We start from the raw sequence: 110,659 nt of genomic DNA, 5'->3' as shown, positions 1-110,659 counted from the left end.
GGCCATCTCCTCCTGACCGCTCACCCACACCAGGCGGTCTTCCCGGACGGCGTCCGCGACGGGCGCCGGGGCGGCGAGCGGAACCCGCGTCCACGGTGCCGCGAACTCCAGCGGCGCTCCGCACAGCACCTCCAGGCACAGCAGCTGCTCCCCCGGCGCCAGCAGGTACAGCGCGCCGAGGGACGCGCCGGTCCCCCGCACCGTCTGCGCGAACGCGGCATCCAGCGCATCGGCGTCCGGGACCGCACCAGCCGTACCGGTCATGCCATCTGCTCCCGTCGGGGCGCGGACCGGGAACGCCGCACGTACCCCCAGGCGGCCCCTACCTGGACGCTACGCCCCTCAAGGGCGGTCGGCATGTGGTCCGGGCGGGCCCGCCTCGGGCACGGAAAGGGCTCGTACACTTTTGAAATGGTGGAGCGGTGTGAGGAATGGGTCCTGGCCGCACCGGTCCCGGCGCTGCGGCCCTTCATCGAGGGTTACTGCGGATACCGGCTGACGGGGTTTCCGCCGGGGCTGCACCGCGGTCTTCCCTCGCGGCACATGACCTTCATCGTCAGCATCGGCGACGACATCGATGTGGTGGCGCAGACGGATCCGGCCCAGTCTCCCCAGACCTACGGGTGCGTGCTCAGCGGCCTCCAGGCCTCGTCGGCACTGATCTCGCACAGCGGCGACCAGGAGGGCGTGGCGGTCGAGCTGACGCCGCTCGGCAGCCGTGCCCTGTTCGGGATGCCGGCGGGCGAGCTGTGGAACCTCTCGGTCGAGCTGGGGGACGTGGTCGGGGCCACCGGCCGTGAGCTGTGGGAACGCCTCCAGAGGACCGTGGGCTGGGAGGAGCGGTTCGCCGTCTGCGACGCCGTCCTGGGCCGCCTGGCCGGAGACGGCGCGCCCGCGCCCGAGCTCCGCTTCGCCTGGGAGACGGTGGTCGCCTCCCGCGGCGAGGTGTCCGTGCGCGACCTGGCCGACGACAGCGGGTGGAGCCGCCAGCACCTCGCCCGGCGCTTCCGCAGCGAGTTCGGTCTGACGCCGAAACTCGCGGCCCGGGTGGTGCGGTTCGAGCGAGCCCAGCGGATGCTGCGGCGCTCGCCGCCCTTCGTGTCGATCGCCCAGGTGGCGGCGGTGTGCGGGTACTACGACCAGTCGCACCTGACCCGGGACTTCGTCGCGCTGGCCGGCTGCACGCCGACCGAGCTGCTGGCGGGTGATGTTCCATCCGTCCAAGACAGTGCCGGTGGCGCGGGGGCATCGTCACGGTATGGACGCAATCAGCACGACAACGACAACGACCGTCTGGCCGTGCCTCACCTACCGTGACGCACCCGCCGCGATCGCCTTTCTGACCGAGGTCTTCGGCTTCCGGGAGACCGCGGTCCACGCCCGAGAGGACGCCCCGTCGATCGTCGAGCACGCCGAGCTGCGCTGGCCGCTCGGCGGTGGCGTGATGCTGGGGACCACCGCCAAGGACGGGTCCGCCTGGGGGCGGCGCGTCCCGGGCAACGACGCCGTGTACGTCGTGTGCAACGACCCCGACGCCCTCTTCGAGCGAGCCGTCGCCGCCGGGGCCGAGATCGTGCGTGGCCTCGTCGACGAGGACTACGGCTCACGCGGCTTCACCGCCCGCGATCCGGAGGGCAACCTGTGGAGCTTCGGCACCTATCGGGGCGAGGGCGCGGCGCCGAAGGCCGATCACGCGACCTTCGCGGCCCTGCTCGACGACTGGGCCGCCGCCATCGTCGCCAACGACGCCGAGGCGATCGGGCGCTTCGCCACCCCGGACTGGAGGTTCGTCGGCGGCAACGGCGTCACCCAGGGCTCGACGTTCCTCGATCTGGTGGCCGCCGGTGACCTGACCCACGACACCATGACCTTCGACGTCGAGCACGTGGCACCGGTGTCCGACACCACGGTCCTGGTGATCACTCACGGCACCAACAACGGCGCCTTCCGGGGCAAGCCGTTCAGCGCGGACGAGTGGGCCACCGACGTGTTCGTGTGGGACGGCGAACGCTGGCGCTGCGCCCTGACCCAGCTGACGCCTACGCCCGAAGAGGTCGACCAGGTAGCGCCCCGGTCGGAGAAGCCCCGACTCGGCCCGGCGGATGTGTCCACCCCGTGAACTCTTCGGCAATTGCGTCGACTTCCTGCCTGGTCACCGAGGCATTACCCAGGACGTGCCACTACATACCCACTTGAAGCCGCCGAGACAGTCATGCAAAGGTCGAACCGGTCCGAAAGCCGCTCCGGTACAACACCCAGGGCGTCCTGGTGGAGCGGGCCTACCGGCGCCCGATCCTGGGCAGCTTCCACGCGATGTTCAGCCTCGGCGGCATCGCCGGCGCCGGCGCCGGGAGCGTGGCGGCCGGCCAGGGCGTCGGCGTCGGGCCGCACTTCCTCGTCACCGGGCTGGTCGCGGTAGCCGCCTTTCTCGGGGCCATGACCATCCTGCTCCCGGACCCGCCGGACGCCACCGACCCGGGGCCGGCGCTGGCGCTGCCCAGGGGCGGGCTGTGGATCCCGGGCCTGATCGCGTTCTGCGCGCTCATGGGCGAGGGCGTGCTGAACGACTGGGGGGCGGTCTACCTGCACGACGCCACCGGTGCCGACGACGGCACCGCCGCCGCCGGTTTCGCCGTCTTCTCGGCCGGCATGGTCACCGGGCGGCTGGCCGCCGACCGCATCCGGGCCCGCGCGGGGACGGTCCCCTTCATGCTGGCCTGCGGGCTGGTCGCGGGGCTCGGCGCCACCGTGGCCGTGGCGGTGGCCTCCCCCGTGTCCGGACTGGTCGGCTACGCGCTGCTCGGCCTCGGGCTGGCGGCGGTCGTCCCCGTCGTCTTCAGCCACGTGGCCGAGCTGCACCCGGACCGGCCGGGCCCGTCCATCGCCGCCGTCTCCGCCGTCGGCTACGGCGGCTTCCTCGCCGGCCCGCCGGTCATCGGGGCGGCCGCGGAGGTCGCCGGGCTGCGGATCGCGATGCTCGTGCCGGTCCTGCTCATGGTCGCGATGACGCTGCTGGCCCGGCGGCTGGACAGAGCAACTCGCCCTAGGGGGCGATGAACGGCCTCCTGGAGCGCCCCTCCCCTGCCTCAGGACTTCATCTCGTACGCCCCCGACAGCGCCTCCACACGCTGCCACACCCGCTCCGAGCGCGTCCCGTCGACGACCGGGCGGCGGACCGCGCCCAGTGCCCAGCTCTGCTGGTCCTCGGTCGCGGAGTCCTTGCCGTGGAGTTCGACGGCGTGGGCGGAGAAGTCCCGTACGAGGACGGCGAACAGTTCGTCGAGGACGTCCTCGTCGAGGCTCGTCAAGGCTGCCTGCTCCAGGACCAGTTGGCCGTGGACGACGAGTGCGAAGAGCTGCCCGACGGCGAGGAGCAGGTCGAGATCCCGGCTCTGCGCCTCGTCGGGGGCGGCCGTGCGCACGAACTCGCAGAGCGCGTCGGCCTGTTCGCGGAACCGGGCGATGTTGGGCAGGTGGGCGTAGGCGTCGAAGGCCGGCCGCCAGTCGTGGAAGCGCACCGAGCCGAGACCGCGGGCCGGGCCCTGCCGGAAGAGGAACGCGTCGTCGGCGGCGTCGAGGCGGGTCGGGACGGGCTCGTAGGCGACCGGGTCGAGGAGGTGGTTGCGCATGAACTTGAGGATCAGCGCCAGGTTGACGTGGACGGTGCCCTCCAGCTTCGGCAGGCCGCGGATCTCGACGGCGGCCTGGGCGAAGTAGTTGTCCTTCTCGAAGCCCTTGGCGGCGATCACGTCCCACATCAGGTCGATGACCTTCTCGCCCTCGGTGGTCACCTTCATCTTCGTCATCGGGTTGAACAGGAGGTAGCGGCGGTCGTCGGGGCCCGCGGTGCGGAAGTAGTCGACGGCGCGGTCGCTGAACAGCTTCATGCCGACGAGCCGCACGTACGCGTCGGTCAACTCGCGCCGCACGTGCGGGAAGGCGGTGACGGGGCGGCCGTAGAGGATGCGGTTGTGCGCGTGGGTGACGGCCTCGTACATCGCGTGCTCGCAGATGCCGATCGAGGCGGTGCACAGGTTGAACTTGCCGACGTTGACGGTGTTCAGGGCGGCGTCGAAGGCGGCGCGGCCGGTGTGCAGGACGTCTTCGGGGGCTACGGGGTAGTCCTCCAGGCGGAACTCGCTGACGTACTTCGAGGAGTCGACGACGTTCTTGACCAGGTGGTACGCCGGGTGGCGGCTGTCGGCGGCGAAGAAGACGTAGCCGTCGGGGCCCTCGACGTCGGTGCGGCGGCCGAAGACGGAGACGAGCCCGGCGGCGTTGCCGTTGCCGATGTAGTACTTGGAGCCGGTGGCCCGGAAGCCGCCGTTGCCGTCGGGCTCCAGGAGCATGTCGGTGGAGTAGATGTCGGCGCCGTGGGTCTTCTCGGACAGGCCGAAGGCGAACACCTCGCCCTGGGACAGCAGTTCGGCGGCGCGGGCACGGGCGGCGGGGTTGTCGCTCTGCCAGACGGGGCCGAGACCGAGGATGGTGACCTGCCAGGCGTACCAGTAGTCGAGGCCGTAGAAGCCGAGTATCTCGTTGAGGGCGGCGATGCGGGCGGTGTCCCAGCGCTTGCCGGCCTCGTCCTGCGCGGCGGCCGAGGCGGGGGTGAGGAAGGTGGCGAAGAGCCCTTCCTTGGCGGCGAAGGCGAGGAAGTCACCGAGCCAGGCGCGGGTGCGGTAGTCCTCGATCAGCCGGCGCTTGCCCCGCTCCTCGAACCAGTCGACGGTGGCGCGCAACAGCCTGCGGGTCTCCGGGTCGAAGTGCGCGGGGTCGTAGGTCCGCGGGTTGAAGAGCAGCGCGTCGGCCATGGGTTGCCGCCTTTCGGCTGGGAGGGTGAGGGGTGGTTCCGGGCACGGGTCCCGGGGTGGGTCCGCTCGGCCGTCAGCGGCCGGCGTCGAAGCGGGCGAGGGTGGCGAGGACGTCGTCGAGCCAGGCGATCATCATGCGTTCGTAGGCGATGCCGCCGCGCAGCACGACGTGCTGGAGTTCCCGTTCGGCGTCGAGCGGGCCGTCCGCGGGGGGTGGTCCGAAGTCGCGGTTCTCGCCCGCGAGGTAGTGGGCGAGGCGGTCCGTGTGCGCCTGCCGGTGCCGCTCGACCTCGCTGATCAGGGCGGCCGGATCGTCGAAGGCGGCGCCCCGGACTTTCACCGCCAGGTCGTGCCGCACGCTCTCGGGCTCGGTCGGTTCGCTGAGCCACGCGGAGAGCGCGGCCCGTCCGGGCCCGGCGACGGAGTACTCCTTCTTGTCGGGACGCCCGTACTGCGGGACGTCCCGGACGTCGATCCAGCCGTCGCTCTCCATGCGCTTGAGCACGCGGTAGATCTGCTGGTGGGTGGCGGTCCAGAAGTATCCGATGGACCGCTCGAAGCGCCGGGCCAGCTCATAGCCGGAGCCCGGCTTCTCCAGCAGGGAAACGAGGATCGCGTGCTCGAGCGCCATGCGTACGATCTTGCTATGCACTTCGTTGCATAGCAACGGTCCGGCGGTGAGACCCGGCTCACCAGGCAGGTGCTAGACCCGTACCAGCGGGCGGTGGGGAAGGGGTGGGAGTTCGATCTCGATGGAGTCGTTGGGGCGGACGATCCCCCCGCGGCGGACCACCGCCATGACGCCGGACTTGAAGGTGAACTCGCCGGAGTCGGGGTCGATGGTGAAGACCTCGGCGAGCAGGCCCTTGCGGAAGGCGTTGATCTTCGAGCACGGGTTGCGCAGTCCCGTCACCTCGATCACCGCCTGCTCCCCGAGACGGAGCAGGGCGCCGGTGGGCAGGCCCAACAGGTCCACCCCGCGCGTGGTGATGTTTTCGCCGAGCCGGCCCGCGGTGACCTCGAAGCCCTTGAGCGCGAGTTCCTCGAAGAGTTCCTCGTGCATCAGGTGCACTTGGCGCAGATTGGGCAGGTCCGGCTCGTAGGTCATGCGGAACTGGTGCCGGATCGTCTCGCCCGCGTGCACGTCGCCCTCCACGCCGAGGCCCGTGAGCAGCGTGATGGAATCGCGATTGGGCTTGCTGAACCGGTACACCTCGTTACGGCTCACCGCGGCGACCCGGCCCGTCATCACGCCGTCCAACCTTACGCACCTCCACCCGGTCGCCCTGCGACGTCGCACCCGTCGCGACCGGGTTGGCGGTGAACCGCCGGCGCCAGGTGCCGGTGGTGTTCGCGGTGACCATGGTGCGCAGCGGTGGGCTTGCCGCCCTTGTCGACCGGCTCGGGCGTGGCCTGGGCGCTCTCCAGCTTGGTGTGCCGCTCGACGCCGAGCGGTGCGCCCGGTGACAGGTGGTGGGAGTCTTCGTCCTCGGCCACGGCCTTGGCCCTGAAGCGCCAGGCACCCGCCGAGCTGTTCCGCAGGTCCTGCACGTCCGTGCCGTCCGGCGAAAGCGGGAAGGTGTAGACGCACTGCACGGTGGTCGCACTCTGCGCGGTGCACTCGTTGCGGGCGGGACGGATGACCAGCCCGTCGGGGCCGACCACCTCGTCTTGCCGACGGTGACGGACGTGACGCGGGTGTCCCCCACGGTCGTGTCGGCGTGGGCGGCGGGCGCCACGGCGGCCAGGGCGACCAGTGGACCGACGGTGACGAGGGCCGCGTAGGGCTTGCACATGGTTCTCCCAGCGACGAGGGGCCGGATCATGGTCCGGTTGCGGGACAGACCCCCGACGTGGTCGCCGAGTTGTACGGATCTTCGTCCCGGACACGGTGCCGGAGCGGTGGGCGCCGGGTGCTGGGTCGGGGCGGCGCCCACCGCCGAGGCCGGTGCCTCGGGAACCCTTACCGGATCAGGGCAGGGTCCACTTCTGGTTGGCACCGGTGTGACAGGTCCACAGGTGGACCGGGGTGCCGTCGTTCCAGGTGCCGCCGGACGCGTCGAGGCACTTGCCCGACTGGGGATTGCGGACGGTGCCGTCCGCCTGGGGCTCCCAGACCTGGGCTCCGGAACCGTTGCACGTCCACAGCTGGATCTTCGTACCGTCGGCGGTGTTGCCGCCGGAGACGTCGAGGCACTTGCTCAGTGCCCGGACCGTCTTGTCGCCGGACAGCGTCCAGCGCTGGGCTCCGGAGGAGTTGCAGGTCCACAGCTGGATCTGGGTGCCGTCGGCCGTGTTCGACTGGGCCACGTCCAGGCACTTGCCGTTGACGCCCTTCACCTCGCCGGTTCCGGTCGCCGCGCCGGGCAGCTGGTTGAGGGTGTACCACGCCTCGGTGCTCCACAGTGCCTCACCGCTGGTGGAGCTGAAGGGGCGGGGGGAACGCACGTGGACGACCCGGTCCGCCTTGAGCCCGGGGATGGTGAGGGTGACCGTCTTGCGGTCGGCGGAGAGCGTCGCCGACTGGGCGGTGAGCGTCTCCTCGTCGACCTTGGGGCCGCCGTAGTCGGCCGTCGGGACGTAACGCCACTGCTTGATCTTGTAGCGTCCCGCCAGGCCGGCCGCGGTCTCCTGCGACACCGGCTGGGTGTACTCCAGGGCGAAACCGCCGGGGACGGCCCGCATCGCGCGGATGTCGAAGGCGTTGGTGCCGTTGGGCGTCAACTTCTGCAGGCCGTAGGCGAGTTTGCCTTCCTGGCCCCAGTTGCCGCCCGCGCCCAGGCCGCCGGCGTAGAGCGCGCCGTCCGGACCGACGCTGATCCTGGTGACGCCGGCCTCGAGTCCTTGGGTGAGGCGGAACACCGCGCCCTGGTACTCGCCGCCCACCTTCTCCAGGTAGCCGCGCTGGATACCGCCGTAGGTCACGTCCCCGAACAGCATCTGCCCGGCGAAGGGGCCGTCCTTCAACAGCAGTGGTGTGCTGGGCGAGTTGGCTATCTCGCCTTGCGGGAGCCACAGCACCGGCTTGGTCACCGGCTGGGAGTCGAACGGGCCGTCGGGGTTGGTGTGGTGGTTGAAGAACCGGCCCTGCTTGATGTGCACCAGCTTGGACGAGGGCAGCCAGCCGCCCTGGTTGTCGGTGGCGAACAGTTCGCCCTCGGGGCCGAACCCGATGCCGTTGGGGGTGCGCAGTCCGCCGGCGATGTAGGACACCTCGCCGGTGGCCTTGTTCACCTTGATGGCGGTGCCGCGGTTCGGTGCCGGCTGCGGATCGGTCGTGGCGCCGCCGTAGTTGATGGAGACCGACAGGTTCAGGTAGAAGAAGCCGTCGCGGTGCAGCAGCCCGAAGGCGAATTCGTGGAAGTTGCCACCGAAGGGCCAGCTCGCGACCTTGCGGTACTGGTCGGTGACGTCGTCTCCGTTGGTGTCGTTCAGCTCCGTCAGTTCGTGTTTCTGCGAGACGTAGAGCTTGCCGTCGACGTAGGCGATGCCCATCGGTTCCTTGAGGCCCTGAGCCACCTTCTTCGCCGTCACCTTCTGCGGACCGGTGTCGCCGGTGACGTTGCTGAGGAGATAGACCTCGCCGGTGGTGTTGTTGCTGCCGCCCCAGGTCGCCACGGCCAGCCGGCCGTCGGGGAGCCAGTCCATCGCCGAGACCTGTGGTTCGAACCCGCTGGGCCGCAGGTTGGTGAGCGTGTAGTTCGGGTGCACGCCGGCCAGTGGCAGTCCGTCGCCGGGGGTGTCCGCGCTGCCCTCGCACTGCTTGGGTCCTGGCGCCGTGACGCGTACGACGCCGGCGTCGGTGCTGAGGGCGGAGTTCGGGACGACGCTGAAGCCGGAGGCGCCCGGCGGCTGCCAGGCCAGGGTGAGCTGCTGGCCGCCGTCGCGCTCGAAGTGCTCGATGCGCAGGGCATGCGCGCCCTGCGTCAACTGCACGGTGGCGTCCTTGGGTTCGGCTCCGTGCAGCCCGTCGTGGTTGATGACCAACTGGTCGTCGATCCACAGACGCGAACCGTCGTCGCTGGTGAGCCGGAACGTGTAGGTGCCGTTGGCGGGGGCGTGCAGATTGCCGATCACGTGCGTGACGAACCTGGACTCCAGCCCGAAGTCCGCGGCCGTGGACCAGTCGATGACGGACATGCGCTTGTCGATGTTGGGGGTTTGCCCCGCCTTCAGGGTGCAGATGCCGTTCAGGGCCACCTGTACGTCGAAGACGCGCAGGGTGACGCCGGGATCCTGTGGGGGCAGATCGGCGGGCGCACGTTCGGCCGACTCGGCCGGCAACGTCGCCAGAGTGCCGAGCAGTAACGAGGTGATGAGGGCGCCGACCCAGGATCTGCGGCGCCGGAGGAACAGCCGTGGATACACGAGACCTCCTGACGGACCCCTCGATCAGAGCGGCCCGTGCGAAGTGAAGGGAAGATCCACCGCTGCCAGGGCGCGCCGTCGCCCTGGATACGGAGGGGATACGGGCGGTGACTCACGTGCAGTCCGCCGCCGCGTCCGACACAGTAGGGACTTCCGCCGGGGTCGTCCATACTTTGTCCATCATCAGGTCAAAGAAGGGGTGGCGGCCGGCCCGACGGTGTGTCACCGCCGGGCCGCGTACGCGGACCCCGCCGGTCTACGCCGTGTGCAGGCGCAGTCCGTAGCGGTTCAGGATCTCGTTGACCGGCTGGAACCAGGTCTGGCCGCCGCCGGAGCAGTTGCCCCACCCGCCGGAGGTGACGCCCTGAGCCTGGTCGCCGGAGATGAACGAGCCTCCGGAGTCCCCGGGTTCGGCGCACACGCTGGTCTTGGTGAGCTGGTGGACGGCGCCCTGGCTGTAGTTCACCGTCTCGTTCTTCGCCAGGACCGTCCCGCAGTGCCAGCGCGTGGTGGAGCCGGAGCGGCAGATCGACGCGCCGACGGGAGCCTCGTTCGAGCCGCGCACCAGCTGGTCGGGCACCGTGCCCCAGCCCAGCACCACGGGCACGGTCCACCAGCCGCTGCCCACGCTCACCCAGGCGTAGTCGTCGCCCGGGAACGACGAGCCCTGGAAGGTGCCGATGTGGGTGCGGTCCCAGCCACTGACCGCGGCGCCGGCCCGCCCGCAGTGACCGGCGGTGACGAAGCCGCCATGGACCGAGAAGCCTATGGAACAGCGGACGTTGCCCGTGTAGTAGGGATCGCCGCCGACGGTTCCGGCGGCGAACGTGCGGGGAGCCGCGTTCACTTCACGGATCTGGACAGGGCCCGCGTCGAGCGCCTTGGCCACGAAGTCCCTGACATCGTTATCAGAGCGCTGTGATGTGACGACGTCCACCACTACGCGGTTGACCTTGGGGTCCACTCGCCAAGCGGCGACGCCCCGGGGCGCTTCGGCCTTGTCGAGCTGCTTCTTCGTGGCGTCCAGCCGGGCCTCGGAGTAGTCGGCCCGGCGGAACTCGGCGCCCGCGGCCCGCACTTCCCCGGCCAGGGACGGATCGGTGGCGGCGACCGTCAGTCTGCCGGTGCGCGCGTCGAACCAGCTGCCCGCGTAGGCGCTTCCGGCGACGCTCCTGACGCGCCGGTCCACGGCTGCCGCGTGCCGCTCCGCCGAAAGGCGGTCCTCCGCCTCGGACTTCGTGAGGTTCAGGTCCCGCTGCATCGCCTGCACGAGGCCCGGCGACATCTCGGGAGCGCCCGAGCGAGGACCGGGTGCGGCCTGCGCGATGGGCGAGAGGGAGGCGGCCGCGGCTCCGATGGCGAGCAGCAGAGCGGCGGCAGCGCGTGATCGCGTATGACGCATGGGGGTGCTTCCTTCCGTTCGCTGTGGGGGACGCCGGCTGAGGACAGCAGGCGCGCGGACGGTGAGAGCGCTCTCAACGCTAGCCGGGAGGTTACGCCGACATCGGCAACTGGTCCATACCTAGTACGAGTTGAGATGGGAGGAAGTGAAAACAGCGCCGGGCGGCCCGCCGCCGTCCGGCACCCCGACGATCAGGGAGCCCGCACCAGGGGTGGCTCCCCCCAGGAGGCGGTCAGCGCCTGGCGCAGCGCGCTCACGGCCGGCGCGCCGATACGTTCGGCGAGGACGCCTTCGATCACGGCGAGCGCGCCCTGCGCTCTGTGATGGACCCGGGCACCTTCCACCGTGGGGCGGATCAGGCGGCTGCGGGCCGAGGCGGGGTCGGGGACCTGCTCCAGCAGCCCCATGCCGATCAGGCCGTGCACGGCCTGGTGGACGGTCTGCCGGGTGACGCCGATCCGGCGGGCGAGTTCGGAGATCGTGGTGCCCCGCTCGTCCAGGGTGGCGAAGACGGCGGCCTGGGCCACGGTCACCGGCTGCTCCCCCGCGGCCTCCATGCTGGCCAGCAACGCGTCGTCGAACCACCGCTTGGCCTCGGTGAGCAGCTGGGGCAGGTTCGGCGCGGGCGTGGTCATGGCTCCTCGGGGGCGGTACGGGAATCCGAGCATAGCGACAGCACGTCGATCGCCCTGGCCCAGGACGAGGGACCGTGTCACTCGGGGTCCCGCGAAACCCGTATGTCAGGTAGCCTGACATTAATTGCTTCCTTGTGCCGGAGGTCTTTCATGACCATGGAGTTCGCCACCCGCTACCGCTCCCGCTCACGCATCCCCGCCGAGCCGGGCAAGCCCTACTTCATCGAGAAGGGCATGGGCGACCGCGCCCACCTGTTCACCGACCTCGTCACCGTCTACGCCGGCGGCGAGCAGACCGAGAACACCTTCAACTTCTTCACCGTCGAAGGCCCCAAGGGCGACCTCATCCCGGCCCACTCCCACGCCGACACCCACGAGGTCTTCTACGTCACCGACGGCGCCGTCCGGCTCTTCGTCGAGGACCTTGAGGGCGAGCAGTGCGAGAAGCTCCTCACGGCGGGCGACTTCGGATTCGTCCCCAAGAACTGCCCGCACGCCTACCGCATCGAGCGCCACCACAGCCGGATCGTCGGCGTCGCCGCGGGCCCGGGCGGGACCTTCGAGCGGTTCTTCGAGAACCTCGGCACTCCCACCGAGGAACTCGGCCTGCCGGAAAGGCCGTTCGTGCCCGAGCCGCACAAGTTCGGTACGGTCCCGCGCCAGTACGACGTGCGGTTCCTGCCCGACCACCAGTGGCGCACGGGGAACTGACCGACGGTGGCGTACGGACAAGCGCTGCTGGCCGGGGCGGTGGTCGGCGCCCTGTACGCGGCCCTGCGTGTGAAAGCCCCCGCTCCCCCACCCGTCGCCCTGGCCGGCCTGCTCGGCATCCTGCTCGGGCAGAGCCTCCTGGAGAAGCTGTGACGGTCGGACGGCGGACCCGGGCTGCCGCCTTCGGCCGCCGTATCGCGGTCTCCTTCGCCACGGGGCTGGCGATCGGCGCCCTCTACCGGGCCTTCGGCATCACCGCCCCCGCTCCGGCCCTGCTCGGGCTCACGGGTCTGCTGGGCATCGGCCTCGGGGAGCGTGCGGCCACAGCGCTCGGGGCGCGGGTGGCCCGCCGTCGTGCGGCTCTTCCGGGCCCGGAGACGGCCGACGTGGAGCGGCCCTCGCCGGCGCTGCGACCGCCGGGTCTGGAGGAGCCCTCGCCGGGTCTGCGACCGCCCGGCCTGAAGGAGTCCTCGCCGGGTCTGCGACCGCCCGCCCAGGAGCAACCCCCGCCAGGCCAGCGACCGCCCGCCCAGGAGCAGCTTTCCGCCGCCCAGCACACAGCCCACCGGGAGCAGCTTCCCGCCACCCCGTGCACAGCCCACTGGGAGCAGCTTCCCGCCGCCCCGTGCACACCCCTCCCCGAGGGACCCCCGCCGCCCCCGCACACACCCCACCCGCAGCAGCCTCCCCCCACCCCGCACACACCCCACCCGCAGCAACTCACCCCCACCACAACCGATCAGGCGCCGCCTCCCCCCTGCGCCTGCCTGCCGTCCTCGCGGCATTGACCTGCGGGTCTGCGCCGACCGCGCCGACCGCGCCGTCCGCCGCTTCCTGGGCTCCGCCCGCGTCCGCCGCCCGTTCTCGTCCGGAGAGAGGCCCCATGCCCCTGTCGTCCGAGCTCGCCGCCCTGCTCGCCCCGCTCGTGCCCGACCGACTGCCGCTGCCGCCCGCCGCGCATCCCGCGCCGGGCGTACGGCTGCTGCGCGGCGCCGTCTATGCGGCCCCGGCGGGCATCCGCCCCCTGGAACTCGACCTGTGGGTGCCCGACGAGCCGCAGGGGCCGGTGCCCGTCATCGTCTACCTCCACGGCGGCGGCTGGCGGACGGGTACCCGCGCGGACATGGGACCGCGCTTCCGCCACTGGCGCCCGGGCCCCTTCGCCCGTCTCGCCCAAGCCGGGTTCGCCGTCGCCAGCCTCGACTACCGACTCTCCGGCGAGGCCCTCTACCCCGCTCAGCTGGAGGACGTCACCGCAGCCGTGGGATGGCTCAACGCCCGCGCGGGCGAACTCGGCCTGGACACGGCCCGAATCGTGGCCTGGGGCGAATCCGCCGGAGCCCACCTGGCCGCCCTGCTGGCCCTCACCACCCCGGTGAGCGGCTGCATCGCCTGGTACGGGCCCACCGACCTGACCACGTTGCCGGCCCAGTCCCGGCCCGGCGCCTACGATCCCGCCGATCCCACGACCCGCGAGGCCCTGCTGATCGGAGGGGCCGTCGCCGCGGCGCCCGACCGTGCCCGTGCGGCCAGCCCGGTCGCCCATGTCACCGCCGACGCCCCGCCGTTCCTCATCCTGCACGGCACCGACGACGTGCTCATCCCCCTCGCCCAGGGCGAGCAGCTCGCCACGGCGCTGCGCGAGGCGGGCGCCGACGTCGACTTCCGTCCCGTTCCCGGCGCCGACCACGCGTGGGCGGGGCTGCCGGAGGAGGAGGTGGAGCGGTGCTTCGCCCTCTCCGCGGACTTCGCCCGCGCACGCACCCTCGGGCGGCCCGCCTGACAGCAGCTCATCTCGCCTGCGGCGGCCAGGGAACGGCGTAGGTGTGAGTTCCCGGACCCGCGTGCGCCGACCCCCCGCCGGGCAGGCGGACCTCGGCCTCGGTACCGGGGGGAATCTCCACGGTCAGCGAGAAGACGTCGCCGTGGATGCGCCACCGGCTGGTGATCGGCCCATGGAGGGAATCATGGCGCGCCGATGCGGAAGCGAGGCCGCCGGGGTACGGAGCGATGAGGAAGCGCCGGTACCCGGCCTCCGTCGGGGCCGGGGCCGTGGGCAGGCGGATTCCGGCGATGTACTGGTGGAGGAAGGAGACGACAGCGCCCTTGCTGTAGTGGTTGTACGACATCTTGGGGCGGCCCCGGTCGTCGATGCCATGCCAGTCCTCCCAGATGGTCGTCGCGCCCCGGTCGATCATGCCGAGCCAGGACGGCGGCGTGGACTGTCGCAGCAGCGCGCAGGCGAGTTCGGGATGACCGTGGTCGGCGAGGACCGGGAGCAGTAGGCCGGTGCTCAGGAAGCCGGTGGTCAGGTGACGATGCACCGGCGGTCGAGCTGCTCGTCCACTCCCAAGCGGAACTCGCGGGCGCGGCGCTCCAGGAGTGCGCAGGGCTCCCGGACCTGGTCGAGGTCGAGTTCCGGCCCTTCGTGAGGGCGCTGATCTCCGTGCAGCGGCTGCGACTTGAGGCCATCGGCCGCAAGGGCGGCGCCGTCCTCAAGGGCGGTGTGCGGCCTCCTGCCGTGGCAACCGCGCGGGTCCTGCTGCGGGAGGCCGTCCGGGCCCGGCGGCTGCGTCGGCGCTGACGGTGGCGGGGCACCCGTCACCGTCTGGTCTGCGGGCTGGAGGGCTGGAGGAGCTGGTCGACGGGGGCGTAGTCGTCGGTGAGGAGCCGGGCGTCGCCGATCCAGGAGGTGAGGTCGTCGCCGGTGGCGATCTTCCAGCCGGTTTTCCGGGCGTCCAGGGCCTCCTGGGTCGCGGGCACGTCGACGGGGCGGTCCGAGGCGAGCACCACCAGATTGCCGCCCTCGGGGGCGGCGGCCGGGTCGAGGCCGATGTCGGCCGGTTCGCCGACGACGGCGACGTGCTCGAAGGTCTCGCCGAGGGTGGCCACTTCGGCCCGCGCGAAGTCCATCCCGCCGTGGTCGATGAGGTTGACGACGTACAGCCCGTCCTCGTCGAGCGCCCGCCGTACGTCCGTCATCGCCTCCACCGTGGTGAGGTGCCACGGCACGCTCACGCCGCCGAAGGCGTCACCGACGACGAGGTCACGGCTGCCGGCGTCCAGTCGCCGCAGGCCGAGCCTGCCGTCCTCGGCCCGTACCTCGATGCCGCTGTGCGAGCGCAGACCGAGGTGCTCACGGTTGATGCGCACGACCCCGCTGTCGATCTCGGACACGAGGCTGCGCGTCCCGGGTCGCGTCGCCGCGAGGTAGCGGGGGAAGGTGAGTCCGCCGCCGCCCAAGTGGTAGGCGGAAAGCGGCTCGTCGTCGGGAAAGGCCGTGTCGACCACGGACGCGAAGGCGCGCACGTACGTGAACTTCAGGAACGTCGGGTCGTCGATGTCGACGTAGGAGTGCCGCAGGCCGTCCAGGACGAGGGTACGGCCGCCCGCCCTGTCGGGGTCATCGACGACATGTGCGCAGTGGTACCTGGTCTCCGCGTCGCAGCCACCGGGCGCGACCGTGGTGGCGAGGCCGCCGGCCACGACGACGAGGGTCAGGGCGGGAACCCCGGTCCAGCCGCGCGTACGCCACTCGATCAGCGCCGAGCCGACCACCAGAAGGATCCCGAGGCCGATCAGGATGCCGCTGACCGGGAAGCGCGACACGAGGACGAAGCCGGTGAGGACGGTGCCGACGATGGCGCCGGCGGTGCCGACGCCGGACAGCCGGCCGACCACCGTTCCGGTCTCGGCGAGGGTGGTCAGGCGCAGCTTGGTCACGATCGGCGTCACCGCGGCGAGCAGCGCGCCCGGCACGAGGATGGTCAGCGACGCGATGAAGAAGAGCAGCGGCGGCGCCCACTCCGCCGTGGTGCGCAGGACGAGCGGGGTCAGCGCCACGACGACCCCCGAGAGCCCGAGCGAGGGGCCGATCAGCCGGCGTGGACTGACCTGGTCGGCGAGGCGCCCTCCCATCCAGGACCCCGCGGCGATCGCGGTGAGCGCGACACCGATGACCATGGTGCTGGTCTCCAGGGTCAGGCCGAGATAGGGAGCCAGCAGCCGCAGCGCGACGATCTCGACCACGAGGACCGCGGCCGAGGAGGAGAACACGAGCACGGCGGCGGCACGAGAACCCAGTCCGTTGTCACGGGGGTTGGGCGCGGCGACGGGGGACGAAGACAATCCGGTCACACGCGGCATCCTTCCACGCGCCGCGTCTGGCCACAGGAGTTGAGAGGAGCCGAGGGCTTTCGCAATCGTGATCGACCGGCCCAAGGGCGCCGGTGCCATGATGATCGGTATCCCCAGGAGACCGGAGGAGACCGCGTGGACGACCTGACCCAGCACGAAGGCGACGAGGCCGGCCCCGACGTACGGGCGCGGATCCAGGAGAGCTTCGCACGTCAGGGGCTGATGGCCCACCTCGGTGCGCGGATCACGAAGATCGCGCCCGGCCGCGTCCACATCGTGCTCCCCGGCCGTCCCGAAGTCACCCAGCAGCACGGCTACTTCCACGCCGGAGCCACCAGCGCCATCGCGGACAGCGCCGGCGGCTACGCCGGTCTGACGTTGTTCCCCGAGGACAGTGACGTCCTCACCGTCGAGTACAAGATCAACCTGCTGGCGCCCGCACTCGGCGACCACCTCGAGGCCGTCGGCACCGTCCTGAAGTCCGGCCGCACGCTGACCGTGTGCCAACTGGAGGTCTTCGGCGTCCGGGACGAGGAGCGCAAGCTCGTGGCGCACGGGCAGCAGACCCTCATCCGCTTGGACGGGCCCCCGCGGTGAGCCCCGAACGCCCAGCGGCGGCGAGCCGGCGTTCGGCGATCCGCTGGGCCGCCATCAGGGGGGTGACCCCGGCCGACCGCGCCGCTTCAAGGATGTCGCCGACGGTGTCGGCGATGCCCTCCACCCGCTTCCGCGCGGCCTCATGGGTGCGGTTCTGCGACTCCCTGCTGAGGGTGTAGGCGATACCGCCGGCACTGGCCACGAAGTCGGGCACCCAGACGATGCCCCGGCGGGCGAGGGCGTCGGCCACGCGCTCCTCGGTCAGCTGGTTGTTCGCGGGGCCGACGATCAGACGCGCCGTGATGTGCGGGACGGTCACGTCGCTGAGGACCCCGCCGACGGCAGCGGGCACCAGGATGTCGGCCGGCGCGGACAGGGCCTGACCGGGCTCCACCCACCCGTATCCGCTCGCCAGGGCCTGCGCCTTGCGGGACGGCTCCACGTCCGACACGACCACCCGCGCGCCCTCGGCGGCCAGTCCCACGGCGATGCCGCTGCCGACCGCGCCGAAGCCGCTGATCACCACCTTCCGCCCGGCGCAGGAGGCGTCGCCGAACACATGCCGTGCGCCGGAACGCAGGGCCGCCAGCACACCGATCGCGGTCGGGCCGCTGGAATCGCCGGTGCCGCCATGCTCCTGCGGGGCGCAGTACGCGTACGGCGAGAAGCGCTTGAGGACCACCATGTCCTCGGGGCCGGTGCCGACGTCGGGACCGGTGCGATACGAACCCTGGAAGGAAGCGATCAGCTCGCCCAGGTCCTCCAGGGCGGCCTCGCGCAGTCCCGGCGTGAGGTCGGTGTCCCGGCCGAGAGCGATCACGCTCTTGCCGCCGCCGAAGTCCAGACCGGCCACCGCGGCCTTGTAGGTCATCGCCTCCGACAGGCGCAGCGCGTCGGCCAGTCCCTCCTGCCAACTGTCGTAGCGACGCAGCCGGCAGCCGCCGACCGCGGGTCCCAGGGCCCGGGAGTGGACCGCCACGATCAGCGGAAGCCCGCAGCGGCGGCCGCGCCGGATGACCACGTCTTCATGGGTGAATGCTTGGCTCATGGCTGTGAAGCTAGGCCGATGCCCAGATCGGTTGGCCAACTGCCGAATGAAATTCGGCGTCTTGGCGCATAAGGCAGTCATGGATGAACTTGATGCGGCGATCGTGCACCATCTGCAGGCAGATGGCCGGCAGTCCAACCGCGCCCTCGCCGAGCGGCTCGGCATAGCCCCTTCCACCTGTCTGGAGCGCACCCGGCTCCTGCACAAGCGCGGGATCATCGAGGGCTATCGCGCCCAGGTGTCCCTCCGGGCGCTGAACCGGTCCGTGCAAGCGATGGTCGCCACCCAGGTCCGGCCGCTGCGCCGGGATGTGGTCGCCGCGTTCGAGCGGTCGGTGACCCGGCTGCCGGAAGTCGTCTCCGTGTACACGATGGCCGGCAGCGACGACTTCCTGGTCCATGTCACCGCTCCGGACATCGACCATCTGCACGCCTTCCTCCTCGACCAGTTCACCGACCGGCGCGAGATCGTCAGCTTCCGCACCTCGATCATCTTCCAGCACCTGACCAACCCCGTACTCGACCCGCTGCCGGACGCTGGCTCCCCGGCGGACGCATAGGATCGCCGCATGGCGCTGCGACCTGTCATGGTGAACATCAAGGCCGTTGATCACGCGGCGGTCGGCCGGTTCTGGGCGGAGGCACTCGGCTGGAGCGCCTACAGCCCGGGCATGACGACGTACGTGGGACCCCCCGGAGGTCTCGTCTGGCCGGACCCGGTCGCCGTCGGCATCGACGTCGTTCCCGTCCCCGAGGCCAGGACGGGAACGAAGAACCGGGTGCACCTCGATCTCGCCACCACCTCCGCCGCCCATCAGGCGGAGCTGGTGGCACGCCTGAAGGATCTCGGTGCGACCCCGGCCGACGTGGGCCAGGGCGAGGTGCCGTGGACGGTCCTCGCGGACCCGGAGGGCAACGAGTTCTGCGTGCTGGAGCCCCGGGAGGTCTACCGGGACACCGGGCCGATCGCCGCGGTGGTCGTGGACTGCGCGGATCCGCGGGCCATGGCACGGTTCTGGGGTGCGGCGCTGGACTGGGACCTGCGCGAGGTGACAGATGATCATGCGGTGATGCGCTCCGCCAGGACGGGCGGCCCGTACCTCGAATTCCTCCGTACGCCCGGGGGGAAGACGGTGCCGGACCGCGTCCACCTGGACCTGCTGCCGTACCCCGGCGACGACAGGGCGGCGGAGGTGGCCCGGCTGCGGGCGCTCGGCGCGGCCGACCTCGATCTCGGCCAGGGCGACGTCCCGTGGACGTGTCTCACCGACCCGGAAGGCCACGAGTTCTGCGTTCTCGCCCTGCCCTGAGACGGTTCCCGTCCTGTCCTGAGGCAACAGATGGCCGCCCACATGTTTGAGACGGGCGTTTTGGTTCACGCGTAGGGAGTATCACTCCACGTGGAGGCAGCCATGCTCTTGATAGGCATCATCCTGCTCGTCATCGGTTTCATCACCGGTGTATCGATCTTGTGGACCATCGGCCTCATCCTGACCGTGATCGGCGCGATCCTGTGGATCATGGGCTCGATGGGACACGCGGTCGCCGGACGTCGCCATTATTGGTGACGCCGGGAGCTACTCTGCGGCGTCACGACGCAGCTCGGGCCGGTGTTTCCTCACCGAAGGCCCGGGCTGCGTCGGCATGTCCTGCGAAGCTTGCGCCCATGCCCCCCGGAACGGACGAGCGGGGCGGAGCGAGAGGTAGCAGAGGCTATGGACTGGGCGCATTTCGCACAGCAGATGGCGTCGATGGCGCGTGACCTGCTGTCGCAGGAGTCCCTCTCCGGCACGCTGGAGCGGATCAGCGGTTCCGCGGTCGAGCTGGTGGAGGGCTGCGAAGCGGCCGGCATCCTGATCCTGCACGGCAAGACGATCGAGACTCTCGCGCCGACCGAACAGCTCGTCGTGGCCAGCGACCGGCTGCAGGAGCAGGCGGGCGAGGGGCCGTGCTTCGACGCCGCCCATGCCAAGAACGACGAGCGCGTCTTCCGGGTCCGCGATTTCGCCCACGAGCCGCGTTGGCCCGCCTACGCCCCGCAGGCCCGTCAGCTCGGCGTGGGCAGCATGATGGGCTTTCTGCTCTACACCGAGGACGAGGAGCTCGGCGCCCTCAACCTCTACTCCCCCAGCCCCGGCGCCTTCACCGAGACCAGTGAGCTCGCCGGCTGGCTGCTCGCCTCCCACGCCGCGGTCGCCTTCTCCAGCGCCCGCACGCAGGCCCAGATGGAACACGCCATGGACACCCGCCATGCCATCGGCGAGGCCATGGGCATCCTCATGGGCAGCCACGATCTCACCGAGAAACAGGCGTTCGACGTCCTGCGCCGCTACTCGCAGACCAAGAACGTCAAGCTCCGGGAGGTCGCGCGCCAGATCTGCGAACGGGGCGGTCTGTCCTGACCCCGCTCGGCTCCCCCGGCTCATGGGCAGAACCAGAGGAGCCTAGCCAGATCAGCCCCCTAGGGATACGCCGCTGACCCGGCCTGTGCACCAAGTCCCCTCGGACGGTGCGTTCAATGCGCGACCGGCACCCCTATCTCGAATCCCCCTGTCGCGAATCCCCCACGGCGGTCGAGCCGCACCCCCGACTTTGTCCTGATCATGGAAAAAGCTGAGAGTTCTGGCGCGAAAGGGGTTACGCGCCAGAACGAAGGCCGCTAACTTCACTGAAATGAACCGGTCATGCATATGCAGTCCGGTTCAACGGCGCGACGGCGCGCGCCGTTCTCCCCTTCCCCAGGACTCCCATGTCCTGCAGTCATCCCCACACCTCGGGAGACGTCTGTGCGCACAGCACTGCTCAGACCCAGGCTCATCCGTTCGTTGGCGCTGGCGGTGGTGTGCGCCGTCGGCTGCTTCGTACCGGGAACCGCATCCGCCGCACCGCCCGATCCGGCCGACGGCGTCGGCGCGGCCGCCGTGGAGTTCCAGCAGATCACGCTCGCCAAGGGCGTGGCCGAGATGGGCGAGCCCATGACCCTCGCCGTCCTGCCGAACCGTTCGGTACTGCACACGTCACGCGACGGCACCGTGCGGATCACCGACGCTGCCGGGAACACCAGCGTGGCCGGCAAGGTAGATGTATACAGCCACGACGAGGAGGGCCTGCAAGGCATCGCCGTGGACCCGGCGTTCGCCTCCAACCGCTTCATCTACCTGTACTACGCCCCCAAGTTGAGCACACCGGGCGGCGACGCACCCTCGGACGGAGCGGCCGCGGACTTCGCGCCGTTCGACGGCGTCAACCGGCTGTCCCGGTTCGTCCTGAAGACCGACAACACCCTGGACACGGCCAGCGAGAAGAAGATCCTGGACGTGCCGGCGTCGCGCGGCATCTGCTGCCACGTCGGCGGCGACATCGACTTCGACGCGGCGGGCAACCTCTACCTGTCGACCGGCGACGACACCAACCCGTTCGCCTCGGACGGCTACACCCCGATCGACGAGCGGGCCTCCCGCAACCCGGCCTACGACGCCCAGCGTTCCTCGGGCAACACCAACGACCTGCGCGGCAAGGTGCTGCGGATCAAGGTGAACGCCGACGGGACGTACGCCATACCCAGCGGCAACCTCTTCGCCCCCGGCACCGCCAAGACCCGCCCCGAGATCTACGCGATGGGCTTCCGCAACCCCTTCCGGATGAGCGTGGACAAGGCCACGGGCATCGTCTACCTCGGTGACTACGGCCCCGACGCCGGCACGGCGAACGCGGGCCGGGGACCCGAGGGACAGGTCGAGTTCAACCGGATCACGAAGGCGGGCAACTACGGCTGGCCGTACTGCACCGGCAAGAACGACGCCTACACCGACTACAACTTCGCCACGAGCACCTCGGGCGCCAAGTTCGACTGCGCCGCCCCCAAGAACACCTCCCCGCGCAACACCGGGCTGACCGACCTGCCCCCGGCGCAGCCGGCCTGGATCCCCTACAACGGCGGATCCGTACCGGAGTTCGGCGGCGGCTCCGAGTCCCCGATGGGCGGCCCCGTCTACCGCTACGACGCCGCCTCCACCTCCCAGGTCAAGTTCCCCCAGGAGTACGACGGCGACTACTTCGCCGGCGAGTTCGGCCGCCGCTGGATCAAGCGCGTCGAGGCCGCCGGTGACGGCACCGTGCAGTCCATCAACGCCTTCCCCTGGACCGGCACCCAGGTGATGGACATGGCCTTCGGACCGGACGGCGCCCTGTACGTCCTGGACTACGGCACCGGCTACTTCAACGGCGACGCGAACTCCGCCCTGTACCGCATCGAGCACGTCACCGACGGCCTCGCCCCGCTCGCGCAGGCGAAGGCGAACGTCACCTCCGGCAAGGCACCGCTGGCGGTCACCTTCTCCTCCAGCGGCAGCTCGGACCCGGACGGCGGCGCTCTCAGCTACGCCTGGACCTTCGGCGACGGCGCGACCTCCACGGCCGCCAATCCATCGCACACCTACACGGCCAACGGCCAGTACACGGCCACCCTGAAGGTCACGGACCCGACCGGCAAGACAGCCACCGCGTCCGTGCAGATCACCGTCGGCAACACCGCCCCGACCGTTCGGATCGACCTGCCCACGGACGGCCGTATCCACGACTTCGGCGCGGCGATCCCGTTCAAGGTGACGGTGACCGATCCCGAGGACGGCACCATCGACTGCTCCAAGGTGAAGGTCTCCTTCATCGTCGGCCACGACAGCCACGGCCACCCGCAGACCTCGGCCACCGGATGCACCGGCACCCTGCAGACCCTGGCCGACGGCGAGCACGACCCCAACGCCAACATCTTCGGCGTCATCGACGCCGAGTACACCGACAAGGGCGCCAACGGCCAGCCCGCGCTGACCACGCACGACCAGCACATCGTCCAGCCCTCCCACCGGCAGGCCGAGCACTACGGCGACTCCGCCGGTGTCCAGGTCGTCTCCCACGCTCCCGCCCACGGCGGCAAGACCGTCGGTTACATCGACAACGGCGACTGGATCTCCTTCACGCCCTACGCCCTGGACAACACCACCCGCTTCACCGCCCGGGTCTCCTCCGGAGGAGCGGGCGGCACCATCGAGGTGCGCGCGGGCTCGCCGACCGGTGCCCTGCTCGGCACCGCGACCGTGCCGGTGACCGGCGGCTGGGAGACCTTCCAGGACGTCACCGCCGACCTTGGCAACCAGCCCGCCGGCTCCACCCAGCTGTACCTGGTCTTCAAGGGCGGCGCCGGTTCGCTGTTCGACGTCGACGAGTTCTCCTTCACCACCTCCGGCGGCGGCGGAACCGGCTCGGGCGCCATCAAGGGCGTCAACGGCAAGTGCCTGGACGTCGACGGCGGCAGCACCGCTGACGGTACGAAGATCCAGCTGTGGACCTGCAACAACTCCACCGCCCAGACCTGGACCCCGGCCGCCGACGGCTCCATCAAGGCCCTGGGCAAGTGCCTCGACATCTCCGGCGGCGCCAGCGCCGACGGCACGAAGATCCAGCTGTGGACCTGCAACAACACCGGCGCCCAGAAGTGGGCGCCCCAGGCCGACGGCACCGTCCGCAACCCGCAGTCCGCCAAGTGCCTCGACGCGTCCGGCGGCACCTGGAACGACGGCACCGCCGTCCACCTGTGGACCTGCCACACCGGAGCCAACCAGAAATGGACCCTTCCGTAGAAAGGAGGCGACCGATATGCGTACCGGACTCAAGACCGTTCTCGGCCTGTTCGCCGGCCTCACGCTCTGTCTGACACCGCAGGCCACAGCCATGCCCGAGCCGACGGACCAGCCGGCCGGCCAGACCCGCCAGGCGGCGGCTGCCCGGCCCGCGGCCGATGCGGCGGCCGACCCCGCGTACAAGATCCTCGTGTTCTCCCGGACCGCCGGCTTCCGGCACTCCTCGATCGACGACGGCATCGCGGCGCTGCGGTCCCTCGGCACGGCCAACAACTTCACCGTCGACGCCACCGAGGACCCGCAGGCCTTCACCACCGGCAACCTCGGCCAGTACAAGGCGGTCGTCTTCCTCTCCACGACCGGTGACGTGCTCGGCGACGGCCAGCAGACCGCCTTCGAGCAGTACATCAAGGGGGGCGGCGGTTACGTCGGCATCCACGCGGCGGCCGACACCGAGTACGGCTGGTCCTTCTACGAGGGCCTGGCCGGCGCCCTGTTCCACTCCCACCCGGCGATCCAGTCCGCCACCGTCAAGGTCGAGGACCGGGCCCATGACGCCACCGCGCACCTCGGCAGCACCTGGCAGCGCACCGACGAGTGGTACAACTACCGCTCCAATCCCCGCACTTCGGCCCGGGTGCTCGCCTCCCTCGACGAGTCCAGCTACTCGGGCGGGAACATGTCCGGCGATCACCCCATCGCCTGGTGCAAGGACTACCAGGGCGGGCGGGCGTTCTACACCGGAGGCGGCCACACCGACGAGTCGTACAGCGAAGCCGCGTTCCGGCGGCACCTCCTGGGCGGCATCCGCTGGGCCGCGGGTATGACGGAGGCGGACTGCCGCCCCGAGACCGGCTACACCTCCCTGTTCAACGGCTCCTCCACGACCGGCTGGCGGCAGGCCGGCCCCGGCGGCTTCACCCTCGCCGACGGCAGCCTCACTTCCTACGGCGGCCTGGGCATGCTCTGGTACGCCGCCAAGGAGTTCACCGGGGACTACTCCCTCAAGCTCGACTGGAAGATGGCCGGCGACGACAACTCCGGGATCTTCCTCGGCTTCCCCGCCTCCGACGACCCCTGGTCGGCGGTGAACAACGGTTACGAGATCCAGATCGACGCCACCGACGCGGCCGACCGCACCACCGGCGCCGTCTACGGGTACAAGTCCGCCGACATCGCGGCACGCGACGCCGCCCTGAACCCGCCCGGCGAGTGGAACACCTACGAACTGCGCGTCACCGGCGAGCGGCTGGAGATCTTCCTCAACGGCCGCAAGATCAACGACTTCACCAACACCGATCCCGCCCGCAGTCTGCAGCAGGGCCACATCGGCATCCAGAACCACGGCGACGGTGATGACGTCGCGTTCCGGAACATCCGGATCGACGAGGCGGGCGGCACCACGCCCGGTCCCCGCACGGGTGCGGTGAAGGGCGTCAACGGCAAGTGCCTGGACGTCGCCAACTCCAGCACCGCCGACGGCACGAAGGTCCAGCTGTGGACCTGCAACGGCTCGAACGCGCAGACCTGGACGCTGGCCGGCGACGGCAGCGTCAAGGCGCTGGGCAAGTGCCTGGACGTCTCCGGCGGCGGCAGCGCCGACGGCACGAAGATCCAGTTGTGGACCTGCAACAACACCGGCGCCCAGAAGTGGGCGCCCCAGGCCGACGGCACCGTCCGCAACCCGCAGTCCGGCAAGTGCCTCGACGCGTCCGGCGGCACCTGGAACGACGGCACCGCCGTCCACCTGTGGACCTGCCACACCGGCCCCAACCAGAAATGGACCCTGCCCTGAACGACTGACCGACTGAGTGACTGAACGACTCACGACCTGAGCGAGCCGGGGGTGAGGGCCGATTCCCCCGGCCCTCACCCCCGGCTCGCCAGGTTGTCCGCGAACTCCCCCGGGTTTGTCCGTGATCGGTAACGGACGCATCCCGGGGCTCCCGTCTGTCGTCCTGCCAGGTGGTCGCACGGCGGCCCTGGGTGTGAGGGACTGCGGGAAGCGGGGCGGACATGGCACGGCACGGTGGCGGGCGGGGCTGGTACGGCAAGATGATCGGGGCGGCGCTGGGGGTGACGGTGCTCGCCACCGGCGCCTCGGTGTGGACCGTGCAGGCGGGTGCCGCGAGCAGCGGTTCCGCGGCGGAGGCAGCCAGGCCGAGCCCTGCCGCCGAGCGGGTCGCGGTGACCATCGCCCATGCCTCCGACGCAGGGCCGCGGGGCGTCAACCTCACGATCGACGACGGCCCGGACCCCGTGTGGACCCCCCAGGTGCTGGACGTCCTGCGGGAGTACGGGGCGAAGGCCACGTTCTGCATGGTGGGCACCCAGGCGCGGGCCCACCCGGACCTGGTGAAGGAAGTGGTCGCCGCCGGCCACCGGCTGTGCGACCACTCGGTGGCGCACGACACCACCATGGACCAGCAGTCCCAGGCCTACCAGTCGCAGCAGATCCTCGACGCCGAACGCATGATCACCGAGGCGTCGGGCGGCGTACGCCCGATGTACTACCGGGCGCCCGGCGGGGCCTTCACCCCCTACAGCCGCACGCTCGCCGCCTCCCGGGGCATGCGCCCGCTGGGCTGGAACGTGGACACCAAGGACTTCGAGCAGCCGGGCGCGGACGCCATCGTCGCCACCGTCCAGCGGGAACTGCCCAATGGGCCGACCGTCCTCTTCCACGACGCGGGAGGCGACCGCTCCCAGACCGTCGAGGCCCTGCGCCGGATCCTGCCCTGGCTCAAGGAGCAGGGCTACTCCTTCGGTTTCCCGGTGCGCTGAGCCGTACGAGGCTGGCGTAGGCGAAGGTCTCGCCCTCGCGTGGCGCCCTGGTCCAGGACCGGGTGATGAAGGTGGGGAGCCGGCCTCGGGTCAGCGCGAAGCGCGGGAGCGACAGCCCCAGTTCGGTGTGCAGGGCCTCCAACACCTTCCGTTCGCGCACCGGTTCCGGATCCCCGGGGCGGAACAGCCGTGCCGGGTCCAGGGCCTCGGGTATCGCTCCCGAGCGCTGGATCTCCGTACCGCGCGCGGTGAACGCGTGGCGCTCCTCCCCCTGTTCGGCCACCGACAGGTGGAACGCGGCCGGGCGGTCAGCGGGTGTCGATGGCCGCGGCTCGCGCCATACCACCACCGCGCGCCCGGCGGCGGAAGCGACCGCGGCGGGTGACAGGAACAGCTGGTTGACGTACTGGTGGCCGTCGAAGGCGAAGGCCCATGTTCCGGCCCGGCCGACCGCGGCCAGGGCCCGGCCGTCCCAGGGTTCCGCGTCCGCACGCCGGTGCGCCCCCGGTGCCCGCCAGGGCATCATGCGCACCTCCACGGGAGCGCTCGGCTCCGCGCCTTCCTCACCGATCAGGGCGGGCAGACGGGCGGGATCGACTCCCTCGACCCAGACACAGCGGTATCCGTCGAGCGGCTGCCCGTTCGCCGTGGGCTCCGTCAGCCAGGCGAGGCCCGGCGGGTCGAGATCGGGCACCGGCTCGGGAAGGGGACCCCTCTCCCCCGACCGCGGCGTCGCGAGGATCTCCCGCCCCCGCTCCGGGGTGATCAGCGGGCCCAGGACCGGATCGGCGAGCAGGCCGATCGGGGCGATGACCGCGGGCCCGGGCGCCTCCCACAGCGGCAGCGCGTCCCGCAGCGTCCCCCACGCGGCGTCGGTCTTCCCCCAGCGGGCCGACTCCCGGGCCTCGGCGACGGCCCGGCCCCAGGCACCGGCAGGCGTATAGCGGTGGGTGCCGTCCCGCATCGCGCTCAATACGGTCTCGGCGGTCCGCCGGGCGACCCCGCGGGCGGTCACCGTCCTGAGCCAGTGGTCGTCCCCGTCCGTCCGCCATTCGCCGCGCGCCGCCGGCAGCGCCTCCACGGCCAGGAACTCGGGCAGATAGCGCGGGTCGGCCACCAGTCCGCCGTAACCCTGGGAGCCGTGGGGAGCCTGCAGATGGCGGAGCTGGTTCAGCAGGACGGCGCTGTGGGGCCGTCCGAAGGACGACGCCTCCTCCAAGAGGGGGACGGCCTGCTCGTACCGTCCGCGCAGGGCCAGCAGGCGGGCCTCCGCCACCCGGGCGTCCTGGGCGCGCGTGGTCGCGTTGACGCCGACCCCCACTCGCCGTCCGGGTCGCTGTCGCCCGGATCGAGCAGGGCATGCGACATGTCGGAGTCCGTCTCCAGGCGCAGCGCCCGCTGCCACATCCCGGCCAGCAGGACGTTCTCCTCACGCGGGTCGTCGACCAGATACTGCTCGTACAGCGAGGTCAGGCCATGCGGGTCCCCGAACCAGTCGATGTCCGCGGCGCCGCCCAGCTCGTAGATCCCGGCCGGCTGGTCCACATGCCACCCGTCGCTCGCGGCCAGGAACCCCCGGTACGAGGGCGGCAGCCTCCGGCCCAGCCGCTCCTCGGCCGCGGCGATCGCCGCCTCGCCCGCCCCGGGCCTGCCCAAGGGGAGGGTCCGGTCCTCGTCCGCGTCCGATCGCGGCACCCACTCCTGCTGCCAACGGTCAGTAAAGTCATACCAGTTGAAAGATCCGCCGCTCATGGCCGGATGGTGTCATGCGGCACTGACAACGGACCGCCCCGCGCCGCGCCGGGGCCAGGCAGCGCCCTCCCCTCACGACACTTTTGGCCCAGTCCTGAGGAGGTGACCGGCGGCGGACGGCGTGTCACCCGGCGGGTCGCCCCAAGTGGCGGGCGCCGGGTTCCCGGCTGACCGTGGATCACGTCGAGGCGGGGCCCGATCCAGTTGATACAGAGTCAGCGACCCGCTCGTCGGCAGAACGGACGTCAGATGCACTCTGCACGCGCACTGCTCGCCATCTCGGCGGCTTCGGCCGCCCTCGTCCTCAGCGCCCCCGGCGCCTACGCCGTCGAACCCGACCAGGACCACGAGGAGTCCTCGTACAGCCAGGACCACGGCACCGCCCGGGAGGACGAAACCCGGGATGAGGACTCCTGGGGCGACAAGGAGCACGGCAAGGAGGACTCGTGGGGCGACAAGGACCACGAGAAGGACGACTCCTGGAGCGGCAAGCACGACGAGAACACCTGGAAGGGTGACCACGAGAAGCCCAAGGGCGGCATGCACACCGGTGGGGGCGGGCTGGCCGGGCCCACGGTGACCGCGGGCGGGCTGGCGGTCCTGGCGGTCGCCGGTACTGGTCTCTACGCGGCGCGCCGCCGGAAGAGTGCCGGAAGCGTGGCCTGACCATGCCGGGCGTCATAGCCACCGCGGCCGCCACGTGTGTGCCGCGTGGCGGCCCCGCGGTCCCCCGTTGTCCCGTCAGCTCCGCCGCTGTGCCCAGGTGAGGTGCCCTCCCGATGACCGCTCGTCCCTCCCCCCGGACCGACGCCGATACGCCCCGCGCGAAGCCGGGACTCCGCGCCCGTGTGCTGGTCATGTCAGTGGCCGCCGCCCTGGTGGTGCTGGCCGCGAATGTCTTCGGCGACGACGAGCCCTCCACCTCCTCCAGTACGTCATCCGCCGCGCGGGCCGCCGCATCGTCCCCGCCCGCCGGCCTGCCGGCGCAGCAGTCGGCGGGCAAGCACCTGCCCCGGGCCAAGCCCGTGCGGCTGCTCGTCCCGAAGATCTCCGTCGACGCCCCCTTCACGGACCTGGCCATCGGCCCGTCGGGACAGCTCGATCCGCCGCCCGCCGACGACGTCAACCTCGTCGGCTGGTTCGCCAAGGGAGCCGCACCCGGGGAGCGGGGAACCTCCGTCGTCGCCGGACACGTCGACACGGCCACCTCGCCCGCCGTCTTCGCGCGCCTCGGGGAGCTGGAGAAGGGGGACACCTTCCAGGTCGAGCGCGCCGACGGCCGGACGGCGTCCTTCGTCGTCGACAGCGTCGAGACCTTCGCCAAGGACGACTTCCCCGACGAGCGGGTCTACGCCGACACCGCGCAGGCCCAGATCCGGCTCATCACCTGCGCGGGCGACTACGACCGCGCGGTCAAGGACTACACGGACAACCTCGTCGTCTTCGCCCACCTCGCATGAGACCTGGCGCATGAGACCGGCGCCTGCCGCGGGGGCAGGCGCCGGCCTCGGTCGTCAGGGACGTGGACCTGCTGTCAGCAGGGGTTGATGGTGAGTTTGAACGTGGTGGTGGTGTTGCGGATGTTCTCGTCGTTGTCGCTCATCCGCAGGCAGTTGAAGGTCGCCTCACCCACGGCGGGGCCCTGACCGGGTTCCGGCATCTCGTTCACCCAGATGCCCATGCCGGACTTGGCGTCCCAGGCGTCACCGCTGCGCTTGGCGCCGGTGATCGAGATGTCGGAGAAGACGGTGTCCTTGACCGGGTTCTCCGGCTGGCTGCCGTTGTACTTCGTCTGGAACATGATGCCGCTGTAGGTCGGGGACACGATGTCCACGTTGTTGACGCGGATGCCCTGGAAGACCTTGGACGCCGAGAACAGCCACATGCCGGGGAAGGTCTGGTTGCCCCAGAAGTGGCCGCCCGCCCGGACGATCGAGATGTTCTCGAACGTGGTCGGGTCGGTGCCGAAGCCGTTCATCGGGTAGCCGAAGTCCAGCGAGGAGATCGTGATCCCGGAGTACACGAGCGTGTCGGCGATGTGGATGTTGCGGAAGGTGTTGCTGTAGCCGCCGTACACGGCGATGCCCGCGGCCCGCCAGGTCAGGGTGGTGCTCAGGTTCTCGTAGACGTTGTTCTTCATGTCCGCGCCGCCCGCGTCGATCGCCGAGAACAGCGCGAAGCTGTCGTCGCCGGTGGCCCGGGCGTCGTTGTTGGACACGAGGTTGTCCGTGGAGCCGTTGGTCATGTTGACGCCGTCGGCGAACATGTTCCGGATCCGGGAGTTCTTGATCGTTACCCGGTCGGTGTTGGCGCCCCAGTAGAGGCAGACCATGTGCTCGTTCCAGATGTCGTCGATGACGATGTCCGACACGTTGGCGAAGTCGAACACCTTGCCCGGTCCGTCGATGCGCGAGGTGTAGTTGCCGAAGTAGGCGAAGCCCTTGAAGAGCGAGCCCTTGGCCGTCGCGTCGGCGCGGAACCCGACGTCCGTGTTGTCCTGCGTGGTCGGGGCGTGGAACTGCGTGTACCAGGGCCCGGCGCCGACGACCTTCACGGCCTTGCCGTAGACCTGGAACTTGCTCGACGTCTGGTAGGCGCCGGGCGGCAGGTAGACGCCGACGAGCTTGCCGGTGGTGTCCATGCGGACCCGGTCGAGGGCGTTCTGCACGTCCTGGTGGGTGAATCCGGCGGGTACCGCGTAGGCCGCCGGGTCGGGGTTCGCGACCGGGGTGGCCTTCTCCAGGCTGATGAAGTCGAAGGCGTAGTGGGCGGCGGTGTTGGCGGCGTCCTTCTGGAGGCGGATCCTGCTGCCCGCGGGGACGGTCTCGCCCAGCAGGATGTGCGCCTCGTCGTAGATGTGCCGCGGCGCGCCCGAGCCGGGGTCGTTGCCGGGTCCGGCCTCGGCCCCGTACAGCCAGGCGTACTTCGAGGTGAGCGGGAGGGCCTTCTTGAAGGTGCCGTCGACGTAGACGTTGATGGTGGAGTTGATGCCGCCGCCGCCCGGGGCGTCCGGGATGGAGAAGCGGGTGACCAGGGTGTTCGTCTCGGCGCGGGTGGTGAACTCGACGTACTCCCCGGTCGCGTCGAGGGTCACCGCCTTGCGGCCGGACGCCTCACCGGCGATGTCGCCGACGGTCCGGTTGGGTCCGACGACCCGCGCGCCGCCGCCGACGGCGCCGTCCTCGGCCTCGTAGGTGGTGTACGGCATGTTGGCGCCGCGGCCGACGAACAGGGGCTGGGTGGCGGTGTTGTTCTCCCGCTTGACCGGTAGTTCGTTGGCGTCGGCGGCGATGACGGTCTTCACGGTGTAGGAGCCGTTGGCGGCGGTCCAGGGACCGAGGGTCACCTCGGCCGTGGCACCGGCGGCGATGGTGCCGGTGTGGGCGCCGGTCAGGGTCCTGACCGTGGCCCCGCTGCCGTCGACGACGGTGAGCGTGACGGCGTGGCTGCCCGCGGCGCTCGCCTGGGTGCCCTGGTTCTTCACCGGCACCTTGAAGGAGACGGAGTCACCGGCGCTGGGGCTGGACGGGTTGGTGGTCACCGTGCCGGCGACCAGGTCGGAACTGGCGACCGGCTTGACGACCAGGGCGGTGGGCCGGGTGTAGGTGTTGTTGGTCTCGTTCTGCTCGATGATGTCGTTCGCCTCGTCCGCGACCGCGCTGAGCTCGTAGGAGCCCGCGTCGCGGGCGCCGATGGAGGTCTGGACGGTGGCCTGGGCTCCCGGTGCGAGGGCGGCGACGTCGGCGGTGGCGACCTTGGTGCCGCCCAGGCGTACGGCGACCTTGCCGGCGGGGGCGGGGGCCGGACCGTCGTTGCGGACGGTGGCGGCGACGGTGATGACGTCCGACTCCACCGGTGCGGCGGGTGACGTGGTCAGATTCGTGACGACGAGGTCCGGGTTGGGCGCGGGCACGCCGACGATCTGGAACTCGGCGAGCTGGCCTGCCGGGGCGCCGGTGTTGGCGGTGAACCTCAGCCGTACGTCGGCCACCCGGCCGCCGACCGGGACGGTGACGGTGTTGCCGCTGCCGGGGCTGAAGTCGTAGCTCTTGGCCGCGACCAGGCTGGTGAAGGCGGTGGCCTTCTGTTCCCGGCCGAGGACCTCGATCGTCTGGGAGCGGGCGGACCATGCCGTGTCCGGGTTCAGCTTGAGCACGAGCCGGTCCAGGTCGGCGTTGGCACCCAGCTTCACGGTGAGGGTCTGGGGGTAGCTGCCGCCGGCGCCCTCCCAGTAGGTGGCGGTGCTGTTGTCGTTGGCGTTCGCGGCGACGAAGCTGTGCACCGTGGAGGAGGCCTCGATCGGCTTGCCGACGGCGAGGTTGGAGCCGCTCTGGCCGCTGCCGTTGCGGGTGACGCTGTTGCTGTCGCCCGACTTGTTGCCCGCGGCGTCCTTGGCCCGGACGACGTAGGTGACGGTGCTCGTCGTGGGCTGGGTGTCGGTGTACGTGGTGACGTTCCCGGCCACGCTGCCCCGCAGGACGTTGTTGGCGTAGATGTCGTATCCGGTCACCCCGACGTTGTCGGTCGAGGCGGTCCAGGTGAGCTTGACCTTGCCGGGGTCGGCCTCGGTGAACGCGAGGTTCGCCGGGGTGGTCGGGGCCTGGGTGTCACCGGCGTCGCCGACGCGGGTGACGGTGTTGCTGTCGCCGGACTGGTTGCCGGCCGCGTCCCGGGCCCGTACGCGGTAGGACACGGTCTGGTTCGCGGGGCGGTTGTCGGTGAAGGCGGTGACGTTTCCGGCGACGCTGGTCAGCAGGTCGCCGTTGGCGTAGATGTCGTACGCGGTGACGCCGGTGTTGTCGCTCGCGGCCTTCCAGGTCAGCCGGATCTGGCCGGTGGCGGGCTCGGTGAACGCCAGCTCCGAGGGTGCGGTGGGGGCCTGGGTGTCGCCGGTCGCCGGGCCGTAGATCTCCAGTTCGGATATCTGGGCGGCGGACTGGACGGTGTTCGCGGTGACCAGGACGCGGACATAGCGGGTGGTGGTGGCGTCGAGGGTGATGGTCGCGGTGTTGTCGTTGGCGGCGGTGAAGGCGTATGCCTGCGAGGAGGACAGGTCGGTGAAGGTCGTGCCGTTGGTGCTGCCCTGGATCTTCAGGGTCTGGCTGCGGCTCTCCCAGCCGGCCGGGAGCTTCAGGACGACGCGGTTGATGGCGCGGGAGGCGCCGAGGTCGGCCTGGAGCCACTGCGGCAGGGCGTTGTTGGAGCTCTCCCAGTAGCTGGCCCGGTTGCCGTCATTGGCGTTGCCCGCCGTGTACACCTCGGTGTGGCTGCTGGCGGTCAGGGTGCGCCCGGCGGCGAGGTTCGCGGAGGTGTCGTCGGCCGAGTGCACCTCCAACTCGGAGAGCTGGGCCGCCTGCCAGCCGGTGTTGGCGGTGATGTCGACGCGGACGAACCGCGTCTGGGTGGCCGGGAACGACACGACGACGGTGTTCCCGGTGCCCGGGGCGAACGTGTAGGAGGCCGAGCTCTTGAGGGTGGTGAAGCTGGTGCCGTCGGCGCTGCCCTGGACGGAGAGCGTCTGGTTGCGGCTCTCCCAGCCCGCCGGCACCTTCAGGACCACCTCGTCCACCCGGGCGGCCGACCCCAGGTCGGCCTGCACCCACTGGGGCAGGTTCGACCCGGCGCTCTGCCAGTAGGTGCCCTGGTTGCCGTCGGTGATGTTCCGGGCGCCGTACTCGGTGTGGGAGGTGCTCGCCGACGCGGCGTCGCCGAGCGCGATGTTCGGTCCGCCGGCGGCCTCGGCGGCCATCAGCGGGCCGCCCAGCACCAGCAGGCTCGTGGCGATCACGGCGCTGAGGCACCGGGATCTCCAGATGCGGGTTCTCATCCAGTCCTCGCTCTTCCGCCGCGTGCACGAGGGCACGCGGCGCGACTCGGGGGAAGTATGCGGATTCGGCGCTTGCCAGGTCGTACCGCCGGTGCGGCGGCCCGGGGGAGCGGGCCGCCGTGCCGGTGCCGGTGGGGGTCAGGTGCGGTTGATGACGAACTGCGAGCCGGGCTCGACGCAGATGTCGCTCTCCGCCGAGTTGGTGATGGTCACGTCGGTGAGGGTGGCGCTGCCGCGGGCGCCGCCCATGGCGAGGACACCGCAGCCGTTGACCGACTTGTCGATGCGGACATTGCTGATCTTCACGTCCGGCATGGCGCCGCCACCCGTCTTGAACTGGATGCCGTCGTAGGTGGAGTCGTGGATGTCGGTGTCGCGGATGGTGACCCCGGGGATGTTCGGTCCCTGCGCGAAGAGGGTGATGGCGCCGAACTCCTGGTCCTCGTTCCAGAACGCCCCGCCCGTGCGGTACAGGCCGTTGTTGGCGATGAGGGTCTGGCCGGAGAAGGGCAGCGGGTCGTGGTCGGTGGCGAGCATGATGCCCGGGTAGTTCATGGTGTCGGAGACGAGGTTGTTCTCGATGGTGTTGCCGTAACCGCCGTAGACCGCTATGCCGTTGGCGCGCCAGGGCAGCTGGATCGTGTTGTTGCGGAAGTGGTTGTCGTGGCCGATGTCGACGGCGGTGTCCTTGACGTACTTGCTGGCCCATACGGCGAGGGCGTCGTCGCCGGTGTTGCGGAAGGACGAGTTGTAGACGGTGGAGTTGCGGGTGCCGTTGGCGAAGTTGACGCCGTCGGCATAGGTGTTGCGGATACGGACGCCGCTGAACTCGACCCCGTCGCCCGGCCCCCACAGCTCGGGGATGTTGGAGTAGTCACGGCCGACCCAGGCACCCACGTTGGCGTGCTCGATCCACACGTTGGTGATCTTGGTGTCCTTGCCGAAGCGGCCGTTGAGGGCGACACCGCCCTCCGCTCCCCCGTCGCCGCCCCGGATGGTGCCGGAGCCGAAGATGGCGATGTCGGAGATCTTCGTGTTGTGGTCGATGTCGAAGCCGAAATTGCCCTCGTGCGGGTGGTTGATGCCGCCGGCCTGGTGCGGCGGGGTCAGCGCGTACAGCTGCGAGTGCCACATGCCGGCGCCGCGGACGGTGACGTCCCGGATGCCGACCTGGTTGTACTGGCCCCGGTTCTGCGGGTCGTCGGTGAGGATCTTCTTCTCCTGGCGCCACTGGCCGGCCGGGATCCACACGCAGTCGATCTCGCCCTTCTGGTCGGCGGTGACGGCGCGCTGGATGGCGTCCGCGTCGTCGATGCCGTCGTTGGGCACGGCGCCGTACTCGGTGATGGACGTGCACGCGGCGGGCTTGGCGGCCGGGGCGGCGACCTGCTCCAGGTCGATCAGGTCGATGATGTAGAAGGCGGCGGAGTCACCCGCGTCCCGCTGGAGACGGAACTTCGTGCCCGCCGGGTAGGTCTCGGTCAGCAGCGCGTTGGACTCGTCGAAGAGCCGGCGCGCGTCGCCGCCCGGGGTGTTGGTCAGGCCCTCGGGGTCGTCGGTGCTGCCGTAGAGCCAGCTGTGCTTGGAGGAGAGGGTCAGCTTCCGGACGAACCTGCCGTCGGCGTAGAGGCTGAGCGTGGCCTCGCGGCCGCCGCCGGTGGCCGAGTCGGGGATGGAGTTGCGCACCACGATCGAGTTGGCCGCGCTGGTGGAGGTGAACTCCACGTGGTCGCCGGTGGCGTCGAGCCGTACCGAGCGGCGTCCTGAGGATTCGGTGGCGAAGTTGGTGTGCCCGAACGTGCGCAGCTTGTCCGCCGTCAGCAGGGTCCCGTCGTAGGTGCCGTCCTCCGCCTCGTACTCGGTGTAGGGAACGGCGGCGCCGCGTCCTACGACGATGGAGCGCGCGAAGACGTTGTTGTTCTCGTCGGTCTCCGCGACCGTCCCGGTGGCGTCGGCGGTCGCCGTGAGGGTCGCGCCGCCGCTCGTGGCCTTCCAGGTGCCCGAGATGGCGACGGTGGCCGTCTCACCCGCGGCGATGGTCGGCGTCGTGCCCTGAAGGGTGGTCTCGCCGACGGTGAGTCGGGTGACCGTACCGGCGGGGACCGCACTGGTCCCGCGGTTGTTGACCGCCACGGCGAAGGAGACGGAGGAGCCGACCGCGGGTGCGGCCGGGTTGCTGGTGATGCCGGTGACGCGCAGGTCCGGGCCCGGGGCCTGGGTGACGGTCAGCTTCCGGTCGGCCGTGCGGCTGTTGTTGCTGTTGTCCAGCTCGGCGACGGTGTCCGTCGGGTCGACGGCGGCGGAGACGGTGTAGGAGCCGGTCGGGCGCTTGCCGACGGGGACGGAGACGGTGGCGGACGATCCGGCCGGGAGGGCGGCGACCGGGGCGGAGCCCGCGACGGTGCCTTCGACGCTGACGTTCACCGTCGTCGCGGGGGCGGGGGCGGTGCCGGCGTTGCGCACGGTGGCGGCGACCGTGACGTCGTCCTTCTCGGACGGGGAGGCCGGGGACCAGGTCAGGTCGGTGACGACGAAGTCCGGGTGGGGTGCCGCCTTGCCGATCACCTGGAATTCGGCGACCTGCCCGCCGGGAGCGCCGGTGTTGGAGTGCACGGCGAGCCGCACGTCCGCGACGCGGCCGGTCACCGGAATCACGACGGAGTTCTGGCCCGAGGAAGGGCTGAAGGAGTACTCGGCCCGGGCCTTCAGCGTGGTGAAGGCGGTGGCGCCCTGGGCGCGGCCCAGGACTTCCAGGGACTGCTTGCGGGCCGCCCACACCTGATCCGGGTTCAGCTTGACGACCACGGCCTCGATGTCCGCGGCGGCGCCGAGCTTCACGGTCAGGTGCGCCGGGAAGCCCGCCGACTCCCAGTAGGTGCCGACCTGGTCGTCGTTGGCGTTCGTCGCCACGTAGTTCTGTGTCGTGGACGTGGCCTCGATCGGCTTGTTCCGCGCCAGGTTGGTGCCCTCGAGGGGCGGCTCCCCGGGGTCCTCGCCGGCCTCGCCGTAGATCTCCAGCTCGGACAACTGCGCGGCGTTCCAGCCCGAGTTGGAGGCGACCTGCACCCGGACGAAGCGTGCGGTGGCGGAGGGCAGGTCGATGTTCACGGTGTTCGCCGCGGCGGGGGCGAACGCGCGGGCCTGCGCGCCGGCGAGCGTGGTGAAGGAGCCGCCGTCGGAGCTGCCGAGGATCGCCAGGGACTGCGAGCGCCCCTCCCAGCCGGTGGGGAGCTTCAACGCAACTCGGTCCAGGGGGACTTGGGCTCCCAGGTCGACCTGCACCCACTGTGGGAAGGAGCCCGCCGGGCCTTCCCAGTACGACTGCTGGCTTCCGTCGGTGACGTTCGCCGCCGGGTAGCCGCCGTGCGCTCCGCCGGCCGTTGCCGTTCTGCCGAGCGCGAGGTTGGGGCCGACGTCCGCGGCGTGGGCGGGGGCGGGCAGCAGTCCGACGGTGAGCAGGCCCGCTGTCAGCAGTCCGGCCCCCCATCGCCTGCCCATAGGTGTGCCTCTCATGGTGACCTTTCCGCGATGTGGGCGCGGCACGTGCCCGGCTCCGCCCGCCGGTCCGGCCGGACGTGGACATCCGCCAAGGGCCCGGTGGGAGAGCTGACAAGGTCGTGCGCCGGGAGCCCAACATGACTCCGACAAGGAACAGCGACACCAAGCCAACTTATTGAGTAACTTTGTGACTTGTTTGCATCACTGGAGTGAGAGGTTTCTACTACGTGACGAGTTTGTCAACGGTTCCGTCCGGGTCATGACAGTGAAAGCGTCCGGAAACGGCAACGGCACCGGTATCGGAGCCGCTGAAGCGGCGGTGATACCGGTGCCGAAGGCCTGAAGGTGGAGGCGGGCGGTCAGCGCGCCGGCGGCGGCGCGGTCGAGCCGCGGACGACGAGCTCGGGCTCGAAGAGCAGCTCCCCTGGGTGGGAGTGGGAGCCCTGGATCTGGGCGCACAGCAGGTCGACCGCCGCACGGCCCATCGCCTCGATGGGCTGGCGCACGGTCGACAGGGGCGGCTCCGTGCACGTCATGAACGCGGAGTCGTCGAAGCCCACCACCGACACGTCCGCGGGCACGGTGAGCCCGCGCCGGCGGGCGGCCCGGATGGCACCGAGGGCCAGCGGGTCACTGCCGCACACGATGCCGGTGACGCCCTGGTCCAGCAGCCGCGCGGTCGCGGCCTGTCCGCCCTCCAGCGAGAAGATCGACCGCTGCACGAACTCCTCGGGCAGGTCCATGCCCATGGCCTTGGACGCCAACCGGGCGGCGTCCAGCTTGCGCCGCGACGGCACGTGGTCGGCAGGGCCTACGACCAGGCCGATCCGCTCGTGGCCGAGGGATGCCAGGTGGCGCCAGGCCTGCTCGACGGCGACCGCGTCGTCGCAGGCGACGCAGGGAAAGTCCAGGCCCTCGATCGACGCGTTGACGAGGACGACCGGCACCTTGCGCTCCGCCAGCAGGTGGTAGTGCTCGTGCGGCGCGTCGGCCTGCGCGAAGAGGCCGCCGGCGAAGACCACGCCGGACACCTGCTGCTGCAGCAGGAGGTCCACGTAGTCGGCCTCGGCCACGCCGCCCTTGGTCTGCGTGCACAGCACCGGCGTGAGCCCCTGCTGCGCGAGCGCGCCCCCGATGATCTCGGCGAACGCCGGGAAGATCGGGTTCTGCAGTTCCGGCAGCACGAGGCCGACCAGCCGGGCGCGCTCTCCGCGCAGCTGCGTCGGGCGCTCGTAGCCGAGGACGTCGAGCGCCGTGAGCACGGACTGCCGTGTCGCATCGGAGACACCGGGCTTGCCATTGAGGACACGGCTGACCGTGGCCTCGCTGACCCCCACCTTCTTCGCCACCTGGGCCAGTCGTCGCGTCATGCATGCAAGCGTAACGCAAAACCCGCAAGTTGTTGCGGCCGATCTCCCTTCTTTCTCTCTGCCCGCGGGTCACCGGAGGGCCCCGGATCTGCCCTCAGCACCCGTTTCCCGTTGCCGCCCCTGCGTAAGCGGGCGCAAGCCCGTCGGCGTCACCAGGGGGACGGGGCCGGCGGTGGAACCACCGGGGGCCGGTCGTCGCAGGTGATGGTGTTGGGCAGCAGCCGGTCGGTGAGCCAGCCGCCGTCGTTGCCGCCGCGGTCGGTGAGGCTGAACTCCGATCCGGTCGGCGGGAAGTTGAACGCACCGCAGTTGTTCACGCCGACGGCGCCGACGTTGCGGGCGTCGACGTTCTCGAAGGTCGCGGAGCCCTTCACCCGGGCGCTGACCACCGACGTGCCGGTGCCGTCGACGCGGATGTCCTTGAAGTGGACCTCCGGGATGTCGTACCGGTCCTTCACGCCCCACTCGCTGACCAGCATGATCGCGTTGTAGGTGCTGTCGAGGTAGTGGTCACCGGTGACCCGGATGTCGGCGTCGATGCTCCGGTCGAGGGCGTAGAGCCACAGGGCACCCAGTCCGATCCTCCAGTTGAGCTCGAAGGTGCCGGCCCGCACGGTGGTGTTGCCGGTGAAGCGGAGCGTGCCGGTGAAGGGCTCGGCGCCGAAGCGGGCGCCCGCGTGCAGGGCGCTGCCCTCGCGGACGGGGTCGGCGACGAGATTGCCGCTGACGGTGTTGTCCCGGCCGCCGTAGAGGGCGATGCCGTTGGCGAGGGTCGGGGACTGGACGGTGTTGCGGGAGAAGACGTTGTTCGCGTTGTCGGTCTTCTGCGACCACATGGCCAGGCCGTCGTCGCCGGTGTTGCGGACGAAGTTGTTGTGGACGCGCGAACCGGTCACGCCGGTATGGAAGTTCAGGCCGTCGGCGATCTGGTCGGTGATCACGTTGTCGGTGACCTCGACGTTCGACATGGGGCCGTCGAACCACAGCCCCACCTTGGTGCGGTGCAGGTACAGGCCGCGGACGGTGGAGTCGCTCATCGCGCCGCCGATGGCGTTGACCTGGTCGTCGTCGATCCGCTCGCGGACGTCGCCCTCGATGGCGAAGCCGGACAGGTGCACGTTGCGGCTGCCGCCCTGCGCGGCGGGCTTGCCGTACAGGCCCACTCCGGTGTGCCGTGAGCCGTCGGGCGCGGGCTGCTCCAGGGCGACCGCCCGGCCCTTGAGGATGGTGTGCCAGCTGCCGGCACCGGTGATCGTGACGTCGTCGACGACGATGTGCCGGTTGACCTGGTAGGTGCCGGGCGGCAGGTAAACGGGCCGGTCGGTGCGGCGGGCGACGGTGATGGCGCGTTCGATGGCAGGGGCGGCGTCGCGCCTGCCGGTGGGGTCGGCTCCGAAAGCACGGACGTCGACGCCGCCGCGGACGGCCTGGGGCGGTGCGACCAGTTCCGAGTCGAGCAGGTCGATCACGGTCCAGTCCGCCCGGCTGCCGGCCGGCACGGTCAGGCGTACGCGCTCGCCCGCGCGGTGGGTGCGGCCGAGCAGCAGGCGCTGCTCGTCGTAGAAGTGGGTCGGGCGGAAGGGCTTGGTGATCTGCGGTGCCGGGGTGGTGTCGTCCGGGACGCAGGCGCACTCGGTGATCCACCAGTCGGGGTGCAGCAGGTCGGCCTGGGGGTCGTTGGTGAAGGGGTACTGGTTGTAGAGCCAGGAGTACTGCGAGGTGAGCGTCATGGTCGTGCGGTGCCGGCCGTCGACGGTGACGTCCAGGGGCGCCGTGATGCCGCCGCCCTGCGGGGCGTCGGGGATGCTGTAGCGCACGGTGATGGCGTTCGCGGCGCGCGGCAGGACGAACTCCACGTGCTCGCCGGGAGTGAGCTGGACCGCCGTTCGCCCCGAGGCCTCCGAGGGGAGGGTATAGGGGGTGCGGTCCGGGCCGATGATCCGGCCGTTCGTCGTGGCGTTCTCCGCCTCTTGTTCGACGAAGGGCACCTCGGCACCGCGGCCCGCGACGAGCGCGGGGTCCAGGGCGGCACGGGTGACGACGGGCTGGGGGCCGGACGAGGGCCGGGGGCGCTGGGCGGCGGTGGCGTCGAAGGCGGTACCGAGGAAGAGCAGGGCGCACGCGAGGGCGGTGCCTCTCGCTGCGGTCTTGGCGCGACTCGGGGACATCGGGGCTCGCTTCTGTCGCGGATGGGAAGGAGGCCGTGCGAGTAAGAGGAGCGGTGACGGCAGGGTGCGCCGCCCTGTCCGCGCTCTGCCGTGCGGCGCGGACAGGGCGGGCGGTGGTCAGCGGGTCGTCGGCGGCGCGATCTCGCTGACCGTCGACGCGGGCTTCAGGTCCGCAGCCACACGGCGGTGTCCTTCGGCAGCGTTCCGTCGGCGTGCAGCGGACCGCTGGCGAGGAGGAGGCGCTGGTGCGGCGGCAGGTCGGCGGGCGCGTCGGCGAGGTTGACGACGCAGACCAGGCCGTCCGTCCGCCGGAACGCGAGAACGTTGTCGTCGCCGGACAGCCAGATCATGGGGCCGTCGCCGAAGCCGGGCTGGGTGCGGCGCAGGCGCAGGGCCTGCCGGTAGAGGGTGAGCATGGAGTCCGGGTCCTCGCTCTGCCGGTCGACCGCGTAGCGCGCCCAGTCGGCGGGCTGGGGCAGCCAGGGCTCGGACGGCGTCCCGAATCCGTAGCACGGCGCCTCGGCCTCCCAGGGCAGGGGGACCCGGCAGCCGTCGCGGCCGGGGTCCGTCCCGCCCGAGCGGAAGTGCATCGGGTCCTCGATGCGGTCCAGCGGGATGTCCGCCTCGGGCAGGCCCAGTTCCTCGCCCTGGTAGACGTAGACGGAGCCGGGCAGGGCGAGGGTGAGCAGGGCGGCCGCGCGGGCGCGACGCGTGCCGAGGTCCAGGTCGGTGCGGGTGCCGAAGCGCTTCTTGGCGAAGTCGAAGCCGGTGTCCGCGCGGCCGTAGCGGGTCACGGTGCGGGTGACGTCGTGGTTGCACAGCACCCAGGTGGCCGGGGCTCCGACGGGGGCGTGCTCGGCGAGGGTGTCGTCGATGGAACGGCGCAGCCGCGCCGCGTCCCAGGGGCAGGTCAGGAAGTTGAAGTTGAACGCCGTGTGCAGTTCGTCGGGGCGCAGATAGCGGGCGAAGCGTTCGGCGTCGGGCAGCCACACCTCGCCGACGAAGACGCCCCCGTACTCGTCGGCGACGGCCCGCCAGGAGCGGTAGATGTCGTGGATGTCGTCCTGGTCGATGAAGGGCGAGGGGTCGACGCCCTCCACGTAGTCGGGCAGCGCGGGGTCCTTGGTGAGCAGGGCCGCGGAGTCGATGCGTACGCCCGCCACCCCGCGTTCGAACCAGAAGCGCAGGACGTCCTCGTGCTCCTGCCGGACGGCCGGGTGGGCCCAGTTGAGGTCGGGCTGCTCGGGCGTGAACAGGTGCAGGTACCACTCGCCGTCGGGGACGCGGGTCCAGGTGGAGCCGGCGAACTGCGACGGCCAGTCGTTGGGCGGCAGTTCCCCGTTCTCCCCGCGTCCGGGACGGAAGTGGAACAGCTCCCGTTCCGGGCTGCCGGGGCCCGCGGCGAGCGCGGCCCGGAACCACGGGTGCTGGTCGGAGACATGGTTGGGGACGATGTCGACGATGGTACGGATGCCCAGCTCGCGGGCTTCGGCGATCAGCTTCTCGGCCTCCGCCAGCGTGCCGAAGGCGGGGTCGATGGTGCGGTAGTCGGCCACGTCGTAGCCGCCGTCGACCAGCGGCGAGAGGTACCAGGGCGTGAACCAGACGGCGTCGACACCGAGTTGGGCGAGGTAGGGCAGGCGGGCGCGCACGCCCGCGAGGTCCCCGGTGCCGTCGCCGTCACCGTCGGCGAAACTGCGCGGGTACACCTGGTAGATGACGGCGTCGCGCCACCAGTCGTCGGTGCGGTGCGGGGTGGGGGCTGCCACGGGGCGGTCCTTTCGGGCAGGGTGGATCTTCGCCGCCGGCCCGGATCGGCGGGGCGTCGGACAGGCCGGCGGCGAAGGCTTGGGAGGTGGGAGACGGGACGGGGCGGTCAGCCCTTGAGGCCGCCCGCGGTGAGGCCGCTCATGATGTTCCGCTGGAAGACCAGGAAGATCAGCAGCGTGGGCAGGGAGGCGATCGTCAGCGCGGCGATCAGCACGTTCACCGGTACGCCGTTGGACAACGAGTAGATCCCGACGTTCAGGGTCTGCTTGGCCGGGTCCGGCAGGGTGAGCATCGGCCACAGGAAGTCCTTCCAGACCCCGACGACCGCGAAGATCGACACCACGCCGAGGATGGGCCGGGAGATCGGCAGCACGATCGACCACAGGGTGCGCATCGGGCCGGCGCCGTCCATGGAGGCGGCGTCCAGCAGCTCCTTGGGGATCGAGTCGAAGAACCGCTTCAACAGGAAGATGTTGAAGGCGTTGGTCACCGAGGGCAGCCAGATCACCCACGGGGTGTTCAGCAGGTTCCGCTCGACGATCGGCACGTCCAGGACCGTCAGGTACTGCGGTACGACGAGCACGGTCGCGGGGATCATCAGCGTCGCCAGCATCATGCCCAGGATCGCCTTGCCGAACATCGGGCGCAGCTTGGACAGCGAGTAGGCGGCGGCCACGTCCAGGACCAGTTGGAAGGCGAGCGCGCCGAACGCGTAGTAGAGGGTGTTGCCCAGCAGACCGGCGAGGTCCATGACGTCCCAGGCCTGCTGGTAGTTGGCGGGCTCGAAGGAGTCGGGGACCAGCGTCGGCGGGGTCTGGATCACTTCCTGCGCGTTCTTGAAGCCGCTGGAGATCAGCCAGTACAGCGGTCCGAGGAAGACCAGCGTGAAACCGCCGACGACGACGGTGAAGACGGTCCAGTACACGGCTTTGCCGCGGGGCCGGGCGAGTTGGGCCGGCGAGATGAGCGTACGGGTGGACATGGTGGTCTCTCCTGGCCTACTCGTCCTGGGCGCGGCTGAGCTTGACGTACGCCGCCGAGAATCCGGCGAGGAGTACGAGCAGGAGCAGGCCGAGCGCCGCCGCGGCACCGTAGTTGTTGAAGTTGAAGGCGTACTGGTAGATCAGGTAGACGACCGTCGTGGTCGAGCCCTCCGGGCCGGCGCCGCCGGTCAGCAGGAAGGGTTCGACGAAGACCTGCATCGTCGCGATGATCTGCATGAGCAGCATCAGCGACAGGATCAGCCGGGTCTGCGGGATGGTGACGTGCCAGATCTTGCGGAGCAAACCGGCTCCGTCGAGTTCGGCCGCCTCGTACAGCTCACCTGGGATGCCTTGCAGCGCGGCGAGGTAGATCAGGGCGGCGCCGCCCATGTTCATCCAGGTGGAGGCGAGGACGACGGAGAACATCGACAAGTCCGCGTCCTGGAGCCACTGTTGTTCCGGCAGGCCGAAGAAGCCGAGCATTTCGTTGAGGAGCCCGTAGCCGGGGTCGTAGAGGTACTTGAACAGCAGCACCGAGGCGACCGGCGGCAGCATCACCGGCAGGTAGACCAGCAGCCGGAGGTAGCCCTTGCCGTGGTGGAACTCGTTGATGACGATCGCCACGACGAACGGCACCGCGAAACCGAAGACGAGGGCCAGCACGGTGAACAGCAGTGTGTTGCGCCACGCCTGCCAGAAGGCGGGATCGTTGTAGACCGTGACCAGGTTGTCCAGGCCGACCCAGGTGACCTCTCCGTCCTCGGTCTTCTGGAACGCGAGGAAGAACTCCCGGATCATGGGATACCAGGAGAACAGGGCGAAGCAGACGACCGCGCCGATGAGGAAGCCGTGGGCCGTCAGGTTCCGCCGCAGGCTCTTGGCGAAGGAGCCGCCGGAGGTCGCGCGGGCCGTCTCGCGCGGCTGGGGTGGGCGGGGAGGTCCCGCCTTGCTCTGGGTCAGGCTGGGGGCCGACATCGTTGCTCCTCGGTACTGATCTGCCGTGTCTGTTGCCGGGGGCCGGGCCGCCGGACGAAGCGGCGGTAAGGGCCGGGCCGCCGGGCGGGGCGGCACCTCACGCCGCCCCGCCCGGTCGCGTCACTGGTTGGCCAGGACCTGGTTGACCTGCGACTCCGCGGTGCTGAGGAGCTTGTCGATATCGGCGTCCTTGTTGGTGAGGATGCCGGACATGACGTTGTCGAGGACCTTGTAGATCTCCTGCGCCTTGGGCGGCTCGGCCTTGCCCGCGACGGGGTTGTCCATGAACGTCTTGAAGTTCTCCACCGGCATCGTGGCGTGCTCGGCGCGGGCCGCGTCGTCCTTGGCCTTGGACTCGTTCAGCCAGAAGTTGGGCTGCGGAACACCCACCGGCAGTCCGTCGGCCTTGGTGCGCGCCCAGTCGAACTGGCCCTTGCCGACGGTGAGGTTCTTGAAGTTCAGCCAGGCGACCGCGGCCTTGACCTTGTCGGACGAGATGCCCTTCTTGATCATGTAGCTGTTGCCGCCGGCCAGGGTGGCCTTCTCACCCGGTATCGGCCCCATGCCGAAGTTCTCGTACTTGGCGCCGAGTTGCTGCGCCATGTAGGCGATGTCGTCGGGGGCGGCGAGGAACATGCCGAGCTTGTCGGTGGCGATCTGCTTCTGGAGGTCGCCCCACTTCAGCAGCTGGGTCTTGCCCATGCTGTCGTCCTCCCAGCGCATGGCGTGGAGGTTCTCGGCGACCTGCTTGCCCAACTCGTTGTTGAACGCGGCCTTCTTGCCGCTCGCGTCGACGATCTCGCCGCCGACGCTGTACATCTGCGCGGTGAAGTGCCAGCCGCCGGTGTTGCCCGCGCTGTACTCGCCGAATCCGGCGATGCCGTCGCCCAGGCCGGCGATCTTCTTCGCGGCGGTGCGGACCTCCGCCCAGGTGCGCGGCGGGGCGTCGGGGTCGAGGCCGGCGTCCTTGAAGAGCTTGCGGTTGATCAGCAGGCCCATCGTGTAGTTGCTGGTGGGCAGACCGTAGAGCTTGCCGTCCTGCTTGAGGGTGCCGAGGACGTTCGGGTCGATGTCCTTCAGCGCGAGGACGGTCTTGTCGTTGACGTACGCGGTGATGTCCTCGGCGCCGTCGTGGTCGAGGACCTGGGGCAGGTCGGTGAAGTAGGTGTAGAAGACGTCCGGTTGGGACTTGGCCTTCAGCATCGCGGTGAAGCGCGGCGGCTCCAGGCACTGGCCCGGGGTGGAGCGGCCCTCGATGGTGACGTTCGGGTAGGTCTTGTTGAACTCCTTGACGTCCTCCTTCCACTGCTTGAGCTCGGCCGCCTTCGCCGTGGGCGGCATGCAGTCGATGGTGATCGTCACCTTCGTCTTCGGGTCCAGCGGCGCGGACGGATCCGACGAGCCGCCTCCCTCGGAAGCACCACCGCCGTCGTCGCTGCTGCTCGTGCCGCAGGCGGCGAGCGCGGTCAGCGTGAGCGCGGAGACGAGGGCGACCGCGCTGGCGCGGCGGGTACGACGGAACCGGGCACTTCTCATGGGTGGTCCCCTTCGGGCATGAACGTGGAAGGTCACCCCACCACCGGACGGCGGATGCGTTGTGGGGTGCGGCACACTCAACCACTCGCCCCAAGTGAACGCAAGATCTCGCGTTCGTTTCGTAATTCCCTGACAAGGGGCAGTCGAGTGCCGGTGGAACGCCCGCGAGAACGCAGCTGAAGCGCAAGCGTCAGGGAGGGCGAGCAGCCGGAAAGAGGGGCTGAACTGGAAGAATGCTCCGGTCATGGCTGGAGCGACACGCAACCTCGCGTCCAGCAAGGACTTCCGGTGAGCGGAACGTCTTGCGTAGTAGTGCCCGGGCGGATAACGCACGGATGCAAGGGGATGCGACAGCCGATGGCCCGGCTGCACCCGGTCGTTCGTGCACGTCCAGCTTGGTCAGCGGGGGATCGCCGGGTCGCCGCTGCGCTCGGGGACCACCATCAGGCGTCGGCCGTGCCGAACGGCATCAGCGACCAGCCGTTCCACCGTCGCGGCGTCCTCCACATGGAACCAACTGCGGCCACCGTCCCAGCACTGGAATACGGCGTACACCAGCGCCTTCGGCAACCAGCCGAGCGAGGCGAGCACGCGGGGAAGGTCCGGCACCCACAGCTCGACGTGATGGAGCATGCCGTGCACGGGCCGGCTCATGCGGCCACCGGCAGGTCCGCCGCCCACGACTCCGGAACCGGCATGACCTCTCCTCTGTACGGCAACCGCGCGGGGGCCGCGGCGAAGGTGGGTTCCAAACCGAGCCGCACCTCGAACCGGTCCGCCTCGGCCTGTCCGACCGCCTGGGAAAGGTCGATGACCGCCCGGAAACCCTCGGCGTCCTCGGGCGGCGGGAGGGCGGCGTCGTACGTGGCGGACACCGGCAGGAGCGCGCCGACCCACAGGGCGCGGCAGGGAGTCACCGCATCGGGCTGCGGCCGCGATGCCGCCGATCAGCCCGAGAACTGTAGTCGGCACGAGATCGACGCTGCACGGCGGGCGACCGGCTCGACGCCGCCGTTCGCATATCCACCCACCGATGATCGACATCACCGGGAAGAGGGAAGCATGTCCGTCGGCATGCGGGGCACACGCGTCGGTGCGTGACCCATGTGACGACGGACCACCAGGAGGCTCTTGTGCTGATGGCACATCCCGCCGTACTGACGAACTTGATCGAACAGTACGAGACCCTGCGCATCCTGCATGCTCAGGACGGAAGCGCGGGCGTGCGCCAGCGCATGGACGACGTCGCTTACACCCTGTGCGTGGCGACGGGGACGGCCGACGTGGACGCCGCCCTCATCGCCGCCCGTCATCAGCTGCCCGGCGCCCGCCCGGAGGACGACTCCCTCCTCACCGCCCCTGCGGCAGGCCACTGACCCGCGCCACCGAAGAGAAGTGTGCTGCCCCGCTCGGAAAGAACAGCGGGGCAGCGGGTGTTGCTACGAGCCGTAGGTCTCGAACTCCGCCACCCGCGGAGTGCCCGAGGAGCCGGTGATCTCGAAGGTGATCTTGTTCAGTGAGGTCCGCGGGAAGGTGATGACGCCCGCGCCGCTGCCGGAGGTCAGGACGGCTCCCGTGTCGGCGTTGAGCAGCCGCCAGGAGCGGATGGCCCCAACGGCTCCGGACGCCTCACGGATGTTGACGCTGGACACCGCGGTGGCGGAGCCCCACTTGATGGAGACGGCACCGGTCGATCCGGCCGGTGACCAGAACGTGCTCATGCTGCCGTCGCGGACGTTGCCGTAGCTCGTCCCGTCAGCCTTGCTGGAGCCGTCGGAGCCCGCGCCGATGCTGAGGTTGGTGCCGCTGGGCTGGGTCGGCGTCGGAGTCGGGGTGGGCGTGGGGGTCGGGGTGGGCGTCGGAGTCGGGTTCGGAGTGGGCGTCTGCGGGGTGCAGTTGCCGTTCGACACCTGCAGGCCGGTGCCCGCGCCCGCGGTCCGGCGCACGACGTCGGGTACGCAGCTGGCCGCGTCGAGGGTGTAGGCGTAGGGGATGCTCACCGAGGTGTTGGACTGGACGTTCGGCCCGGCGGGGCGGTTGTCGGTTCCCGGCGCGGACCAGGTCACGTTGTCGAAGATGTTCCCGCTGACCTGCCAGTAGCCGAGCTGGTCGGTGTAGAAGGTGCCCAGGACGTCCTTGGAGTCCTCGAAGTAGTTGTTGTCCACCTTGGCCTTGGCGCCGGCGCGGGAGTTGATGCCGGACTCGTTCAGGCCCGTGTAGTGGTTGTTGTAGATGTGCGAGATGCCGCCGCGCAGCAGGGGCGTGCGGGAGTCGATGTTCTGGTACAGGTTGTGGTGGAACGTGACGTACCCGTTGGAGACGTCGCTCTCGCTGGAGCCGATCAGGCCGCCCCGGCCGGAGTTGCGCAGGATGCTGTACGACAGCGTCACGTACTGCGTGTTGTCCTTCATGTCGAAGAGGCCGTCGTACCCCTCCGACTCCCCGCCCGACGCCTCCAGGGTGGTGTGATCCACCCATACGTTGCGGACGCCGCTCTCCATGCCGATCGCGTCGCCGCCGTTGGAGGTGGGCGAGCCGGACTTCTTCACGTTCCGGATCGTGACGTTCTGGATGATGATGTTGCGGGATTCACGGATGTGGATGCCCAGTTGGTCGAAGACGGCCCCGGAGCCCACGCCGACGATCGTGACGTTGCTGATCTGCTTGAGCTCGATCACACCGTCGGCCGTGCTGCAGCTGGTCCCCGAGACCTTCGCGGTGTTGCCGTGGTTGATGGTTCCCTCGACCTGGATGATGATCGGCGTGCTGCTGCTGGCCCGGCCGCACAGCGCCGCGTGGATCTGGGTACCGGTGGTGGCCCGGACCGTCTGTCCGCCCGCACCGCCGGTGGTGCCGCCGTTCTGGGTGGCGTATCCGGTGGCGCCGCCGGTCGCCGCGGACGCCTCCGGCACCGACAGGGCCACACCGGCGGCGGTCGCCAGCGCGAGCGCGGCCGAGGCCGCGGACAGTCGCAGGGCGAGAGGTCTTCTCATGGTCGTCTCCCGAGATCTTCGTCTACGTCCGATGCGTGGTGCGTCGTTCCGTCTGCTCGCGGACCTGGGTCCGTGCCGCACGGGGGCCCCGGAGCGCGCAGCAGCACTCCGGGAAAGCGCTTTCTGGCCGGAGACGATAGGGGTGGGTGGACGGTCCGACAAGACTATGGACTGAATCCGGTTCACATTCTCGAACGACGGCCTGTGTGGCCTCGGTTCTAGGAGCCGGCCGTCGGGCGCCACTCGCGGCGCAGGAGGCCGAAGACCCAGGAGTCGGAGACGTCGCCGTTGACGACGCAGTCCTCGCGGAGCGTGCCTTCGCGCACGAAGCCGAGCTTCTCCAGGACTCGGGCGGACGCCGCGTTGCGGGTGTCGGTCTCGGCCTGGACGCGGTTCAGGTCCAGGGTGTCGAACGCCCACCGCAGGACGGCGTGCGCGGTCTCCGTGGCGTAGCCGTGGCCCCACGCGGCGGCGTCGAAGACGTAGCCCAGGGACGCGCTGCGGAAGTCCGGGTTCCAGTTGGTCAGGCCGCACCAGCCGATGAACGCGCCGTCGCGGAGGCGGTCGACGGCCCACCGCGCTCCCGTGCCTTCCTCCTCGATCGTCCGGCAGGTCGCGATGAAGCGCTGCGCGCGGGCCGGTGCGGTCCACGGCGGGGAGTCCCAGTAACGCAGCACGTGGGCGCTGCTGTGCAGCGCGTAGAGCGGGGCCGCGTCGGCGTCGGTGAACGGCCTCAGTCGCAGGCGGGCGGTGTGCAGCTCGGGGGTCGGCAACGTCATGCGGAGCATGCTGCTGCGTCACGCTCGACCCTGGCCATCCGTTTATCCGGACGGTCCAGGGGCGCGTACGTCCCCGGTGACCCCGGACGCCACAGGAGGCTCACGGACAGTGATGTCAGTGGTGTGTGGTGGGATATCCGGACTCTGCCGTTGATCTGCTGGGAGACCACCGTGACGTCTTCGTACCCGTCCCTGACTCGTGCCTTGGCCGAGGCTTTGGTCGATGTCCTGTGGTTCATGGACGGGACCGAAGACGACCGGATGGATCAGGATGACGCGGTCAAGGTGACGGAGGGCGTCGCCCACGTCGTCAGTACGCTGCCTGATGATCAGCGACAGGAACTGATCGGCCTGGTTGGTGAGATGGCAGCCGCCGAGACCGACCCGGCTCGTCGCGAGTTCCTGGAAGACTTCCCGGAAGATTTCGGGCTGATCGACGCCGAGTGAAAGCCGTCTCCTGGGATCAGCGCGCGATCACCCAGCTCGGTGCCCATGTTCCGGGGGCGTCGTGGGCGGCCGTGGTGGCGGCGAGGTGGGTGCGCAGTGTGGTCAGCGCCGGGTGGGGATTGTCGCGGTGCCACAGGAGCGCGTGCGGGTAGACGGGTGTCGGCCCGGTCACCGGGATGCGGCGCAGGCCGTGGCCGGCGGGCCAGACCAGCCGGGTCTGCTCGCCCATGAAGGTGGCCAGGGCGGGGGTGTCGGCGATGGTGTCCAGGAGGGCGTCGGAGCCGAAGTTGGGGCCGGTCGCCTCGATGGTGACGCCGAACTCGGCGACGAGGTCGTCGTAGTAGGCGGCCCACTCGGTACCCGGGACGATGCCGGGCATCCAGATCCGGTGGCCGGCGAGCTGAGCCAGGGTCACCGAACGGGCGCCCGCCAGCCGGTGGGCGGGGCCGGTCAGGAGCTGGAGCGGCTCGTCGAGCACCCGCACGGATGCGATCTCCTCGGGCAGGGGTCGGCCGGGCGCGGCCACCGCGCGGAAGGAGGCGTCGATCGTGCCGGAGCGGATGGCGGCGACGGCCGTTTCGATGTCGTGGAGCATGACCACGTCGAGGTCGATCTCGGGGTGGGCCCGGTGGAAACCGCGCATCAGGCCCGACGGCGCGACGCGTGAGGCGATCACGTCGACCCGCAGCGGACGGCGCCCGGTGCGCACGGACGCCACCGCGCGCTCGGCGACCCGCAGCAGCTCCCGCGCGTGGGGAAGGAACGCCTGCCCGTCGATGGTGAGTTCGGCGCCGCGCGCGGTGCGTGTGAACAGCCGCACGCCCAGGCTGCGTTCCAGCGCGGCGATGCGCTTGGAGACAGCCTGCTGGGTGATGGCCAGCCCGGCGGCGGCCTCCTGGAACTGGCCCGCGTCGGCGACGGCGACGAAGGTCCGGACGGTGTCGAGGTCCATGCCGATACCGTAGGCAACCGGATCGGCCGGATGCGGTCTGTTCACGCGCGGGGGAACGCCCATAGCCTGTGCGACCTTCGCGTCTGGGGGGTCTCGTGAACGGTCTCCGTGCGCTCGTCGTCTGTTTCGTCCTCGCGTGTGCCGCGGTGGTGTCGCCGGCCGTCTCGGCCTCGCCACCGGCCGCCGTGGCGCCGAGCTGGTCCGCGCTGCCGGTGCCCCCGGCGGCCGTCTCGCCGGTGACCGTGTCCGATCTCGCCGCGCGCGGGCCGGGCGAGGCATGGGCGACCGGGTACGAGCACGCCGCCGACGGACTGCGGCCGATGCTGTACCGGTGGGACGGCACGGCGTGGAGCCGGGACACCACCTTCCCCGGCGCCGCCGAGCCGGGCCGGCTGGGCAAGGTGCAGTTCGTCGGTGAGGAGGTGTGGATCCTCCACAACCGCGCCGGTCAGGGGGAGATCCTGCGCCGGTCGGCGGCCGGGTGGAGCGCGCTGCCGATCCCGCGGGCGCTCTGGGTCTATCAGGACTTCGCCGCCGTACCAGGAGCCGCGTGGGTGGTCGGCGAGGACGACACCGGACTGAAGGTGCTGCACTACGACGGCACCGGCTGGACCACCCAGGACACCCCGGACGGTGTGCTGTACCTGATGGGCATCACCGCGCGTTCGGCCACCGACGGATGGGCCTGGGCGGACACCAGCACCGGGACCACCGTCCTGCGCTGGAACGGCACCGAGTGGCGCGACGCGCGGGTACCCCTGCCACCGGACAGCAACGTGCACACGCTGATGCTCGAACCGTCCGGCCGCGTCACGATCGGCGGCAGCCAGTACACCGACGGCGTGCCCCGCACCTACCTGATGACCTTCAACGGGCGTGCCTGGCGCACCACTTACCCGCCGCTGGGCGACACCTACACCGAGGCCATGGTCCGCGGCCCGGACGGCGCGCTGTGGCTGCCGGTGCGCAGCGACCGCGCCTTCCAGTCGAAGTACGCGCGCGTGGACGGCGTTCGCACCACCTTCTCCTACGGCCCGGAGCGCACGAACGCGATCGACGTCAAGCCGCGTGCCCTGACCCGGGCCGGGTCCGCGCTGCTGTCCTTCGGGACGGTCGAGATCTACGGCTCGAAACCGAACCTGATGAGCGAGCGGCTGGGAGGCTGACCATGGCACGCAGACTTCTCGTCGCGGTCCTCACCCTCGCCGTGGCCGTGGTGACGGTCATGAGCTCGGCGGCCGCGGAGCCCGTGTCCTGGAGGCACGTGCCGGTCCCGGCGCAGGTGCGTCCCCAGGCCGGGCTGAACGAGGCCGTGGCGTTCGGGCCGGACCGGGCCTGGGCGGTGGGTGCCGACGCCGTCGGCCGGGAGGCGCCGGGCTTCCCGCTGCTGCTGCGCTGGGACGGCACCGCCTGGCAGCGCCAGAGCCTGCCCGGGGTGGGCTGGCAGGGAGAGCTGCTGTCCATCGCCGCGACCTCGCCGACAGCCGGCTGGGCGGTGGGCCGCGACTCGGCGGGCGGCGCCCGTCTGCTCCGCTTCGACGGCACCGGCTGGTCCGAGAGCCGGGCGCCGCGCGGTGTCGTACTGACCAAGGTCGTGGCAGGCGGCGGGGAGACCTGGCTGATCGGGTCGCGGGACGGCGCGCAGGTGCTGCTGCGCTGGGACGGGCGCGGCTGGCGGGACCTGCCGGTGCCGCCGGGGGCCGTGTACGGCCTGCACATCCTGGCGGCCGACGACGTGTGGGCCGCGGGCGCCACCGACTCGGGGGCGGCCGTCTCGCACTGGGACGGGCAGGCGTGGCAGCAGACGATCGCGTACGGATTCCCGCGGTCGGCCGTGGGCAGTGTGCTCGCGGTGTCCCCGACGGAGGTGTGGGCCGGTGGCACGGCCGGGTTCGTCGGGGGCCCGGTGGGCCGGCCGGTTCCGCCGCTGCTGGTCCGCTTCGACGGGCAGGCGTGGCACCGGGTGGCCGTGCCCGCCGACTTCGGCTCGATCAGCTCACTGGCGGCCGGCGCCTCCGGCGAGCTGGCCTGGGTCGCTGTGGCCCGCTCGCAGAAGTACGGCCCGCCCGGCAGCTATCCCCCGTTCGTGCCCGGACCGGACTTCCTGTCCTGGAACGGCCGGTCGTTCACCGAGTACCGCGAACCGGCGGTGGCCGGCGAGGGCGAGTCCTCGGTGCTGCGGCTGGCGCCGGTGCCGGGTACGGAGCAGGTGTGGTCGGTCGGCCGCGCCGACGGCCCCGAGGGCGCGTTCGCCCCGCGCATCCTCCGGTTCGAGCCCTCGGCTTGACCTTGACACAGTGGTAACGCCTTCACTGTGGGCCGAGGAGGTGCTCTCCATGCCCACAGAGAACACGAACACGGCGAACACGAACACGGCGAACACGAACACGACGGCAGCGCTCACCGGCTTGCGGCACAGCGACGCGTCAGTACGGCTCAAGGCAGCGCTGGCGCTCGGCACGGCCCCGGACGCCCGGAGCATCGACACGCTCATCGAACGGTGTGCGGTCGAGCCGGAATTCTATGTACGGGACATGCTCACGTGGGCGCTCACCCGGCACCCGCCCCAGGTCACGGTTCCGAAGCTGATCCATGAACTCCGCTCGGAGCGCGCGCAGGCCCGCAGCCAGGCTCTGCACACCCTGTCCAAGATCGGGGACCGGCAGGCGTGGCCGGCGATCACGCGCGCCCATCTGACCGACGCCGACGACGCCGTGGCACAGAGCGCCTGGCGAGCCGCCGTCATCCTGGTGCCGGGGGCCGGGAAGCCGGAGCTGGCCGGGATACTGGCGACCCAGCTCGGTCGCGGCGGACGGGAGACACAGATGAGTCTCAGCCGGGCACTGACGGCCCTCGGTGCAGCGGCCGAGCCCGCCCTGGGCACCGCGCGGACGCACTCCGACCCTCGCGTACGGCAGCACGCGATCGCCACGGAACGGCTGCTGCGAGACCCGGATGCCGCGTTCGACTTCGCCCTGCACGAAGCGAAGCGCATCGTGGCCCTGGGACCCGACCGTCAGGAGGCGTGAGGAACGGTGTTGATCGGCGACGTGGCCCGGCGCTCCGGGGTGAGCGCGCGCATGCTGCGGCACTACGAGTCGCTCGGCCTGGTGGAGCCGACGCAACGCACACCGACCGGCTATCGCGAGTACTCCGGTGCCGACGTCCAGCGGATCTTCCACATCGAGAGCCTGCGGTCCCTGGGGCTGTCGCTGCGCGAGGTTGGACGCGCCCTGGACGATCCCGGCTTCCGGCCCTCGGAGCTCGTCGCCGACCTCATCCGCCAGACACAGGAACGCATCGCACGGGAAACCGAGTTGCTGCGGCACCTCCGCCGCATCGAGGCCGCGGAACCCGCCGCCTGGGAGAACGTCCTGCAGACCGTCTCCCTCCTCCAGGCCCTGACCTCCGAGAGTGCCGGGCAGCGTCAGCGCGCGGCGCTGTCCTCGGTCGACGAAGCCCCGGTGCCGGTGGAGGCGCTGGTCGACGCCGTACTCGACGAGACGGACACGAACGTGGCCGGCGCCCTGCGGTGGGCGCTGGCGCAGACCGGGGACGCGGGGCTGGCCCTGCTGGCGGAGGGCCTGGGCTCGCCGGAGGCGGAGGTCCGCAAGCGGGCCGTCCAGGTCATCGCCGAGATGTCGACGCCCGCGGCGACCGCGCTGCTGCGCGACGCCCTCGCCGGCTCCGATCCCATGGTCCGCCGGTGCGCCGCGCAGGCGCTCGGAGCACGCGGGGTGGCCGAGGCCGTACCCACCCTCATCGGCATGATCGCCGACGGGGTGAACGACGTCGATGCCGCCGACACGCTGGGCGCCCTGGCCCAGGACCCCACCCTGGCGGAAACGATCGCCGCCAGCCTCGTCGACCGCCTCGCCGACGACACCACCCACCTCGCACGTCGACGCCTCGCGCAGGCCCTCGCGGACATGCCCGGCACAACGGCGACACGCGCCCTGACGCGGCTGTCGGACGACGAGGACCGTGCCGTCGCCCTGACCGCGGCCTACATCCTCAAGCTGCGGAACGCACACTGAAACTGCGCGAGGCTACTTGCTCGGCACGTACCGCAACGCCACCGCCCCCGAGCCGAACTCCAGCCGGCTCACGAGCGTCAGCTCGACACGCTGCGACAGCCCCGCGAACAGCGTCGGACCGTGCCCCACCAGCCGGGGCTGCACCACGAACTCGTACTCATCGATCAGGCCCAGCTCCGCCAACGCCAGCGGGAGCTGTACGCCTCCCACCAGCAGCCCCTTGCGCGACTCCCGCTTGAGCTGCCGCACGGCCGTGCTCAGGTCCCCGCGCACGAGTTCCGCGTTCCAGTCGACCCGCTCCAGGGTGCTCGACACGACGTACTTCTTCGCCGCGTCGATCGTCCTGGCGAAGGGCTCCATCCACTCAGGTCTCGACCCCGGCTCCGGCGGCGCCCGGAACGCCGTCTCCATCATCTCGTACGTCACCCGCCCGAAGAGCAGGGCATCCGCCTGGTCGAGGATCTCGACGGAATGGCGGTGCATTTCCTCGTCCGGGACCATTTCGCGGTGATCGCAGCACCCGTCCAGGCTGACATTGATGGAATACCGAAGCGGAGCCATCGCGCGAGAATACCGCGCTAAGTCGTCTTCAGGTCGGCCTGCAGCAGATAGTGGTCCGAATACGGGGTGAGGTGCACGCGGTGCGTCTGCGGGGTGAATCCGCGCAGGAAGATGTAGTCGAACTTGCTCTGCCATTCGGTGGTCGGCTCGCAGGTGCCGCCGCGCGAGGGATGGCACTGCGGATCGACGTCCGCGGCCAGCGCCCACATCCGGCTGAGCTCGGGAGCGTACGGTACGGCGTTGAAGTCACCGAGCACGATGGTGCGTTCGTGTCGCGCGACCACCTTGGCGAGCACGCCCGCCTGTTCGGCCCGGACCTCTTCCTGACGGCGCTCGGCGAGGTGCGTGTTGAAGACCCGGACCTGTTGGCCGTTCACCCGGGTGGTGACGGCCAGGTACCCGCGGTCCTCGGACCCCCCGTCGGGGTATTCGACATTGACCGCGTCCGTCATCGGCGCCGCCGACAGGATGGCCTGGCCGTAGCCACCCGGATTCCACGGCACTCCCCCGCAGCGACCCCAATTGCGCAGAACCGAGCCGTATTCGACGTGGTAAACAAGGCCGTAAAGGTTCTCCAGATGGTCCCGGATCCTTTCGACGTCCCGCGCGCACGCTTCTTGCAGGCCGATGACCTGGGGTGCGTACGTGGCGATTTCCGCTGCCCGGTCGACGTTGCTCTCCTCACAGGGGTTGCAGAGGTTCCACGTCATCACGCGGTTCGGCACCACCTCGCGGGCGGCGGAGGCCGGCAGCGACCTGCCGATAGGAGCGCCGCTCGGCACACTCGGGCCGACCAGCACCGCGCAGGCCACGATCATGGCCCCCACCAGCAATCGCGTGCCCCTGGCGAGCACCATCGCCTCCCGACTGTGGCTGTACATGGCATCGGACGTGTCTGCCATGAGATTCGTGTCTTCCCTGAGGTTATGCGACGGGGACATCCTCGACCGCGACTTTGATCCACCGGGCGACCCGGCATCGATACAACTCAGGGTTGTGGATGACCGGGCTCTGGTTGTTTGATCCCCGGTGGTGGCGCTCGCTTTGATGCTTCCGGACACCGACCGGTTGTACGGACGGCGAGCGAGGGGCGTCAGGGATGGCGAGCGAGCACCGGCTGGGGCGGCCGTTCGGCCTGTTGTGGGCGGCGTACGGAGCGAGCTCGCTCGGCACCTGGCTCGCCTTCGGCGCCTTTCCGCTGATCGCCATCCAGGTGCTGCACGCCGGGCCGGCCGAGGTCGCCGCCCTCTCCTCCGTGGCGGCGGCGGTCGGCGCGGCCGTGGCGGTGCCGCTCGGCCCGTGGGTGGAGTTCCGTCGTAAGCGAGGCGTACTGATCGCCGCCGACCTGGTGCGGTTCGCGGCCCTGCTGACGGTCCCCGCCGCGTACGCGCTCGGCGTGCTCGGCTTCCTTCAGCTCCTGCTCGTCTCCATCGTCGTGGCAGCCGCCGACATCGTCTTCCGCGCGGCCTCCGGCGCGTACCTCAAAACGCTCCTGCCCGCCCACGACCTGCTCGCTGCCAACGCCCGGTTCGAGGCCACCGCCTGGACCACCACCATCGTCGGACCGCCGCTGGGCGGTGTGCTGACCGGGCTTCTCGGACCGGTGGCAACCGTCGTGGCCGACGCGGTCAGCTATCTGCTCTCCGCCCTGGGCATCCGCGCGATGGGCGGACACGAACCCCGGCCCCAGCCGCGCCGGGCCGCTCGGCTGCGGGCCGCGGACCTGTTCGACGGCTGGCGGCACATCCTCGCCAGCCCGGCGCTGCGCCCGCTGTTCCTCAACACGGCCCTGTTCAACAGTCTGCTCATGGCCACTCAGCCGCTGCTCGCCGTCCTCATGCTCGGCCCCCTCGGCTTCGCGCCCTGGCAGTACGGTCTGGCCTTCGCCGCACCCGCCCTCGGCGGTCTGCTCGCCTCCCGCCTCGCCCGGCCGCTCGTGACCCGGTACGGGCCGCACCGGATCCTGGTCGTGGCCGGGACCCTGCGCGCGCTCTGGCCCATCGGCCTGGCCCTCGTGGGAGCGGGCACCGGCGGGCTGCTGCTGGTGACGGGCGTCGAGCTCGGGCTCATCTTCTGCTGCGGCCTGTTCAACCCGGTCCACGCCACCTACCGGCTCCAGCACACCCCCGCCGACCGGGCCGCCCGCACCCTCACCGCGTGGGCGGTGACGACCAAGGCCTCCACCGCGCTGCTGACCGCCCTGTGGGGCGTACTCGGCAGCGTGCTCGGCGTGCGTACGGCCATCGCTCTGGCCGGCGCGCTCATCCTCACCACCCCCTTCCTCCTCCCCCACCGCTCGACAGCCCGCCGAGGCTGATCCGCTGCCGCCTCAGGTACGTTCGGCGCATGACGCACAGCGGGTGGTGGGCCTACCTGGAGGAACGGACCCGCCGGGACGTCGACGCGAACGTGCTCGAGGACCGGCGGCTCCCGGCCGTGAAGGCCGTGTGGGACGCGCTGCGCCCCTTGGGCCTGGGCCTGTGGGAGGCGGAGCAAGTCGTCCACGCGCGCTACGAGTTCCTCGGTGATCGCGTGCGGTATCCGGAGCCCGATCCGCTCGACGTACCCTCCCTCGCGGCCCGTGCCGCGGCCCTGCCTGGTCATGTCGCGGCGGTGGAAGCCCTCTGGGACGGCGACACGGTCCACGACTGGTTCGTGACCCTGGTCGCGGCCCTGGAAGACCCGCCCGGGGAAGGGCACTTGGCGACCGTGTACCACCGCTCCGCCGGGCCGCCCCCGGCGACCGCGGCCGACGAGGCGGGACGGGCCCTGGCCCGCCACCTCGGCGTACCGTTCCACTTCCCTTCCCCGGACGTCCCCGACGACGAGGCGCCCCGCTGGCAGTCGGCCCAGCGGCGGCCCGAGGGCCCCTGAACAGCCTTGGCTCCGCTCTCTCCGTCATGTGTCCTTGCCGACCGGTCAGTCGACGAGGACGCCGGGGTTGAGGATGCCGTGGGGGTCCAGGGCGCTCTTGGCGGCGCGCAGCGCGAGGGCGAAGGGCTCCGGGCGCTGGAGGTCGTAGCCGGGACGGTGGTCGCGGCCGACGGCGTGGTGGTGGGTGATGGTGGCGCGGTGGCGGTGCAGGACGTCGTTCGCGGCGGCCTTGAGGTCGTCCCAGACTTCGACCTCGGCGCCGGGGCGGCCGGCGACGGCCACGGTGAAGTAGGGGGCGGCACCGTCGGGGTAGACGTGCGTCAGGCGGCAGTTGATGGTGGCCGGATGTCCCGTCGCCTTCAGGGCGGCGGCGCCCACCTGGGTGCGGACGTCGTCGATCAGCTCGGGAATCCGGTCCCAGGTGGCGGCGGTCTCGAAGGTCTCGACGACGGCGCCCATCCGGGCCAGGCCGTCGCGCAGGTAGGGCATGCGCAGGAATGCCGAGCGCCACGCGCTCACGGCCGCGTCGGCCGGGGTGTCGCCGTCCGCGGTCGGCGAGGGAACGCGTCCGCCGTGGGCCCGGGCGAGGTCCAGGGCGGTGGCGAGGCGGTCCTCGACGGGAGCGGTGGCGGATTCGAAGCCCAGGACCAGGACGGCGGCGCCGTCGTGCGCGGCGCCGGACAGCAGTGCCTCGCCGGGGTCGAGCAGGCGGCAGTTGGCGGGGGCGAGGTCGGACTGGGCGAGGACGCGCACCGCGTCGAGCGCCCGGTGGAAGTCGGTGAAGGCGACGGACGCCGAGGCTTTGAACCGCGGTCGCTCCTGCACGCGCATCCACGCCTCGGTGATGATGCCGAGCGCGCCCTCGGAGCCCAGGAACAGGCGGTCGGGCGAAGGGCCGGCACCGGACGCGGGCAAACGCCAGGACGTGCTCACTCCGGCGGGCGTGACCACGTTCAGGGACTGCACGAAATCGTCGATGCGGGTGCGGCCGGTGGCGTAGTGGCCGCCGGCCCGGGTGGCCAGCCAGCCGCCGAGGGTGGAGAACTCGAAGCTCTGCGGGAAGTGCCGCAGAGTCATGCCGTACGGCCGCAACTGGCCCTCCAGCACCGGGCCGAGCGCACCGGCCTGGATGCGGGCCGAACGGCCGGCGGGGTCGATCTCCAGCACCCGGTCCATCGAGGTCAGGTCCAGCGACAGCACCGCGCGGTGGGCGTCGCCGCGGTACTCCACCCCGCCGACCACCGAGGAGCCGCCGCCGAAGGGAATCACGGCCACGTCGTGATCACCGGCCCAGGCCAGCAGGTCGGCCACCTGCTGGTCGTCGGCCGGGTGGGCGACCAGGTCGGGGATCCGGCCGGGCCTGCCGCGCAGGGCCCGGATGACGTCACGGTAGGCCTTGCCCATGGCGTGGGCGGCGCGGATCCCGGGATCGGCGGTGACCAGGTGCGCCAGTGCGGGCGGGGGCGTCACTGTGGGGCGGGCGATGGGCAGGTCGGCGGCCCGGGGTATCGGCAGGGGGCGGGCCAGGGTGCCCGGCAACAGCGCGCCCAGGGCGGCGCATTCGGCGTCGTCGGGGTGGGCGTCGGTATAGCCCCAGCCCCACCAGGAGCGGATACGGGAGGGGTTCGGGTCGGACGGGGTGGCGGGCATGCGGGAGCTCCCAGCGAGGTCCGGTGAATTGACCCATCGGTAAATTACCATAGGGTAATATCAGGTCTCATGACAACGCCTCCTTCCCGGGCCGGCACCAAGGGCGTGCCCAGGGCCGCACGGGAACAGCAGGTCCTGGCCGCGGCCACCGAGGAGTTCGGCCGCCACGGATACGAAGCCACCACCGTCGCGGCCGTCGCCGCCCGCGTGGGCGTCACCAAGCCCCTGCTGCACCACTACTTCGGCAGCAAGCAGGACCTCTACCTCGCCTGCCTCGACCCGATCGGCGAACGGCTCCTGAACGCCATCCGCACCGCGATGGCCGACGACGCCCCCGGCGCCCCGTCCACACCGCTGCGCGTGCTGCACGCCCTGTTCACCGCCCTGGACGGACAGCGCAAGGCCTGGTTCGTCCTCTACGACGCCACCCTGCCGCCCGGCAGCGACGCCGCCCGGCGCGCGGCCCACTACCGCGACGCCGTCGACGACCTCGCCACCACCGGCACCGCCGACCTCCTGCACGCCGCCGGATCCACCGACCCGCTCGACACGGACGCCCTCAAGTACGCCTGGCGGGGCCTGTGCACGGCCCTCGTCCGCTGGTGGGTCAAACACCCCGACCAGACGCCCGACGCCATGACCCGACGCTGCGCCCGGCTTTTCGCCGCAAGCCCCGCCGTCCTCGCCACCGGCATCGAGCGCGCATAGGCGAGCGGGGCGGGGTCAGCCGTGCCGGGTGAAGAGCAACTCGTCGACTTCCTCGCCCCGGCCGTTCGCGAAGCCCCGGTCGCTTCCGGTGACGACGAAGCCGCACTTCTCCAGGACCCGGACGGAGCCGACGTTGTCCGCGGCGGCGCGGGCGTGCAGGGGGCGGTCGGGGGCGAGGTCGAGCAGGGCGCGCAGGGTGGCGGTGGCGGCTCCCCGGCCCCAGTACTGCCGTCCGATCCAGTACGTGACCTCGCGCTCGTGGGGCGGTCCGAACACGCCCGCGTGCCCGACGATTTCACCGCCCTCACCGACGACCGTGCGCGTGATGACGTCCGGGTCATGGCGGATCCGCACCCAGTGGGCATGGAAGTGGGCGCTGTCCGCAGGGTCCTTGGCGGTGAACGCCGCCATCCGGATGCCCTCGGGGTCGTTCATCTGGGCGAAGAGGACCGGCAGGTCGGTGTCCCGCACCTCCCGCAGCGTCACCTCCATGAAAGCCTCCGGCTGGTGATCGTGGCGGTCCCATGCACGGCGAGACGCCTCTACGGGGTGTGAACCTGGCGGTGGAACTGGGGAAACCGTACGGCGTCCGGGTCGAGCAGGTTGATCAGCTCCGCCAACTGCCGTTGCAGTGAGCGCAGGCGTTGTTCGGCGCGGGGGCCATGTCCGCCCCGATCACATCGACATCCGCCAGCAGTTCGGCGAACCACGCCGCGAAACGGTTGTCGGTGGCGAGGCGTTCACAGAACTCGGCGTAGTCGAGACAGCGTCGGCGGCCCGGCTCGTCGTCCGGGTGGATCATGACGCTGCCGATGGCGCGCTGCTGGATACGGAACAGCCGCAGTTCGTCGTGGCGGGCGGGTGACCTGTTGAACGTCTCGGCGATCTCGGACAGTTGCGCTGCACGTCACGCCGGAGGATCTCCACCCACCCCAGATACTCGGCGATGACGAACGCCGTGCTGCGCCGCACCAGTTCCGCCTCCTCCGGCGTCCCCCGGACGAGGAAGCGGGGCAAGTACTTGCCGCCGAGCATGCTGAACAGGGGCTCTGCAGATCGAACGCCGCACTGGCCAATGCCACGGCCGCCGATATCCAGGTGAGCGTGTCCACGGGAGCAACATAGCCGCAGCGGTACGACGTTGACCGCGCGAAGCGTTCACTACCACATCATTGCAACGGTTGACGTGATGCATGTTGCGTTAGCTTCAGTCCCGTTGCAACGATTCTAAGCCGGTGGCCTGCCATTACTGAATTTGCGTGCACCGAAGTCGTTGCCAGAATCTCGAACGCAACGTAGCTTTCCATCAACAGAAACGACGGGCGGGCGGAACGCCCGCCACCTGAACCAGGAGAGCCACCATGCAGACCTTCGCCACCCCCGCCGGCGCCACCAAGAAGCACGACATCAAGGCCGCCGAGCAGGTCCAAGTCGCCTACGAGGAAGGCGTCCTGCGCATCACCGCCCCCGAAACCACCCACCGGCTCCTGGGCAACACCGGCTCCGTCGAGGTCACCGTCCAGCTCCCGGCCGGCTCCCACGTCCAGGCCAAGGCCGACGGCGGCTACCGCTCGGTCAAGCTCGACGAGACCGCCGGGGCCCGCCTCACCGCCCACGACGCCACCATCACCGTCGGCCGCCTCACGGGCCCCGCCGGCATCACCACCCAGCGCGGCGACATCCACATCACCGAAGCCACCCACGGCACCGTCACCCTGACCACCCAGCACGGCGACATCGAAGTCGGCGCCGCCTCCGGCGTATCCGCCTCCCTCGACGCGGGCACCGGCTACGGCCGCGTCTACAACTCCTTGAAGAACACCGAGGGTTCCGCCGCGCCCCTCGCCCTGCACGCCACCACCAGCCACGGCGACATCACCGCCCGCAGCCTCTGAGCCCCGCCCCCACCTCTCATCGGAAGGACGCCGTCATGCAGTCGCAGCCATCACCCAAGTCCCAGGCGGCGACTGCGGCCGGCCCCGGCCCCCTCGCCTCCTTCCTCCGCTTCGTCGTCCTCGGCGGCGGCATCGGAGTCCTCGCCGGCTTCGCCGTACCGCTGCTGGCCCTCACCATGCCCTGGGCCGCCGCCAACGCGATCATCACCGTCGCCACCACCCTGCTGTGCACCGAACTCCACGCCCGCTACACCTTCGCCCGACAGCGCAGCGCCACCTGGCGAGAACACGGGCAGTCCGCGGGCTCGGCGAGCGCCGCCTACCTGAGCACCAGCCTCGCCATAGGGGCCCTGCACCTGATCCAGCCCTCCCCCGGCCTGCTCACCGAACAGACCGTCTATCTCACCGCCTCCGCCCTCGCCGGAACCGCCCGCTTCCTCATCCTCCGCCGCTACGTCTTCACCGGCCGCCGCGCCCGACCTGGCGGCGAAGTTCCCGGCCCCGTCACGGCACTTGGTCCGGACGTAGGGTGCGAGAAGGCAGCCGATCTGATCACCTCGTACGGCAGGAGTCGCTCTTGGCACCCGGTACGCCCACCGGCCCCCGCCCCGCGATCGACACCGCACTCGCCCGGCGCCTGGTCGACACGCAGTTCCCGCACTGGGCGGCCCTGCCTCTCACGCTGCTCGACCCGGCCGGTTCGGATCACGTCATCCACCGGCTCGGGGATGACCTGGCTGTACGCCTGCCCCGCCATGCCGGAGCCGGCCGGCAGGCCGTCAAGGAGTCGGAGTGGCTGCCCCGGCTCGCCCCGCACCTGCCCCTGCCCGTCCCCACACCGGTGGCCGTCGGTGAGCCGGACTTCGGATACCCGTGGCCGTGGGCGGTGTCCCGCTGGCTGGACGGCGACGTGGCCACCGCCGAGGCCCTGGGCGACTCGTCCCGGGCGGCCGTCCAGCTCGCCGAATTCCTCCTCGCCCTGCAGGAGTTCACGCCCGACGACTTCGCGGCCCACCACGCGCGCAAGGACCTCACCGGGCAGCCACTGGCCGACAGGGACCGCTCAACACGGGGCGCCATCAGGGGAGTTGGCGGATCGTTCGACGCCGACGCCATGACCCGGCTGTGGGACGCGGCCCTCGACTCGCCCGGCTGGGACCGCCCTCCGGTCTGGTTCCACGGTGACTTCCACACCGGCAACCTGCTCACCGTCGACGGCCGCATCAGCGCCGTCATCGACTTCGGTGAACTCGGCATCGGCGACCCGGCCCGCGACATGATGATCGCCTTCACCCTCATGTCCGCCAGGAGCCGGGCCACCTTCCGTGCCGCACTCGGCATCGACGACGCCACCTGGACCAGAGGCCGCGGCTGGGCCCTCGCCACCGGCCTGAACGCGTACACCAGTTACGCCGCAACCAACCCCCGGGTCGCCGCACAGACCGCCCGCCAGATCACCGCGGCCCTCGCCGGCTGACCACCGCGCCGCGAGGGCTTCGACCGCGGTCGATGGTTGACGCTGCGGTGCGGGTCATGGACGATCCCACACCGTGACGACGCGTATCGATCAAGAGCAGACCGACCCCGGCCGTACCCCTCCCCCGGCACGCCCGATCGCCTTGGTCACCGGAGTGGGCCGCACCGTGGGGATCGGCGCCGGCATCGCTCGCCGGCTGGCCGCCTCGGGCTGGGACATCGCCTTCACCTACTGGACCCAGTACGACGACCGCATGACATGGGGCAGCGAGCCCGGCGCGACCGGGACGATCAGCCAGGCGCTGGCCGAGCACGGGGCGGCCAGTGCGGCCGTCGAGGCGGATCTCGCCGACCCCGAGGCACCGGCACGCGTCTTCGACGAGGCCGAACAACGGCTGGGGCCCGTCACCGCTTTGGTGATGTGCCACTGCGAGTCCGTCGACTCCGGTCTGCTGGACACGACCGTCGAGAGTTTCGACCGGCACTTCGCCGTCAACGCGCGCGCGGGCTGGCTGCTCATCCGCGAGTTCGGACGCCGCTTCGCCGGGCCGTCGGGCACTGGGCGGATCATCAGCCTCACCAGCGATCACACGGTGGGCAATCTGCCGTACGGCGCCAGCAAGGGCGCCCTGGACCGCATCACGCTGGCCGCCGCCCGCGAACTCGCCCACCTCGGGGTGACCGCCAACGTCATCAACCCCGGGCCCGTGGACACCGGATGGATGTCCGAGGAGATCCGCGAGCACTGCGTCCGCAGCACCCCGCTCGGCCGCCTGGGCACCCCGCAGGACACCGCCCACCTGGTGGACTTCCTGTGCTCGCGGGAAGGTGAGTGGATCAACGGCCAGCTGTTGATGAGCAATGGCGGCCTCGCATAGCGGCCCGTCGGCCGCAGCACGGCACCTGGCTGCACGGCACCTGTCCGAATCCACCCGGCCCTGACGGCTTTGTCACGCGCGTCACTAGCCCTGTGACGTCCACCGGTTCACGGTGGTCCTTCCCATCCGCCCGCTCCCTCCGGAAGGACTCACCCGTGAGACGAAGGCACTTCGTGGCCGGGGCGCTCGGCACGCTCGCGGGCGCCACGCTCGGCCCGGACCCCTCCCGTGCCGCCGCGCCGACACCCCGTTCGCAGGGCTGGCAGTCCGTGCCGGCGCCCGGCAGCACTCCTCCCGCGCAACTGCGCCGTGTCTCCGCCGCCGGACCCCGGCTCGCCTGGGCCGTGGGCGAGGAGGAACTCGGCGGGCCCGCCGGGGGACGAGCGCTGGGCATGGTGTGGAACGGCAGCACCTGGACGAAGACGGATCTGTCCCATCTGAGCCATGTACGGCTGTGGGACGTCGCCGGCACCGGACCCACCGCCGCATGGAGCGTGGGCCAAGCCGACGAAGGCCACAGCCCGTTGCTCCGCTGGAACGGCACCACCTGGCGCGAGGCCGCCTTCCCCGGCCGGGGTGAGCCGGACGTCCGGCTCACCGCCGTGGCGGTCGGCACCGACCGGCGGGTGTGGATCTGCGGCACCCGGGGCGGCGCGGTCCGGCTGCTGCACCACGACGGGCGGCGGTGGCGGTGGCTGGACCCGTTGCCCGTGGCGAGCGCGAACCTCTACCGGGTCGTCGTGCGCCCGCCGGGCGAGGTCTGGGTGTCCGGGGATCAGTCGACCGGCGGCGGCTGGTCCGGCCTCGTGGCCCGCTGGGACGGCGCCTGGACGGTCCTGCCCCCGATTCCGGGGCTGCGCCTGGGCATCGCCGACATCCACGCGGCCGCCGCGGACGACGTATGGGCGGTGGGCACGGAAGCCGGCGCCGGCGGCCCTCCGGGACGTCCCGGCAACCCCTCCCTGAGCCACTTCGACGGCACTACCTGGACGCGTGTCGAGGCGGGCTTCACCGTCGGGTCGCTGAGCGGCATCGCGGGCGACGCGCAGGGCCGCGCCGCCTGGATCTCCGGCTGGGACTACCAGGACCGCAGCCGCAGCACGTATCTGCGCCGGGACGGCAGCGGCTGGACCGTGCTCCGCGGCCCCGACGACACCGCCGCCACGCCGTACCTCAACGACGTGGCACGCGTCCCGGGCACCGAGGACTTCTGGTCGGTCGGCATGACGAGCCATGTGGCGGCTCCTCCCACCGAGGCGTACACCGAACACCTCGGCCCCTGAGGGGAACCGCCCGCCAGGTGGTTCAGGGCCTGCGGCCGCGGAAGGTGCGGCGCAGGTCGCTCACCCAGGCGTCGGGGTTCTCCCAGGGGATGAAGTGGCCGCCGTGGTCATGGGCGCTGACGTTGACGTGGTGGAACCAGTCCGCCTGCGGGCCGGACGTGAATGCCTGGACCCGCTCGTCCGCGGTGTGGATGCCGGGCGGGTTCTCGTAGGTGACGAAGGTGAGGCCGACCGGGGCCTCGACGGCCGGGGTGCGGTCGTGGGCCGGGGTCCATGGGTAGCGGTTGGCGTTCGCGTAGTAACGCATCGACGTGGCGACGGAGTTGTTCACCCAGTAGATCGTGGCGTGGGTGAGCAGGTCGTCCTTGGTGAAGACGGACTCGACGTCCCCGCCGTTGTCGCTCCAGGCGTTCCAGCGTTCCATCAGCCAGGCGAGGAGCCCGGCGGGTGAGTCGCTGAGCCCGTGGGCCAGGGTGGCGCCGTCGAGCATGTGCACGGTGAGGTGGGGCGCCCACCGGTGGTCCAGTTCGATGATGCGGGCGCGGAAGTCGGCGGGCTGGTCGTCGGTGAGGGGCCGGTTCCGGGCGAAGTCCCAGGCGCGAGGGCCGGTGAAGAAGTCGAGCGGCAACCCGGAGCCGATGTGGATGCCGTACAGCTCGTCGGCGTACTTGTGGCCGAGCTGGCTGGAGACGAGCCCGCCGATGTCGCAGCCCCCGGCGGCGTACTTCTCGTACCCCAGGGTCTCGGTCATGAGGGTGTGCCAGAGGTCGGCGACCTTCCAGAAGTTGACGTCCGGGAAGCCGGTGAGCGGGCCGGGGAAGCCGAAGCCGGGCAGGGACGGCACGATGACGTCGAACGCGTCGGCGGGGTCACCGCCGAAGGCGGCCGGGTCGGCGAGCGGGTCGATCACCTTCGACCAGTGCCAGAACGTCCACGGCCAGCCGTGGGTGAGGATCAGCGGGATCGGGCGGGGGCCGCGGCCGGGCTTGCGCAGGAAGTGCACCGGGACACCGGCGACGCTCACCCGGTAGTGCTCGTGGACGTTGATGGCGGCCTCGGCCTTGCGCCAGTCGTAGCCGTCCCGCCAGTAGGCGACCAGCTCCCGCAGACAGCCGGCCGGGACGCCGTAGGACCAGTCCTCGTTGCCCTCGTCCAGCGGCGGCCGGGTCAGTGCGAGACGGGCGCGCAGGTCGTCGAGGGCCTCGTCGGGCACATGGATCGGGGTCGGCTCCAGGGGGAACGCGGAGACGGGGTGGATGCCGTGCTTCACGGGGTGCCCCTCCTTCATGGACTCGGCCATGCCAGACACCTCGCGCAACATCCGACCCCGTCTCCGCATTCCCCTCTAGTGCCAGTTGCTGATCTGCACGTCATGCGGCGAGGGTTCGCCCTTGCCGGTCTCGACCAGCTTCTTCAGGCTCATGAGGTAGGTCGCCCACTTGGTGGAGCAGTGGTGCATGAACTCCACCTGCTCCTTCCAGCCTTCGTGCCGGAACAGCACGATCGTGAAGTCGTCCTCCCGCTTCAGCTCGAAGCTGACGCGCGTACCGATCCACTCCGGCGGACCGTCGACGACCTCCCAGACCACCCGCTCGGCCGGTTCGGCCTCCAGGACCTTCATGTCGAACCCGCCGGGCACGAACCGGAACCGGATCACTCCGCCGACGGCACTGTCGCCGTCGGTGTCCTGGGTCCACCAGCCGGCCAGTCCGTCGATGGTCGTCAGGGCGGTGTAGACCTCGTCGGGTGACGAGGTGACTCCGATCCTGTGCAGGATGTCCACCATGTCGCTGCCTCTTTCCTGGGATGAGCGCCCGCGTGGGGGCGCGGTCCCGCACTGCGGGACGGAAGACGTACGAAGTCGGCGGGTCACTTCTCCTGGCCGCGCTCGATGGCCTCGGCGATCCGCTTGATGCGCTGCAGGCGGGCGTCCCACGTGGCCCCGACGGCCGACAACTGGGCAACGGCGCGGGCGAGTTGGGCCTCGTCCACCTCGTAGCGGCGCTCGCGTCCGGAGGGTGTGACCTGCACCAGCCCGACCCGGTGCAGCACACCGAGGTGCTTGGCGACCGCTTGCCGTGTCACCGGGAGCTGTCCGCTGAGCGTGGTGGCCGTGCCGCCGCCGTCGGCGAGCAGCACATCGAGCATCCGGCGCCGGGTGGGGTCCCCCACGGCCGACCAGAGCTCGTCGTCGACGGAGACGGTCACCGCGTCGACACCACCCGCGCGACATAGCTGACGAGGCGGGGCAGGAAGTGGTCCCAGCCGGTGACGTGCTCGCGGTACGCCTCTTCGAGTACGGCGGCCTCCCAGCCCCTCTCCCGGAAGCCGGTCTCGCTGAAGCGCAGCAGGGTGCCCGCGCCGGACGGAACCAGCTCGAAGGTCACCAGCAGCGCGTTGTCCGGCGCCGCCGGCTGCCCCTCGTCGTACACCCACCGGAAGGAGAACCGCCGCGGCGGGTCGGCCTCGACCACCGTGAGGGGAACGACCGTCGCCTCCGGTGTGGTCTTGTCGCCGAAGGTGATGGTGCCGTTGGCGCCGGGCACCGGGGCGAGGTCCGCCTCGTCCGGCCACCACTCCCGCAGATGCTCGGGCCGACTGACGACCTCGTAGACCACCTCGGGCGCGGCGGCGATATGGATCTCCCGCTCAATGCTGCCGTACTCCATGCCACTCTCCAACCATTAGCAACCTTTGGTTGCACGTAACGGTAGAGCGGTACGGTCGAATGCGCAACCGATGGTTGCTCAACGCTCCCGGTGGTGGTCGCCCGCCGGGCCCTCGGAGTCCGGGTGCGACGTCTCCTCGTAACGGCGCACGTCCTCCTCGTCCCACTTGCTGGTGTCCCGGGGCTGGGTGTACGGCTCGGCCTCGGGCGGATGCCCGCCCGCGATGGCGCGCTGGCGCACGGTCTCTGCGTCGAACTGCAGGCCGAACAGGATCGCGAGATTGCTGATCCAGAGCCAGATGAGGAAGACGATGACACCGGCCATGGTGCCGTACGTCTTGTTGTACGAGGCGAAGTTGGCCACGTAGAACGCGAAACCGGCCGAGGCCGCCAGCCAGATCACCAGGGCCAGGAAGCTGCCGGGGGTGATCCACTTGAAGCCCTTGACCTTGGCGTTCGGAGTCGCCCAGTACAGGACCGCGATCATGATGGTGACCAGCACCACCAGCACGGGCCACTTCGCGATCGACCACGCCGTCAGCGCCGAGTCCCCGATCCCGAGCGCCTGTCCGGCCTGGCTGGCCAGACCGCCGGTGAAGACCACGATCAGCGCGCAGGCCACCGCCATCACCATCAGCAAAACGGTGACGGCCACGCGCACCGGCAGGATCTTCCACACCGGGCGGCCCTCCGGCATGTCGTAGACGGCGTTCGCGGAGCGGATGAAGGCCGCCACGTACCCGGACGCCGACCACACCGCCAGCGCGAGGCCGATCAGGGCCATCACGGAGCCGGTTCCGGAGTTGTTCTGGAGCTGTTCCACGGCCCGGGTGATGATGTCCCGCGCCGAGCCCGGGGTGAGGTCCTGAAGGTTCGTCAGCACCTTGTCGGTCGCCGACTTGCCCGCGATGCCCAGCAGCGACACCAGCACCAGCAGCGCCGGGAACAGGGACAGCACCCCGTAGTAGGTCAGCGCCGCGGCCCGGTCGGTCAGCTCGTCGTCCTTGAACTCCTTCACGGTGCCCTTGAGCACCGCCCACCAGGCGCCCTTGGGCAGCTTCGTGGGCGAGTCCGGCGCCGCCTCCTCGACCTGCTCGTCAGGCCCCGCCTCCTCGGGCGACGGCCGCGCCAAGCGCTCGTCGGAGTCGTGGTGTGCCTTGCGCCCAGGAAGATGAAGCTTCGTCATAACCCACCGGGTAACCGCGCAGCGCCCGCTCAAAGCTGAAGTGGCGTCATTCGTGGTCGAGCGCTCCGTGGTCCGGCGCCGTCATTCGTGGACGGGCGCACCAGGGTCCGACGCCGTCATCCGTGGCCGCTCCCACCGTCGTCCAGCAGCGGGCCCGCCCGTGCGGACTCCGTCAAGCCGCCCGACGCCGTGCGCGCCCGGCCCCCTCCGCCCGCGACAGGGTGCGGGCCGCGCTGACCTGGTAGGTGGTCTTCCCCGGATCGGTGACCGGGGCGCCCAGGGTGATGCGGCCCGTCGCGCGCAGCTCCTCGCACACGTCCGTCGGCAGCGCGACGTAGCACCCGCCGGCACCGCCGACGGAACCGACCGGCCGCCAGTAGCCGTAGCGGAGCCGCCCGCCCGCGTGCGCCGTGACGAAGACCGGCGTACGGGGGTCGGACACGATCCGCAGCACCTCGGCCGCGGGCCCGGCGAGCGGGGCCGCGGGCCCTCTCCGGCGGGGCCCCGGAGCGGTGCCGGTACGCGGGGCGGCGGGGCCGGCCGCCCGGTCGAGGAGGCTTCTATGCGTGAGCGGCATCGGCAGGGTCCTTCCAGACACGGGAAACGGACACCGATCGCCCCGTCCGGGCCCGGTGTTGATCTTGCTGCGCCGCATTCTTGCCCACGGCACTGACAACGCGGCTCCACCTCCTCACGGCGCTGCCACGGCGCCCCGCGCGCCGGTCTCCCCGCCGTCGGCCGGGAGCCCGGTGCCGACGGGCTCGGTGAGGTAGGCGGTGACGCCGGTGAGGTCGAGCAGGCGCGTGAGCTGTTCGGGGCGGTTGTCTAGGTGCAGGGTGATCCTCGCCCGCTGCGTGCGCCGACGGAGCATGAGCAGCGAGGACAGGCCCACGGAGTCGACCATGGCCAGCTCCGCGCAGTCCAGGTGGAGGTCCGACGGACTCGTGCCGTGTTTCAGGACGTACGCGTCCAGGGCGTCCGCCAGGAGGGCGAGAAACGTGCCCCCGGTGCCGTAGTCGAGGTCGCCTTCGACCGCGGCGACGAGGACGCCGGGGGCGACGGTACGGGTGACCACCCGCAGGGCCGGACACGTACTCATGCGGATACCTCCGTTCCGGCTGCGGCCGTGGCGGGCAGCGCGTCCAGGGTCGTGCCCGCGTCGCGCAGGAAGCGCTGGGCACGCGGGAAGTCGTGCAGTTCCCCGGCCAGCACCGTCAGGCCGAGGCCGAGCGAGGCCACGGGGACCCGGCGCACGGTGAGGATGTGGGCGGTCCAGGTCACGAACCGGTCGAAGATGTCGCCGTCGTCGAAGTAGAGGGCGGTCGCCAGGAAGTCGAGGATGTGGCTGATGTCCTCGGCGGTGCGGTCGTACTGGTCCGGGGTGTACTGCCGCATCGCCGGATACCGCTCCTCCAGGTCGTGCAGCGCCTGCTTCACCAGGGCGGACCGGTTGCGGAGGATGAAGGTGTACTCCTGGTCGGCGAGGTGCGGCAGGTCGTCGACCTGGTGCCGGGCGGCCGGGACGAACGGCGTCCTCGGGCCGGTCTCCAGGAGGTCGGCGGCCTGCCTGGCGTCCCGCGCCCAGGCGTCCGCGCGCAGGGCGCGGGCCTGACGGCCGTCGGGACCGAACGCGGCGCCGCCCACGACGACCGGCACACCGATCGACTGACACGCCGTCAGGGCCGCGTGCGCCTTGGGCAGATGGGTGGGGATCGACGCGGACAGCAGTACCGCCCCGGGCCGGGTGGCGTGCAGATGGGCGATGAGGTGGGGGGTCGGCACATGGGCGCCGAGAAAGTCCACCCGGTGGCCGCGCCACCGCAGGGTCTCCGCCACGAGGCGGGCCGGCAGGGCGTGCCACTCCCCGTCCACGCACGCCACGGTCACCCGGGTCCGGTCACCGGAGGGAGGGGGCAGGCGCCGCGCCAGAGCCGTCACCGCACGGTCGTTGACGGCGGTGACGGCGTGCTCGTCGGCCACGGTGATCCGGTCCGCCGCCCATTCCTCGCCCACCTTCCGCTGCACCACGGCGACGACGTCGAGGAGGAGGGACTCCGGGCACCAGCCGTCCTGCGCGGCCGAGTCCACCACGCCGATCGCCGCCGCCTCGTCGGCGTCCAGTGCCGCCGTCCACAGCCGTTCCCGCAGCGTCAGGATCTCGTGATCCGCCGGTACGGCAGTTCTCATGCGTCGCTCTCCCTGTTCACGCCGTCCACGGCGTCGGTACGGCAGGTACCTCCACCGACGAGCTGGAGCCGGCCTCGGCCGCCGGTCGGGTTGGTGACGGCGAGGGTGGCCATGTCGTCGTGGTTGCGCCCGCTCAGCCACTGGTCCGCCAGCATGTGCACGCGCTCGACCAGCGCCTCGGGGGGCATCCGCGCACAGTCGCGGAGCGCGGCGCGCAGCCGGTGCTCGCCGTACATCTCGTCACCGAGCGGGCCGCCGCGGGCCTCGGTGATGCCGTCGGTGTACAGCAGGCAGCTCTCGCCGGGCGCCAGGACGACCCGTACGGTGCTCGCCTGTACGTCGGGCAGAGCCCCGACCAGCTGACCGCGGGTCGGTACCTCCTCCACCTGGCCGTCCCGCCGCACGACGAGCGGCGGGAGGTGGCCCGCGCTGGTCAGCCTGAGGTGCACCAGCCCGGCGCGGAAGCGCGCGGAGGCCAGGGTCATGGTGGCGAACCGGGCGCTGTGGGAGTTCAGCAGGGCGCCGTTCAGCAGACCGATGACCTGCTGGTGGTCGCCGGAGAGCGGCAGCAGCGCCTGGAGAATGCTGCGGATCTTGCCGGTGAGCACGGCGGCCTCCAGCCCCTTGCCGGCCACGTCGCCCAGGACCGCGAACGACTCCTGCGAGGGGTCGGCACCGGGGTGCACGTCGTAGAAGTCGCCGCCGACCCGTTCGTGATCGCGGGCGGCACGGTAGCGGCCGGCGTAGCCCACGCCGTGCACCTGGCGCAGGGTGGGCGGCAGCAGTTCCCGCATCAGGGCGCCGGTGATGGCGGCCTGCTCGGTGTAGAGGCGGGCCGCGGACAGCGCGGCTCCGGCCCGCGAGGAGAACAGACGCGCGAAGACCTCCTCGCCCTCGTCGAAGGCGCGGTGGCTGCCGGAGCGGAGCAGGACGAGGGCGCCCGCCGGGATGCCGTGCCCGGGCAGCGGGGTGACGATCACGGAGCCGATGGGGCCGGCGAAGCCCGGCGGGACGGCCCAGTCGGGGATGCTGTCGGGGCTGATCCAGCGGGCGGGCACCGGCGGAAAGCCCTGGAGCGCCTCGGTCAGGCCGGGCACCACCTCCGGGTCGATCTCCCGCGTGGTCCGGGTGAGGGGCCCGCCCTTCTCCGCGTAGGTGAGCGGATGCCGGCGGCCCTGCGCGGGAGCGACCACCACGGCGGCGTCCGCGAGGTGTTCGGCGGCGAGCCGCGCGGTCACCTCCAGACAGCGGTCGAGGTTGAGCGACGAGAGCAGGGCGCTGGAGGCCGCCGACAGGACCGAGGCCCGTTCCCGCGCGCTGTCCAGGGCCCGCTCGGTGAGCCGTAGATCGGTGTCCTCCAGCAGCCACCACACCACCTCGCCGCCGGGGCGCGGCGTGGGGTGGGCGCGGAAGGCGCGGTCGGCGATCGTGCCCGCCGCCGGCGCCGGGTCGCCGGTGCCCGCGCCCCTCGGCGTCAGCCGGCGGTGCGCGTCGAGGAGCCAGTGCGGCGCGGTCCGTGCGGCGCCGCCGGCCGGGGCCGGGTGGGCCAGGAGGGTGCGGGCGACGTCGTTGAGATCGACGATGCCGCCGACGCGGTCCATCACCAGGATCGGGCAGGGGGCACCGCGCCACGACGCGCCGACGCCCAGGTCGCCGCGTGCGGGGGCGGATGATCCGGAAGCGGGAGAAGGCATCACAGGCAGGGGAGCGCCGCGTGCGCGCCCAACCCCCTTCCTGCTGATGGAGAACAAGAGCTTTTCACCGTCTCCCGGCCGGCACGCCCCCTGCGAACGCTCCGCGCGCCGCGTGGACCGGCGGACAGGGGGAGGGCCGCGATGCGCTCACCGAACGCGAGAACATCCCGGCCCCTGATACAGCGTCAGAACCCCGGCACGGCGAGCCGGTCAGTGCCGCCGCCCCCGCAACTTGCCGAGCAGGCGCTGTGCCTGCGCCCGGCGGCGCGGGTCGGCGGAGGCACGGCGTACCTGCTCTGCCGTACGACGCCCCTGCGGGCTGCGACTGAACTGCTTGATCTTGTCCAACATTCCTGGCATGTCTGCCTCCTGAGTGCGGTGGACGACAGTGCCGGTGCGGCAAAGCCTTCGTGCGTCACCGGTTACCCCGGTTCGGCCGGGTCATCCCTGCCGACATTTACGGGGCGCTCGTCCGCCGGATTCCGGCGCCGAGGTGACGGCATCGAAGATCACTCGTTTGCCCTACGAACGGATCTTTCCGCCCCCACTCGAAAGAGCGAGGCGATCATGTCCCTGCGCCGGCCGGCTAACCCCGGCAGCGAACCGCGCGTACTCGACGTGGAGCACGCCGAGGCCGCGCTCATGGAGCACTACGCCCGACTGGTCCGCCTGGTCTACGTGACGCTCCCCCGTGGCCCCGGCCGCCACCGGAGGGTCCTGGCCGCGCACGGTGTCGTGCAGCGGGCGCTCCCCCGGCGCCGGCTGGTCGTGCCGGGGCGGCGCAGGGCGCGGAGTGCCCGGCAGCCGGGCTCGGCCGAGTACACGGCCCTGCGGACGCGTGTGCTGCGGGCCTCCCTGGCTCACGAGTCACGGTCCGCACGGCTTTCCCGGGCCCGCTCGATGCTCCCCGCGGTGTGGGGGCTGCGGCTGTTCCCGCAGTCCGGCGGCGCCGAGGAGATGGCGCTGGACCGGGCGCTCGCCCAGGCCGACTGGCCGGTGCGGGCGGCCGTCGCGCTGCTGGTGCTGGACGAGGAATCCCCCGAGGGGGCGGGCGGTGTCCTGCGGGCCATCGGCATGAGCGAGCCCGAGGGCGCCGTCCTGACGGCGCGGCGGCTCGTCGAGCAGGGGCGCCCCGCCGCCGAAGGGGCTCCGGACGCAGGCACCGGCGCGCCGGTCACCGCGCTACTCGCCCCGGAGTTCGACCCCTGCCTGCTGCACGCACGGCCGACCGACCTGCTCCGCCGCCGGCACCGGGTGCGCTCCGCCGCGACCGCCGCCCTGGTGGCCGGGTGCGCCATGGTGACCGCGCTCGCCCTCCCGGACGGCACGACCGGCCCCGCCGGAAGCGGGCAGCACGGTCCGGCGTCGGCGGTCGACGCCCAGGAGCTGCGCCGTACACCCCCCGAGGCCTGGGCCGACACCGCGCGCGTCGATTTCACCGCCTGGCCCGCCCGCGGCGCGCGGACCGGTGACCGGGACCTGCTCGAGCGCGCCCTGCGCGCCTGGTCGGACCCGGACCGGCGGGTGCGACGGTCGGTGGAGCCGGGTGCGGCGTCCACCGGGACGGGCCGGCCCCCGCGGCTGCTGTTCGCCGGTGACGTCGACGACCGCGCGGTGGTCGTCCTGCACGACGACCTGACCACCGTGCGCTACAGCGAGCCGCTCTCCGGTGACGGACCGCCGGAACTGGTCTCCGCCCTCACCGAGGGCGCCGACGTCACCACCGCGGCCGCGCTCGTCGTCTCCCGCTCAACGGATGCGGTACGGCTGCTGCTGGCGCCGTGGATCGCCGAGGCGGGCACCCGCGACCTGCTCGCGCCCGACACCGCGGTGCGCGGCCTGGACAGCTCCGACAGCGGCGTCACCGACCCTCTTCCCGTGCCGTCGGCCGACGGTGACTGCGGGACCTGGCCGGTGGTGCAGCTGCGGTCCTCGCCGCGCATCGTCGAGGACCACGCATTCCTGCTCACCGACCTCGGCGGCCTGTCGCCCGCCCACCTGACCTACATGCCACCTCCGGAGCCCGGCGTACGGCCCCGTCCGCCGCGGGAGGCCACCGGCCCGGCGGCCCTGGAAGGCTGGGCGCGCGCCGCGTGCCGCCTGGACGGGCTGCGGGGCGAGAGCGTGCGGGCGGTGAACCACTGGGTGTTCGCCCAGCAGGAGCTGCCCGAGCGGGCCGGGCGGGCCACGTGGGTGTGTGCCCGCGCGGACACCTGGCGGGGGCGGGGACGCGTGGAGTATCTCTTCCTCGGCCCCGGCATCGGCGGCGCCCGGCCGGCCGGTGTCCGGGAGAACACCGCCGAGTGCAGCCGGTTCGGCCAGGACGTCGTGGCCGGCATCGACTGGCGGGCCCCCTCCGGGGCGTCGTACCTCCTCGCCGCCGGAAGCAGGTCACTCACGCGCGTGCAGGCGTCGGCCCCGGTCCGCGCGGCGGCCGACGGGCGCTTCCTCGCCGTCCGCGCTTCCCGGGGCGCCGATGCGCAGGTCAGCGGGCGGGGCACCGGTGGGGCGGAGGTGCACGGCCCTCGGTGAGACGCGGGGCCGCCCGGGTGCGTCACGGGCGAGCGGAACTCCGGCCACGCCGGACGCCGTTCCTCGTCCCTGCGCCGCTCACTTCTTGCGCTTCTTGAGGGCGGACGGCTTGTGGACGGCGGAGCGCCCTGACTTGTCGCTGCGCACTTCGTACTGCGGCTCCTCGGACGAGGCGTCGACGGTGCGGCCGGCGGCCTCGGTCCGCTCGGTGATCTTCTTCTCGACCTTGCCGGTCGTCTCGCTGCCGTGGCTGCTCCAGGAGACCTTGTCGCCCTTGCGCAGGTTGTCGTCCCGGCGGTTGTCCTTGGCCATGTCGATGCCCCTCGTGGTCGCGGTCCGTCCCGGCGGTTCCGGCCAGGTGCCGGGGCGACAGTCGTCCGCCCCTGTCGCGAAACGGGCTCTCGCCCCGGCTCGGGGGGGCTCGGGGCGAGAGCCCTGTCCCTCCCGCGTAAGACTCTTCTCCGCGGAGGCCGCCCGCGGATGCAGCCGCGGAAGAAGACGAGTTCCGCAGGCTCGGCCTAGCGGCGCAGGTCCCGCAGTACCTCGCGGGCGGCCCGTGCCCCCGAGGCCAGCGCGCCCTGGACCGAGCCGGTCGCCCGGTGGTCGCCGCACACGTAACGGCCGGGACCCACCCGGCTGGTCCGGCTCAGCGGCTGCGGCGGCGCCATGGCGGGCAGCGCGTCCTCGACCGTGCGGACCGTCAGCAGCTGCCAGGCGTCCGTACCCGTCCCGTACGCCTCGCCGACGGCCTCGCGCACCTGGCTCTCCCTGCCCTCGACGTCATGGCCGAGGACCGAGGTGGCGATCAGCGCGTGGCCCGCCGGGGCGTACTCGGGGACGACGTCGCTGAGGACGCAGGTGTTGAGGAACCGGCGCCGGGTGTCCACGAGCAGGGTCGGCTCGCCCAGCGGGGAGTGCGGGGCGACGTGGAAGTACGTCGTCACGACCCGGTAGGCGGGGAGGCCGACGCCGGGCAGCAGCGCGGCGACCGTTCCGGGTCCGCTCGCCACCACCACGGCCCGTGCGGGCAACTCGCGGCCGCCCGCCGTCAGCACCCCTGCGCCGGTCAGCCGCTCCACGGGCGTGTCGAGCCGTACGGTGCCGGTGGGCAGGGCGGCGGCCAGGGCGCGCGGGACGGCTCCGACGCCGTGCGCGGGCAGGCACAGCGTGCCGCGCAGCATGCTCCGCCACACCAGGTGGAAGACCCGGCCGGAGGTGACCAGTTCGTCCTCCAGGAACACGCCCGACAGGAACGGCCGGAAGAAGCGCTGCACCAGGTCGTCGGAGATACCGGCCTGCGCGAGGGCCGTACGGGTGGTGGTGTCCGCGGTCCGCTTCAGGCGGCGCGCCGGGGCCAGCATGTCGCGGGCGCAGAGCACCCCGAGGGCGGCCAGGTCGCGGGGGCCGGCCAGCCGCCCCGGCAGCAGATCCGGCAGGGTGCGCGGGCGCCGGGTGGGATCGCTGAAGCGCAGCCTGCCCTCCGGGCCGTGCACGAGCACGCCGGGGGTGAAGGGCCGCAGTCCGAGGTCCTTCAGCACCAGCCGGCGCCGGACCTGAGGGTAGGAGGTGTTGAACACCTGGAAGCCGCGGTCCACGACGAACCCCTCGACGCGGTCGGAGCGCATGCGTCCGCCGACCTCGTCCGAGGCCTCCAGCACCTGGACGCCGAGACCGGCCTCCAGCAGGTCGCGGGCGCAGGCGAGGCCGGCGACACCGGCCCCCACCACCAGCACGTCCGTCGCCTTCTCTGCCGCGCCCACATGACCACCTCTCCCGCGTCGACCCCGTTGGCACTTCGCCGTGTTCCCCGCCCCCGGATGCACCAACGCGGCCCGGGGGGCCGGTCAGCCGTCGCCCGCCTGCGCCTGCCTGCGGGAGGGGGCCATCGCCCAGCGGATCCCCCCGGTCAGGGCGGTGCCGAGCGGGCGCACGCACAGGCCCTCGGCGACCGGGACGCGGGGCAGCCGGAGCGCTCGGGAGGCCCAACCGGGCAGCAGGGTCACGGCGTTGGCGGCCAGCACCGCGTACGGCAGGCGGGCAGCCCAGGGGATCGGCGGCCGCAGCAGCAGATAGCGCGCCGTGTCCCGGGCCTCGGGCGTGGCGCGCAGCTCGGCACGGTAGGCGGCCAGCCGCCGCTCGAGTCCGGCGCGGTCCGTGGGCGGATCGGGGACGCCGAGCGCCGTGGCGATGCGGGCCATGTCCGCCACGTATCCGTCGCAGCCCGCGTCGTCCAGCGGGCGGGCGCCGTACCGCTGGTGGGCGCGCAGGAAGCAGTCGACCTCGGCGATGTGCACCCAGCACAGCAGGTGGGGGTCGGAGGCGCGGTAGGACCGGCCGTCGGCGGCCGTGCCGCGCACGGTGTCGTGCACGGCCCGGACCCGGTCGCAGGCCTCCTGTGCGCTGTCGGCGGGGCCGTACGTCGTGACGGCGAGGAAGGTGCTCGTCCGTTGCAGCCGACCCCAGGGGTCGCCCCGGAAGCCGGAGTGCCCGGCGACGGCGGCCATGGCCAGCGGGTGCAGCGACTGAAGGAGCAGTGCGGCCAGTCCGCCGGTGAACATCGAGGCGTCCCCGTGCACGCGGCGGACGGGCCGGTCGGGGCCGAACCAGCGCGGTCCGGGCGTGCCGTGGATGTGCGCGCGGTTGGCCGGCCCCTCGGGCCCTGCCACCCGGGAGAAGATCGCCTCGCCCGTACGGTCGCGTATGCGGTCGAGTTCGGCCGGCAGCCTCATGGTCTCGGTGCCTCCTTCCCCCCGGCGCCGCGAAGACGCCCACGGGGTACGGGTATCCCCTTTGCGGGCCGCTCACCCGGCGGGGCGGGCCGGGATCTCGCCGGATCAGCGTCCCGCCAGGCCGGCCAGTCCGCGCAGCAGGGCGCCGCGACCGCGGTCGGGCACCGTCCACAGCGTCTGCCCCCGCACCCCCCACCGTTCCAGCAGGGCGTTGGCGGCAAGGAAACCGGTCGTCGCCGCGCGCTCCATCAACGCCACGGGCAGGTCGGTGCGCACCACGTCCCCGGCCACCACGAGTGCGGGGTCCGGGGTGCGGACGGTGGGGCGGTCGGCGTAGCCGCCCACGGGGAACAGCGGGCAGTCCGCGCGCCACTCGTGGCGGGCGTCGACGACGGTGGCCGTGCGGGATTCCGGGCAGATGTGGTGCAGCTGCTCCACGAGCCGCTTCTGCTCGACCTCGCGCGAGGCGTCCGGCGGCAGGGCGTAGGCGTGCAGCTCCACGACGGAGCCTCCGGTGCGGGAGGACCAGCGCGCCGCCTCGTCCTCCCAGCGGTCCAGCACGCTGATGTTGTCCAGGGTGCCGAATCCACTGGTGCCCAGGAAGCCCGGCCGGTCATGGGCGAGGGGCCGGTCCAGCCAGAGCCTGCTGACCAGGAAGGGCGGGGCGGTGCGCAGACGTGCGACGCGCTCGCGCCACGGCGGGTCGCCCAGGTGGGGCGAACGGGCGACCAGGGAGCGCAGGCCGGAGGCGTCCAGGGCGAGCACGACACCGTCGTACCACCGCTCCTGACCGCCTGCGGCGACCTCGAAGCCGCCTCCCCGGGCGGGCCCGACGTGCTCCACCGGCGTGGCGGCGCGCACCTCGGTGCCGTGCCGCCGCAGGTACCGGGTGAGCGGATCCCACAGGGCCGTGGGGAAGGGATCGCGGGGAACGTCGAAGAGCAGGCCCTCGGCGGAGCCGAGGAAGTAGATGTGGAACATCAGCGCCATCTCGGCGGCCGACAGCTGCCGGGGGTCGGCGAAGAAGCTCCGGGAGAACACCTCGAACGCCAGATGGCGGGCGTCCTCCGGGAAGCGGACGGCGTCCAGGAAGTCGTGCGCGCTGATGGCGTCGAGGCGGTCGTAGACGTCGGGCACGCGCACGTCGAGCAGCGGCAGCGCGGCGACGGCGTCCATGGCGCGCAGGTCCCGCAGCCGGAAGGAGCGGCTGAGGGCGGCGAAGCCGAGCGCGCTCCACGGCGGGGTGCGCGGCACATGCCGGAAGCTGTCGCGCAGCCCGTTGGCGTGCAGGAGCGGATAGTCGGGCAGGCCGGTCAGCCGCGACAGGCCGGGGTCGGTACGACGCAGCAGTCCGCGCAGGTTGTAGTACTGGCGGAAGAAGGCGTGGAAGCCGCGGCTCATCGTCACCGTGCTGCCGTCCCGCAGCCGGGTGAACCAGCCGCCGACCCGGCCACCGAGGTAGGGCTCGCGCTCGTAGAGGGTGACGGCCACGCCTCGTTCGGCCAGCGCGGTCGCGGCCGCCAGCCCCGCGATCCCGCCGCCGATCACGGCGACCGTGGGCCGCCCGTCGGCCTGCCGGGCTCCCGGGGGCGCGATCAGGACCCGGGCGCGGCGGTCCCGGCCGCGGCGGGCGGCGGGCGGGGCGCCGCTCATCGGCCCGTCTCCCCTCGCCCGGCCACGAAGGTGTGGGTGATGCCCGTCTGCCAGCCCGGCAGCGGCAGGGCGCGGACCCGCTCGAAGCCGGCCGCGCGGATCCGCTCGGCGAACCGGCCGGCGGTGTCGAACTCCACGACGCTGCGCCACAGGTGCCGGTACAGCGGCCCGTCGCCCAGCGCGGTCGCCGCGGGCTGGACGATGCCGCGGCACACCAGGGTCCACACCGCCCGGTCGGCACGGCGCCCGCTGAGGGAGTACTCGTGCACGCCGAGGCGCCCGCCCGGCCGCAGCAGATCGCGGACGGTGGCGAGCACGGCGTCGGGGTCGGCGACGTTGCGGAAGAGGTAGGCGGCGAACACCGCGTCGAACGGTCCCGTCACCCCCGCCTCGGCCAGGCCCTCGGCCGGTGCGTGCACCAGGGTCACGCCGTCCGCCCAGGGCTTCGCGGCGGCACGGGCCAGCATGCCGGAGGAGGCGTCCACGGCCGTGATGTCGGCGGCGGGCAGCACGGACCTGAGGGCGGCCGTGGAGGCGCCGGTCCCGCAACCCAGGTCCAGCAGGCGCAGTCCTTCCCCGCGTCCGGGCAGCCCTAGCCGGCGCACGGAGCGCCGCAGGTGCGCGTGGTAGCCGGGGTTGGCGGCGACCAGGGCGTCGTAACTGCGGGACGCGTGGTCGAAGGCGACGGCGAGGTCTTCGTCGCGCAGCAGGGTCATACGGACTCCAGGGGCCGGGAGCGGGGCCCGGTCGGTCGGCGGGGGGCGGGCCGGCCGGCGTGGCCGGGGTGCGCGTGCGCACCTGCCCCTGCTTCCGGTGCCGTGGCATCGGCGGATGCGGTCGGCTGTCACCGATTCGTCCACGGGCCTGGTCGTGCCATCTCGCGAGCCGCACTCCTGGTCGCGACCTCGGCAGCGCCGGTGCCCGGCAGAAGCTGTGACGAGACGTCGGGGCGGGGCTGTCACGCCGTCAGCAGGGCCGGGCGGTCCGGGGTGAGGGCCGGGTCACCCCTGGCCCGTGTCCCGTCGCAGCAGGACCAGTTCCCGGTTCAGCTCGGCCAGGAAGCGGACGACCACCGCCAGTTCGTCGGGGGTGAAGCGGCCGCGTGCCGTGTCGGTGCTCCGGGCCAGCGGCCGGAAGTAGTCCCGGGCCAGGCTCTTGCCCCCGGCCGCGTAGTGCAGGTGCACCACGCGGCGGTCGTCGACGGCACGGACGCGCCGGACGTGACCGGCCCGCTCCAGCCGGTCGACGCATGCGGTCATCGCGCCGGAGGTGAGGTTGAGCTGCCGGCGCAGCCGGCCCGGAGTCATCGGCCCGTCGTCGGGGTCGGCGTCCAGGATCGCGATCAGCGCCTGGACGTCGGTGAGATGCAGCCCGTGGGCCTGGGCGAACTCCTGGGCGATGCGGTTGAACTCGCCGTTCATCCGGCGCAGCAAAACGGCGAAGGACTGCAACCCCGTGGGGTCGTCCGCGGGAAGAGACGGCGAGGGCATGCCGGGGGCGCTCATACCCCCAGCATAAAGTAACTTGATCGTTGAGATACTTTGTCATCGACACATTCCGCTACTGCTTTGGGACGCTCATGAACATCGCACCGCGCCGGGCCCGGTGGCTGGTACCCCTGGTCCTGTTGCTCGTCTGGCTGGGCGTCGGCGGCACGCTCGGCCCCTACGCGGGCAAGCTGGGCGAGGTGGCCACGAACGACCAGGCCGCGTTCCTGCCGCGGAGCGCCGAGTCCACCCAGGTGCTCGAAACCCGGGAGGCGTTCGACCAGTCCGAGACCCTGCCCGCCATCGTGGTCTGGACGGCGGGCGGGGAACGGGTCGGCCAGGAGCAGCAGAAGGCCGCCACCCGGGCCGTCGGCGCGCTCGCCGGACAGCCCGGCCTCGTGGGCGGGCCCTCGCCCGCGATCCGCTCCGAGGACGGCCGGGCGTTGCAGGCCGTCGTCCAGCTGGAACCCGACCTGGGCGAGGAACTGCCGACCGCCCTGGACCGGATCCGCCGGGCGGCGGAGGGGGTGCCGGGGACCTCGGCGCAGATCGCCGGACCGGCGGCGAGCCAGGCCGATCTGTCGGACGCGTTCGCCGGCATCGACGGCCTGCTGCTGGGCGTGGCGCTCGGCGCCGTGCTGCTGATCCTGCTGCTCGTCTACCGCAGCGTCCTGCTGCCCTTCCTGATCATCCTCGGCTCCGTGTTCGCCCTGGGGCTCGCCTGTGCCGTCGTCTACGCGCTGGCGCAGCGGGACGTGGTCCGGGTCGACGGCCAGGTGCAGGGCATCCTGTCGATCCTGGTGATCGGCGCCGCCACCGACTACGCCCTGCTGCTGGCCGCGCGCTTCCGTGAGGAACTCGCCACGAGCGGGGACCGGGCCTCGGCCGCGGTCGCCGCCGTGCGCCGCTCCTTCGGCGCGATCACCGCCAGCGCCGCCACGGTGGCCCTCGGGCTGCTCGCCCTGCTGGCCAGCGACCTCACGAACAACCGCGCGCTCGGACCGGTCGGCGCCATCGGCATCCTGTGCGCCGTGCTGTCCACGCTCACCTTCCTGCCCGCCGTGCTGGCCCTGCTGGGCCGGGTCGCGTACTGGCCGTCCCGGCCCAAGCCGTCGCAGGCGTCGGCGCAGGGCAGCGGCGTGTGGCGGCGGATCGCCGCGACGGTGGACCGCCGGCCCCGGCGGACCTGGATGGTGACCGCCCTCGTGCTGGCCGGCTTCGCCTGCTTCTCCCCCGCCCTGTCCTCCAAGGGCGTCCCCCTGGACGAGATCTTCGTGAACGACGCGCCGTCGGTCGCCGCCCAGGCCACGCTCGGCGAGCACTTCCCCGGCGGGTCGGGCAACCCCGCCGTGATCATCGCCGACGCCGACCGCGGTGACGCGGTGACCGCCGCCGCGAGCAGGACCGAGGGCGTGGCCTCGGCCGGTGCCGTGTCCGCCTCCGGGCGGCCCGGCGCGGGAGAACCCCTCGTCGTCGACGGCCGGGTCCGCATCGACGCCACCCTCGAGGCCGCGGCGGACAGTGACGCCGCCAAGGAGACGGTCCAGCGGCTGCGCGACAGCGTGCACGCGGTCCCCGGCGCCGACGCGCTGGTCGGCGGGTACACGGCACAGCAGTACGACACCCAGCAGACCGCCGCCCGGGACCGCACGGTCATCGTGCCCGTGGTGCTGGCCATCATCCTGCTGATCCTGATGCTGCTGCTGCGCTCCCTGCTCGTACCGGTCCTGCTGGTCGCGACGGTCGCCCTCAACTTCCTGGCCACGCTCGGGGTTTCGGCGCTCGTCTTCGAGCACCTCCTCGGGTTCAGCGGCACGGACGCCTCGGTGCCGCTGTACGGCTTCGTGTTCCTGGTGGCGCTCGGCGTGGACTACAACATCTTCCTCATGTCCCGGGTCCGGGAGGAGGCGCTCACCCACGGCAGCAGACAGGGCGTGCTGCGCGGGCTGACCACGACCGGCGGAGTGATCACCTCGGCCGGCGTGGTGCTCGCCGCGACCTTCGCGGCCCTGATGGTCATCCCGCTGGCGTTCCTGGTGCAGATCGCGTTCATCGTCGCCTTCGGCGTGCTGCTGGACACCCTCGTGGTCCGGTCGCTGCTGGTGCCCGCGCTGGTGATCGACATCGGGCCCAAGGCGTGGTGGCCGAGCGCACTGGCCCGCCGAAGTGCCGGGCCCGAGTCCCCGGCGACACCACCGGCCTAGCGGCCCGGCCGCCGACATGCCGCGGGCCCGGTCCGCGTCTAGCGTGGACCGGGCCCTGTGCCGCGGCCAGAAGGAACCCCGATGCCGGTTGCCCGCAGTCCCCTGTACGCACGTACCGCCGTCGTGACTGGAGCGGCGCGCGGCCTCGGCGAGGGCCTGGCCCGGGAGCTGTCCCGCCGGGGCGCCCGAGTCGCTCTGCTCGGCCGGGAGGAACGGACGCTGGCCGAGGTCCGCGACACCCTCCCGGGCGAGTCCGCGTGCTGGGAGGTCGACGTCACCGACGCGGACGGCATGTTCCGCGTCGCCGCCGAGATCCGCGCCCGGTTCGGACCCCCGTCGGTCGTGGTCGCCAACGCCGGAGTGGCCGAGGGCGGCCCGTTCGCCGAGGCCGACCTCGCGGTCTGGCGCCGGGTGATCGAGGTCAACCTCGTCGGCAGCGCCGTCACCGCGCGCGCCTTCCTGGCGGACCTGCTCGCCGTCCGCGGCTACTTCCTCCAGGTCGCCTCCCTGGCGTCCCTCGGCACCGCGCCGATGATGAGCGCCTACTGCGCCTCCAAGGCCGGGGTCGAGTCCTTCGCCCACGCGCTGCGCGCCGAAGTCGCCCACCGCCAGGTGGGCGTGGGGATCGCCTACATCAACTGGACCGACACCGACATGGTCCGCGACGCCGACGAGTACGCCGTACTGCGGGAGCTGCGCGGCCACATGCCGGCACCGGCACGCAAGGTCTATCCCGTGGCGTACGTGGCGGACCGGCTCGTCACGGCCGTGGAACGCCGGCGCCCGTCCGTGTACGTGCCCGGCTGGCTGCGCGCGATGCAGCTGGTGCGCGGGGCGGTGCCGCCGGTCGTCACGATGCTGTCGCGCCGGGAACTGCCCCGCCTGGCCGCCGCCGAACCGTTCACCGCCACCGGCCTGCTCGGCGCCGGCGGCCGCGCCGACCAGACGGGCGGACCGGCCGCCCCCGTCCCGTGACCGGGCGGTACGGCCCCACTCGCGCATCCGCCGGCGGCGCTGCGTGCGAAGTGTCCGTGGGCGGACGGACCCGCGGGTACCGGGCGGACCGCCCACCGCGCCACACCCTGGAGGAACGCCCATGAGCACGGACGGACAGCGCGGCGCACAGCGGCTGCACTGCCTGGTGACCGGGGCGACCGGCTACATCGGCGGACGGCTGGTGCCGGAACTGCTGGACGCCGGTCACCGGGTGCGGTGCCTGGCCCGCTCCCCCGGCAAACTCCGCGACCACCCCTGGGCGGGGGACGCCGAGACGGTCCAGGGCGATGTCACCGACGCGCAGTCGGTCGCCGCCGCGATGCGCGGGATCGACGTCGCGTACTACCTGGTGCACGCCCTGGGCAGCGGTACGGGCTTCGAGGAGACCGACCGCCGGGCGGCCCGCGTCTTCGCCGAGCAGGCCCACGCCGCCGGGGTGCGGCGGATCGTCTACCTCGGCGGGCTCACGCCCGAAGGCGTCCCCGAAGAATCGCTCTCGCCGCATCTGCGGTCCCGGGCCGAGGTGGGCCGCATCTTCCTCGAGGCGCCGGTGCCGGCCGCCGTGCTGCGTGCCGCGGTCGTCATCGGGTCGGGGTCGGCCTCCTTCGAAATGCTGCGCTACCTCACCGAACGCCTGCCCGTCATGGTCACCCCCAGCTGGGTGCACACCCGCACCCAGCCCATCGGCGTCCGCGACGTCCTGCGCTACCTCGTCGGCTGCGCCACGCTGCCCGACAACGTGGACCGGGCGTTCGACATCGGCGGGCCCGACGTGCTCACCTACCGGGAGATGATGCGCCGTTACGCCGCCGTCGCCGGACTGCGGCCACGCCTCATCGTGCCCGTCCCGGTGCTGACCCCCCGGCTGTCCAGCCACTGGGTCGGCCTGGTCACCCCGGTGCCCGCCGCCATCGCCCGGCCGCTGACCGAGTCGTTGCGGCACGAAGTGGTCTGCCGCGAACACGACATCGCCCGGTACGTGCCCGACCTGCCGGGCCGGCCGCTGCCCTTCGACGAGGCCCTGTCCCTGGCGCTGCGCCGGGTCCGGGAGGCGCAGGTCGTCACCCGCTGGTCCTCCGCCGCCGTCCCGGGAGCCCCGAGCGACCCGCTGCCCACCGACCCGGACTGGGCCGGCGGCAGCCTCTACCAGGACGAACGGCAGCTCGACGTCGAGGCGCCCCGGGAGGCGCTGTGGAAGGTGATCGAGGGCATCGGCGGGGACAACGGCTGGTACTCCTTCCCGCTCGCCTGGGCGGTCCGCGGCTGGCTGGACCGGTTCGTCGGCGGGGTCGGCCTGCGCCGCGGCCGCCGCGACGCCGAACGCCTGCGGGTGGGCGACTCGCTGGACTTCTGGCGGGTCGAGGAGATCGAGCCCGGCCGACTGCTGCGGCTGCGCGCGGAGATGCGGCTGCCGGGCCTGGCGTGGCTGGAGATGTACGCGGAGACGGACGCCGACGGCGGCACCCGCTACCGGCAGCGCGCGCTCTTCCACCCCCGCGGTCTGCTGGGCCACGCCTACTGGTGGTCCGTCTCGCCCTTCCACGCGGTCGTCTTCGGCGGCATGGCCCGCAACATCACCCAGGCCGCCGCCAAGGGCATGAGCGCGCGCGGGCCCTCGCACGCCACCCGCATCCGGTTGCCGCGCCGCGACCGAAGAGTGCGGCAGTAGGGCTGTCAGCACACCATCGGGAGTGTCACATGACCGTCGCGGTCGTCCTGTTCACCTCGGATCTGCGTCTGCACGACCATCCGCCGCTGCGGGCCGCCCTGAAGGCGGCGGACGAGGTGGTGCCGTTGTTCGTCCGCGACAGCGCGATCCACGCGACCGGCTTCGACGCTCCCAACCGTGCGGCCTTCCTCGCCGACTGCCTGGCCGACCTCGACGGCTCGCTGCGCCGGTGCGGCGGACGGCTCGTCGTGCGCTCGGGCCCGGTCGTCCGTGAGGTCGTGGCGGTCGCCGCCGAGTGCGGGGCGACCGAGGTGCACCTGGCCGCCGGGGTCACGGGTTACGCCCATCGGCGCGAGGAGCGCCTGCGGGAGGCCCTGCACGGTCGAGGGGTGCGGCTGCGCGTGCACGACGCCGTCGTCACGGCCGTCGCCCCCGGCGCGCTGACCCCGGTCGGCTCCGGCCACTACGCCGTCTTCACCCCGTACTTCCGGCGGTGGTCGCAGGAGCCGCTGCGGGAGGTTCTCGCCGCGCCGCGCACCCTTCGCGTCCCCGACGCGGCGCGCGGCGAGCCGCTGCCCGGCCGGGACGGGCTGTCCGGCCTCTCCCCCGGCCTCGCCGTCGGGGGTGAGCTGCGCGGTCGGGACAGCTTCTCCCGGTGGGCCGGGAGGGACATGGCCGAGTACGAGCACCAGCACGACGACCTGGCGGGCGACGCGACCTCACGGCTGTCGCCCTACCTGCACTTCGGTGCCCTCTCACCGGTGGAACTCGTCCAGCGGGCCCGCGCGCGCGGCGGACCGGGCGCGGCGGCCTTCGTACGGCAGCTGTGCTGGCGCGACTTCCACTACCAGGTCCTCGCGGCCCGGCCCGACGCGTCCGTCCAGGACTACCGCACCCGGCACGACCGGTGGCGGTCCGGGGACGAGGCGGCCGAGGACATCGCCGCGTGGCGGGAGGGCCGTACCGGCTATCCGGTCGTCGACGCGGCCATGCGCCAGCTGCGCCACGAGGGGTGGATGCACAACCGGGCCCGCCTGCTGGCGGCGAGCTTCCTCACCAAGACGCTGTACGTCGACTGGCGGATCGGCGCCCGGCACTTCCTGGATTTGCTGGTGGACGGCGACCTGGTCAACAACCAGCTCAACTGGCAGTGGGTCGCCGGAACCGGCACCGACACCCGTCCCCACCGCGTCCTCAACCCGGTCGTCCAGGGCAAGCGCTTCGACCCGCAAGGGGAGTACGTACGTCGCTGGGTGCCGCAACTGGAGCACGTCAAAGGCGCCCAGGTCCATGAACCGTGGCTGCTGCCCGAGGAGGAGCGGGTCGGCTACCCCGAGCCGCTGATCGGCCTCGGGGACGGGCTCGCGCGCTTCAAGAGGGCACGTGGACGCGACTGACGGAGGAACCCCCGTGCGCCGGCCGGCACAGCCCCGGCCGCCGACGGCCGTGGATCACTGCATCCGTCCCGGAGCCCTCGGCAGAAGCACCGGTGTCCGAACGACCATGAGCGAGAAGGGGTTGCGCATGCTGGGACTGCGGCCCGCGGCGACCGAAGCGGACGGACTCGGGGGCACCCGGCTCACCGCTCTGGACGCCACCGAGGCTGTCGGGACCGTGCTGGAGCACTGGCTCGGCACGGCGCTGGACCGCACCCGCACGACGGACTCGCTGTTCGCCCAGGACGTGGCCGACCGGGTGAGCGCCTTCGTGCTGCGCGGCGGCAAGCGGCTGCGCACGGCGTTCACCTGGTGCGGATGGCGGGCCGCCGGCGGCTCGGGCGACCCCGCCGCGGTGCTCCGCACGGGCGCCGCCCTCGAACTGCTGCAGGCGTGCGCCCTGGTCCACGACGACCTGATGGACGGATCGGTGCTGCGCCGGGGTGCTCCGGCGCTCCACGTCGACCTCGCCCGCAAGCACTGGGCCGCGGGGATGAGCGGCTCGGCGGAGTCGTTCGGAGTCTCCGCCGCGGTGCTGGCCGGTGACCTCGCGCTCGCCTGGGCCGACGATCTGCTGACGGAGACGGCTCTCGGTTCGCCGCACGGAGCGGGGCTGCACCGGGAGTGGCAGGCGATGCGGGGCGAGATGGTCGCCGGGCAGTACCGCGACCTGCACTCCCAGGCCACCGGCTCGTCCGGGGTCGACGAGGCGCTGACCGTCGCCACGCTCAAGAGCGCCCTGTACACCGTGGCCCGGCCCCTGGCCCTGGGGGCGTCCCTGACCGGCGCGGACGAGCGCACGCTGGACGCGCTGCGGGCCGCCGGCCGGTGCGCGGGACTGGCCTTCCAGCTCCGGGACGATCTGCTCGGCGCCTTCGGGGACCCGGCGCGGACCGGGAAACCGGCCGACGACGATCTGCGGTCGCGCAAGCTGACGTATCTCCTCGCCGTCGCCGTCCGGCTCGCCGAGGCCTGCGGGGACGGCGAAGCCGCCGCCGTGCTGGCGCCGGGCACCGCACAGCGGTCGCCGCGCACGGTGGAGCGGATGCGGGCGGCCCTGGAGCGCGTCGGGGCCCGGGACATGGTGGAGGCGAAGATCGCGGACCTGGCGGCCGAGAGCCTGCGGCACTTCGCGGCGACCGGCGCCGACCCGGCCGTACGCCGGGAGTTCGCCGAGCTGGTCGCCCGGGCCTCGGGCAGCGGCCCGCGCCGCGGCGGGGAGGACACATGAGAAGCGTGGCGGGACCGACCGACCATGTCGTGGTGGTGGGCGCCGGACTGTCCGGACTCGCCTGCGCCCTGCATCTGCTGGGCGCGGGCCGCCGGGTCACCGTGGTGGAACGGGACGCGGGACCGGGCGGCCGGGCGGGCCGGGTGCGGCTCGGCGGCTACGAGGTCGACACCGGCCCCACCGTGCTGACCATGCCGCACCTGGCCGACGAGGCGTTCGCGGCGGTCGGGGACAGCCTCGCCCGCCGGGTCGAGCTGGTGGCCCTGCACCCGGCCTACCGGGCCCGATTCGCGGACGGCACCTCCCTCGACGTGCACACCGGAGCGGAGGCGATGGAGGAGGAGGTCCGGCGCTTCGCCGGGCCCGCGGAGGCGGCCGGCTACCGCAGGCTGCGGCACTGGCTGACCGAGCTGTACGGGGCGCAGATGCGGCGCTTCATCGACGCCAACTTCGACTCGCCCTTCCAGCTCCTCCACCCCGACCTGGCCCGGCTGGCCGCCCTCGGCGGTTTCGGACGGCTGGACCGGCAGATCGGCCGTTTCCTCTCCGACGCCCGCCTGCGCCGCGTGTTCTCCTTCCAGGCCCTGTACGCGGGCGTCGCCCCCGCCCGGGCCCTGGCGGCCTACGCGGTGATCGCCTACATGGACACGGTGGCCGGGGTCTGGTACCCGAAGGGCGGGATGCACGCCGTCCCCCGCGCCATGGCCGACGCGGCGGCGGACGCCGGTGCCGAGTTCAGGTGGTCGGCGCAGGTGACCTCACTGGAACGCTCCGCGGGCCGGGTCCGTGCCGTGCGCCTGGCCTCGGGTGAGCGGATCGCCTGCGACGCGGTGGTGCTGAGCTGCGAACTGTCCACCGCGCACCAGCTCCTGGGGCGTGCCCCCCGACGGCCCGTCCGGCTGAGTCACTCACCGTCCGCGGTGATCCTGCACGCCGGGGGCGACCGCACCTGGCCCCAACTCGCCCACCACACCCTGTCCTTCGGTACGGCATGGAAGCGCACGTTCGAGGAACTGACCCGCTCGGGAACCCTGATGAGCGACCCGTCCCTGCTGATCACCCGCCCAACGACCCACGATCCCGCCCTGGCCCCGCCCGGCCGCCATCTGCACTACGTCCTGGCCCCCTGCCCGAACACCACGGTCGGCCCCTCCGCCGAGAGCTGGCGAAGCCTCGGCCCGCGCTACCGCGACAGCCTGGTCGCCGAACTCGAGCGCCGGGGCCTCGACGGGTTCGCCGCCAGTGCGGAGGAGGAACTGCTGGTGACTCCGCTGGACTGGGCCGCGCAGGGCCATGCGGCCGGCAGCCCGTTCTCGGTCTCCCACCGGTTCGCCCAGACCGGCCCCTTCCGGCCGCGCAATCTGGTCAGCGGCTGGGACAACGTGGTCCTGGCGGGCTGCGGCACCACCCCGGGCGTGGGGGTGCCGACGGTCCTGATCAGCGGCAAGCTCGCCGCCGCCCGCATCACCGGCGCCCGCGGCACGGGCACCGCGCCGGCCCCGGTGCGGTCCTCCTCCCCCTCGACCCGGGCAGGTTCGGCATGACCCGACGCGAACTGGACGCCGCCGCCATCACCGACCCCGCCCTGCGCGCCGCCTACACCGAGTGCCGCCGCCTCAACGCCCGCCACGGCAGGACCTACTTCCTCGCCACCCGGCTGCTGCCGCTGGAACGCCGCTCGGCCGTGCACGCCCTGTACGGCTTCGCCCGCTGGGCCGACGACATCGTCGACGACCTCGACCGGCGCCTGACCCCCGGCGAACGCGACCGGCTCCTCAAGCGGCTGGAGGGTGACCTCGCACACGAGCTGCGCACCGGCGGCGGGCACGAACCGGTGGTGCGCGCCGTGGCCGACACCGCCCACCGGTACGACATCGACCACACCCTGTTCGCCGACTTCCTCGCCTCGATGCGCGCCGACCTGACCGTCACGGACTATCCGACCTACGCCGACCTGCGGGAGTACATGCACGGCTCGGCGGCGGTCATCGGGCTGCAGATGCTGCCCGTGCTCGGCACGGTCGTCCCCCGCGACCAAGCGGCCCCGCACGCGGCCGCCCTCGGTGAGGCGTTCCAGCTCACCAACTTCCTGCGGGACGTGGGCGAGGACCTGGACCGGGGCCGCGTCTACCTGCCGGGCGACCTGCTCGCCGCGCACGGCGTGGACCGGCCGCTGCTGGAGTGGAGCCGCCGCACCGGACGCAAGGACCCTCGCATCCGTGCCGCGCTCGTCGCCGCCGAGGCCATGATCCGGGCAGTGTACCGGACGGCGGAGCCGGGCATCGCGATGCTCGACCCGCGGGTGCGCCCCTGCATCCGCACCGCGTTCACCCTCTACGGCGGCATCCTCGACGCCGTCGCGGCCCAGGACTACGCCGTGCTGCACCGCCGTGCGGCGGTGTCCCGGCTGCGGCGCGCGGGCACCGCGACGGCCGGTGCGGTCCATGTCCTCCGGGCCCGTCGGCGCGCCCGCGGCCCGCGTGAGGCGGCCACTGCGGACAAGGCGTCACTCGGATGAAGGGACCGGCGAGTTGAGGATGCGACCGGACGGCCGCCGCTGGACACCGCCGCTGCGGCGGCGGCCCGGCGGCCCGGACTGGGCCGGGCAGGGCCCGACCTGGCGGCAGGCGCGGCCCGCCCTGATCGCCGACGCCCTCAAGCGGGCGAGCACGCGCCCGTCCGGGAACTGGTTCGTCGTCGGCGCCTCCCGGGACGTCCCCGAGGGCGGGCGCCCGTACGGCAGGACCGTGGGCGGCGTGGAGGTCGTGCTGTGGCGTTCGGTCACGGGTGAACTGCGCGGCGGCCCGGGCGCCTGCCCGCACCTGGGCGCACCCCTGCGGGACAGCCGGGTGGTGTGCGGCACGCTGGTGTGCCACTGGCACGGACTGGCCCTGGACGGTACGCCGTTCGCCGGCTGGAGCCCGTACCCGGTGCACGACGACGGGGTGCTGGTGTGGGTGCGGCTGGACGCGGTCGGCGGCGAGGAGCCCGCGGAGCGCCCCCTGGTGCCGGTGCGGCCGACGGCGGGCGGTGCGGTGGACGCCGTGTTCACGGCGGTGGGCCGGTGCGAGCCGCAGGACGTGGTCGCCAACCGGCTCGACCCGTGGCACGGTTCCTGGTTCCATCCGTACTCCTTCGTCGACCTGACGGTGGTGCGGGAGCCGCGGGGCGAGGAGGACGACGCCTTCGTCGTCGATGTCTCCTTCCGGGTGGCGGGCCGTCTGGTGGTGCCGGTGCGGGCCGAGTTCACCGCGCCGGGGCCGCGTACGGTCGTCATGCGCATCACCGAGGGCGAAGGGGCCACCTCGGTGGTGGAGACGCATGCCACGCCGGTGACCGGTGAGGGGGACGCGCACCCGCGGACGGCCGTGGTGGAGGCGGTCGTCGCCGCCTCGGACCGACGTGGCTTCGCCCTGGCGCGGGCCGCCGCGCCGGTGCTCCGCCCGCTGATGCGCCGTACGGCCGGACGGCTGTGGCGCGACGACCTGGCCTACGCGGAGCGGCGCTGGGCGCTGCGCAGTACCGGCCGTTTCCCCGGGTGAGTCACCGGCGGCGCAGGAACGGCAGTTCCAGGGCCGTGCGCAGCATGGGGCCGACGGGGGTGTGCAGTCCGACGGTCCAGTCCTCCCAGGGCGTGGTGCCGCCGTCCAGGAAGCGCAGCAGGCGATCGCCGGGGAGGTGGCGGAACAGGCCGGTGAAGAAGGCCGGGCCGTCGATCCGCCCGGTGTCCAGGGCCCGGAGGAACACCGCGTCCATGGCCAGCGACCGCCACCGGTGGGGCGCGGGCACGACGGTCCGCCCGGCGCTCAGCGCGGCGACGATGTCCCGGCTCTGCCGCTGCACGGCGGCGAAGGTGTAGCCGGTGGACGGGCGGGTGGCGCCGCCCGCGGTGCCGATCCGGAAGACCGCGTCGCCGACCCGGCGGGGGAAGCGGCCGTCGGTCATGGGGATGGCCCCTTGTTCCGCGCCTTTCACGGTGAAGTCGCCGAGGCGCAGGATCTCCCGGCTGTAGTGGCCGAGCGCCGCCTCGTACGCCTCGGTGGTCAGCGGGGTGCGGGAGAACTCGGTGTACTCGACCAGTGCCCGGTCCGGCGCCAGGGGCAGGACGTAGCCGAAGGTCAGCCCGTGGGGCGGCTGCGGCACCCGGAAGTCCATCAGGTCGGCGACCGCCGGATCGAAGCGGTCCTCGCGGGTACGGACGAACCAGCCGCGGAAGTGCTGCACCAGCGCGGTGCGGGCGGGCGGGAGAGCACGCAAGGGGCGTGAGTCGAACACGTGGCGCCCGCGCAAGGTCAGGTGCCCGCCGTCGGGGGTCGAGCAGCGGACTTCCGCGCCGTCCCGCACGTTGCGTACGGCGTGCGCGGTGGCGCGCAGTACGCGCGTTCCGGGGGCCTGGGCCAGCCGGGCGTGCACCAGCTGCTCGAACCGGGTGGAGCGCAGCATGTGGTAGCGCAGGGGTGCCGGGTTCAGGGTGATCGCGTCGCCGTCGGTGCCGTGGACCCGCAGCCGGGACCAGGACGCGGTGATCGCTTCCTCGAAGTCGTCGGTCCCCCGGTCCCAGTAGCACCAGGTGCGTTCGGGTGGTCGCGGCGGTCCGTCCGGTGGTTCCACCACGGTCACAGTGCGGGTACCGGCCGCCGTGAGCCGGTGCGCGAGGCTGAGTCCGGCCGCGCCGCCGCCGACGATGACCACGTGGGACGTGGCGCCGGTGCCCGGCAGGGGTGGGGTCATCTGGCCCGCCCGACGACGGGCTCGCCGTCCGCGGCCGTACGTACCAGTTCGGCGTCGGTCGCCAGCGCGCTCACCACGGCGCCGACGAGCCGGTCCGCGAAGCCCGTGTTCAGGTGACCCGGCCGGATGTCCAGCACGCGGATCCCTGCGCCGCGGGCCTCGCGCCGTACGGCGTCCAGCCAGGCGCCCAGCGCGGCCTTGGACGCGCTGTAGTCGGCCATCCTGGGCTGCGGGCACTCGGCGGCCACTCCGGTGACGGCCGCGATCACCGAGCCGGGGGTCAGGACGTCGAGCGCGGCCCGGAAGAACGCGGCGGGGGCGAGGAAGTTGACGGCCATCAGATGCTCCGCCACCTCGTCCCCGACCTCGTCGGCCGTGCCGAACGCGACCGCCCCGAACGCGGTCACCACGGCGTCCAGGCCGCCGAGTTCGGCGGCGGCGACGCGCACCGCACGCGCACAGGACGCGGGATCGTACGCGTCGAAGAGCACCGACGGCACCCCTGGATGCGCGGCGGCGATCCGGGCCAGGCGGCTCCGGTCGCGGCCGGCGATCGCGGTGCACGCTCCCTGCCGTACCAGCTCGGTGGTGAGGGCGTCACCGAGAGCGCCGGTGGCTCCGGCCACCAGTACACGTGCGCCATTGATGTCCACGAATCGCTCCGGTTCTGGGGTGTCTCGGGACGGGAGGGGCCGGTGGCTTTCCCGCGTGGTGGCTTCTGCCGACCGCGCTCTCTCGGATGCACGTGCGCCCCTGGTCACGTCGGTGACGGTCCCCCGTGCACGAGCGACTCCACGGCCGCGACGGCCTCCGCCAGTCCGGAGGGGCGGGGCAGCCCCGGCACCGTCTGGCCCGCCCAGCCGGGGCCGAGCGTCAGGACGAGCGGCTTCCTGCGGGAGCCGCGCACCCCCCACCGCATCGAGGCGACGTGCTGGGCCAGGGGCCGGCTCGCCGTGGTGCGGGACTGCGCCCACAGGCCCACCGCGACGGGACCGGTCCGGCGTACCGCCGCGACGAGCGACTCGACGGGCAGGGCGCCGCCGAACATCCGTACCGGTATCCCGCGTTGGGTCAGCGCCACGGTCAGCACCTCCAGCGGCAGGGTGTGGTTCTCCCCCGGCACACAGGCGAGCAGCGTGGTGGCCCCGGGGCTGGGCGCCGCCGCGGCGGGCGCACCGCGGCGCAGCGCGCTGGAGACGTGCCAGGACAGGAAGTGCTCCACCTCGACGTAGCGCTCGCCCGACCGCTCCCACTTGCGGCCGACCGCCTGGAGCGTGGGCACGATGATCTCGGTCCAGGCGGCGATCAGGCCGTGTTCCGCTATCGCGGCGGTGAGCAGCCCGTCCAGGGCGGCGGCGTCGAGGCGCAGGGCCGCTCGCGCGACGCCCTTGCACTCCTGGCGCGCGTCACCGAGGCGCAGGCCGCTGCCGGCCCGGTCGGGTTCGCGGGCCGCCGGTCGTTTCGGTGCGGCAGGGGGACGCCGGGCCAGGACGGGTGCCACCGGCGCTCCGCTGAGCGCGATGCGCGCGGCCTCGGCGGGGGCCAGCCCGCTCGCGGTCAGGGCGCACATCCGCTCCAGCCTCGCGACATCGGCGGCGGTCCAGCGGCGGTGTCTGCCGCCGGTGCGGGCGTCGGGGCCGAGGCCGTAGCGGCGGTCCCACGAACGGACGGTGGTGGGGGCGACCCCGAGCCGCCTGGCGACCTCGCCGGTCGTCAGACCGCCTGCGCCGGCCGTGTCGTCATCAGCTCTGTCGGGGTCCACAGGGTTAGTGTACGTCGCGATAGCGACGCACAAACGACGCATGTTGTGCGCATCGTTTCCGATTCCAAGACTGGGTGACACGCGGCGCCGCTCCCGTGCTCCCAGGGCGGCCGGTGACCGCCGGACGGCCTTCCGTCCCCGCCCATGCCGCACGGCAGGAGGAACCGGGCCATGTACGCGACCACACGATCCAGCACGTCGGTTCTACCACCGGTGGGCGCCCCGCCGCCGGAGGAGACGCTTTATGAGGACGAACTGGCCCGTGGTCTGCGCGCCGCCGACGAGGACGTGTTCGCGGCGATCTACCAGCGCTGGGGCGCCCTGGTGCACACCATGGCCACCCGGTCGCTGGGCGACACCCACGAGGCCGAGGACGTGACCCAGCAGGTGTTCATCGGCGCCTGGCGGGGGCGGGCCGGATTCCGCCCCGAGCGCGGGCCACTGGGCGCATGGCTCGTCGGCATCACCCGACGCAAGATCGCCGACGCGCTCACCGCCCGAACCCGGCGCCTGAACCTGATCGACTCCGCCGCCCACGGCACCGACACCCCCCGGCCCGAGGGTGCGGCGATGGACGACAGCCTCGACCGGATCGTCCTGCTGCACGAGCTGTCCCGGCTGCCGCAGCCCCAGCGCCAGGTCCTCGGCCTGGCGTTCTACGAGGACCTGACCCAGGCCCAGATCGCCGAACGCACCGGTATGCCGCTCGGCACCGTGAAGAGCCACGCCCGCCGCGGCCTGCACCGGCTTCGGCTGGTGCTCGAACAGGCACCCGTCGACGACGCGGACGGCCGGCCCTGCTCACCGGGCGACGGCGGCCGCATCCGCCACAGCTCCCGCACCAGAAGTCCCAGCACCTCCCAGGATCGGGAGGCGCACTCCTCGAAGGGATGATCACCATGATCCCCCGGACCTCCCTCACTCTCGCCGCTCTGGCCGGCGCCTGCACCCTGACCCTCGGCGTGACCACGCCCGCCCTGGCGGCCCCCGCCGCGGAGGACGACACGGCCGCGGGCGGGGCTCGGCCGTGCTGGTCGGGCACGTGGACAGCGACACCGGGGCCCTGGGCGAGTTCGCCGCGCTGTACGACGTACGCCCCGGCGACCGCGTGGAGGTACGCCGCGACGGGGCCCGCCCGGTGGTCTACCGCGTGACCTCGCGCACGACGGTGCCCAAGGACGACCTGCCTTCCTCCGTGTTCCGCCGCACCGACGCCCCGGTCCTCACCCTCATCACCTGCGCACCTCCCTTCGTCCCCGAGCAGGGCGGCTACCTGTCCAACCTCGTCGTCACGGCGCAGCCGTCCCCGGCCTGAGCCGCCCGGGACCAGCACAAGAACACGGGAGACGGGAGGGCAGCGGTGACACACGTCGATCACGCGCACCTGCTGGAGCTGGCACTGGGCAACGCCGGGCGGTCCGAGGACGCCGTCGTCCTGCAGCACCTGGCCGGCTGCGTGCTCTGCCGACAGGAACTGGCCCGCGTGACCAGGGTGGTCACCGCCGCATCCGAGGTCGACCTGTCGGACCTGGCGACTCCGCCTCCGGAACGGCTGTGGGAACGCATCAAGCGAGAGCTGGCCGAACCCACGGACCGCGCGAAGCCCCCACGCTCGCAGTCCGAGCAATGAATAATCGCAGTCGCTCAGTATCGGGACGACCTCGTCGGTCGGCGGACAGTGAGGGGACAGACATGACACCGCGGTGGGGGCTCGGCGTGGCGATGGCAGCCGGGGCGGCGGCGTTGCTGCTGACGGGATGCAGCCAGCCAACGGACTACAGCGAGATCGTCACGTTCACCGATGAACACGGCCGGGTCTGCACCGCGGCGGTGGTCGTCGATCAGGAACAGAGCGAGGGCGACGACTACGAGATCTCCAGCCTCGACTGCGACTACCCGCCGGAGGGCCGTACGCCGGGGCCCGACGGCTACTCTGCCCTGCCGGAGCGGGACGAGGACTGATCGCAGGCGGCGTCAAGAGGCGGTGGGGAGCTGTTCGTAGGGCTGTTCGATCCGGTGCTCGGCGAGCAGTGCGCGTACGGCTGTCCCGGCAGCCACTGGACGCACTCGGCGCCAATGGGCGGCCGCCCTGGCCGGGGCGCAGGAACTCGGCTGGGGCGGCCCCCTGCGCCGCAACGCGGTTCGGCGTGCGCGACGCCGGTGAGAACCTCTTCGGCTCCGGCGGCGAACAGCAGGCGTCCCATGGCGCGCCGAGCCGCCGCCCCGTCGTCACGCCCGACCCGCACAGCGGACTCCAACTCGCCCGCGGCTTCGGCGTCGCGGGCACGCGCGAGGTCGTCGAGCATGATGCGTTCCGTGGCCGGCAGGTAGGCGTCCGCGGTGGCGTGGGCCGCCGCCCGGTCACCGGCGGCCACGGCGTCGACGACCGGGGCCAGCCGGGCGTGGGCGGCCTCCGCTTCGGCGAACGGTCCGACCAGCGCCGCCCGTACCGGCAGGTAGGCGTTGCACAGGGTGTTGGTCAGCAGCACGTACACCCGGTTGCCGGTCGCCCGGGCCAGGGCGCGGTGCACCTCGGCATCCGCGAGCTGCGGGGCCTCGCCGCCCTGAGCCGCCCGGACCGCCGTCATCAGGGCGCGCAGTTCGGTGACTTGAGCCGGGGTGGCACGGGCGGCGGCGCGCTCCGCGATCAACGCGCCAATGGAGCGCCGGACTTCAAAGAGCTCACCGATCCAGTCCGGGCTGTGCCCCACGAGCATCGGCAGCAGGTCCGCCCCGCCCAGGCGCAGGACGTCCCGCACCCGGGTCCCCACTCCGTGCCGCGTCTCCAGCAGCCCGGCATGGGCCGCCGCCCGAACGCATGCTTGAGCGTGGTGCGGTTGACGCCGAACTCATCGGCCGGTTCCCGCTCGGGCTGCAGTCAGCTCCCCGCGGGGTGACGGCTGCCGAGAATGTCCTCCGGCAGCCGCTTCTCCAGCACATCGACCGTACTCTCCCGCGGCAGCGCACCCATTCCGACAACGCCTGCGCACCCAACTCCCGTGCTACCGGGCCCCGGTCAGGCGCGGCAGCGCAGCATCTCCAGGGGTGGGTGGGCGAGGACGTCCGCCCAGAAGTCCTCGCCGAACTCCCGGAGGCCGGCCTCGGACACCTGCAGCGGGACCCACTCCAGCGCACCGAAGCCGCTGGCCCGCAGACACGTCTCGTAGACCTCGCGGCGCGGGGCCGTGCTGACGATGGTGATCGGCTGCGGGTCGAGCAGGGCCGTGACCCGCACCCGCGGGCCCGTCTCGATCTCCTCGCCGGCGGGCTCGCAGCGGAACCCGTACTTGTCCAGGGACGGACAGTCGAACCGGTAGTCGGGCTTCTGGGCGAGCACGAAGAACTCCCCGCCCGGCACCAGGCTGCGGTGGATGTTCCGGCACATCCGCTCCATCGCGGCGATGTCCTCGGCGTAGTTGAGGCACTGCACACCCAGCGCGATGTCGAAACGCCGCTCCAGCGGCCGCAGTTCACCCACGTCACCGACCTCGTAGCGGACCCCGAGCGGATCGCGCTGCTCCATCTCCCGTGCGGCGGCGATCATCTCCGCGGAGATGTCGACCCCGAAGACATCCGTCGCGCCCCGCCGCTTGAACTCCCGGCTGTAGAAACCGGTGCCGCACGCCAGGTCGAGGACCGACTTGCCGGTCACGTCCCCGACCATGCCCAGGAAGCTCGGCACCTCCCCGTACCGCATCAGCGGCAAGGACTTGAACCCCTCGAATGCCTCGCCGATCCGGTCGTACTGCTGCACGCTCACGTGCTGCCCCCTTCTGCTCTTCCTCCGGTACGCGGCCCTGCCGGACCCCGCGTTCCGGGGCCCTCGGCCGTGGCAGCGAGTCTTCACCGGCGCGCTCGGCAGGCCGTACTGGCAGATGACACGAAGAAGTCGAGGGGGTGAGCCTCGGATCAACCAACAGACGTACGCCGGACGCCCGGACGGAGCATGCGCCGGACAACGCATGTGGCCCGCCCCGATGTTCGGGACGGGCCACATATCTGAGCGCCGGGCAGGCCTTGCACCTGCATCTCCCCGCAGGAAGCGGGGCGTCTTTCCTTGGACCACCAACGCAGAACCGGAGCGCCGGGCTCCCGGCGGACCGCTCAAGATCGACTATACAGCATTCCGGGATGCCGCGCCCGTCACCGGGACACCTCCCGGCGCGTCGCGCGGCTTTCCGGCCCCGCGCCGCGCGTACACCTCGATCTCGATCTTCATCCGAGGGTCGGCCGGGCCGCACATCAGCATCGTGGCGGCCGGGCGGACGTCACCGAAGCGGCGGCGCAGGGCCGGCCAGCACGGCTCGAAGTCCGCGCGGTCGGGCAGCAGGTAGCGCACCCGCACCACGTCGGCGAAGGTGCACCGCGCTTCCGCCAGGGCGGCTTCGATGGTGCGCAGGCACTGTTCGGCCTGTTCCACCACGTCGTCCGAGATCGTCATGGTGGCGTAGTCGAAGCCGGTCGTCCCGGACACATGCACCCGGTCGCCGTCCACCACGGCGCGGGCGTAGCCGATCTGCTCCTCGAAGGTGGAGCCGCTGAGGATCGCACGTCGCTCTGTCATGCGCCGACGCTAGGTGACCAGCAGGAATACGTCTAATACGACCATCGGCGCGAGCTGATATCTCTAGGCGTATGGACCGACCCGAACTGCCGCTCCCCCAGCTGCACGCCTTCGTCGTACTGGCCGAGGAACTCCACTTCGGTCACGCGGCCGCCCGCCTGGGCATCGCGCAGCCGCCGTTGAGCCAGCAGATCCGTCGCCTGGAGGAGAAGGTCGGCCATCCGTTGTTCCGCCGGGAGCCCGGCCGCGTCACCCTCACCCCCGCCGGACACGAGCTGCTGCCGGCCGCCCGGCGCGCCCTCGGCGACCTCGCGGACGCACTGGCCGCCGCCCGGGCCGTCGGCGCGGGCCGGGCCGGCCGGCTGCGCATCGGTTTCGCCGCCTCCCTCGCCCTGACCGTCCTGCCCCGCCTGCTCCGCGACTTCCGGCAGCGGTTCCCCGCCGTGCACCTGGACATCCGCGAGATGACCACCACCCCGCAGATCGCCGCCCTGCACGACGGGAGCCTCGACATCGGCCTGCTGCGGGAGCCCGATGACACCGACCCGGAGCTGGCGTTCCGGACGGTGCTCACCGAACCCTTCGTCGCCGTGCTGCCGTCCGCCCACCCCCTGGCCGCCCAACGCACGGTGCGTCCGGCGCAGTTGGCGGGCTCACCCTTCGTGCTGCTTCCCCGCGAGGCCGGACCGCTTCTGCACGACCGGATCACCGGCCTGTGCACCGCGGCGGGCTTCACCCCTCATGTCGTTCAGCACGCCGTGGAGTGGCAGACCGTGTGCGCGCTCGTCGAGACCGGTCTGGGGGTCTCCCTCGCCCCGGCCGGTATTCGCCGTATGCGGCTGAAGGGCGTCGCTTTCCGCGGGGTCGGGCCCGGCACCGCGCGCACGCGCGTCGCCGTCGCCTGGCGGAAGGGCGACGAGAACCCACTGGTGACCCACCTGCTGGAGACGGTCAGCGGGCCGGTCCGCGAGAGCCCGCACCGCCGGACGCCAGCCTCTTCCAGGTGAATTGCCCGGTCTGGTTGACTTCGAGGCGGGGGTGCGCGGTACCTCCCGATCGGGTTCTTACACGGTGTGGGCCCCGATGCCGAAGGAGAGCAGCCATGCGCGTACGCGTCACTCTCGTCCCCGCCGCCCTGACCGCCGCGGTTCTCGCCGCCGCCGGTGACGCCGCCGCCCACGACGCCCCCGGCGTGCATGTCTCCAACAACGCGCCCGTGGTCACCGTGGTCAACACCGTCGAGATCAACGACCCGCTGGAGGACGTGCTGGAGCACACCCTCAACTTCGGGGACGGCTACAGCTGGGACTGACCCCCCGCCCGCCCGGGAACCGGGCGCCGCCGGTGCGCGCCCCGGCGCGTGTGCGGGCGTGCGCCGTCCTTGCGCCCCTGGGGAGCGCTTGTCAGCCGACCTGATCAGGCACTACTGTCACCACGCCTTGGTGAACGGGAAATCCGGTGTGATGCCGGTGCGGCCCTCGCCACTGTGATCGGGAAGTCCGGCTCCGGCCCTCGCGGGCAGCCACTGGGTCCTCGGACCCGGGAAGGCGGAGTACGGGCGGTGTCACCCGTCAGCCAGGAGACCGGCCAAGGCGCGTCAACCATCCACGAGGTGCTGGAGAGGGTCTGCTGAGCCATGCACATAGCCGAGGGATTTCTGCCTCCGGCGCACGCCGTCGCCTGGGGCGTCGCGTCCGCGCCGTTCGTCGTCCACGGAGTCCGGTCACTCACCCGTGAGGTCAGGGAACACCCGGAGAGCACCCTGCTCCTCGGCGCCTCCGGTGCCTTCACCTTCGTCCTGTCCGCTCTCAAACTGCCCTCCGTGACCGGAAGCTGCTCCCACCCCACCGGCACCGGCCTGGGCGCCATCCTCTTCCGGCCGCCGATCATGGCGGTCCTGGGCACCATCACCCTGCTCTTCCAGGCGCTGCTGCTCGCGCACGGCGGCCTGACCACCCTCGGCGCCAACGTCTTCTCCATGGCGATCGTCGGGCCCTGGGCCGGATACGCCGTCTACAAGCTGCTACGGCGCTACGACGTGCCGCTGATGGGCGCCGTGTTCTGCGGCGCGTTCGTCGCCGACCTGTCCACCTACTGCGTCACCAGCGTTCAGCTGGCGCTCGCGTTCCCCGACCCGAGCAGCGGGTTCCTGGGCGCGCTCGGCAAGTTCGGCTCCATCTTCGCCGTCACGCAGATCCCGCTCGCGGTGAGCGAGGGACTTCTCACCGTGCTCGTGATGCGGCTGCTGGTGCAGTCCAGCAAGGGGGAACTGACCCGGCTCGGCGTGCTCCTGACCGACGGCAAGCGGGCCCGGACCGAGTCGAGCGAGGCGGTGGCCCGATGAGCCGCAACACGAAGATCAACCTGCTGCTCCTGCTGGCCGTGGCGCTGCTCGCGGTGATGCCGCTCGTCCTCGGTCTCGGCGACCACAAAGAGGAGCCCTTCACCGGCGCCGACGCCGAGGCGGAGACGGCCATCACCGAGATCGACCCGGACTACGAACCCTGGTTCTCGCCCCTGTACGAACCTCCCTCCGGGGAGATCGAGTCGGCGCTGTTCGCCCTCCAGGCAGCGCTCGGCGCGGGCGTCCTGTGCTACTACTTCGGCCTGCGGCGCGGCCGCAAGCAGGGTGAACAGCGGGCGCTGGAACGGGATGCCGTGGGCGCGCGGGGTGCCGGGGAGTCCGACCGCGAAGGGGTCTGATCCCCGGTGCTGCCGATCGACGCGGCGGCGCACAGCAGTCGCTGGCGCCGGCGCCATCCCGTGGACAAGGCCGTGCTCGGGCTCGGCCTGACCGTGCTCGCGATCTCCCTGCCGCCGTGGCCGGGCGCCGCCCTGGTCCTTGTGACGTCCCTGATCGTCCTGCTCGGTCCGGCGGGTGTGCCGGGCCGGAAGCTGTGGCGCGCCTACCGGGTGCCGCTGGGTTTCTGTGTGACCGGTGCGGCCACGCTGCTCGTCCAGGTGGGCGGGCCGCAGGGGTTCGTCTCCCTCGCCGACGACGGTGCGCTGCGCGCCGGGGAGTTGCTGCTGCGCACCTCGGCGGCCTCCCTGGGCGTGCTGCTGTTCGCGTTCACCACGCCGATGTCGGATCTGCTGCCCCGGCTGGTGAAGGCCGGGATACCGGCGGCCGTGGTCGACGTGGCGCTGGTGACGTACCGGATGAGTTTCCTGCTGCTGGACTCGATGCGCCGGGTCCGGGAGGCGCAGGCCGCGCGGCTCGGGCACACCACGCGGGCCGCGACCTGGCGGTCCCTGGGCGGGCTCGGGGCCACCGCCTTCGTGCGGGCCTTCGAGCGGGCCGTGCGGCTGCAGTCCGGGCTCGCCGGACGCGGCTACGACGGCACGCTGCGCGTACTGGTGCCCGAGGCCCGCGTCTCCGCCCGTTTCACGGCCGCGAGCTGCGCGCTCCTCGTCGCGCTGGCCGCCCTCACCCTCGTACTGGAAGGCCCCCTGTCATGAGCGAGTTGGTCGCCCTCCAGGGCGCGTCCTACGCCTACGAGGAAGGGCCGGTCGTGCTCGACGGGCTGGACTTCGAGGTGTGCGAGGGGCGGGCGCTGGCCCTGCTCGGACGCAACGGCAGCGGCAAGACCACGCTGATGCGGCTGCTGAGCGGCGGACTGCGGCCGCGCACGGGCCGGTTGACCGTCGAGGGGAAGCCGGTCTCGTACGACCGCAAGGGGCTGACCCGGCTGCGGACCACCGTGCAGTTGGTAGTGCAGGATCCGGACGATCAGCTGTTCGCGGCGTCCGTCGGGCAGGACGTGTCCTTCGGGCCGCTCAATCTCGGGCTCACCGACACCGAGGTGCGCGGGCGGGTCGAGGAGGCGCTGGCGGCGCTGGACATCACGGCGTTGGCCGATCGGCCGACCCATCTGCTCTCCTACGGTCAGCGCAAGCGGACGGCCATCGCGGGCGCGGTGGCGATGCGGCCACGGGTGCTGATCCTCGACGAGCCGACCGCCGGGCTCGATCCGGACGGGCAGGAACGGCTGCTCGCCACGCTGGAACGGCTGCGGGCGAGCGGTACGACGGTGGTCATGGCCACCCATGACGTCGATCTCGCGCTGCGCTGGGCCGATGACGCGGCGATGCTCACTCCGGGGGGCGTCCGCACAGGGCCCGCGCCGGAGATGCTGGCCCGCACGGATCTGCTGCGGGCAGCGGGGCTGCGGTTGCCGTGGGGGGTGGCAGCGGCGCAACTACTGCGGGAGCGCGGGTTGTTGGGCGATGGTGTGCCAGGTCCCCGTACCCCAGACGAACTCACCGCGCTGATCGCTTCGATCCCGGCCGACGGCTGACGTACCCCGGCGAGGAAAAGGGATTGCCGTGCGCGTCCGGCTCACGTTGGCTGGGCGGCATGGCTGAACTGCGTACCGATCACCTCCTCCTGCGCCGCTGGCGGGACTCCGACCTGGAACCGTGGGCGGCGATGAACGCCGATCCCGCCGTGCGGGAGCATCTGGGCGCGGCGCTGACCCGCGAGCAGAGCGACGCCTCCGTGGCGCGCTTCCTGGCCGAGTTCGACCGGCGAGGTCATGGCTGGTGGGCGGTGGAGGTGCGGGCCACGGGTGAGTTCATCGGCTTCGCGGGCCTGGACGAGGTGGAGGACGACACCCCCTTCGACGGGGTGGAGATCGGCTGGCGGCTCGCCCGTCCGGCCTGGGGGCAGGGGTACGCGACCGAGTCCGCCAGGGCGGTCCTGGCGTACGGCTTCGACACCCTCGGTCTGCCGGAGATCTTCGCGGTGACCACGGCCACCAACTTCCGTTCGCAGGCGGTGATGCGCCGCATCGGCATGACCCGCGTCCCCGAGCACGACTTCGACGATCTCACGGCACCGGCAGGGCCCCTGCGTCCGAACGTGGTGTACCGCAAGAGGCCGCCCGTCCGGGCCTAGGACTTTCGGCCCTCGTTCCACGCACCTCAAGATCATCCGTACGCCCGATGCCGCTCTCTCCGGGCGGGAGCCATCCTGCGGGTGGAGACCTGCCAGAAGGAGTTCATCATGTCGTACCCGGAAGTCCTCCAGTACCCGCAGACCCGCTACCACGGCGACAAGGGCGAGGTGAACGCCGTCTTCCGCCCGGCCGACACCCCGCCGGACATCTCCTCGCCCGGCGGCTCGACGCACTACCTCGTCACCAGCGTGTCGACCGGCGGCGAATTCGGCTTGTACAAGGCGGAGTTGGCGCCACGGTCCGCCGGGGCGAAGACGCACTTCCACAAGACCATCTCGGAGTCCTTCTACGTCCTCTCGGGCGAACTGGAGCTCTACAACGGCGAGAAGTGGGTCACCGGCCGCGCGGGCGACTTCCTGTACGTGCCGGCCGGCGGTCTGCACGCCTTCAAGAACGCGACCGACGAGCCGACGTCCATGCTCATGCTCTTCTCCCCCGGCGCCCCGCGCGAGGAGTACTTCGAACAGGTCGCGGAGATGGCACAGCGCGGCGGCGAAGAACTCAAGCGGTTCCGCATCCGCCATGACAGTTACTTCGTCGAGGACTTCCAGTAGTCACGCGGTCGTCAGCGGCAGGGGCGTGAAGGTGTGCCCTTCCCACAGGCGGCGGGACGCTTCCTCCGGGTAGGCGGTGACCGTGGGTTCGGTGTCGAGGAGCTGGACGAGACGCCGTTCGGTGTCGTAGGCGGGCCAGCCGGGGTCTCCTTCGGTGGCGAAGGCGGTCCAGGCGGAGCGGATGCGGGCGGACAGCGCCTCGGTCCCGTGGGAGGGCTCGGGGCCGATCAGCAGGGCGGCGATGCCGTCGTAGACGCCGAAGGTGAGGGGGATGTCCAGGCCGTGGCAGGCGCCCAGGGCACCGCCGCCCGCGGGGGCCGGCCAGGTCAGCTCGTAGACGTGGGCGCGTCCGCCGCCTGCCGCCTGCGCATCGGCCAGGTGCAGTGTGGGCATGCGGAACAGCCAGTCGGAGAGGACGAGTTCGAAGAGACGCTCGGCCGAGGCGTCCGGGAAGGCGGCGCGGTAGGTCCGGCCGGCGTCCGGGGTCGGCCCGAACAGGCGCAGGGCGGTGGCCGCGAGGGTGTCGTCCACCCGGCCGAGCAGACCGCGGAGCAGGAGGAACAGCCGGTACTCGTCCCGGGTGTGCCCGGCGATCAGGTCCACGTCCCGGGCGGCACCGCCCGCCAGCGCCTCCCACGGGGTGCGGGTCAGGACCTCGCCGTCGACGACCGGCGAGTACGGCGTCGAGGTGTGGGCGACCGCGCCCCAGCGGTCTGCGTACTCACGCATCCGGCCGCCCAGCGCCGCCCCCGCCTCGGGCAGCTTGCGCGGGTCCACGCCGGCCAGGTCGGCCACCGTGGGCCGCAGCCCCAGCTGCCCGGCGAGCGCCCCGGCGATGTCCACGGCCAGCTCGTCCGAGAAGAACGTGCCGGGCACGCTCTGGGCGATGGCCCGCCGGAACAGGCCCCGCGTCCGGTCCATGGCCATCAGCGCGGCGATCGACCCGGCGCCGGCCGACTCCCCGAAGACGGTGACCCGGTCGGGGTCGCCGCCGAAAGCGCCGATGTTCTCGCGCACCCACTCCAGTGCCGCGACCTGGTCGAGCAGGCCACGGTTGGCGGGGGCGCCCCCGATCCTGGCGAACCCCTCTATGCCGACCCGGTAGTTGAAGGTGACGACGACCAAGTCACCGTCGCGCGAGAGGCGTCCGCCGTCGTAGGCGGGGTCGTCGGCGGAGCCCAACTTGTAGGCGCCGCCGTAGATCCAGACCATCACCGGTCGGCGGGCCGCCTTGTCCGCGTCCGGCGTCCAGACGTTGACGGTCAGCCAGTCGTCTCCGGTGGCGGCGCCGCCCACAGTCCTGTCCTCGGGGCCGAAGGGCTCCTGCGGGGGCGGAGGGCCGTAGGCGAACGCCTCCCGCACTCCGTCCCAGCGGCGCGCCGGGCGGGGTGCCGCGAAGCGCGCGTCCCCCACCGGCGGCTGGGCGTACGGGATGCCGCGGAAGACCGCCGAGCCTGCCTCGCGGCGCCCGCGCACGGCTCCTGACGCCGTCCTGACCTCTATGTGTGCGGAACTGTTCATGAATGCTCCTCCAGCGACGGTCCGCCTCGGCCCGGCCATCCTGTCAGAACCGGTAGCCGGTGAAGTCGGTGACGTGGATGTATCCGAGGCGTTGGTAGAGGGCGTTGCTGGTGGGGTTGGCCGGGTCCGCGAACAGGACGACGTCGGTGGCGCCCGCGGTCAGCGCGGCACGGCTCACCTCGGCCGTCACGGCGCCCGCGTAGCCGCGGCCCCGGAGGGCGGCCGGGGTGTAGACGGGGTCCACCCGGACCATGCCGCCGGTCATCGAGGTCACGGCCGCCATGGACGCGGGGGTGCCGTCGGGGGTTTCCCAGAAGGTGAAGTGCCGGTCGCCGAAGCGCGATTCCTCCCACGAGCCGGCGTCGATCAGGTCGAGGGAGCCCTGCTCCCCGACCTCGACGCAGAACTCCCGGCACCAGCGGATGACGTGGTGCCGGTCCTTGTCGTCCGTGGCGCAGCCCCGGCCCTCGGGGGGCGGCTGCGGTGGGGTGAGCGTGCCGAGCCGGTAGAGATGGGTCCGCCAGAAGGGGTCCGGTTCGGCGCCCGTGTGCCGCTGCCATGACCCGGCGAACGCGGTGGCGGTCTCGTGGTCCGCGATGACGTCGGAAAGGGAGACGCCGAGGCCGGACAGGTGGGCGGCGAGGGCTCCGGCCTGCTCGGCGGTGAGGTGGGTGAGGGTGAGCCGGCCGCGGGGGGTGCGGTAGAAGACGGCGCGGATGTCGCCTTCCGACTCCAGTCGGCCGAAGAGTGTGGTTCCGGCGCCGGGTGCGTCCGTCCCTCGTCGGCGCAGCTTCGCCATGTCCGTCAGCGGTGTGTTGTGCAGGGCGGGACGCGAGCGCAGGAAGTCCCCGGCGCGGGCGAGGAACTCGTCGATGTCCTCGGTGAGGTGCCAGTCGTGTGGGCGCATGCTGCATGATCCCTGAAGTGCCGTGCGCCGGTGAGCACTTGTCCGGAGATCAGCTGCCGCTGTGGCCGGATTCACTGCCTGGCGACGAGGTGGCCGACGCGCCGGTCAGGCTCGTGCCCACCTGGATTGCGTCCCCGCGTAGACGTCCGGGCACGGGCTCACGCGTCCGCCAGTTCGTCCGTGCCGCGTGCTTCCCGTACCCGGGAGAAGGCCAGGAACACCGCCTGGAGGACCGCCCCCGACAGCCCCACCCACAACGCGAACCGATAGCCGACCTGGTCGGCCAGCACTCCCCCGAGCGGTGCCCCCACGGCCACCATGCCCCAGTTGAACGACCGCATCGTGGCGTTCATCCGCCCGCGCAGCCCGGCAGGAGTCACCGCCTGCCGGTAACTCAGTTCCACGGGGCTCTCGACCGCGATGGCCAGGGAGACCAGGAAGAAGGCCACCGACACCGCGGGCAGCGCCCAACTCCCCGCCTGCGCGAGGACGATCGGCAACCAGCCGACCGCGGCCCCCACCCGGAAGACGATCAGCGTGACACCGACGTCGAACCGCCTCAGCACCCGCCCGGAGAACGCACCGCCGAGCACGGCCCCCACCCCCGCGCCCGCGTACGTGACCCGAGACCGAGGTCGCCGACCCGCAGCTCGCGCAGCGCGTAGACCACGAAGACCGTACTGACCATGGTGTTGAAGAACAGCATCGCGTGCGAGGTCAGCGCGATGGGCGCCAGCGTGCGGTGCCGGTAGACCCAGGCCATCCCTTCCCGCAGCTCACTGCCCAGCCCGCGGCGCGCCCGGCGATCGGGGACCGGGTCGGGGGCCTTGACGGCCATCAGCAGCAGGCCGGACACGAGGTAGGTGAGGGCGTCCAGCAACACCGCGAGCGGCGCGCCCAGGTACTTGATCAGTACCCCGGCGATCAACGGCCCGGTCGAACCGGCCACGGCGCTGGCCTGCTCCGTGCGGGCGTAACCGGCGCTCAGCAGCTTCCGCGGGACGAGCTGAGGGAGGTACGACTGGTTGGCCGCCTCGAACAGCAGGCTCAGCAGTCCGACGGTGAAGACGAGCAGGCACAGTGTCCCGATGCCGAGCAGGTCCAGCACGTGGAGCACAGGTATCGCGGCGAGTACGAGGCCCCGCGCGAGATCCGTGCCGACCAGCATGGGCTTGCGTCGGCAGCGGTCGACCAGGACCCCCGCCAGGAGCCCGAAGAGCAGGTACGGCAGCCAGCGGGCGGCGTTGACCAGGCCCACCTCCGTCGCTGAGGCGCTCAGCGTGACGGCGGTGAGGATCTGCAGGGCGAGCCCCGAGATCTGGGAACCGAACGCCGACACCGCGGAGGCGGTCCAGAAAAGGTGCCTCTATGGGCTTCGTCAAGCTGTAGCCGGGGTGGGTGGCTGGTAGAAGGTGCCGTCTCGGAGCATCGCGTAGAGGACGTCGATGCG

General features: G+C 71.9%; 103 protein-coding genes, 1 tRNA gene, 3 pseudogenes and 1 riboswitch. Of the genes and pseudogenes, 52 read left to right on the top strand and 55 right to left on the bottom strand.

What is annotated here, in order from left to right; translation table 11 throughout:
• Positions 1 to 411: 411 nt before the first annotated feature.
• From ACFYW5_RS26750 to ACFYW5_RS26740, 3 genes are all read left to right on the top strand, one after another.
• Positions 412 to 1,317 carry a helix-turn-helix domain-containing protein gene (locus ACFYW5_RS26750; protein ID WP_389419630.1) on the top strand — a complete coding sequence of 302 codons (906 nt, stop codon included), beginning with the start codon at positions 412 to 414 and terminating at the stop codon, positions 1,315 to 1,317.
• Positions 1,259 to 2,119 (top strand): DUF4440 domain-containing protein, encoded by an 861-nt coding sequence (locus ACFYW5_RS26745; RefSeq protein WP_389419629.1) that lies wholly within the window; start codon positions 1,259 to 1,261, stop codon positions 2,117 to 2,119. Before ACFYW5_RS26750 ends, ACFYW5_RS26745 begins: the two co-directional genes overlap by 59 nt.
• Before the next feature lie 149 nt (positions 2,120 to 2,268).
• Entirely contained in the window at positions 2,269 to 3,057 is a 789-nt protein-coding gene (locus ACFYW5_RS26740; protein WP_389419628.1) for an MFS transporter, read from the top strand.
• A gap of 29 nt (positions 3,058 to 3,086) precedes the next feature.
• Here ACFYW5_RS26740 and ACFYW5_RS26735 read toward each other — a convergent pair whose 3' ends face one another.
• The 7 genes from ACFYW5_RS26735 to ACFYW5_RS26705 form a co-directional block, all read right to left on the bottom strand.
• A complete protein-coding gene (locus ACFYW5_RS26735) occupies positions 3,087 to 4,811 on the bottom strand; it encodes an acyl-CoA dehydrogenase family protein (RefSeq protein ID WP_389419627.1) in 1,725 nt (574 codons plus the stop codon).
• Between the two features lie 73 nt (positions 4,812 to 4,884).
• Positions 4,885 to 5,442 carry a PadR family transcriptional regulator gene (locus tag ACFYW5_RS26730; RefSeq protein ID WP_389419626.1) on the bottom strand — a complete coding sequence of 186 codons (558 nt, stop codon included), beginning with the start codon at positions 5,440 to 5,442 and terminating at the stop codon, positions 4,885 to 4,887.
• A gap of 72 nt (positions 5,443 to 5,514) precedes the next feature.
• Entirely contained in the window at positions 5,515 to 6,060 is a 546-nt protein-coding gene (locus tag ACFYW5_RS26725; protein WP_389419829.1) for an MOSC domain-containing protein, read from the bottom strand.
• 14 nt (positions 6,061 to 6,074) lie between these two features.
• Positions 6,075 to 6,476 (bottom strand): hypothetical protein, encoded by a 402-nt coding sequence (locus ACFYW5_RS26720; RefSeq protein ID WP_389419625.1) that lies wholly within the window; start codon positions 6,474 to 6,476, stop codon positions 6,075 to 6,077.
• 306 nt (positions 6,477 to 6,782) lie between these two features.
• Entirely contained in the window at positions 6,783 to 9,179 is a 2,397-nt protein-coding gene (locus tag ACFYW5_RS26715; protein ID WP_389419624.1) for a ricin-type beta-trefoil lectin domain protein, read from the bottom strand.
• Positions 9,180 to 9,435: 256 nt separating this feature from the next.
• Entirely contained in the window at positions 9,436 to 10,581 is a 1,146-nt protein-coding gene (locus ACFYW5_RS26710) for a S1 family peptidase (RefSeq protein ID WP_389419623.1), read from the bottom strand.
• A gap of 191 nt (positions 10,582 to 10,772) precedes the next feature.
• Positions 10,773 to 11,216 carry a MarR family winged helix-turn-helix transcriptional regulator gene (locus ACFYW5_RS26705; protein ID WP_389419622.1) on the bottom strand — a complete coding sequence of 148 codons (444 nt, stop codon included), beginning with the start codon at positions 11,214 to 11,216 and terminating at the stop codon, positions 10,773 to 10,775.
• Positions 11,217 to 11,366: 150 nt separating this feature from the next.
• Here ACFYW5_RS26705 and ACFYW5_RS26700 point away from each other — a divergent pair, with 150 nt between their 5' ends.
• From ACFYW5_RS26700 to ACFYW5_RS26685, 4 genes are all read left to right on the top strand, one after another.
• On the top strand, positions 11,367 to 11,927 hold the full coding sequence (locus tag ACFYW5_RS26700) for a quercetin 2,3-dioxygenase (protein ID WP_389419621.1): 561 nt from the start codon (positions 11,367 to 11,369) through the stop codon (positions 11,925 to 11,927).
• 6 nt (positions 11,928 to 11,933) lie between these two features.
• On the top strand, positions 11,934 to 12,080 hold the full coding sequence (locus ACFYW5_RS26695) for a DUF1427 family protein (protein WP_389419620.1): 147 nt from the start codon (positions 11,934 to 11,936) through the stop codon (positions 12,078 to 12,080).
• On the top strand, positions 12,077 to 12,715 hold the full coding sequence (locus tag ACFYW5_RS26690) for a DUF1427 family protein (RefSeq protein ID WP_389419619.1): 639 nt from the start codon (positions 12,077 to 12,079) through the stop codon (positions 12,713 to 12,715). The genes ACFYW5_RS26695 and ACFYW5_RS26690 overlap by 4 nt, the downstream gene beginning before the upstream one ends.
• 95 nt (positions 12,716 to 12,810) lie before the next feature.
• Positions 12,811 to 13,710 carry an alpha/beta hydrolase fold domain-containing protein gene (locus ACFYW5_RS26685; RefSeq protein WP_389419618.1) on the top strand — a complete coding sequence of 300 codons (900 nt, stop codon included), beginning with the start codon at positions 12,811 to 12,813 and terminating at the stop codon, positions 13,708 to 13,710.
• A 7-nt stretch (positions 13,711 to 13,717) separates the two neighbouring features.
• Here the strand turns inward: ACFYW5_RS26685 and ACFYW5_RS26680 are convergent, their stop codons facing one another.
• Entirely contained in the window at positions 13,718 to 14,251 is a 534-nt protein-coding gene (locus ACFYW5_RS26680) for an alpha-L-rhamnosidase C-terminal domain-containing protein (protein WP_389419617.1), read from the bottom strand.
• 104 nt (positions 14,252 to 14,355) lie between these two features.
• Between ACFYW5_RS26680 and ACFYW5_RS26675 the strand changes: the two genes are divergently transcribed.
• Positions 14,356 to 14,511 (top strand): hypothetical protein, encoded by a 156-nt coding sequence (locus ACFYW5_RS26675; RefSeq protein WP_389419616.1) that lies wholly within the window; start codon positions 14,356 to 14,358, stop codon positions 14,509 to 14,511.
• 17 nt (positions 14,512 to 14,528) lie between these two features.
• Here ACFYW5_RS26675 and ACFYW5_RS26670 read toward each other — a convergent pair whose 3' ends face one another.
• Positions 14,529 to 16,073, bottom strand: a complete 1,545-nt coding sequence (locus ACFYW5_RS26670; protein WP_389419615.1) for a fused MFS/spermidine synthase — start codon at positions 16,071 to 16,073, stop codon at positions 14,529 to 14,531.
• Between the two features lie 213 nt (positions 16,074 to 16,286).
• Between ACFYW5_RS26670 and ACFYW5_RS26665 the strand changes: the two genes are divergently transcribed.
• Positions 16,287 to 16,661: a PaaI family thioesterase gene (locus tag ACFYW5_RS26665; protein WP_389419828.1), complete on the top strand. Its 375-nt coding sequence runs from the start codon at positions 16,287 to 16,289 to the stop codon at positions 16,659 to 16,661.
• Here ACFYW5_RS26665 and ACFYW5_RS26660 read toward each other — a convergent pair.
• Positions 16,633 to 17,709, bottom strand: coding sequence for a Glu/Leu/Phe/Val dehydrogenase dimerization domain-containing protein (locus ACFYW5_RS26660; protein ID WP_389419614.1), 1,077 nt, complete (start codon positions 17,707 to 17,709; stop codon positions 16,633 to 16,635). The two genes, ACFYW5_RS26665 and ACFYW5_RS26660, sit on opposite strands and share 29 nt — an antisense overlap.
• Before the next feature lie 79 nt (positions 17,710 to 17,788).
• Here ACFYW5_RS26660 and ACFYW5_RS26655 point away from each other — a divergent pair, with 79 nt between their 5' ends.
• From ACFYW5_RS26655 to ACFYW5_RS26625, 7 genes are all read left to right on the top strand, one after another.
• The gene (locus ACFYW5_RS26655; RefSeq protein ID WP_389419613.1) at positions 17,789 to 18,268 is read left to right on the top strand and encodes an Lrp/AsnC family transcriptional regulator; all 480 of its coding nucleotides are present in this window, start codon (positions 17,789 to 17,791) and stop codon (positions 18,266 to 18,268) included.
• 9 nt (positions 18,269 to 18,277) lie between these two features.
• Positions 18,278 to 19,018 (top strand): VOC family protein, encoded by a 741-nt coding sequence (locus ACFYW5_RS26650; protein ID WP_389419612.1) that lies wholly within the window; start codon positions 18,278 to 18,280, stop codon positions 19,016 to 19,018.
• Positions 19,019 to 19,120: 102 nt separating this feature from the next.
• Entirely contained in the window at positions 19,121 to 19,276 is a 156-nt protein-coding gene (locus tag ACFYW5_RS26645) for a DUF6131 family protein (protein ID WP_389419827.1), read from the top strand.
• 147 nt (positions 19,277 to 19,423) lie between these two features.
• Positions 19,424 to 20,110: a GAF and ANTAR domain-containing protein gene (locus tag ACFYW5_RS26640; RefSeq protein WP_389419611.1), complete on the top strand. Its 687-nt coding sequence runs from the start codon at positions 19,424 to 19,426 to the stop codon at positions 20,108 to 20,110.
• A gap of 384 nt (positions 20,111 to 20,494) precedes the next feature.
• Complete coding sequence (locus ACFYW5_RS26635; protein ID WP_389419610.1) at positions 20,495 to 23,344, top strand: PQQ-dependent sugar dehydrogenase; 2,850 nt, start codon at positions 20,495 to 20,497, stop codon at positions 23,342 to 23,344.
• A 16-nt stretch (positions 23,345 to 23,360) separates the two neighbouring features.
• On the top strand, positions 23,361 to 25,139 hold the full coding sequence (locus ACFYW5_RS26630; RefSeq protein ID WP_389419609.1) for a ThuA domain-containing protein: 1,779 nt from the start codon (positions 23,361 to 23,363) through the stop codon (positions 25,137 to 25,139).
• Positions 25,140 to 25,360: 221 nt separating this feature from the next.
• Positions 25,361 to 26,128 carry a polysaccharide deacetylase family protein gene (locus tag ACFYW5_RS26625; RefSeq protein ID WP_389419608.1) on the top strand — a complete coding sequence of 256 codons (768 nt, stop codon included), beginning with the start codon at positions 25,361 to 25,363 and terminating at the stop codon, positions 26,126 to 26,128.
• Here the strand turns inward: ACFYW5_RS26625 and ACFYW5_RS26620 are convergent.
• A pseudogene (locus ACFYW5_RS26620) lies at positions 26,088 to 27,880 on the bottom strand (SMI1/KNR4 family protein). The gene ACFYW5_RS26625 and the pseudogene ACFYW5_RS26620 overlap by 41 nt on opposite strands.
• 249 nt (positions 27,881 to 28,129) lie before the next feature.
• Here ACFYW5_RS26620 and ACFYW5_RS26615 point away from each other — a divergent pair.
• Together ACFYW5_RS26615 and ACFYW5_RS26610 are read left to right on the top strand one after the other, a co-directional pair.
• The gene (locus ACFYW5_RS26615; protein WP_389419607.1) at positions 28,130 to 28,546 is read left to right on the top strand and encodes a hypothetical protein; all 417 of its coding nucleotides are present in this window, start codon (positions 28,130 to 28,132) and stop codon (positions 28,544 to 28,546) included.
• A 113-nt stretch (positions 28,547 to 28,659) separates the two neighbouring features.
• On the top strand, positions 28,660 to 29,340 hold the full coding sequence (locus ACFYW5_RS26610; protein ID WP_389419606.1) for a class F sortase: 681 nt from the start codon (positions 28,660 to 28,662) through the stop codon (positions 29,338 to 29,340).
• Between the two features lie 74 nt (positions 29,341 to 29,414).
• Here ACFYW5_RS26610 and ACFYW5_RS26605 read toward each other — a convergent pair whose 3' ends face one another.
• The 10 genes from ACFYW5_RS26605 to ACFYW5_RS26560 form a co-directional block, all read right to left on the bottom strand.
• On the bottom strand, positions 29,415 to 33,707 hold the full coding sequence (locus ACFYW5_RS26605) for a discoidin domain-containing protein (RefSeq protein ID WP_389419605.1): 4,293 nt from the start codon (positions 33,705 to 33,707) through the stop codon (positions 29,415 to 29,417).
• Positions 33,708 to 33,845: 138 nt separating this feature from the next.
• Complete coding sequence (locus ACFYW5_RS26600; protein WP_389419604.1) at positions 33,846 to 37,220, bottom strand: CARDB domain-containing protein; 3,375 nt, start codon at positions 37,218 to 37,220, stop codon at positions 33,846 to 33,848.
• A gap of 344 nt (positions 37,221 to 37,564) precedes the next feature.
• Positions 37,565 to 38,575, bottom strand: coding sequence for a LacI family DNA-binding transcriptional regulator (locus tag ACFYW5_RS26595; RefSeq protein WP_389419603.1), 1,011 nt, complete (start codon positions 38,573 to 38,575; stop codon positions 37,565 to 37,567).
• 149 nt (positions 38,576 to 38,724) lie between these two features.
• The gene (locus tag ACFYW5_RS26590) at positions 38,725 to 40,743 is read right to left on the bottom strand and encodes a glycosyl hydrolase family 28-related protein (protein WP_389419602.1); all 2,019 of its coding nucleotides are present in this window, start codon (positions 40,741 to 40,743) and stop codon (positions 38,725 to 38,727) included.
• 164 nt (positions 40,744 to 40,907) lie between these two features.
• Positions 40,908 to 42,512 (bottom strand): glycoside hydrolase family 13 protein, encoded by a 1,605-nt coding sequence (locus tag ACFYW5_RS26585; RefSeq protein WP_389419601.1) that lies wholly within the window; start codon positions 42,510 to 42,512, stop codon positions 40,908 to 40,910.
• Positions 42,513 to 42,619: 107 nt separating this feature from the next.
• Positions 42,620 to 43,495, bottom strand: coding sequence for a carbohydrate ABC transporter permease (locus tag ACFYW5_RS26580; protein ID WP_389419600.1), 876 nt, complete (start codon positions 43,493 to 43,495; stop codon positions 42,620 to 42,622).
• A 16-nt stretch (positions 43,496 to 43,511) separates the two neighbouring features.
• Positions 43,512 to 44,471, bottom strand: a complete 960-nt coding sequence (locus tag ACFYW5_RS26575) for a carbohydrate ABC transporter permease (protein ID WP_389419599.1) — start codon at positions 44,469 to 44,471, stop codon at positions 43,512 to 43,514.
• 120 nt (positions 44,472 to 44,591) lie between these two features.
• Positions 44,592 to 46,007, bottom strand: a complete 1,416-nt coding sequence (locus tag ACFYW5_RS26570) for an ABC transporter substrate-binding protein (protein WP_389419598.1) — start codon at positions 46,005 to 46,007, stop codon at positions 44,592 to 44,594.
• A gap of 399 nt (positions 46,008 to 46,406) precedes the next feature.
• The gene (locus ACFYW5_RS26565) at positions 46,407 to 46,661 is read right to left on the bottom strand and encodes a hypothetical protein (protein WP_389419597.1); all 255 of its coding nucleotides are present in this window, start codon (positions 46,659 to 46,661) and stop codon (positions 46,407 to 46,409) included.
• A complete protein-coding gene (locus ACFYW5_RS26560; protein ID WP_389419596.1) occupies positions 46,658 to 46,924 on the bottom strand; it encodes a hypothetical protein in 267 nt (88 codons plus the stop codon). Before ACFYW5_RS26560 ends, ACFYW5_RS26565 begins: the two co-directional genes overlap by 4 nt.
• A gap of 216 nt (positions 46,925 to 47,140) precedes the next feature.
• On the opposite strand from ACFYW5_RS26560, the gene ACFYW5_RS26555 reads away from it, so the two are divergent.
• On the top strand, positions 47,141 to 47,383 hold the full coding sequence (locus ACFYW5_RS26555) for a DUF5133 domain-containing protein (RefSeq protein ID WP_389419826.1): 243 nt from the start codon (positions 47,141 to 47,143) through the stop codon (positions 47,381 to 47,383).
• A 63-nt stretch (positions 47,384 to 47,446) separates the two neighbouring features.
• Here ACFYW5_RS26555 and ACFYW5_RS26550 read toward each other — a convergent pair whose 3' ends face one another.
• Together ACFYW5_RS26550 and ACFYW5_RS26545 are read right to left on the bottom strand one after the other, a co-directional pair.
• Complete coding sequence (locus ACFYW5_RS26550; RefSeq protein ID WP_389419595.1) at positions 47,447 to 49,000, bottom strand: polysaccharide lyase family 1 protein; 1,554 nt, start codon at positions 48,998 to 49,000, stop codon at positions 47,447 to 47,449.
• Positions 49,001 to 49,218: 218 nt separating this feature from the next.
• Positions 49,219 to 49,779, bottom strand: a complete 561-nt coding sequence (locus ACFYW5_RS26545) for a GNAT family N-acetyltransferase (RefSeq protein WP_389419594.1) — start codon at positions 49,777 to 49,779, stop codon at positions 49,219 to 49,221.
• Positions 49,780 to 49,950: 171 nt separating this feature from the next.
• Between ACFYW5_RS26545 and ACFYW5_RS26540 the strand changes: the two genes are divergently transcribed.
• A complete protein-coding gene (locus tag ACFYW5_RS26540; RefSeq protein ID WP_389419593.1) occupies positions 49,951 to 50,226 on the top strand; it encodes a hypothetical protein in 276 nt (91 codons plus the stop codon).
• A 16-nt stretch (positions 50,227 to 50,242) separates the two neighbouring features.
• Here ACFYW5_RS26540 and ACFYW5_RS26535 read toward each other — a convergent pair whose 3' ends face one another.
• On the bottom strand, positions 50,243 to 51,178 hold the full coding sequence (locus ACFYW5_RS26535; protein WP_389419592.1) for a LysR family transcriptional regulator: 936 nt from the start codon (positions 51,176 to 51,178) through the stop codon (positions 50,243 to 50,245).
• A 95-nt stretch (positions 51,179 to 51,273) separates the two neighbouring features.
• On the opposite strand from ACFYW5_RS26535, the gene ACFYW5_RS26530 reads away from it, so the two are divergent.
• From ACFYW5_RS26530 to ACFYW5_RS26515, 4 genes are read left to right on the top strand one after another with little or no spacing between them, the layout of a single operon-like run.
• Positions 51,274 to 52,344 (top strand): hypothetical protein, encoded by a 1,071-nt coding sequence (locus ACFYW5_RS26530; RefSeq protein ID WP_389419591.1) that lies wholly within the window; start codon positions 51,274 to 51,276, stop codon positions 52,342 to 52,344.
• Between the two features lie 2 nt (positions 52,345 to 52,346).
• Entirely contained in the window at positions 52,347 to 53,465 is a 1,119-nt protein-coding gene (locus ACFYW5_RS26525; protein WP_389419590.1) for a hypothetical protein, read from the top strand.
• A gap of 49 nt (positions 53,466 to 53,514) precedes the next feature.
• Positions 53,515 to 54,207, top strand: a complete 693-nt coding sequence (locus ACFYW5_RS26520; protein WP_389419589.1) for a HEAT repeat domain-containing protein — start codon at positions 53,515 to 53,517, stop codon at positions 54,205 to 54,207.
• 6 nt (positions 54,208 to 54,213) lie between these two features.
• Entirely contained in the window at positions 54,214 to 55,215 is a 1,002-nt protein-coding gene (locus tag ACFYW5_RS26515) for a HEAT repeat domain-containing protein (protein WP_389419588.1), read from the top strand.
• A 12-nt stretch (positions 55,216 to 55,227) separates the two neighbouring features.
• On the opposite strand, the gene ACFYW5_RS26510 is transcribed toward ACFYW5_RS26515, so the two are convergent.
• Together ACFYW5_RS26510 and ACFYW5_RS26505 are read right to left on the bottom strand one after the other, a co-directional pair.
• A complete protein-coding gene (locus ACFYW5_RS26510) occupies positions 55,228 to 55,776 on the bottom strand; it encodes a dihydrofolate reductase family protein (protein WP_389419587.1) in 549 nt (182 codons plus the stop codon).
• A gap of 17 nt (positions 55,777 to 55,793) precedes the next feature.
• Complete coding sequence (locus tag ACFYW5_RS26505) at positions 55,794 to 56,657, bottom strand: endonuclease/exonuclease/phosphatase family protein (protein ID WP_389419825.1); 864 nt, start codon at positions 56,655 to 56,657, stop codon at positions 55,794 to 55,796.
• 218 nt (positions 56,658 to 56,875) lie between these two features.
• Here ACFYW5_RS26505 and ACFYW5_RS26500 point away from each other — a divergent pair, with 218 nt between their 5' ends.
• Both ACFYW5_RS26500 and ACFYW5_RS26495 read left to right on the top strand, forming a co-directional pair.
• Positions 56,876 to 58,093, top strand: a complete 1,218-nt coding sequence (locus ACFYW5_RS26500; RefSeq protein WP_389419586.1) for an MFS transporter — start codon at positions 56,876 to 56,878, stop codon at positions 58,091 to 58,093.
• A gap of 29 nt (positions 58,094 to 58,122) precedes the next feature.
• Positions 58,123 to 58,650 (top strand): hypothetical protein, encoded by a 528-nt coding sequence (locus tag ACFYW5_RS26495; protein WP_389419585.1) that lies wholly within the window; start codon positions 58,123 to 58,125, stop codon positions 58,648 to 58,650.
• Between the two features lie 45 nt (positions 58,651 to 58,695).
• Here the strand turns inward: ACFYW5_RS26495 and ACFYW5_RS26490 are convergent, their stop codons facing one another.
• Complete coding sequence (locus ACFYW5_RS26490; RefSeq protein WP_389419584.1) at positions 58,696 to 60,300, bottom strand: FAD-binding oxidoreductase; 1,605 nt, start codon at positions 60,298 to 60,300, stop codon at positions 58,696 to 58,698.
• Between the two features lie 69 nt (positions 60,301 to 60,369).
• Here ACFYW5_RS26490 and ACFYW5_RS26485 point away from each other — a divergent pair, with 69 nt between their 5' ends.
• On the top strand, positions 60,370 to 61,008 hold the full coding sequence (locus ACFYW5_RS26485) for a TetR/AcrR family transcriptional regulator (RefSeq protein ID WP_389419583.1): 639 nt from the start codon (positions 60,370 to 60,372) through the stop codon (positions 61,006 to 61,008).
• Positions 61,009 to 61,023: 15 nt separating this feature from the next.
• On the opposite strand, the gene ACFYW5_RS26480 is transcribed toward ACFYW5_RS26485, so the two are convergent.
• Positions 61,024 to 61,500, bottom strand: coding sequence for a GNAT family N-acetyltransferase (locus ACFYW5_RS26480; RefSeq protein WP_389419582.1), 477 nt, complete (start codon positions 61,498 to 61,500; stop codon positions 61,024 to 61,026).
• Positions 61,501 to 61,615: 115 nt separating this feature from the next.
• A complete protein-coding gene (locus ACFYW5_RS26475; RefSeq protein WP_389419581.1) occupies positions 61,616 to 61,810 on the bottom strand; it encodes a hypothetical protein in 195 nt (64 codons plus the stop codon).
• Positions 61,811 to 62,369: 559 nt separating this feature from the next.
• Between ACFYW5_RS26475 and ACFYW5_RS26470 the strand changes: the two genes are divergently transcribed.
• The 4 genes from ACFYW5_RS26470 (at position 62,370) to ACFYW5_RS26455 (ending at position 66,540) form a co-directional block, all read left to right on the top strand.
• Entirely contained in the window at positions 62,370 to 62,903 is a 534-nt protein-coding gene (locus ACFYW5_RS26470) for a DUF4097 family beta strand repeat-containing protein (protein ID WP_389419580.1), read from the top strand.
• Between the two features lie 577 nt (positions 62,904 to 63,480).
• Positions 63,481 to 64,380, top strand: coding sequence for an aminoglycoside phosphotransferase family protein (locus tag ACFYW5_RS26465; protein ID WP_389419579.1), 900 nt, complete (start codon positions 63,481 to 63,483; stop codon positions 64,378 to 64,380).
• A gap of 73 nt (positions 64,381 to 64,453) precedes the next feature.
• Positions 64,454 to 65,257 (top strand): SDR family oxidoreductase, encoded by an 804-nt coding sequence (locus ACFYW5_RS26460; RefSeq protein ID WP_389419578.1) that lies wholly within the window; start codon positions 64,454 to 64,456, stop codon positions 65,255 to 65,257.
• Between the two features lie 155 nt (positions 65,258 to 65,412).
• Positions 65,413 to 66,540 (top strand): hypothetical protein, encoded by a 1,128-nt coding sequence (locus ACFYW5_RS26455; protein WP_389419577.1) that lies wholly within the window; start codon positions 65,413 to 65,415, stop codon positions 66,538 to 66,540.
• A 22-nt stretch (positions 66,541 to 66,562) separates the two neighbouring features.
• Here the strand turns inward: ACFYW5_RS26455 and ACFYW5_RS26450 are convergent, their stop codons facing one another.
• The 10 genes from ACFYW5_RS26450 to ACFYW5_RS26405 all read right to left on the bottom strand — a co-directional run bounded on the left by ACFYW5_RS26450 (position 66,563) and on the right by ACFYW5_RS26405 (position 74,635).
• The gene (locus ACFYW5_RS26450) at positions 66,563 to 67,840 is read right to left on the bottom strand and encodes an epoxide hydrolase family protein (protein ID WP_389419576.1); all 1,278 of its coding nucleotides are present in this window, start codon (positions 67,838 to 67,840) and stop codon (positions 66,563 to 66,565) included.
• A 45-nt stretch (positions 67,841 to 67,885) separates the two neighbouring features.
• Positions 67,886 to 68,326, bottom strand: a complete 441-nt coding sequence (locus tag ACFYW5_RS26445; RefSeq protein WP_389419575.1) for an SRPBCC domain-containing protein — start codon at positions 68,324 to 68,326, stop codon at positions 67,886 to 67,888.
• An 83-nt stretch (positions 68,327 to 68,409) separates the two neighbouring features.
• Positions 68,410 to 68,748 carry an ArsR/SmtB family transcription factor gene (locus tag ACFYW5_RS26440; RefSeq protein ID WP_389419574.1) on the bottom strand — a complete coding sequence of 113 codons (339 nt, stop codon included), beginning with the start codon at positions 68,746 to 68,748 and terminating at the stop codon, positions 68,410 to 68,412.
• A complete protein-coding gene (locus ACFYW5_RS26435; protein ID WP_389419573.1) occupies positions 68,745 to 69,209 on the bottom strand; it encodes an SRPBCC family protein in 465 nt (154 codons plus the stop codon). Before ACFYW5_RS26435 ends, ACFYW5_RS26440 begins: the two co-directional genes overlap by 4 nt.
• Before the next feature lie 78 nt (positions 69,210 to 69,287).
• On the bottom strand, positions 69,288 to 70,394 hold the full coding sequence (locus ACFYW5_RS26430; protein WP_389419572.1) for a YihY/virulence factor BrkB family protein: 1,107 nt from the start codon (positions 70,392 to 70,394) through the stop codon (positions 69,288 to 69,290).
• 172 nt (positions 70,395 to 70,566) lie between these two features.
• The gene (locus tag ACFYW5_RS26425) at positions 70,567 to 70,971 is read right to left on the bottom strand and encodes a hypothetical protein (protein WP_389419571.1); all 405 of its coding nucleotides are present in this window, start codon (positions 70,969 to 70,971) and stop codon (positions 70,567 to 70,569) included.
• Positions 70,972 to 71,085: 114 nt separating this feature from the next.
• A complete protein-coding gene (locus ACFYW5_RS26420) occupies positions 71,086 to 71,493 on the bottom strand; it encodes an STAS domain-containing protein (RefSeq protein ID WP_389419570.1) in 408 nt (135 codons plus the stop codon).
• Positions 71,490 to 72,581, bottom strand: a complete 1,092-nt coding sequence (locus ACFYW5_RS26415; RefSeq protein ID WP_389419569.1) for a B12-binding domain-containing protein — start codon at positions 72,579 to 72,581, stop codon at positions 71,490 to 71,492. The genes ACFYW5_RS26420 and ACFYW5_RS26415 overlap by 4 nt, the downstream gene beginning before the upstream one ends.
• Positions 72,578 to 74,275: a PP2C family protein-serine/threonine phosphatase gene (locus ACFYW5_RS26410; protein WP_389419568.1), complete on the bottom strand. Its 1,698-nt coding sequence runs from the start codon at positions 74,273 to 74,275 to the stop codon at positions 72,578 to 72,580. The genes ACFYW5_RS26415 and ACFYW5_RS26410 overlap by 4 nt, the downstream gene beginning before the upstream one ends.
• 210 nt (positions 74,276 to 74,485) lie before the next feature.
• Positions 74,486 to 74,635, bottom strand: coding sequence for a hypothetical protein (locus ACFYW5_RS26405; RefSeq protein ID WP_250076857.1), 150 nt, complete (start codon positions 74,633 to 74,635; stop codon positions 74,486 to 74,488).
• A 207-nt stretch (positions 74,636 to 74,842) separates the two neighbouring features.
• On the opposite strand from ACFYW5_RS26405, the gene ACFYW5_RS26400 reads away from it, so the two are divergent.
• Entirely contained in the window at positions 74,843 to 76,807 is a 1,965-nt protein-coding gene (locus tag ACFYW5_RS26400; protein ID WP_389419567.1) for a hypothetical protein, read from the top strand.
• 78 nt (positions 76,808 to 76,885) lie between these two features.
• Here ACFYW5_RS26400 and ACFYW5_RS26395 read toward each other — a convergent pair whose 3' ends face one another.
• The 6 genes from ACFYW5_RS26395 to ACFYW5_RS26370 form a co-directional block, all read right to left on the bottom strand.
• Positions 76,886 to 77,119, bottom strand: coding sequence for a DUF2945 domain-containing protein (locus ACFYW5_RS26395; RefSeq protein ID WP_389419566.1), 234 nt, complete (start codon positions 77,117 to 77,119; stop codon positions 76,886 to 76,888).
• A 206-nt stretch (positions 77,120 to 77,325) separates the two neighbouring features.
• Positions 77,326 to 78,567 (bottom strand): NAD(P)/FAD-dependent oxidoreductase, encoded by a 1,242-nt coding sequence (locus ACFYW5_RS26390; protein ID WP_389419565.1) that lies wholly within the window; start codon positions 78,565 to 78,567, stop codon positions 77,326 to 77,328.
• Between the two features lie 84 nt (positions 78,568 to 78,651).
• The gene (locus tag ACFYW5_RS26385) at positions 78,652 to 79,536 is read right to left on the bottom strand and encodes an oxygenase MpaB family protein (RefSeq protein ID WP_389419564.1); all 885 of its coding nucleotides are present in this window, start codon (positions 79,534 to 79,536) and stop codon (positions 78,652 to 78,654) included.
• A 105-nt stretch (positions 79,537 to 79,641) separates the two neighbouring features.
• Positions 79,642 to 81,189, bottom strand: a complete 1,548-nt coding sequence (locus tag ACFYW5_RS26380; protein ID WP_389419563.1) for an FAD-dependent oxidoreductase — start codon at positions 81,187 to 81,189, stop codon at positions 79,642 to 79,644.
• Complete coding sequence (locus tag ACFYW5_RS26375) at positions 81,186 to 81,905, bottom strand: class I SAM-dependent methyltransferase (protein ID WP_389419562.1); 720 nt, start codon at positions 81,903 to 81,905, stop codon at positions 81,186 to 81,188. Before ACFYW5_RS26375 ends, ACFYW5_RS26380 begins: the two co-directional genes overlap by 4 nt.
• Before the next feature lie 285 nt (positions 81,906 to 82,190).
• Positions 82,191 to 82,694 (bottom strand): MarR family winged helix-turn-helix transcriptional regulator, encoded by a 504-nt coding sequence (locus tag ACFYW5_RS26370; RefSeq protein ID WP_389419561.1) that lies wholly within the window; start codon positions 82,692 to 82,694, stop codon positions 82,191 to 82,193.
• 74 nt (positions 82,695 to 82,768) lie between these two features.
• Between ACFYW5_RS26370 and ACFYW5_RS26365 the strand changes: the two genes are divergently transcribed.
• The 8 genes from ACFYW5_RS26365 (at position 82,769) to ACFYW5_RS26330 (ending at position 93,754) form a co-directional block, all read left to right on the top strand.
• On the top strand, positions 82,769 to 84,880 hold the full coding sequence (locus tag ACFYW5_RS26365; protein ID WP_389419560.1) for an MMPL family transporter: 2,112 nt from the start codon (positions 82,769 to 82,771) through the stop codon (positions 84,878 to 84,880).
• An 81-nt stretch (positions 84,881 to 84,961) separates the two neighbouring features.
• Positions 84,962 to 85,855 (top strand): SDR family oxidoreductase, encoded by an 894-nt coding sequence (locus ACFYW5_RS26360; RefSeq protein ID WP_389419559.1) that lies wholly within the window; start codon positions 84,962 to 84,964, stop codon positions 85,853 to 85,855.
• 121 nt (positions 85,856 to 85,976) lie between these two features.
• Positions 85,977 to 87,545 carry an SDR family oxidoreductase gene (locus tag ACFYW5_RS26355; RefSeq protein WP_389419558.1) on the top strand — a complete coding sequence of 523 codons (1,569 nt, stop codon included), beginning with the start codon at positions 85,977 to 85,979 and terminating at the stop codon, positions 87,543 to 87,545.
• 29 nt (positions 87,546 to 87,574) lie between these two features.
• A complete protein-coding gene (locus tag ACFYW5_RS26350) occupies positions 87,575 to 88,942 on the top strand; it encodes a cryptochrome/photolyase family protein (protein WP_389419557.1) in 1,368 nt (455 codons plus the stop codon).
• A gap of 127 nt (positions 88,943 to 89,069) precedes the next feature.
• Positions 89,070 to 90,212 (top strand): polyprenyl synthetase family protein, encoded by a 1,143-nt coding sequence (locus ACFYW5_RS26345; protein ID WP_389419824.1) that lies wholly within the window; start codon positions 89,070 to 89,072, stop codon positions 90,210 to 90,212.
• Positions 90,209 to 91,756: a phytoene desaturase family protein gene (gene crtI / locus ACFYW5_RS26340; RefSeq protein ID WP_389419556.1), complete on the top strand. Its 1,548-nt coding sequence runs from the start codon at positions 90,209 to 90,211 to the stop codon at positions 91,754 to 91,756. Before ACFYW5_RS26345 ends, crtI begins: the two co-directional genes overlap by 4 nt.
• Positions 91,753 to 92,730, top strand: a complete 978-nt coding sequence (locus tag ACFYW5_RS26335; protein ID WP_389419555.1) for a phytoene/squalene synthase family protein — start codon at positions 91,753 to 91,755, stop codon at positions 92,728 to 92,730. Before crtI ends, ACFYW5_RS26335 begins: the two co-directional genes overlap by 4 nt.
• A gap of 19 nt (positions 92,731 to 92,749) precedes the next feature.
• Entirely contained in the window at positions 92,750 to 93,754 is a 1,005-nt protein-coding gene (locus ACFYW5_RS26330; protein WP_389419823.1) for a DUF5914 domain-containing protein, read from the top strand.
• Position 93,755: 1 nt separating this feature from the next.
• Here ACFYW5_RS26330 and ACFYW5_RS26325 read toward each other — a convergent pair whose 3' ends face one another.
• The 3 genes from ACFYW5_RS26325 to ACFYW5_RS26315 form a co-directional block, all read right to left on the bottom strand.
• Complete coding sequence (locus tag ACFYW5_RS26325; protein WP_389419554.1) at positions 93,756 to 94,943, bottom strand: lycopene cyclase family protein; 1,188 nt, start codon at positions 94,941 to 94,943, stop codon at positions 93,756 to 93,758.
• Positions 94,940 to 95,596: an SDR family NAD(P)-dependent oxidoreductase gene (locus ACFYW5_RS26320; protein ID WP_389419553.1), complete on the bottom strand. Its 657-nt coding sequence runs from the start codon at positions 95,594 to 95,596 to the stop codon at positions 94,940 to 94,942. The genes ACFYW5_RS26325 and ACFYW5_RS26320 overlap by 4 nt, the downstream gene beginning before the upstream one ends.
• Before the next feature lie 104 nt (positions 95,597 to 95,700).
• Positions 95,701 to 96,705 carry a MerR family transcriptional regulator gene (locus tag ACFYW5_RS26315; RefSeq protein WP_389419552.1) on the bottom strand — a complete coding sequence of 335 codons (1,005 nt, stop codon included), beginning with the start codon at positions 96,703 to 96,705 and terminating at the stop codon, positions 95,701 to 95,703.
• A gap of 171 nt (positions 96,706 to 96,876) precedes the next feature.
• Between ACFYW5_RS26315 and ACFYW5_RS26310 the strand changes: the two are divergent.
• From ACFYW5_RS26310 to ACFYW5_RS26295, 4 genes and pseudogenes are all read left to right on the top strand, one after another.
• A pseudogene (locus ACFYW5_RS26310) lies at positions 96,877 to 97,488 on the top strand (RNA polymerase sigma factor); the annotation flags it as partial.
• 244 nt (positions 97,489 to 97,732) lie between these two features.
• Positions 97,733 to 98,020 (top strand): class F sortase, encoded by a 288-nt coding sequence (locus tag ACFYW5_RS26305; RefSeq protein WP_389419551.1) that lies wholly within the window; start codon positions 97,733 to 97,735, stop codon positions 98,018 to 98,020.
• A 45-nt stretch (positions 98,021 to 98,065) separates the two neighbouring features.
• A complete protein-coding gene (locus ACFYW5_RS26300) occupies positions 98,066 to 98,335 on the top strand; it encodes a hypothetical protein (RefSeq protein ID WP_389419550.1) in 270 nt (89 codons plus the stop codon).
• A 62-nt stretch (positions 98,336 to 98,397) separates the two neighbouring features.
• Positions 98,398 to 98,667 carry a hypothetical protein gene (locus tag ACFYW5_RS26295; RefSeq protein WP_389419549.1) on the top strand — a complete coding sequence of 90 codons (270 nt, stop codon included), beginning with the start codon at positions 98,398 to 98,400 and terminating at the stop codon, positions 98,665 to 98,667.
• On the opposite strand, the gene ACFYW5_RS26290 is transcribed toward ACFYW5_RS26295, so the two are convergent.
• From ACFYW5_RS26290 to ACFYW5_RS26275, 4 genes are all read right to left on the bottom strand, one after another.
• Entirely contained in the window at positions 98,634 to 99,464 is an 831-nt protein-coding gene (locus ACFYW5_RS26290; protein WP_389419548.1) for a FadR/GntR family transcriptional regulator, read from the bottom strand. The two genes, ACFYW5_RS26295 and ACFYW5_RS26290, sit on opposite strands and share 34 nt — an antisense overlap.
• Before the next feature lie 257 nt (positions 99,465 to 99,721).
• Complete coding sequence (locus tag ACFYW5_RS26285; RefSeq protein WP_389419547.1) at positions 99,722 to 100,465, bottom strand: class I SAM-dependent methyltransferase; 744 nt, start codon at positions 100,463 to 100,465, stop codon at positions 99,722 to 99,724.
• Between the two features lie 242 nt (positions 100,466 to 100,707).
• Positions 100,708 to 100,777: transfer RNA gene (locus ACFYW5_RS26280), tRNA-Gly, on the bottom strand.
• 42 nt (positions 100,778 to 100,819) lie between these two features.
• Positions 100,820 to 101,269 (bottom strand): RidA family protein, encoded by a 450-nt coding sequence (locus ACFYW5_RS26275; RefSeq protein WP_389419546.1) that lies wholly within the window; start codon positions 101,267 to 101,269, stop codon positions 100,820 to 100,822.
• Positions 101,270 to 101,340: 71 nt separating this feature from the next.
• On the opposite strand from ACFYW5_RS26275, the gene ACFYW5_RS26270 reads away from it, so the two are divergent.
• From ACFYW5_RS26270 to ACFYW5_RS26235, 8 genes are all read left to right on the top strand, one after another.
• Positions 101,341 to 102,276, top strand: coding sequence for a LysR family transcriptional regulator (locus tag ACFYW5_RS26270; protein ID WP_389419545.1), 936 nt, complete (start codon positions 101,341 to 101,343; stop codon positions 102,274 to 102,276).
• Positions 102,277 to 102,371: 95 nt separating this feature from the next.
• On the top strand, positions 102,372 to 102,581 hold the full coding sequence (locus tag ACFYW5_RS26265; protein WP_389419544.1) for a hypothetical protein: 210 nt from the start codon (positions 102,372 to 102,374) through the stop codon (positions 102,579 to 102,581).
• A gap of 111 nt (positions 102,582 to 102,692) precedes the next feature.
• Positions 102,693 to 102,876, top strand: a riboswitch (cobalamin riboswitch).
• A 29-nt stretch (positions 102,877 to 102,905) separates the two neighbouring features.
• Complete coding sequence (locus ACFYW5_RS26260) at positions 102,906 to 103,613, top strand: energy-coupling factor ABC transporter permease (protein WP_389419543.1); 708 nt, start codon at positions 102,906 to 102,908, stop codon at positions 103,611 to 103,613.
• Positions 103,610 to 103,972, top strand: coding sequence for an energy-coupling factor ABC transporter substrate-binding protein (locus ACFYW5_RS26255; RefSeq protein WP_389419542.1), 363 nt, complete (start codon positions 103,610 to 103,612; stop codon positions 103,970 to 103,972). Before ACFYW5_RS26260 ends, ACFYW5_RS26255 begins: the two co-directional genes overlap by 4 nt.
• 6 nt (positions 103,973 to 103,978) lie before the next feature.
• Positions 103,979 to 104,728 (top strand): cobalt ECF transporter T component CbiQ, encoded by a 750-nt coding sequence (gene cbiQ, locus ACFYW5_RS26250; protein ID WP_389419541.1) that lies wholly within the window; start codon positions 103,979 to 103,981, stop codon positions 104,726 to 104,728.
• Positions 104,725 to 105,567 (top strand): energy-coupling factor ABC transporter ATP-binding protein, encoded by an 843-nt coding sequence (locus tag ACFYW5_RS26245; RefSeq protein WP_389419540.1) that lies wholly within the window; start codon positions 104,725 to 104,727, stop codon positions 105,565 to 105,567. The genes cbiQ and ACFYW5_RS26245 overlap by 4 nt, the downstream gene beginning before the upstream one ends.
• A 59-nt stretch (positions 105,568 to 105,626) precedes the next feature.
• Positions 105,627 to 106,166 carry a GNAT family N-acetyltransferase gene (locus tag ACFYW5_RS26240; protein ID WP_389419539.1) on the top strand — a complete coding sequence of 180 codons (540 nt, stop codon included), beginning with the start codon at positions 105,627 to 105,629 and terminating at the stop codon, positions 106,164 to 106,166.
• 108 nt (positions 106,167 to 106,274) lie between these two features.
• On the top strand, positions 106,275 to 106,781 hold the full coding sequence (locus tag ACFYW5_RS26235) for a cupin domain-containing protein (protein ID WP_389419538.1): 507 nt from the start codon (positions 106,275 to 106,277) through the stop codon (positions 106,779 to 106,781).
• Here the strand turns inward: ACFYW5_RS26235 and ACFYW5_RS26230 are convergent, their stop codons facing one another.
• The 3 genes and pseudogenes from ACFYW5_RS26230 to ACFYW5_RS26220 form a co-directional block, all read right to left on the bottom strand.
• The gene (locus ACFYW5_RS26230; RefSeq protein WP_389419537.1) at positions 106,782 to 108,302 is read right to left on the bottom strand and encodes a carboxylesterase/lipase family protein; all 1,521 of its coding nucleotides are present in this window, start codon (positions 108,300 to 108,302) and stop codon (positions 106,782 to 106,784) included. It abuts the gene before it with no gap.
• 43 nt (positions 108,303 to 108,345) lie between these two features.
• Positions 108,346 to 109,209 carry a GNAT family N-acetyltransferase gene (locus tag ACFYW5_RS26225; RefSeq protein WP_389419536.1) on the bottom strand — a complete coding sequence of 288 codons (864 nt, stop codon included), beginning with the start codon at positions 109,207 to 109,209 and terminating at the stop codon, positions 108,346 to 108,348.
• A gap of 158 nt (positions 109,210 to 109,367) precedes the next feature.
• Positions 109,368 to 110,548 (bottom strand): annotated as a pseudogene (locus ACFYW5_RS26220) (MFS transporter).
• Between the last annotated feature and the right edge of the window lie 111 nt (positions 110,549 to 110,659).

Source organism: Streptomyces sp. NPDC002779, from assembly GCF_042888685.1.
Classification (GTDB): Bacteria; Actinomycetota; Actinomycetes; order Streptomycetales; family Streptomycetaceae; genus Streptomyces.
Note: the sequence above shows the minus strand (reverse complement) of the source record. Positions and strands in the feature narration are given on the sequence as shown.

What these genes read in the sequence shown, in the direction of transcription:
- ACFYW5_RS26665 (WP_389419828.1), top strand. Translation starts at nt 16,287, where the DNA reads ATGGCCCACCTCGGTGCGCGGATCACGAAGATCGCGCCCGGCCGCGTC.
- ACFYW5_RS26605 (WP_389419605.1), bottom strand. Translation starts at nt 33,707, where the DNA reads ATGAGAACCCGCATCTGGAGATCCCGGTGCCTCAGCGCCGTGATCGCC.
- ACFYW5_RS26355 (WP_389419558.1), top strand. Translation starts at nt 85,977, where the DNA reads ATGAGCACGGACGGACAGCGCGGCGCACAGCGGCTGCACTGCCTGGTG.
- ACFYW5_RS26370 (WP_389419561.1), bottom strand. Translation starts at nt 82,694, where the DNA reads ATGAGCGCCCCCGGCATGCCCTCGCCGTCTCTTCCCGCGGACGACCCC.
- ACFYW5_RS26595 (WP_389419603.1), bottom strand. Translation starts at nt 38,575, where the DNA reads ATGACGCGACGACTGGCCCAGGTGGCGAAGAAGGTGGGGGTCAGCGAG.
- ACFYW5_RS26345 (WP_389419824.1), top strand. Translation starts at nt 89,070, where the DNA reads ATGCTGGGACTGCGGCCCGCGGCGACCGAAGCGGACGGACTCGGGGGC.
- ACFYW5_RS26325 (WP_389419554.1), bottom strand. Translation starts at nt 94,943, where the DNA reads ATGACCCCACCCCTGCCGGGCACCGGCGCCACGTCCCACGTGGTCATC.
- ACFYW5_RS26535 (WP_389419592.1), bottom strand. Translation starts at nt 51,178, where the DNA reads ATGGACCTCGACACCGTCCGGACCTTCGTCGCCGTCGCCGACGCGGGC.
- ACFYW5_RS26480 (WP_389419582.1), bottom strand. Translation starts at nt 61,500, where the DNA reads ATGGAGGTGACGCTGCGGGAGGTGCGGGACACCGACCTGCCGGTCCTC.
- ACFYW5_RS26575 (WP_389419599.1), bottom strand. Translation starts at nt 44,471, where the DNA reads ATGTCGGCCCCCAGCCTGACCCAGAGCAAGGCGGGACCTCCCCGCCCA.
- ACFYW5_RS26650 (WP_389419612.1), top strand. Translation starts at nt 18,278, where the DNA reads ATGGCGCTGCGACCTGTCATGGTGAACATCAAGGCCGTTGATCACGCG.
- ACFYW5_RS26430 (WP_389419572.1), bottom strand. Translation starts at nt 70,394, where the DNA reads ATGACGAAGCTTCATCTTCCTGGGCGCAAGGCACACCACGACTCCGAC.
- ACFYW5_RS26730 (WP_389419626.1), bottom strand. Translation starts at nt 5,442, where the DNA reads ATGGCGCTCGAGCACGCGATCCTCGTTTCCCTGCTGGAGAAGCCGGGC.
- ACFYW5_RS26700 (WP_389419621.1), top strand. Translation starts at nt 11,367, where the DNA reads ATGACCATGGAGTTCGCCACCCGCTACCGCTCCCGCTCACGCATCCCC.
- ACFYW5_RS26505 (WP_389419825.1), bottom strand. Translation starts at nt 56,657, where the DNA reads ATGTACAGCCACAGTCGGGAGGCGATGGTGCTCGCCAGGGGCACGCGA.
- ACFYW5_RS26230 (WP_389419537.1), bottom strand. Translation starts at nt 108,302, where the DNA reads ATGAACAGTTCCGCACACATAGAGGTCAGGACGGCGTCAGGAGCCGTG.
- ACFYW5_RS26450 (WP_389419576.1), bottom strand. Translation starts at nt 67,840, where the DNA reads ATGGCCGAGTCCATGAAGGAGGGGCACCCCGTGAAGCACGGCATCCAC.
- ACFYW5_RS26685 (WP_389419618.1), top strand. Translation starts at nt 12,811, where the DNA reads ATGCCCCTGTCGTCCGAGCTCGCCGCCCTGCTCGCCCCGCTCGTGCCC.
- ACFYW5_RS26745 (WP_389419629.1), top strand. Translation starts at nt 1,259, where the DNA reads ATGGACGCAATCAGCACGACAACGACAACGACCGTCTGGCCGTGCCTC.
- ACFYW5_RS26600 (WP_389419604.1), bottom strand. Translation starts at nt 37,220, where the DNA reads ATGAGAGGCACACCTATGGGCAGGCGATGGGGGGCCGGACTGCTGACA.
- ACFYW5_RS26510 (WP_389419587.1), bottom strand. Translation starts at nt 55,776, where the DNA reads ATGGCTCCGCTTCGGTATTCCATCAATGTCAGCCTGGACGGGTGCTGC.
- ACFYW5_RS26400 (WP_389419567.1), top strand. Translation starts at nt 74,843, where the DNA reads ATGTCCCTGCGCCGGCCGGCTAACCCCGGCAGCGAACCGCGCGTACTC.
- ACFYW5_RS26240 (WP_389419539.1), top strand. Translation starts at nt 105,627, where the DNA reads ATGGCTGAACTGCGTACCGATCACCTCCTCCTGCGCCGCTGGCGGGAC.
- ACFYW5_RS26235 (WP_389419538.1), top strand. Translation starts at nt 106,275, where the DNA reads ATGTCGTACCCGGAAGTCCTCCAGTACCCGCAGACCCGCTACCACGGC.
- ACFYW5_RS26490 (WP_389419584.1), bottom strand. Translation starts at nt 60,300, where the DNA reads ATGCCCGCCACCCCGTCCGACCCGAACCCCTCCCGTATCCGCTCCTGG.
- ACFYW5_RS26590 (WP_389419602.1), bottom strand. Translation starts at nt 40,743, where the DNA reads ATGTCCCCGAGTCGCGCCAAGACCGCAGCGAGAGGCACCGCCCTCGCG.
- ACFYW5_RS26365 (WP_389419560.1), top strand. Translation starts at nt 82,769, where the DNA reads ATGAACATCGCACCGCGCCGGGCCCGGTGGCTGGTACCCCTGGTCCTG.
- ACFYW5_RS26645 (WP_389419827.1), top strand. Translation starts at nt 19,121, where the DNA reads ATGCTCTTGATAGGCATCATCCTGCTCGTCATCGGTTTCATCACCGGT.
- ACFYW5_RS26625 (WP_389419608.1), top strand. Translation starts at nt 25,361, where the DNA reads ATGGCACGGCACGGTGGCGGGCGGGGCTGGTACGGCAAGATGATCGGG.
- ACFYW5_RS26750 (WP_389419630.1), top strand. Translation starts at nt 412, where the DNA reads ATGGTGGAGCGGTGTGAGGAATGGGTCCTGGCCGCACCGGTCCCGGCG.
- ACFYW5_RS26420 (WP_389419570.1), bottom strand. Translation starts at nt 71,493, where the DNA reads ATGAGTACGTGTCCGGCCCTGCGGGTGGTCACCCGTACCGTCGCCCCC.
- ACFYW5_RS26705 (WP_389419622.1), bottom strand. Translation starts at nt 11,216, where the DNA reads ATGACCACGCCCGCGCCGAACCTGCCCCAGCTGCTCACCGAGGCCAAG.
- ACFYW5_RS26275 (WP_389419546.1), bottom strand. Translation starts at nt 101,269, where the DNA reads ATGACAGAGCGACGTGCGATCCTCAGCGGCTCCACCTTCGAGGAGCAG.
- ACFYW5_RS26265 (WP_389419544.1), top strand. Translation starts at nt 102,372, where the DNA reads ATGCGCGTACGCGTCACTCTCGTCCCCGCCGCCCTGACCGCCGCGGTT.
- ACFYW5_RS26550 (WP_389419595.1), bottom strand. Translation starts at nt 49,000, where the DNA reads ATGAGAAGACCTCTCGCCCTGCGACTGTCCGCGGCCTCGGCCGCGCTC.
- ACFYW5_RS26415 (WP_389419569.1), bottom strand. Translation starts at nt 72,581, where the DNA reads ATGAGAACTGCCGTACCGGCGGATCACGAGATCCTGACGCTGCGGGAA.
- ACFYW5_RS26375 (WP_389419562.1), bottom strand. Translation starts at nt 81,905, where the DNA reads ATGACCCTGCTGCGCGACGAAGACCTCGCCGTCGCCTTCGACCACGCG.
- ACFYW5_RS26255 (WP_389419542.1), top strand. Translation starts at nt 103,610, where the DNA reads ATGAGCCGCAACACGAAGATCAACCTGCTGCTCCTGCTGGCCGTGGCG.
- ACFYW5_RS26295 (WP_389419549.1), top strand. Translation starts at nt 98,398, where the DNA reads ATGACACCGCGGTGGGGGCTCGGCGTGGCGATGGCAGCCGGGGCGGCG.
- ACFYW5_RS26425 (WP_389419571.1), bottom strand. Translation starts at nt 70,971, where the DNA reads ATGCCGCTCACGCATAGAAGCCTCCTCGACCGGGCGGCCGGCCCCGCC.
- ACFYW5_RS26445 (WP_389419575.1), bottom strand. Translation starts at nt 68,326, where the DNA reads ATGGTGGACATCCTGCACAGGATCGGAGTCACCTCGTCACCCGACGAG.
- ACFYW5_RS26435 (WP_389419573.1), bottom strand. Translation starts at nt 69,209, where the DNA reads ATGGAGTACGGCAGCATTGAGCGGGAGATCCATATCGCCGCCGCGCCC.
- ACFYW5_RS26335 (WP_389419555.1), top strand. Translation starts at nt 91,753, where the DNA reads ATGACCCGACGCGAACTGGACGCCGCCGCCATCACCGACCCCGCCCTG.
- ACFYW5_RS26410 (WP_389419568.1), bottom strand. Translation starts at nt 74,275, where the DNA reads ATGCCTTCTCCCGCTTCCGGATCATCCGCCCCCGCACGCGGCGACCTG.
- ACFYW5_RS26615 (WP_389419607.1), top strand. Translation starts at nt 28,130, where the DNA reads ATGCACTCTGCACGCGCACTGCTCGCCATCTCGGCGGCTTCGGCCGCC.
- ACFYW5_RS26380 (WP_389419563.1), bottom strand. Translation starts at nt 81,189, where the DNA reads ATGAGCGGCGCCCCGCCCGCCGCCCGCCGCGGCCGGGACCGCCGCGCC.
- crtI (WP_389419556.1), top strand. Translation starts at nt 90,209, where the DNA reads ATGAGAAGCGTGGCGGGACCGACCGACCATGTCGTGGTGGTGGGCGCC.
- ACFYW5_RS26395 (WP_389419566.1), bottom strand. Translation starts at nt 77,119, where the DNA reads ATGGCCAAGGACAACCGCCGGGACGACAACCTGCGCAAGGGCGACAAG.
- ACFYW5_RS26545 (WP_389419594.1), bottom strand. Translation starts at nt 49,779, where the DNA reads ATGACGTTGCCGACCCCCGAGCTGCACACCGCCCGCCTGCGACTGAGG.
- ACFYW5_RS26570 (WP_389419598.1), bottom strand. Translation starts at nt 46,007, where the DNA reads ATGAGAAGTGCCCGGTTCCGTCGTACCCGCCGCGCCAGCGCGGTCGCC.
- ACFYW5_RS26485 (WP_389419583.1), top strand. Translation starts at nt 60,370, where the DNA reads ATGACAACGCCTCCTTCCCGGGCCGGCACCAAGGGCGTGCCCAGGGCC.
- ACFYW5_RS26385 (WP_389419564.1), bottom strand. Translation starts at nt 79,536, where the DNA reads ATGAGGCTGCCGGCCGAACTCGACCGCATACGCGACCGTACGGGCGAG.
- ACFYW5_RS26225 (WP_389419536.1), bottom strand. Translation starts at nt 109,209, where the DNA reads ATGCGCCCACACGACTGGCACCTCACCGAGGACATCGACGAGTTCCTC.
- ACFYW5_RS26640 (WP_389419611.1), top strand. Translation starts at nt 19,424, where the DNA reads ATGGACTGGGCGCATTTCGCACAGCAGATGGCGTCGATGGCGCGTGAC.
- ACFYW5_RS26610 (WP_389419606.1), top strand. Translation starts at nt 28,660, where the DNA reads ATGACCGCTCGTCCCTCCCCCCGGACCGACGCCGATACGCCCCGCGCG.
- ACFYW5_RS26565 (WP_389419597.1), bottom strand. Translation starts at nt 46,661, where the DNA reads ATGAGCCGGCCCGTGCACGGCATGCTCCATCACGTCGAGCTGTGGGTG.
- ACFYW5_RS26525 (WP_389419590.1), top strand. Translation starts at nt 52,347, where the DNA reads ATGGCACGCAGACTTCTCGTCGCGGTCCTCACCCTCGCCGTGGCCGTG.
- ACFYW5_RS26330 (WP_389419823.1), top strand. Translation starts at nt 92,750, where the DNA reads ATGCGACCGGACGGCCGCCGCTGGACACCGCCGCTGCGGCGGCGGCCC.
- ACFYW5_RS26500 (WP_389419586.1), top strand. Translation starts at nt 56,876, where the DNA reads ATGGCGAGCGAGCACCGGCTGGGGCGGCCGTTCGGCCTGTTGTGGGCG.
- ACFYW5_RS26475 (WP_389419581.1), bottom strand. Translation starts at nt 61,810, where the DNA reads ATGATCCACCCGGACGACGAGCCGGGCCGCCGACGCTGTCTCGACTAC.
- ACFYW5_RS26660 (WP_389419614.1), bottom strand. Translation starts at nt 17,709, where the DNA reads ATGAGCCAAGCATTCACCCATGAAGACGTGGTCATCCGGCGCGGCCGC.
- ACFYW5_RS26495 (WP_389419585.1), top strand. Translation starts at nt 58,123, where the DNA reads ATGACGCACAGCGGGTGGTGGGCCTACCTGGAGGAACGGACCCGCCGG.
- ACFYW5_RS26735 (WP_389419627.1), bottom strand. Translation starts at nt 4,811, where the DNA reads ATGGCCGACGCGCTGCTCTTCAACCCGCGGACCTACGACCCCGCGCAC.
- ACFYW5_RS26710 (WP_389419623.1), bottom strand. Translation starts at nt 10,581, where the DNA reads ATGCGTCATACGCGATCACGCGCTGCCGCCGCTCTGCTGCTCGCCATC.
- ACFYW5_RS26405 (WP_250076857.1), bottom strand. Translation starts at nt 74,635, where the DNA reads ATGCCAGGAATGTTGGACAAGATCAAGCAGTTCAGTCGCAGCCCGCAG.
- ACFYW5_RS26350 (WP_389419557.1), top strand. Translation starts at nt 87,575, where the DNA reads ATGACCGTCGCGGTCGTCCTGTTCACCTCGGATCTGCGTCTGCACGAC.
- ACFYW5_RS26655 (WP_389419613.1), top strand. Translation starts at nt 17,789, where the DNA reads ATGGATGAACTTGATGCGGCGATCGTGCACCATCTGCAGGCAGATGGC.
- ACFYW5_RS26260 (WP_389419543.1), top strand. Translation starts at nt 102,906, where the DNA reads ATGCACATAGCCGAGGGATTTCTGCCTCCGGCGCACGCCGTCGCCTGG.
- ACFYW5_RS26725 (WP_389419829.1), bottom strand. Translation starts at nt 6,060, where the DNA reads ATGACGGGCCGGGTCGCCGCGGTGAGCCGTAACGAGGTGTACCGGTTC.
- ACFYW5_RS26470 (WP_389419580.1), top strand. Translation starts at nt 62,370, where the DNA reads ATGCAGACCTTCGCCACCCCCGCCGGCGCCACCAAGAAGCACGACATC.
- ACFYW5_RS26580 (WP_389419600.1), bottom strand. Translation starts at nt 43,495, where the DNA reads ATGTCCACCCGTACGCTCATCTCGCCGGCCCAACTCGCCCGGCCCCGC.
- ACFYW5_RS26670 (WP_389419615.1), bottom strand. Translation starts at nt 16,073, where the DNA reads ATGCCGCGTGTGACCGGATTGTCTTCGTCCCCCGTCGCCGCGCCCAAC.
- ACFYW5_RS26630 (WP_389419609.1), top strand. Translation starts at nt 23,361, where the DNA reads ATGCGTACCGGACTCAAGACCGTTCTCGGCCTGTTCGCCGGCCTCACG.
- ACFYW5_RS26245 (WP_389419540.1), top strand. Translation starts at nt 104,725, where the DNA reads ATGAGCGAGTTGGTCGCCCTCCAGGGCGCGTCCTACGCCTACGAGGAA.
- ACFYW5_RS26270 (WP_389419545.1), top strand. Translation starts at nt 101,341, where the DNA reads ATGGACCGACCCGAACTGCCGCTCCCCCAGCTGCACGCCTTCGTCGTA.
- ACFYW5_RS26360 (WP_389419559.1), top strand. Translation starts at nt 84,962, where the DNA reads ATGCCGGTTGCCCGCAGTCCCCTGTACGCACGTACCGCCGTCGTGACT.
- ACFYW5_RS26520 (WP_389419589.1), top strand. Translation starts at nt 53,515, where the DNA reads ATGCCCACAGAGAACACGAACACGGCGAACACGAACACGGCGAACACG.